Origin of the sequence: Streptomyces sp. NPDC053069, from assembly GCF_044546895.1 — a bacterium.
Lineage (GTDB): Bacteria > Actinomycetota > Actinomycetes > Streptomycetales > Streptomycetaceae > Streptomyces.
In genome coordinates this window covers 225,163-326,959 of record NZ_JBITZN010000010.1, presented here as the reverse complement: position 1 = coordinate 326,959, position 101,797 = coordinate 225,163, and the positions used below count along the sequence as shown (strand labels likewise).

General features: G+C 72.0%; 85 protein-coding genes, 2 pseudogenes and 1 riboswitch (1 of these 88 cut by a window edge). Of the genes and pseudogenes, 32 read left to right on the top strand and 55 right to left on the bottom strand.

Annotated features, from left to right (window positions below; translation table 11 throughout):
- The first annotated feature begins 425 nt into the window (after nt 1–425).
- Together ACIGXP_RS24720 and ptsP are read left to right on the top strand one after the other, a co-directional pair.
- Entirely contained in the window at nt 426–875 is a 450-nt protein-coding gene (locus tag ACIGXP_RS24720) for a PTS glucose transporter subunit IIA (protein ID WP_363219162.1), read from the top strand.
- A gap of 78 nt (nt 876–953) precedes the next feature.
- Nucleotides 954–2,624 (top strand): phosphoenolpyruvate--protein phosphotransferase, encoded by a 1,671-nt coding sequence (gene ptsP / locus ACIGXP_RS24715; RefSeq protein ID WP_399771564.1) that lies wholly within the window; start codon nt 954–956, stop codon nt 2,622–2,624.
- Nucleotides 2,625–2,740: 116 nt separating this feature from the next.
- Here ptsP and ACIGXP_RS24710 read toward each other — a convergent pair whose 3' ends face one another.
- Entirely contained in the window at nt 2,741–3,634 is an 894-nt protein-coding gene (locus ACIGXP_RS24710) for a hypothetical protein (protein ID WP_399771561.1), read from the bottom strand.
- A 182-nt stretch (nt 3,635–3,816) separates the two neighbouring features.
- Entirely contained in the window at nt 3,817–5,784 is a 1,968-nt protein-coding gene (locus tag ACIGXP_RS24705) for an acetoacetate--CoA ligase (RefSeq protein WP_399771558.1), read from the bottom strand.
- Between the two features lie 214 nt (nt 5,785–5,998).
- Between ACIGXP_RS24705 and ACIGXP_RS24700 the strand changes: the two genes are divergently transcribed.
- Complete coding sequence (locus tag ACIGXP_RS24700) at nt 5,999–8,359, top strand: glycoside hydrolase family 31 protein (protein ID WP_399771555.1); 2,361 nt, start codon at nt 5,999–6,001, stop codon at nt 8,357–8,359.
- Nucleotides 8,360–8,468: 109 nt separating this feature from the next.
- Here ACIGXP_RS24700 and ACIGXP_RS24695 read toward each other — a convergent pair whose 3' ends face one another.
- Nucleotides 8,469–9,005, bottom strand: coding sequence for an NUDIX domain-containing protein (locus ACIGXP_RS24695; RefSeq protein ID WP_399771551.1), 537 nt, complete (start codon nt 9,003–9,005; stop codon nt 8,469–8,471).
- 46 nt (nt 9,006–9,051) lie between these two features.
- Complete coding sequence (locus ACIGXP_RS24690; RefSeq protein ID WP_399771548.1) at nt 9,052–9,861, bottom strand: M15 family metallopeptidase; 810 nt, start codon at nt 9,859–9,861, stop codon at nt 9,052–9,054.
- A gap of 162 nt (nt 9,862–10,023) precedes the next feature.
- On the opposite strand from ACIGXP_RS24690, the gene ACIGXP_RS24685 reads away from it, so the two are divergent.
- From ACIGXP_RS24685 to glpK, 5 genes are all read left to right on the top strand, one after another.
- Complete coding sequence (locus tag ACIGXP_RS24685; protein WP_399771546.1) at nt 10,024–10,470, top strand: Zn-ribbon domain-containing OB-fold protein; 447 nt, start codon at nt 10,024–10,026, stop codon at nt 10,468–10,470.
- Nucleotides 10,471–10,472: 2 nt separating this feature from the next.
- Entirely contained in the window at nt 10,473–11,657 is a 1,185-nt protein-coding gene (locus ACIGXP_RS24680) for a lipid-transfer protein (protein WP_399771544.1), read from the top strand.
- Between the two features lie 138 nt (nt 11,658–11,795).
- Entirely contained in the window at nt 11,796–13,445 is a 1,650-nt protein-coding gene (locus ACIGXP_RS24675) for an EAL domain-containing protein (RefSeq protein ID WP_399771541.1), read from the top strand.
- 339 nt (nt 13,446–13,784) lie between these two features.
- The gene (locus ACIGXP_RS24670) at nt 13,785–14,534 is read left to right on the top strand and encodes an MIP/aquaporin family protein (RefSeq protein WP_399771538.1); all 750 of its coding nucleotides are present in this window, start codon (nt 13,785–13,787) and stop codon (nt 14,532–14,534) included.
- Between the two features lie 118 nt (nt 14,535–14,652).
- Nucleotides 14,653–16,179 (top strand): glycerol kinase GlpK, encoded by a 1,527-nt coding sequence (gene glpK / locus ACIGXP_RS24665; RefSeq protein WP_399771536.1) that lies wholly within the window; start codon nt 14,653–14,655, stop codon nt 16,177–16,179.
- 160 nt (nt 16,180–16,339) lie between these two features.
- Here the strand turns inward: glpK and ACIGXP_RS24660 are convergent, their stop codons facing one another.
- The 4 genes from ACIGXP_RS24660 to ACIGXP_RS24645 form a co-directional block, all read right to left on the bottom strand.
- Nucleotides 16,340–16,945: an ATP/GTP-binding protein gene (locus tag ACIGXP_RS24660; protein ID WP_363219176.1), complete on the bottom strand. Its 606-nt coding sequence runs from the start codon at nt 16,943–16,945 to the stop codon at nt 16,340–16,342.
- A 128-nt stretch (nt 16,946–17,073) separates the two neighbouring features.
- A complete protein-coding gene (locus ACIGXP_RS24655; RefSeq protein WP_363219177.1) occupies nt 17,074–17,469 on the bottom strand; it encodes a DUF742 domain-containing protein in 396 nt (131 codons plus the stop codon).
- A gap of 9 nt (nt 17,470–17,478) precedes the next feature.
- Nucleotides 17,479–17,913: a roadblock/LC7 domain-containing protein gene (locus ACIGXP_RS24650; protein WP_363219178.1), complete on the bottom strand. Its 435-nt coding sequence runs from the start codon at nt 17,911–17,913 to the stop codon at nt 17,479–17,481.
- Nucleotides 17,910–21,176 carry a nitrate- and nitrite sensing domain-containing protein gene (locus ACIGXP_RS24645; protein ID WP_399771532.1) on the bottom strand — a complete coding sequence of 1,089 codons (3,267 nt, stop codon included), beginning with the start codon at nt 21,174–21,176 and terminating at the stop codon, nt 17,910–17,912. The genes ACIGXP_RS24650 and ACIGXP_RS24645 overlap by 4 nt, the downstream gene beginning before the upstream one ends.
- 421 nt (nt 21,177–21,597) lie before the next feature.
- Between ACIGXP_RS24645 and ACIGXP_RS24640 the strand changes: the two genes are divergently transcribed.
- The gene (locus ACIGXP_RS24640) at nt 21,598–22,128 is read left to right on the top strand and encodes a hypothetical protein (RefSeq protein WP_399771594.1); all 531 of its coding nucleotides are present in this window, start codon (nt 21,598–21,600) and stop codon (nt 22,126–22,128) included.
- Nucleotides 22,129–22,350: 222 nt separating this feature from the next.
- On the opposite strand, the gene ACIGXP_RS24635 is transcribed toward ACIGXP_RS24640, so the two are convergent.
- The 3 genes from ACIGXP_RS24635 to ACIGXP_RS24625 are packed head-to-tail and all read right to left on the bottom strand — an operon-like array spanning nt 22,351 to nt 24,235.
- Nucleotides 22,351–23,538 carry an NAD(P)/FAD-dependent oxidoreductase gene (locus ACIGXP_RS24635; RefSeq protein ID WP_399771529.1) on the bottom strand — a complete coding sequence of 396 codons (1,188 nt, stop codon included), beginning with the start codon at nt 23,536–23,538 and terminating at the stop codon, nt 22,351–22,353.
- Nucleotides 23,535–23,915 (bottom strand): hypothetical protein, encoded by a 381-nt coding sequence (locus ACIGXP_RS24630; protein ID WP_399771526.1) that lies wholly within the window; start codon nt 23,913–23,915, stop codon nt 23,535–23,537. Before ACIGXP_RS24630 ends, ACIGXP_RS24635 begins: the two co-directional genes overlap by 4 nt.
- Nucleotides 23,912–24,235: a bifunctional 3-phenylpropionate/cinnamic acid dioxygenase ferredoxin subunit gene (locus ACIGXP_RS24625; RefSeq protein WP_360095188.1), complete on the bottom strand. Its 324-nt coding sequence runs from the start codon at nt 24,233–24,235 to the stop codon at nt 23,912–23,914. The genes ACIGXP_RS24630 and ACIGXP_RS24625 overlap by 4 nt, the downstream gene beginning before the upstream one ends.
- Nucleotides 24,236–24,547: 312 nt before the next feature.
- On the opposite strand from ACIGXP_RS24625, the gene ACIGXP_RS24620 reads away from it, so the two are divergent.
- The 8 genes from ACIGXP_RS24620 to ACIGXP_RS24585 all read left to right on the top strand — a co-directional run bounded on the left by ACIGXP_RS24620 (nt 24,548) and on the right by ACIGXP_RS24585 (nt 35,609).
- The gene (locus tag ACIGXP_RS24620) at nt 24,548–25,387 is read left to right on the top strand and encodes an IclR family transcriptional regulator (RefSeq protein ID WP_399771523.1); all 840 of its coding nucleotides are present in this window, start codon (nt 24,548–24,550) and stop codon (nt 25,385–25,387) included.
- Between the two features lie 201 nt (nt 25,388–25,588).
- Complete coding sequence (locus tag ACIGXP_RS24615; protein WP_399771521.1) at nt 25,589–26,674, top strand: S-(hydroxymethyl)mycothiol dehydrogenase; 1,086 nt, start codon at nt 25,589–25,591, stop codon at nt 26,672–26,674.
- Complete coding sequence (locus ACIGXP_RS24610; RefSeq protein WP_399771519.1) at nt 26,671–27,291, top strand: MBL fold metallo-hydrolase; 621 nt, start codon at nt 26,671–26,673, stop codon at nt 27,289–27,291. The genes ACIGXP_RS24615 and ACIGXP_RS24610 overlap by 4 nt, the downstream gene beginning before the upstream one ends.
- Before the next feature lie 44 nt (nt 27,292–27,335).
- On the top strand, nt 27,336–29,798 hold the full coding sequence (locus ACIGXP_RS24605) for an FAD-dependent oxidoreductase (RefSeq protein WP_399771517.1): 2,463 nt from the start codon (nt 27,336–27,338) through the stop codon (nt 29,796–29,798).
- Nucleotides 29,799–29,807: 9 nt separating this feature from the next.
- Nucleotides 29,808–30,938 carry an aromatic ring-hydroxylating dioxygenase subunit alpha gene (locus ACIGXP_RS24600; protein ID WP_399771515.1) on the top strand — a complete coding sequence of 377 codons (1,131 nt, stop codon included), beginning with the start codon at nt 29,808–29,810 and terminating at the stop codon, nt 30,936–30,938.
- On the top strand, nt 30,931–32,397 hold the full coding sequence (locus ACIGXP_RS24595; RefSeq protein WP_399771513.1) for an aldehyde dehydrogenase family protein: 1,467 nt from the start codon (nt 30,931–30,933) through the stop codon (nt 32,395–32,397). Before ACIGXP_RS24600 ends, ACIGXP_RS24595 begins: the two co-directional genes overlap by 8 nt.
- Nucleotides 32,398–32,416: 19 nt before the next feature.
- Nucleotides 32,417–33,985, top strand: a complete 1,569-nt coding sequence (locus tag ACIGXP_RS24590) for an APC family permease (protein ID WP_399771510.1) — start codon at nt 32,417–32,419, stop codon at nt 33,983–33,985.
- Nucleotides 33,986–34,058: 73 nt separating this feature from the next.
- Nucleotides 34,059–35,609, top strand: coding sequence for a GMC family oxidoreductase (locus ACIGXP_RS24585; protein WP_399771507.1), 1,551 nt, complete (start codon nt 34,059–34,061; stop codon nt 35,607–35,609).
- Nucleotides 35,610–35,612: 3 nt separating this feature from the next.
- On the opposite strand, the gene ACIGXP_RS24580 is transcribed toward ACIGXP_RS24585, so the two are convergent.
- From ACIGXP_RS24580 to ACIGXP_RS24540, 9 genes are all read right to left on the bottom strand, one after another.
- A complete protein-coding gene (locus tag ACIGXP_RS24580; RefSeq protein WP_399771505.1) occupies nt 35,613–40,340 on the bottom strand; it encodes a hypothetical protein in 4,728 nt (1,575 codons plus the stop codon).
- A 50-nt stretch (nt 40,341–40,390) separates the two neighbouring features.
- Nucleotides 40,391–41,269 (bottom strand): hypothetical protein, encoded by an 879-nt coding sequence (locus ACIGXP_RS24575; protein WP_363218635.1) that lies wholly within the window; start codon nt 41,267–41,269, stop codon nt 40,391–40,393.
- A 31-nt stretch (nt 41,270–41,300) separates the two neighbouring features.
- Complete coding sequence (locus tag ACIGXP_RS24570) at nt 41,301–42,830, bottom strand: hypothetical protein (RefSeq protein ID WP_363218636.1); 1,530 nt, start codon at nt 42,828–42,830, stop codon at nt 41,301–41,303.
- A 149-nt stretch (nt 42,831–42,979) separates the two neighbouring features.
- The gene (locus tag ACIGXP_RS24565) at nt 42,980–43,669 is read right to left on the bottom strand and encodes a GntR family transcriptional regulator (protein WP_399771502.1); all 690 of its coding nucleotides are present in this window, start codon (nt 43,667–43,669) and stop codon (nt 42,980–42,982) included.
- A 67-nt stretch (nt 43,670–43,736) separates the two neighbouring features.
- On the bottom strand, nt 43,737–44,750 hold the full coding sequence (locus ACIGXP_RS24560) for an SGNH/GDSL hydrolase family protein (RefSeq protein ID WP_399771499.1): 1,014 nt from the start codon (nt 44,748–44,750) through the stop codon (nt 43,737–43,739).
- Nucleotides 44,747–45,922 carry a glycosyltransferase gene (locus ACIGXP_RS24555; protein ID WP_399771497.1) on the bottom strand — a complete coding sequence of 392 codons (1,176 nt, stop codon included), beginning with the start codon at nt 45,920–45,922 and terminating at the stop codon, nt 44,747–44,749. The genes ACIGXP_RS24560 and ACIGXP_RS24555 overlap by 4 nt, the downstream gene beginning before the upstream one ends.
- Nucleotides 45,919–47,046: a glycosyltransferase family 4 protein gene (locus ACIGXP_RS24550; protein ID WP_399771494.1), complete on the bottom strand. Its 1,128-nt coding sequence runs from the start codon at nt 47,044–47,046 to the stop codon at nt 45,919–45,921. The genes ACIGXP_RS24555 and ACIGXP_RS24550 overlap by 4 nt, the downstream gene beginning before the upstream one ends.
- Before the next feature lie 184 nt (nt 47,047–47,230).
- Nucleotides 47,231–48,649 carry a HEAT repeat domain-containing protein gene (locus tag ACIGXP_RS24545; RefSeq protein WP_399771490.1) on the bottom strand — a complete coding sequence of 473 codons (1,419 nt, stop codon included), beginning with the start codon at nt 48,647–48,649 and terminating at the stop codon, nt 47,231–47,233.
- A 301-nt stretch (nt 48,650–48,950) separates the two neighbouring features.
- The gene (locus tag ACIGXP_RS24540; protein WP_363218642.1) at nt 48,951–49,343 is read right to left on the bottom strand and encodes an ankyrin repeat domain-containing protein; all 393 of its coding nucleotides are present in this window, start codon (nt 49,341–49,343) and stop codon (nt 48,951–48,953) included.
- A 311-nt stretch (nt 49,344–49,654) separates the two neighbouring features.
- Between ACIGXP_RS24540 and ACIGXP_RS24535 the strand changes: the two genes are divergently transcribed.
- On the top strand, nt 49,655–49,849 hold the full coding sequence (locus ACIGXP_RS24535; RefSeq protein WP_351249433.1) for a hypothetical protein: 195 nt from the start codon (nt 49,655–49,657) through the stop codon (nt 49,847–49,849).
- Between the two features lie 40 nt (nt 49,850–49,889).
- Nucleotides 49,890–51,476 carry a hypothetical protein gene (locus ACIGXP_RS24530; protein WP_399771486.1) on the top strand — a complete coding sequence of 529 codons (1,587 nt, stop codon included), beginning with the start codon at nt 49,890–49,892 and terminating at the stop codon, nt 51,474–51,476.
- Nucleotides 51,477–51,633: 157 nt separating this feature from the next.
- On the opposite strand, the gene ACIGXP_RS24525 is transcribed toward ACIGXP_RS24530, so the two are convergent.
- On the bottom strand, nt 51,634–53,142 hold the full coding sequence (locus tag ACIGXP_RS24525; protein WP_399771484.1) for a PLP-dependent aminotransferase family protein: 1,509 nt from the start codon (nt 53,140–53,142) through the stop codon (nt 51,634–51,636).
- Nucleotides 53,143–53,243: 101 nt separating this feature from the next.
- Between ACIGXP_RS24525 and ACIGXP_RS24520 the strand changes: the two genes are divergently transcribed.
- From ACIGXP_RS24520 to ACIGXP_RS24505, 4 genes are all read left to right on the top strand, one after another.
- Complete coding sequence (locus ACIGXP_RS24520) at nt 53,244–53,897, top strand: hypothetical protein (protein ID WP_363220776.1); 654 nt, start codon at nt 53,244–53,246, stop codon at nt 53,895–53,897.
- A complete protein-coding gene (locus tag ACIGXP_RS24515) occupies nt 53,894–54,670 on the top strand; it encodes a glycerophosphodiester phosphodiesterase (RefSeq protein ID WP_399771481.1) in 777 nt (258 codons plus the stop codon). The genes ACIGXP_RS24520 and ACIGXP_RS24515 overlap by 4 nt, the downstream gene beginning before the upstream one ends.
- Nucleotides 54,671–54,727: 57 nt before the next feature.
- A complete protein-coding gene (locus ACIGXP_RS24510; protein ID WP_399771478.1) occupies nt 54,728–56,077 on the top strand; it encodes an MFS transporter in 1,350 nt (449 codons plus the stop codon).
- A gap of 278 nt (nt 56,078–56,355) precedes the next feature.
- The gene (locus tag ACIGXP_RS24505) at nt 56,356–56,730 is read left to right on the top strand and encodes an RNA polymerase-binding protein RbpA (protein WP_003977404.1); all 375 of its coding nucleotides are present in this window, start codon (nt 56,356–56,358) and stop codon (nt 56,728–56,730) included.
- Between the two features lie 140 nt (nt 56,731–56,870).
- Here ACIGXP_RS24505 and fxsA read toward each other — a convergent pair whose 3' ends face one another.
- From fxsA to ACIGXP_RS24485, 4 genes are all read right to left on the bottom strand, one after another.
- Complete coding sequence (gene fxsA / locus ACIGXP_RS24500; RefSeq protein ID WP_399771475.1) at nt 56,871–57,425, bottom strand: FxsA family membrane protein; 555 nt, start codon at nt 57,423–57,425, stop codon at nt 56,871–56,873.
- An 85-nt stretch (nt 57,426–57,510) separates the two neighbouring features.
- A complete protein-coding gene (locus tag ACIGXP_RS24495; protein ID WP_399771473.1) occupies nt 57,511–58,308 on the bottom strand; it encodes a polyprenol monophosphomannose synthase in 798 nt (265 codons plus the stop codon).
- 552 nt (nt 58,309–58,860) lie between these two features.
- The gene (locus ACIGXP_RS24490) at nt 58,861–60,474 is read right to left on the bottom strand and encodes an amidohydrolase (RefSeq protein ID WP_399771470.1); all 1,614 of its coding nucleotides are present in this window, start codon (nt 60,472–60,474) and stop codon (nt 58,861–58,863) included.
- 114 nt (nt 60,475–60,588) lie between these two features.
- Entirely contained in the window at nt 60,589–61,029 is a 441-nt protein-coding gene (locus ACIGXP_RS24485; protein WP_069782031.1) for an Lrp/AsnC family transcriptional regulator, read from the bottom strand.
- A 177-nt stretch (nt 61,030–61,206) separates the two neighbouring features.
- Between ACIGXP_RS24485 and ACIGXP_RS24480 the strand changes: the two genes are divergently transcribed.
- Nucleotides 61,207–61,641 (top strand): hypothetical protein, encoded by a 435-nt coding sequence (locus tag ACIGXP_RS24480; protein WP_399771467.1) that lies wholly within the window; start codon nt 61,207–61,209, stop codon nt 61,639–61,641.
- Nucleotides 61,642–61,648: 7 nt separating this feature from the next.
- Here the strand turns inward: ACIGXP_RS24480 and ACIGXP_RS24475 are convergent, their stop codons facing one another.
- From ACIGXP_RS24475 to ACIGXP_RS24440, 8 genes are all read right to left on the bottom strand, one after another.
- Nucleotides 61,649–62,746 carry a phosphotransferase family protein gene (locus tag ACIGXP_RS24475; RefSeq protein WP_399771464.1) on the bottom strand — a complete coding sequence of 366 codons (1,098 nt, stop codon included), beginning with the start codon at nt 62,744–62,746 and terminating at the stop codon, nt 61,649–61,651.
- Between the two features lie 14 nt (nt 62,747–62,760).
- Nucleotides 62,761–63,861, bottom strand: coding sequence for a hypothetical protein (locus ACIGXP_RS24470; RefSeq protein ID WP_399771463.1), 1,101 nt, complete (start codon nt 63,859–63,861; stop codon nt 62,761–62,763).
- 342 nt (nt 63,862–64,203) lie between these two features.
- Nucleotides 64,204–65,376 (bottom strand): acyl-CoA dehydrogenase family protein, encoded by a 1,173-nt coding sequence (locus tag ACIGXP_RS24465; RefSeq protein WP_399771462.1) that lies wholly within the window; start codon nt 65,374–65,376, stop codon nt 64,204–64,206.
- 299 nt (nt 65,377–65,675) lie between these two features.
- Nucleotides 65,676–66,332 (bottom strand): TetR/AcrR family transcriptional regulator, encoded by a 657-nt coding sequence (locus ACIGXP_RS24460; protein ID WP_399771459.1) that lies wholly within the window; start codon nt 66,330–66,332, stop codon nt 65,676–65,678.
- 78 nt (nt 66,333–66,410) lie between these two features.
- Entirely contained in the window at nt 66,411–66,551 is a 141-nt protein-coding gene (locus tag ACIGXP_RS24455; RefSeq protein ID WP_107118539.1) for an SCO1431 family membrane protein, read from the bottom strand.
- Nucleotides 66,552–66,656: 105 nt separating this feature from the next.
- Nucleotides 66,657–68,021, bottom strand: coding sequence for a peptidase C39 family protein (locus ACIGXP_RS24450; protein ID WP_399771457.1), 1,365 nt, complete (start codon nt 68,019–68,021; stop codon nt 66,657–66,659).
- 268 nt (nt 68,022–68,289) lie between these two features.
- Nucleotides 68,290–69,831 carry an amino acid permease gene (locus ACIGXP_RS24445; RefSeq protein WP_399771455.1) on the bottom strand — a complete coding sequence of 514 codons (1,542 nt, stop codon included), beginning with the start codon at nt 69,829–69,831 and terminating at the stop codon, nt 68,290–68,292.
- A gap of 45 nt (nt 69,832–69,876) precedes the next feature.
- Complete coding sequence (locus ACIGXP_RS24440) at nt 69,877–70,833, bottom strand: hypothetical protein (protein ID WP_399771453.1); 957 nt, start codon at nt 70,831–70,833, stop codon at nt 69,877–69,879.
- Nucleotides 70,834–71,069: 236 nt separating this feature from the next.
- Here ACIGXP_RS24440 and ACIGXP_RS24435 point away from each other — a divergent pair, with 236 nt between their 5' ends.
- Both ACIGXP_RS24435 and ACIGXP_RS24430 read left to right on the top strand, forming a co-directional pair.
- Nucleotides 71,070–71,714 carry a uridine kinase gene (locus ACIGXP_RS24435; protein WP_399771592.1) on the top strand — a complete coding sequence of 215 codons (645 nt, stop codon included), beginning with the start codon at nt 71,070–71,072 and terminating at the stop codon, nt 71,712–71,714.
- 428 nt (nt 71,715–72,142) lie between these two features.
- The gene (locus tag ACIGXP_RS24430; RefSeq protein ID WP_399771450.1) at nt 72,143–74,005 is read left to right on the top strand and encodes an AAA family ATPase; all 1,863 of its coding nucleotides are present in this window, start codon (nt 72,143–72,145) and stop codon (nt 74,003–74,005) included.
- Between the two features lie 69 nt (nt 74,006–74,074).
- On the opposite strand, the gene ACIGXP_RS24425 is transcribed toward ACIGXP_RS24430, so the two are convergent.
- The 9 genes from ACIGXP_RS24425 to ACIGXP_RS24385 all read right to left on the bottom strand — a co-directional run bounded on the left by ACIGXP_RS24425 (nt 74,075) and on the right by ACIGXP_RS24385 (nt 81,434).
- On the bottom strand, nt 74,075–75,160 hold the full coding sequence (locus ACIGXP_RS24425) for a hemolysin family protein (RefSeq protein ID WP_399771448.1): 1,086 nt from the start codon (nt 75,158–75,160) through the stop codon (nt 74,075–74,077).
- The gene (locus tag ACIGXP_RS24420; RefSeq protein ID WP_399771445.1) at nt 75,157–76,491 is read right to left on the bottom strand and encodes a hemolysin family protein; all 1,335 of its coding nucleotides are present in this window, start codon (nt 76,489–76,491) and stop codon (nt 75,157–75,159) included. Before ACIGXP_RS24420 ends, ACIGXP_RS24425 begins: the two co-directional genes overlap by 4 nt.
- Nucleotides 76,492–76,694: 203 nt before the next feature.
- Complete coding sequence (locus ACIGXP_RS24415) at nt 76,695–77,159, bottom strand: PH domain-containing protein (RefSeq protein ID WP_363217189.1); 465 nt, start codon at nt 77,157–77,159, stop codon at nt 76,695–76,697.
- A 15-nt stretch (nt 77,160–77,174) separates the two neighbouring features.
- A complete protein-coding gene (gene hisG / locus ACIGXP_RS24410) occupies nt 77,175–78,032 on the bottom strand; it encodes an ATP phosphoribosyltransferase (RefSeq protein WP_363217188.1) in 858 nt (285 codons plus the stop codon).
- A 50-nt stretch (nt 78,033–78,082) separates the two neighbouring features.
- Nucleotides 78,083–78,355 (bottom strand): phosphoribosyl-ATP diphosphatase, encoded by a 273-nt coding sequence (locus ACIGXP_RS24405; RefSeq protein WP_007491392.1) that lies wholly within the window; start codon nt 78,353–78,355, stop codon nt 78,083–78,085.
- 33 nt (nt 78,356–78,388) lie between these two features.
- Complete coding sequence (gene ribH / locus ACIGXP_RS24400; protein WP_363217187.1) at nt 78,389–78,874, bottom strand: 6,7-dimethyl-8-ribityllumazine synthase; 486 nt, start codon at nt 78,872–78,874, stop codon at nt 78,389–78,391.
- A gap of 27 nt (nt 78,875–78,901) precedes the next feature.
- On the bottom strand, nt 78,902–80,191 hold the full coding sequence (locus ACIGXP_RS24395; protein WP_363217186.1) for a bifunctional 3,4-dihydroxy-2-butanone-4-phosphate synthase/GTP cyclohydrolase II: 1,290 nt from the start codon (nt 80,189–80,191) through the stop codon (nt 78,902–78,904).
- Nucleotides 80,188–80,829, bottom strand: a complete 642-nt coding sequence (locus ACIGXP_RS24390; RefSeq protein ID WP_363217185.1) for a nicotinamide mononucleotide transporter family protein — start codon at nt 80,827–80,829, stop codon at nt 80,188–80,190. The genes ACIGXP_RS24395 and ACIGXP_RS24390 overlap by 4 nt, the downstream gene beginning before the upstream one ends.
- Nucleotides 80,826–81,434, bottom strand: coding sequence for a riboflavin synthase (locus ACIGXP_RS24385; protein ID WP_363217184.1), 609 nt, complete (start codon nt 81,432–81,434; stop codon nt 80,826–80,828). The genes ACIGXP_RS24390 and ACIGXP_RS24385 overlap by 4 nt, the downstream gene beginning before the upstream one ends.
- Before the next feature lie 162 nt (nt 81,435–81,596).
- A riboswitch (FMN riboswitch) is annotated at nt 81,597–81,727 on the bottom strand.
- Nucleotides 81,728–82,085: 358 nt separating this feature from the next.
- Here ACIGXP_RS24385 and ACIGXP_RS24380 point away from each other — a divergent pair.
- Nucleotides 82,086–82,829 (top strand): SDR family oxidoreductase, encoded by a 744-nt coding sequence (locus tag ACIGXP_RS24380; RefSeq protein ID WP_399771438.1) that lies wholly within the window; start codon nt 82,086–82,088, stop codon nt 82,827–82,829.
- A 104-nt stretch (nt 82,830–82,933) separates the two neighbouring features.
- On the opposite strand, the gene ACIGXP_RS24375 is transcribed toward ACIGXP_RS24380, so the two are convergent.
- On the bottom strand, nt 82,934–84,169 hold the full coding sequence (locus ACIGXP_RS24375) for an ROK family transcriptional regulator (RefSeq protein WP_399771436.1): 1,236 nt from the start codon (nt 84,167–84,169) through the stop codon (nt 82,934–82,936).
- A gap of 148 nt (nt 84,170–84,317) precedes the next feature.
- On the opposite strand from ACIGXP_RS24375, the gene ACIGXP_RS24370 reads away from it, so the two are divergent.
- Nucleotides 84,318–85,532: an MFS transporter gene (locus ACIGXP_RS24370; RefSeq protein ID WP_399771434.1), complete on the top strand. Its 1,215-nt coding sequence runs from the start codon at nt 84,318–84,320 to the stop codon at nt 85,530–85,532.
- Here ACIGXP_RS24370 and ACIGXP_RS24365 read toward each other — a convergent pair.
- Nucleotides 85,492–85,644, bottom strand: a pseudogene (locus tag ACIGXP_RS24365) (acyl-CoA thioesterase); the annotation flags it as partial. The gene ACIGXP_RS24370 and the pseudogene ACIGXP_RS24365 overlap by 41 nt on opposite strands.
- A 107-nt stretch (nt 85,645–85,751) precedes the next feature.
- On the opposite strand from ACIGXP_RS24365, the gene ACIGXP_RS24360 reads away from it, so the two are divergent.
- The gene (locus ACIGXP_RS24360) at nt 85,752–87,146 is read left to right on the top strand and encodes a uracil-xanthine permease family protein (RefSeq protein WP_399771431.1); all 1,395 of its coding nucleotides are present in this window, start codon (nt 85,752–85,754) and stop codon (nt 87,144–87,146) included.
- Here the strand turns inward: ACIGXP_RS24360 and ACIGXP_RS24355 are convergent.
- Nucleotides 87,128–88,225, bottom strand: coding sequence for a glycoside hydrolase family 6 protein (locus ACIGXP_RS24355; RefSeq protein WP_399771589.1), 1,098 nt, complete (start codon nt 88,223–88,225; stop codon nt 87,128–87,130). The genes ACIGXP_RS24360 and ACIGXP_RS24355 overlap by 19 nt on opposite strands.
- A 179-nt stretch (nt 88,226–88,404) precedes the next feature.
- On the opposite strand from ACIGXP_RS24355, the gene ACIGXP_RS24350 reads away from it, so the two are divergent.
- Entirely contained in the window at nt 88,405–89,091 is a 687-nt protein-coding gene (locus ACIGXP_RS24350) for a DUF5995 family protein (protein ID WP_399771428.1), read from the top strand.
- A gap of 74 nt (nt 89,092–89,165) precedes the next feature.
- A complete protein-coding gene (locus ACIGXP_RS24345; protein WP_399771425.1) occupies nt 89,166–90,095 on the top strand; it encodes an LLM class F420-dependent oxidoreductase in 930 nt (309 codons plus the stop codon).
- Between the two features lie 40 nt (nt 90,096–90,135).
- Here ACIGXP_RS24345 and ACIGXP_RS24340 read toward each other — a convergent pair whose 3' ends face one another.
- Together ACIGXP_RS24340 and ACIGXP_RS24335 are read right to left on the bottom strand one after the other, a co-directional pair.
- Nucleotides 90,136–91,833 (bottom strand): NAD(P)/FAD-dependent oxidoreductase, encoded by a 1,698-nt coding sequence (locus tag ACIGXP_RS24340; RefSeq protein WP_363217177.1) that lies wholly within the window; start codon nt 91,831–91,833, stop codon nt 90,136–90,138.
- A gap of 54 nt (nt 91,834–91,887) precedes the next feature.
- The gene (locus tag ACIGXP_RS24335) at nt 91,888–92,676 is read right to left on the bottom strand and encodes a carbon-nitrogen hydrolase family protein (protein ID WP_363217176.1); all 789 of its coding nucleotides are present in this window, start codon (nt 92,674–92,676) and stop codon (nt 91,888–91,890) included.
- Nucleotides 92,677–93,013: 337 nt separating this feature from the next.
- Between ACIGXP_RS24335 and ACIGXP_RS24330 the strand changes: the two genes are divergently transcribed.
- Entirely contained in the window at nt 93,014–93,565 is a 552-nt protein-coding gene (locus tag ACIGXP_RS24330; RefSeq protein WP_363217175.1) for a Repetin, read from the top strand.
- Here ACIGXP_RS24330 and ACIGXP_RS24325 read toward each other — a convergent pair.
- The 8 genes and pseudogenes from ACIGXP_RS24325 to ACIGXP_RS24290 form a co-directional block, all read right to left on the bottom strand.
- A complete protein-coding gene (locus tag ACIGXP_RS24325) occupies nt 93,562–93,942 on the bottom strand; it encodes a DUF742 domain-containing protein (RefSeq protein ID WP_363217174.1) in 381 nt (126 codons plus the stop codon). The genes ACIGXP_RS24330 and ACIGXP_RS24325 overlap by 4 nt on opposite strands.
- 8 nt (nt 93,943–93,950) lie before the next feature.
- Nucleotides 93,951–94,388, bottom strand: coding sequence for a roadblock/LC7 domain-containing protein (locus tag ACIGXP_RS24320; RefSeq protein ID WP_399771421.1), 438 nt, complete (start codon nt 94,386–94,388; stop codon nt 93,951–93,953).
- On the bottom strand, nt 94,378–96,783 hold the full coding sequence (locus tag ACIGXP_RS24315) for a nitrate- and nitrite sensing domain-containing protein (protein ID WP_399771418.1): 2,406 nt from the start codon (nt 96,781–96,783) through the stop codon (nt 94,378–94,380). Before ACIGXP_RS24315 ends, ACIGXP_RS24320 begins: the two co-directional genes overlap by 11 nt.
- A gap of 94 nt (nt 96,784–96,877) precedes the next feature.
- Nucleotides 96,878–98,295: pseudogene (locus tag ACIGXP_RS24310) on the bottom strand (HAD-IA family hydrolase).
- 50 nt (nt 98,296–98,345) lie between these two features.
- The gene (locus ACIGXP_RS24305; protein WP_399771416.1) at nt 98,346–99,416 is read right to left on the bottom strand and encodes an ABC transporter ATP-binding protein; all 1,071 of its coding nucleotides are present in this window, start codon (nt 99,414–99,416) and stop codon (nt 98,346–98,348) included.
- Nucleotides 99,417–99,421: 5 nt separating this feature from the next.
- Nucleotides 99,422–100,240, bottom strand: coding sequence for an ABC transporter permease subunit (locus tag ACIGXP_RS24300; protein WP_363217169.1), 819 nt, complete (start codon nt 100,238–100,240; stop codon nt 99,422–99,424).
- Nucleotides 100,225–101,124 (bottom strand): ABC transporter permease subunit, encoded by a 900-nt coding sequence (locus tag ACIGXP_RS24295; RefSeq protein WP_363217168.1) that lies wholly within the window; start codon nt 101,122–101,124, stop codon nt 100,225–100,227. The genes ACIGXP_RS24300 and ACIGXP_RS24295 overlap by 16 nt, the downstream gene beginning before the upstream one ends.
- A protein-coding gene (locus tag ACIGXP_RS24290) for an ABC transporter substrate-binding protein (RefSeq protein WP_399771411.1) crosses the window boundary here: on the bottom strand, nt 101,121–101,797 show its 3' portion. It continues 484 nt past the right edge of the window; 677 of the gene's 1,161 nt are visible here — the last part of the coding sequence; its start codon lies beyond the right edge, outside the window — the gene reads right to left on this strand; its stop codon occupies nt 101,121–101,123. The genes ACIGXP_RS24295 and ACIGXP_RS24290 overlap by 4 nt, the downstream gene beginning before the upstream one ends.

Here is a 101,797-nt window from a genome sequence, read left to right as displayed (position 1 = left end):
CCTCGTCACCGGAAGGATCCGGTAGACGGGGTATCAACATATCTGGCGTTGATTTTTGGCACGCTGTTGAGTTCTCAAGGAACGGTCGCTTCCTTTGTACTCACCCTCTCGGGCTTTCCTCCGGGCGCTTCCCTTCGGTGTTTCAAACTCTACCAGGGTTTTTCCGTCTCTCTGACCACCCTTCTGCGAACATGCAGAAGCGGATCCGAAAGTAGGATCTGACGAGTTTGGGTCCTGCCGGATGAAGGCGCTTTCGCGACTCTCCGTCCCAAGCAGGAGTACGACTGTACACGGGGCCTCGAAGGCGGTGCAAATCCATCGGGTTGGTGGTCTAGACCACTAGCTGCTAGCTTCCATACGGAACCGCCACTTCACATGACATACGCTGCTGCTCAGTGCGCAGCTCCACTCCTTGGAGGCTTCCCATGACCACCGTGACGTCCCCTGTTGCTGGACGTGCCATCGGACTGGCCGAAGTGCCGGATCCGGTCTTCTCCGGGGCCATGGTCGGCCCGGGTACCGCGATCGACCCCGTGCGTGAGCCCTCCGAGGCCGTGGCGCCCGTTGACGGCGTGATCATCTCCCTGCACCCGCACGCTTTCGTCGTGGTGGACGAGAGCGGGCACGGCGTGCTCACCCACCTCGGTATCGACACGGTGCAGCTCAACGGCGAGGGTTTCGAGCTGCTCGTCAACAAGGGCGACACCGTGGCGCGAGGTCAGGCCGTCGTGCGCTGGAACCCCCTTGCCGTCGAGGCCGCCGGCAAGTCCCCGGTCTGCCCCGTCGTCGCGCTCGAAGCCACGGCCGAGTCCCTCTCCGACCTCCGTGACAGCGGTGACGTGAAGGCCGGCGACAGCCTCTTCTCCTGGCACTGACGGCACGGCCGTCGCAGGACGGCGAACAGGACAACCATCACGGCGGCGGAACCCGCCGCACTATCGGAGACGGGTGAGATGGAGACAACGCTGCGAGGCGTCGGCGTGAGCCATGGCGTGGCCATCGGCGAGGTTCGGCACATGGGTACGGCGGTGCTGGAGCCGCCCGCGAAGCAGATCCCCGCCGAGGAGGCCGAGCGGGAGCAGGGGCGGGCTCGCCAGGCCGTGGACGCCGTCGCCGCCGATCTGATGGCGCGCGGCAATCTGGCGGGTGGTGAGGCCCAGGCCGTGCTCGAGGCGCAGGCCATGATGGCCCAGGACCCCGAGCTGATGGCGGACGTGGACCGGAGGATCGCCGTCGGCAGCACGGCCGAGCGTGCGGTGTACGACGCGTTCGCTGCGTACCGGGAGCTGCTGGCCGGTGCCGGTGAGTACCTCGCCGGTCGGGTGGCCGACCTGGATGACGTGCGGAATCGTATCGTCGCGCGGCTGCTGGGCGTTCCGATGCCGGGCGTGCCGGACAGTGACCAGCCCTATGTGCTCGTGGCGCGGGATCTTGCTCCGGCTGACACCGCGCTGCTGGACCCGTCTCTGGTGCTGGGTTTCGTGACCGAGGAGGGCGGACCGACCAGTCACAGCGCGATCCTGGCGCGGGCGCTGGGTGTGCCGGCGGTCGTGGCGCTGCCGGGTGTGGGTGAGCTGGCCGAGGGGACCGTGATCGCCGTCGACGGCAGTACCGGCGACATCTTCGTGAACCCGACCGAGGAGAAGAAGGCGCAGCTGGTGGCCGCTGCCGCCGAGCGCAGGGCCGCGCTGGCCGCCTCGACCGGACCGGGTGCGACGGCGGACGGTCACAAGGTGCCGCTGCTGGCCAACGTGGGCGGCCCGGTGGACGTGCCGGCTGCCGTGGAGGCCGGGGCGGAGGGTGTCGGTCTGTTCCGTACCGAGTTCCTGTTCCTGGACGACAGCAAGAACGCTCCTTCCGAACAGAAGCAGGTGGAGGCCTACCGGCAGGTGCTGGAGGCCTTCCCCGAGGGTCGTGTGGTCGTGCGGGTGCTGGACGCCGGGGCGGACAAGCCGCTGGACTTCCTGACTCCGGCCGACGAGCCGAACCCCGCGCTGGGTGTGCGGGGTCTGCGGACCCTGCTGGACCACCCCGAGATCCTGCGCACGCAGCTGACCGCGCTGGCGAAGGCCGCCGAGGGTCTGCCCGTCTACCTTGAGGTCATGGCGCCCATGGTGGCGGACCGCACGGACGCCAGGGCGTTCGCGGACGCGTGCCGTGCGGCGGGGCTGCAGGCCAAGTTCGGCGCGATGGTGGAGATCCCGTCGGCGGCGCTGCGGGCGCGTTCGATCCTTCAGGAGGTCGAGTTCCTGTCGCTGGGGACGAACGATCTCGCTCAGTACACGTTCGCGGCTGACCGGCAGGTCGGTGCGGTGTCCCGGCTTCAGGACCCGTGGCAGCCGGCGCTGCTCGATCTGGTCGCCCTGTCCGCGGAGGCGGCCAAGGCCGAGGGCAAGAGCTGCGGCGTGTGCGGCGAGGCCGCGTCCGACCCGCTGCTGGCCTGTGTGCTGACCGGTCTGGGTGTCACCTCCTTGTCCATGGGTGCGGCGTCGATTCCTTATGTCCGGGCGACGCTGGCGAAGTACACGCTGGCGCAGTGCGAGCGGGCGGCGGCGGCCGCGCGTGCCGCGGACAGCGCCGAGGAGGCGCGCGGCGCGGCTCAGGCGGTGCTGTCCGGGGAGTAGTCGTACGGGCGCATCCGATGTGGTCGGTTCAGGGGCGTCCCGCCTTCGGGTGGGGCGCCCCTGATGCGTTCGCCCTGTCGGCCCCGGTGATCAGTGCGTTCGACGCGTCGGCTCGTTCAGTGCCGGTGGCCCGGTGTCGCGCTCTCATCTCCGAGGTCGGGGGGCTCGCAGTAGTCGACGCCGGACTCCGGGGAGATGATGTCGCCGGATTCGACGTCGGTGCAGTAGGCGTCGAACACTTCGGATGCGGTGAGCGGTTCCAGGGCGCCGGCCCGCAGTCGCCAGCCGTAGACGCGGTCGGGCGTGCCCGGGGCGCTGGTGCGCAGGACGAGGCCGCCGGGGCTGCGGGTCGCGAGGCCGAGTGCGAGGACGCTGGTGAATTCCAGCGCCTCTGCCTCGTCGAGTCGGGTGGTGCCGTGGCCGTCCTGGTCGCCGTGGAGTACGGAGACCAGGGTGTCCGGTGGTCCGGAGACGCTGCACACGAGGTGGCGGTCGCCGGGTGGGGCGGTGTCGAGGATGCGGCACAGGAGGTCGGAGGCGCGGGTGAAGCCCGCCCTGCCGATGTCCTCGCCGCAGGTGGGGCAGGGTCCGAGTCGGGTCAGCAGGGTGGTGGCGTACTCCCACGTCGCCTGCCGTACGGCTTCGTCCACCAGGGCGGGTACGAGCGCGGCGAGGGGCCGGCCGTCGTAGGGGATGGTGGGGCCCGTGGCTGCGAGTTCTGCGGTGAAGCAGGTTCGGCTCGCCGGGGCTTCGGGGTCGAGGCCGGCTTCCGCGCAGTAGGCGGCGTAGTCCTGCGGGTCGAACAGGGCGAGTGTGGTGTGGGAGCCCTCGTCGGCGCGGTCCTTGAGGACGGCCTCGACCTGCTGGAGATAGGTCGCGTGGTCGTCGAAGGTGAAGCTGCGGTAGCGCCGCATGGCGCGGAAGTCGTGTTCGTCGGTGAGCAGCCCGATGGTGCCGGCGATCTCGCGGCGCAGGACGCGTCGCATGGTCTGGTGGTCGGTGTGCGCCATGTTTCCCCCAAAGTGCGCAGTCGATCAATGCTCACTCACCGTAACCGGCGGCACTGACAACGGGCCGGCGCCGGCGGCGGTCGCCCATCCGGTGACGGCCGGCGCGGTGCGGCCGGCCTCGGACTTCACCGTTGTGCTGGGCGAGTCCGAGGCCGCCTGCGGAGGATCGGCTCGGCGGAGGTTCAGGCGCGTTTGCGGGCGAGTTCCTCGTAGAAGCCGAGCAGGGCGAGGTTGTCGATGGAGCCGGGGTTGACGGCCTTTTCGAGGGGGGTGCCCTGGAGGAGGCGCTTGACCGGGACCTCGATGCGCTTGCCGGTGAGGGTGTGCGGGACGCCGGGGACCTCGATGATCTCGTCGGGGACGTGGCGCGGTGACAGTTGTTCGCGGATGGTCTGCTTGATGCGGTGCAGGAGGGCCTCGTCGAGGACGGCGCCGGGCGCGAGGTGTACGAACAGTGGCATCCAGTAGCCGCCGTCGGGCTGCTCGATGCCGATGACCAGGGTTTCCTTGATCTCGGGCAGCCGCTCGACGACTTCGTAGATGTCGGCCGAGCCCATGCGCACGCCCTGCCGGTTGAGGGTGGAGTCGGAGCGGCCGTGGATGATCACGGTGCCGCGCGAGGTGACCGTGATCCAGTCGCCGTGCCGCCAGACGCCGGGGTAGGTGTCGAAGTAGCTGTCGTGGTAGCGGCTGCCGTCGGGGTCGTTCCAGAAGCGGATCGGCATGGAGGGCATGGGGTTGGTGACGACCAGTTCGCCGACCTCGTCGATGAGGGGCTTGCCGCTGGGGTCCCAGGCCTGCAGGTCGGTGCCGAGGCCGGGGGCCTGGAGTTCGCCCGTGTAGACCGGGAGCGTCGGTACGCCGCCGGCGAAGCAGGAGCAGACGTCGGTGCCGCCGCTGACGGAGGCGATCCACAGGTCGTCCCGGACCTCGTCGTGCAGCCAGCGGAAGCCGTCGGGCGGCAGCGGCGAGCCGGTCGTGGCGACGCACTTCACCGCGGACAGGTCGTGGTCGCGTGCGGGGTGGACGCCGGCTTTGCGGCAGGCCATGACGTAGGCGGCGGAGGTGCCGTACAGGGTGGCTCCGGTGCGTTCGGCGATCCGCCATTGGGCGCCGGTGTCGGGGTAGCCGGGGCTGCCGTCGTACAGGACGATCGTCGTGCCCGTGAGCAGGCCGGAGACGAGGAAGTTCCACATCATCCAGCCGGTGGAGGTGTACCAGAAGAAACGGTCCTCGGGGCCGAGGTCGCAGTGCAGGCCGAGCTGTTTGAGGTGTTCGACGAGAATGCCGCCCTGGGACTGGACGATGGCCTTGGGCAGGCCGGTGGTGCCGGAGGAGTACAGCACCCACAGGGGGTGGTCGAACGGGACCTGCTCGAAGAGGGGCTCGGTGTTCCCGGCCGTCAGCGCCGACCACTCCAGGGCGCCCTCGGGTGCCTGGGTGCCGAGCAGCGGGATGTGGACGACGGCGCGCACGGTGGGCAGCTCGCGGCGCAGCTCGGTGACGATCTCGCGGCGGTCGTGCTCCTTGCCGCCGTAGCGGTAGCCGTCGACGGTGAACAGGACGACGGGTTCGACCTGCTGGAAGCGGTCGAGGACGCTGCGGGCGCCGAAGTCGGGGGCGCAGGAGGTCCAGACGGCGCCTACGGCGGCCGTGGCGAGGAGGGCGACGACGGCCTGCGGGATGTTGGGCAGGTAGCCGCTGACGCGGTCGCCGGGGCGTACCCCGAGGGCGCGGAGTTCGGCGGCGAGGGAGCCGACCTGGCGGCGCAGCTCGGACCAGGTCACGGGGCGCGGTTCGTGGGTTTCGTCCACGTACAGCAGGGCGGGTTCGTCCGCGCGGTCGGCTGCGGCGCGCAGGGCGTGCTCGGCGTAGTTGAGGGTGGCTCCGGGGAACCACTGGGCGCCGGGCATGGTGCGGTCGCCGAGCACGCGCGCGTAGGGCGTCGAGAAGCGTACGTCGAACCACTCCGTGACGGCCTTCCAGAAGGTGTCCAGCTGGTCGACGGACCACTGGTGCAGGGCGGGGTAGCCGCCTTCGGCCGGGGCGCCGTGGTGCTCGGCGGCCCATGCCTGGAACTGGGTGATGCGGGCCTGGGCGATCCGCGCGGGATCGGGCTGCCAGAGCGGCTGGGGGTTCGCGGTCGACATGGGGCGGCTCCCGGGCTGTGCGCGTCGTGTGCGTCGGTCCGCGCACGGGCTGGGGTGTGCGCGTGACGCGGCTGACAGGGACGATGCCATGTGATCGACTTCTACACCAGGGTGCGCCCCACATAGTCCGTGTCGTGAAGATGTGGTCCCAGCACGGGTGAACGGCAGTTGAACGACACACGCGCGTGGGGTGCTCAGTGGCAGGGTGAGCAGCATGGACGGTCGTGACCTGGTGCGTTCGGTGAGTGTGGTCGGTTCGGGGAGGGCGGCTCGGGGGTTGCGTACCGTACGGGCCGCATGGCGCAGGAGGCGTATCGATGCCGCCGGGCTACCGCGGCGGGGTGCCGAGCGGGCGCGGGTGCCGGGTCAGGTGGAGGGGGTGGAGCCGGGGCCGGGTGGCGGGCTGATCCGGTTCGGCCGGTCCGAGCTGCGGATCACCGTTGCGGTGAACGGGGCGGTGTTCTGGGGCTGGGACGGGGCCGGTCCGCAGCCCTCGTACGCGCTCGCGGGGGGCTGTCCGGAGCCTGATGCGCGGGCGGTGCTGGAGCCGGACAAGGAGGGTGGCTGGCGTGTGGTCGCCGAGCGTGTGACGGTCATCGTCTCGCGGCACGGTGCGGTGGAGGTGTGCACGCCCGGCGGAGTGACCCTGCGGCGGGATCTGCCGCCGCGCTGGTGGGAGCCGGTCGGCGGGGGCACGGCTCGGTGGATGCAGCGGTCGGAGGTGGCGGCGGACGCCCGCTTCTTCGGTCTGGGCGGCCGGGCGTCGGGGCCCCGGCTGAGGGACGGCACGTACCGGCTGTGGAACACCGATCCGGGGCGGGCCTTCGGCCCCGGTGACGATCCGCTGTATCTGACGATGCCGGTGCAGCTGGTGGTGGCCGACGCCGGCACGCATCTGGTCTTCCACGACAGCACCTGGGACGGCACGGTGGTGCTGCGGGAGGGTGAGGAGGGCGCCGGGTCCGGGCACGACCGGACGGGGCGCTGCGAGGTGCGGATGGACGGCGGTCCGCTGCGCTGCTGGGTGATGGTGGGCACGCCCGCGCGCGTGCTGCACACCTGGGCCTCGCTGACCGGGGCGCCCGCGCTGCCGCCGTCGTGGGCGCTCGGCCACCATCACGCGCGGTGGGGCTTCGGCAGCGAGCAGGAGGTGCGCCGGATCGTCACGGGGTACCAGGAGCGCGGTCTGCCGCTGGACGCCGTGCATCTGGACATCGACCACTTCGACGACCACCAGGTGTTCACCGTCGACCAGGATCGTTTCCCGAAGCTGCCCCAACTCGCCGACGAGCTGCGACGGGACGGCATCCGGCTGGTGTCGATCGTCGATCCGGCTGTGCGGGCCGCGCCGGGCAACGCCGTGTACGACGGTGGTTCGGCCGTGGACGCGTTCGTGCGGGACGCCTCGGGGCGCGAGGTGCGGGGTGTGGTGTGGGCCGGGGAGTCGGTCTTCCCGGACTTCACGCACGCGCGTGTGCGCGCGTGGTGGGGCGGGCTGTACGAGGAGCGTCTGGGGCAGGGCTTCGCGGGGTTCTGGCACGACATGAACGAGCCGACGTCGTTCAACGCCTTCGGGGAACCGACGTTGCCGCGTTCGGCGCGGCACGTCTTGGAGGGGCGCGGGGGCGACCACCGGGAGGCGCACAACGTGTACGCGCTCTGCATGGCCCGTGCCGCTTACGAGGGGTTGCGCCGGCTGTCGCGCCAGGAGCGGCCCTTCCTGTTCTCCCGCTCGGGCTGGGCGGGGATGCAGCGTTACGGGGGCACCTGGTCCGGGGACGTGGCGACGGGCTGGCCGGGTCTGCGGGCATCGTTGTCGCTGGTGCTGGGGCTCGGCCTGTGCGGGGTGCCGTACTCGGGTCCGGACGTGGGCGGTTACGACGGCAGTCCGTCGCCCGAGTTGTATCTGAGGTGGTTCCAGCTCGGTGCGTTTCTGCCGCTGTTCCGCACGCATGCGAGTCTGCGGGCGGGGCGCAGGGAGCCCTGGGAGTTCGGTGCGGAGGTGCTGGAGCACGCGCGCGTGGCGCTGCTGGAGCGGCGGCGGCTGCTGCCGTACTTCGTGACCCTGGCGCATCTGGCGCGGCGCACCGGTGCGCCGTATGTGCGGCCGTTGTGGTGGGGGGCTCCGGAGGACCGGGCGCTGCGCGAGTGCGAGGACACGTTTCTGCTCGGGGACGGTCTGCTGGTGGCTCCGGTGCTGGACCCGGGCGCCGACCGGCGGGCGGTGCAGCTGCCGCGGGGCCTTTGGTACGACACGGTGACGGAGCGGGCCTACGAAGGACCGGGACAGGTCCTCGTCGACGCGCCGCTGTCGCGGATACCGGTGTTCGCGCGCGGGGGCGCGGTCATCCCCGTGCGCGGTGCCGACGGCGGCCTTGAGCTGGAGGTGTGGGCACCCGCGCGTGGGCGTACGGGAGGCGGCCTCGTCGTGCCGGACCCCGGCGACGGCTGGGACGAACCGGAGATCGAACGCTACGTCGTCCGCCGGCAGGGCCGTGGGGTGGCGGTCACCCGGGAGCGGGAGGACGGCTCCGCCGAGCCGCCCTACCCGGTGCGGGTCCGGGGACTCGGCTGAGCCGCGAGGCCAGGCGTTGCGCCGGAGTCGCCGCGATGTGCCGCTTTTCGCGTGCGGCGCCGTTGCGCGGCCAGACCCCGCGACGCCGGGATGATCCAAACGACACCCCCTAGAGGTACCGGCCCTCGAACCAGGCCCGTACGGCCACGGTGTGCAGCGGGAAGGCGAGTTCCTCGGGCCTGCGCAGCAGCTGCCAGCCCTCGGTCTCGTCCGTGCGGTCGGAGGGCGGGAGGCCCTCCACCGGACGCTCCGGGAGGAGTCCGAACAGCAGCAGGTGGCCGTCGGGCGAGCTCATGGCGTCCACGAGCCGTACGTCGCGTGCGGCCGCGTCGATGCCGGTCTCCTCCTTGAGTTCGCGTACGACGGCCTGCTTCCAGTCCTCCCGGTCGTCGATGTAACCGCCGGGCAGTGCCGTGCCTCCGCGCGCGGGGGCGACGGTCCGGGTGATCACGACCAGGGCCGTGCCCTTGGTGTCGTACACGGGCTGGAGCGCGATCGCGACCGGCAGCGGGTTGCGGTAGGCGGCGGTTCCGCACGACGGGCAGGTGCGCGGCCAGCCGGAAACGCCCTCTCCATAGGGCGATCCGCAGCTCGAACAGTGGGAGTCCGGTGCGAAGTTGGCAGTCGAGTGCTGAGTTTCGGACACGCGCGGACTGTATCCGATCAGAAGAGGGACGTCTTCCGCAGGCGGCTCAGTGCCTGCTGATGAGCGACTTCCAGGACACGGGGAAGTCGAAGTAGGTGTCCGGATAGGGCTCGGGCTGGTACGTGAAGTGCCACCATTCCTCGGCGAGGTTCACGAATCCGAGGCCCTCCAGGGTGCTCTTGAGCAACAGCCGGTTGGCGCGCTGTTCGCCCTGGATACGCGGATCGAGCGTGTGCGCCAGAGTGTCGAAGCAGTCGAATCCCGTGCCCATGTCGACAGAGTTGTCAGGGAAACGCTCGTCTTTGGGTGCGTAACAGGGCACGAGCGGCTCTCCGGGGTGGTAGGGCCGGGTCGGCCTCGCGGGGAGCTTCACGATCGTGAGGTCCATGGTCGAGCCACGGCTGTGGCCGGATTTCTTCGCGATGTAACCGTCCTCGAACAGACGGGTCTTGTCGACATGCGGGTAGAATTCGCCCTTCATCGCCTGGTCGCCGAGGTCCTCCGCCCAGCGGACGAAGTGGTTCACGGCGCGCTGCGGCCGGTAGCAGTCGTACACCTTGAGGGTGTAGCCCTTGCGCAGCAGCTTCAGCTGGGCCCTGTGCAGGGCCAGTGCCGCCGGGCGGGTGAGGATGCAGATCGGTTGCTCGTAGCCGTCGATGCGTTCGCCGACGAAGTTGTGCGGCGTGAAGTAGCGCATCTCCTGGATGATCGACGGGTCCACGGTGGACAGGGCGACGAAGTCCTTCGGCGCTCTGGGCTCCTGCTTCGCCTGGGCGGCGGCGGAGGAGACGGTCACGGCCAGCAGGGCGGCGAGGGCGGTGACGAGACCGCGGACCGCACGGGTGAGTCGTGTCATGTTCCTGCATGTATCAGGTATGCGTTCCGGCCGGGAAGCGATCGGATGAGATTGCCCTGCGGCGCCCTCGGCATGCGTTCGGTCGAGGTGGACGCCCTGCCCTTTTCCGGCTGCCCGTGGCACACTCCTGACGCTTCGTCAGAAACGTGGTGAGGAGAGGTCTTGCCGCACACACGCACACCCGCGGCCGCCGGCTGGTTCACCGGCGAGGGGGACGACTTCCGGCTCCTGGGCACCCGTTGCCCGTCCTGCGGCACGGTGTTCTTCCCGCGCGAGGACGTGCACTGCCGCAACCCGCACTGCGACAGTGACTCACTGGAGGAGGTGCCACTGTCCAAGAACGGGCGAATCTGGTCGTATACGGATAGCCGTTACCGCCCTCCGTCACCCTATGTGAGCAATCCGGAACTTCCGTGGGAGCCGTACGCGTTGATCGCGGTGGAGCTGGCGGCAGAGCGGATCGTGGTGCTGGGGCAGGCGGCTCCCGGGGTCACCGTCGCCGATCTGACGGTGGGCATGGAGGTGGAGGTCGTCCCCGGCGTGCTCCACGAGGACGCGGAGACGACCTGGACGACCTGGCACTGGCGGCCGACGGGGGTGAGGGCGTAACGATGGACGTGGCGGTGCTCGGCGCGGGCATGCACCCATGGGGCAAATGGGGACGCCCCTTCGTGGAGTACGGGACGACCGCCGCCCGCGCGGCGCTCGCGGACGCCGGTGTCGCCTGGCGCGACGTCGGCTCGGTCGTGGGCGCGGACACGGTGCGCGGCGGTTATCCCGGGTATGTGGCGGGAGCGACGTTCGCCAAGGCCCTGGGCTGGCAGGGGGCCAGGGTCACCAGTGTGTACGCGGCCTGCGCCTCCGGGGCGCAGGCGATCGCCGCGGCACGGGCGCAGATCCTCGCCGGGCTCGCGGACGTCGTCCTGGTCGTGGGGGCGGACGCGGCGCCCAAGGGGTTCTTCCGGCCGGCCGGCGGGGAGCGCCCCGAGGATCCGGACTGGCTGCGCTTCCGTCTGCTGGGCGCGACGAATCCGACGTACTTCGGGCTGTACGCGCGGCGGCGGATGGCGGTGCACGGGGACACACCGGAGGACTTCGCCCTGGTGAAGGTGAAGAACGCCGCCATGGGCGCGCTCAACGCGTACGCGCGCTACCGCAAGCGGGTCACCGCCGAGGAGGTCGCCGCGTCCGCGATGGTCGCCGACCCACTGCGGCTGCTCGACATCTGCGCCACCTCCGACGGTGCCGCGGCCCTGGTGCTCTCCAGCCTGGACTTCGCACACCGGCACGGTGTCGCCCGGCCGGTGCGGATCCGGGCGGTGTCGACGGTGACCCCCCGCTTCCCCAACACGGTGCTGGACCTCCCGGACATCGCCACGGACTCGGCGCTCGCCGTGCAGCCCCCCGGCGAGACCTTCCGGTCCTCCATCGCCCGGGCGGCCTACGAGGAGGCGGGCACCGGCCCCGAGGACCTGTCCCTCGCCGAGGTCTACGACCTGTCCACCGCACTGGAACTGCAGTGGTACGAGGATCTCGGGCTGTGCGGCGAGGGTGAGGGAGCCAAGCTCCTGCGGGAGGGCGCGACGGCCCCGGGCGGCCGGATACCCGTCAACTCCAGTGGCGGTCTTGCCTCCTTCGGGGAGGCGGTGCCGGCCCAGGCCATCGCCCAGGTGTGCGAGCTGACCTGGCAGCTGAGAGGCACGGCAGGCGAACGGCAGATCGCCGGGGCACAGGTGGGGATCTCCGTCAACCAGGGGCTTTTCGGGCACGGTTCGGCGGTGATCGCGGTGAGGTGACGCAGACGAACCCGGACTCCCGTGTAGCCCGCACCAGTGGCTACGGAGACCGCCCACGCTGTGTGATCACCCCGGAATGCTGCGTGAACGTCTCATGAACTGGGCCTGAGCGCCCTCGGGCGGCGCCATCATGCTCCCGTGCACTCCTGGACGGACACTCTCCGCTTCGCCTTCCAGCCGGTGGTCAACCTCAGGACGGGCGCGGTCGCCGCACTGGAGACACTCGCCCGCCCGGAGACCGGTGACATCCTGGCCGAGGCCCGCCGGGACCCGGAACTCGACGGGAAACTGGCAGTGCTGGCGCTGCGCGCCGCCACACGCAAGGAGACTCTGCTGCCGCTGCACCTCAACGTGTTCGCGGCCACCCTCGCCGACCTCGGCGGCCTGACCCCGCTGCACGACGCCGTGCGCGCGGCCGGGCGGATGCCCTGGGAGGTGACGCTCGACGTGGTTCCGCCCTGCACGCACGTGCCGCAACAGGCCCTGCTGGAGGCGGTGGCGGCGCTGCGCGAGCAGGGGTTCCGGATCAGCGCGGACGGCATCGGCGACGGTGACATGCCGCTTCGGCTGCTCACCGACCTCTCCCCCGACCTGGTCAAACTCGACGCCTCGCTGCTGTCCCGGCCGCCCGCGGTACGGGCGATGCGCACGCTGTGCGAGGAGCTGGGCGCCCTGGTCGCGGTGGAGGGGGTCGAGACCGAACTGCAGTGCGCGGCGGCGCTGTCGGCCGGGGCGCAGCTGGCCCAGGGCGAGCTGTTCGCTCCGCCGGCCCGGATCCCCGCCGCGGACGTATACGTTCCGCCCCGCTCCCCCGGCGCCGTCGGCGTGCCCCGGTCCGGGCCGTCGGTGCGGGAGTTCGTGCGCCCGGCCGCCGTACTGCCGGTGACCGCTCCGGCGGGGCAGGTGCGCGCGCTGCTGACCGGATCGCCGGATGTCTCCGGTGTGCTGCTGGTGGACCAGGCCGGCCGGCCCGTGCGGTCGGTGCACCGCTCCCGGTTCCTGCTGTCGATGTCCGGCCGCTACGGGCACGCCCTGTACGCCGACCGGCCGGCCTTCAAACTGGGGGACGCCCCCCGTACGGTCGGGGTCGACGCCACCGCCTGGGAGGTGCTGGACGTCGTCGCGGTCGGCGGCCGGGACCGGACCTCGGACGATGTCGCGGTGGTCGACCGGCGCGGGCGGTGCGTAGGTGTCGTACGACTCGCGGACCTGGTGCGGGCGCTGGCCGAGAGCCGGGTCGAGGAGGCGGCCGGACTCAATCCGCTGACCCGGCTTCCCGGTTCGGATGCGATCACGGGCGAGGTGAACCGGTGGATCGCGGACGGCCGGACGTTCGCGCTCAGCTGGCTGGACATCGACCACTTCAAGCAGGTCAATGACGGTGCCGGGTTCGCCGCGGGGGACGAGCTGATCCGGTCGGTGGGGCGAGCCCTGCTGCACGCAGTGTCGGGGCACGCGCGCGTGGGGCACATCGGCGGAGACGACTTCCTGGTGCTGGCCGAGGAGGAGGCGCTCGATCCGCTGGTCGCCGCCGTGCTCGACGCGCCCTGGTCGGCGGGAGGCCGGCCCGTCACGCTCTCCCTGGCGACCGTCGTGTGCGCGCCGGGAAGCGTGGGCGACCACCGCCAGGCCGCCGCGCACCTCGCTCCGCTGAAGAAGGCGGCCAAGGCGCTGCACGGCGCGAGCTGGGTGCTGGGACGCGCCGGGCTGCCCGGTCACGAGGTCCGGCGGGGTCAGGGGACGGCGACGGCGCAGGCCGGGTACGCGGCCGCCGAGCCAGGGTGGTGAACGTCCGTCCGGTACATGTCCGTTGGATCCCGGCAGCAACGGCGGGGCCGTCGGGTGGGGCGCTGTCACCGTCGCCGTCGGCAACCTTGACGCCCCCGTGGTGCCGGTGAACACTTCCCGGTGTCGGCCGACATCGCCGTACATTCTCGGCGTTATCAGGCACTGCGCCACAGGTCTGCCCTGTTCCACGGCCCGTCCGTTCCTGGCGATACGGCTGCGACGGCACGCTCGTCACGGACGCCGGGCGGGGCGCGGGGCTCCGTGCGCGGCTGAAGTCGCCATGAACTTTCCTGCACTGAGGCCGGGGCCGAGCGCCCCACCGGCGCCAAGGGAGCCGCCATGAGCAACGGAGACATTTTCGTCGGCGAGGTCATCGGCACCGCGATCCTGATCCTTTTCGGCGCGGGTGTCTGCGCCGCCGTCACCCTCAGGTACTCCAAGGCGCGGGCCTCCGGCTGGGTCGTCATCGCGTTCGGCTGGGGCTTCGGCGTCCTCGCGGGCGCGTACACGGCCGCTCCCCTCTCCGGTGGCCAGCTCAATCCCGCGGTCACCATCGGCATCGCCGTGGACACCGGTGCATGGGGCAAGGTCTGGGTGTATCTGCTGGGTCAGATCGTCGGCGCGATGCTGGGAGCCGTCCTCGCCTACCTGGTGTACCTCGCGCAGTTCCAGGCCAACGTCCGCAAGGGCGGCACCACCGAGGGCACGGCCGACGAACCGGTGCCGACGCTCGGCGTCTTCTCGACCGTCCCGGAGATCCGGAACCCGGTCGCCAACCTCATCACCGAGATCATCGCGACGATGGCCCTCGTGCTGCCCGTTCTCGCCTTCGGGCTGACGAAGGGGCTCGGCGAGTCCGGCACCACGGTGCTGATCGTCTCCCTGCTCGTCGTCGGTATCGGCCTCTCCCTCGGCGGGCCCACCGGCTATGCCATCAACCCGGCCCGCGACCTCGGCCCGCGCATCGTGCACACCTTCCTGCCGATCCCGAACAAGGGCACGTCCGACTGGGGTTACGCCTGGATCCCGGTGGTCGGCCCGCTGATCGGCGGGGCGCTCGCGGGCCTCGTCTACAACGCGGCCTTCTGACCCGGCGACCGCACCGGCTCTCCGCCCCAGCGACTGCAACGCGGCCTGCCAGCCGGCACGCTGCAGGCCCCAGCGACCCGACCGAGCCACCCAGCGACCCAGCTACCCAGGGACAGCCATGACGGACACCCCCGAGAAGTACGTCGCCGCCATCGACCAGGGCACCACGTCCAGCCGTTGCATCGTCTTCGATCACGGCGGCGCGATCGTCGCCGTCGACCAGCGTGAGCACCGTCAGATCTTCCCCAAGCCGGGCTGGGTCGAGCACGACGCGACCGAGATCTGGTCCAAGGTGCAGGCCGTGGTGGCCGGAGCACTGGCCAAGGCCGGGCTGCGCGCCGATCAGCTGAGGGCGCTCGGCATCACCAACCAGCGGGAGACGACGGTCCTGTGGGACCGCGCCACCGGCAAACCCGTGCACAACGCGATCGTCTGGCAGGACACCCGTACCGCGGCCCTGTGCAGCGAACTGGGCGGCGCGGACGGCCAGGACCGCTTCCGTGAGCCGACCGGGCTGCCGCTGGCCAGCTACTTCTCCGGGCCCAAGGCGGCCTGGCTGCTGGACCACGTGCCCGGCCTGCGGCAGCGGGCCGAACGCGGTGAGATCGCCTTCGGGACCATCGACTCCTGGCTGATCTGGAACCTCACCGGCGGCACCGACGGCGGCCAGCACGTCACCGACGTCACCAATGCCGGCCGCACCATGCTCATGAACCTCCAGACGCTGCAGTGGGATCCCGCCATCCTGTCCGCCATGAACGTGCCCGAGACGATGTTGCCGGAGATCAGGTCCTCCGCCGAGGTGTACGGCACGGCGGTCGGGCAGCTCGCCGGTGTGCCCGTGGCCTCCGCACTGGGCGACCAGCAGGCCGCCGTCTTCGGGCAGGCCTGTTACGACGTGGGCAGCGCGAAGAACACGTACGGCACCGGAAGTTTCCTGCTGCTGAACACCGGGAACCGGCCGGTGCCGTCCAAGAGCGGGCTGCTGACGACGATGGGCTACAAGATCGGCGGGGAGGCGCCGGTGTACTGCCTGGAGGGGTCCATAGCGATCACGGGCGCCCTGGTCCAGTGGTTCCGCGACCAGCTCGGGATCATCCGCAGCGCCGACGAGATCGAGACGCTGGCGGCGAGCGTCGAGGACAACGGCGGTGCCTACATCGTGCCGGCGTTCTCCGGCCTGTTCGCGCCCTACTGGCGCTCCGACGCGCGCGGTGTGGTCACCGGTCTCACCCGGTACGTCACGAAGGCGCACCTCGCGCGTGCGGTGCTGGAGGCGACGAGCTGGCAGACCCGGGAGGTGGTGGACGCCATGTACCAGGACTCCGGGGTGCGGATCACCACGCTGAAGGTCGACGGCGGTATGACGAAGAACAACCGGCTCATGCAGCACCAGGCGGACGTCCTCGGCGTGCCGGTGATCCGGCCCCGGGTGTCGGAGACGACGTGTCTGGGCGCCGCCTACGCGGCCGGTCTGGCCACGGGCGTGTGGAACGACCTGGACGAGCTGAAGTCGCACTGGCAGCGGGACGCGGAGTGGACACCGGCGATGGAGCAGACCGTGCGCGATCGCGAGTACCGCAACTGGCGCAAGGCGGTGGAGAAGAGCTTCGGCTGGCTGGAGGAGGGCGCGCAGGACGCGTAGGAGGAGCGGGGCAAAGGTGCCGCACGCGCGCGTGGGCACCTGTCACGGTCGTCGTTGCCGCACGCGCGTGTGGGCGCTCCTTACCGGACCACGGCCCGTACCCCGGTCGGCGGGGGTACGGGCCGTGCCCGTCGGTCGGCCAAGGGCGGACCGCCGGTGGTCAGCCAAGGGCGGCGTGGCGGCGATCGGCGGCGTGGTCCATCGCATGCTGGACGACTCCGATGAGCACGTCCTTGACCGATTCCCGATCACGCGCGTCGCACAGCAGGACCGGTACGCCCTCGTCCAGGTCGAGAGCCTGCCGTACGGCCTCGGCCGGGTAACGGGCCGCTCCTTCGAAGCAGTTGACGCCGACGAGAAAGGGGATGGAACGCCGCTCGAAGTAGTCCACGGCGGCGAAGCAGTCCTCCAGACGGCGTGTATCGGCGAGGACGACGGCGCCGAGCGCGCCCTCGGACAGTTCGTCCCACATGAACCAGAACCGTTCCTGCCCGGGCGTCCCGAAGAGATAGAGCACCAGGTCCTCGCGCAGGGTGATACGGCCGAAGTCCATCGCCACGGTGGTGGTGTGCTTGCCCTCCACACCGCTGGTGTCGTCGACCGGGCGCCCGGCCTCGGTGAGCAGTTCCTCGGTGCGCAGCGGCCTGATCTCGCTGACCGCACCGACGAGGGTCGTCTTGCCCACGCCGAAGCCACCGGCCACGAGGATCTTGAGCGTGACCGGCTCGACCGGGGGCTTGCCTCGCTCAGAACGCCCGAAGATCATCGGTCTCTTCTCCTGCTTGATGGTGGTCGGGCGACGGCCGGCTGTGGCCGTCGCGAGGGTATCCGCCAGAGGTGTCGACGCCGGTTACGTTGCGTGCTTCGCGGTACGGTGCTCCGTTCCTGCGCCGGTCACAGTGCCCGGAGGCCGTTGATCACGTCGCGCAGGATGCTCTCGTCCGGCAGCTCGGCCGGGGGCACCGGACGCGTGACATGGACGAGTTCCGTGTGCACGAGGTCGCCGATGAGGACGCGCACCACACCGATGGGCAGGTCGAGTTCGGCGGCGAGTTCGGCGACCGACTGCGGTTCGTCGCGGCAGAGCCCGACGATCTCCACGTGCTCGGGCGACAGGGTCGGATCCGTCTCCGGGTCGCCCGCGTCGGATTCCGTGACGACCACCGCGATCACGTCCAGCCGGTGCTGGGCGGGACTCGTGGTGCGGCCGCGTGTCATGGCGTACGGACGGACGACCGGTCCGGCCTCGTCGTCGAACCAGTGTTTTCTTCCCTGACCGTCTCCGCTCATGTCATCCCACTACCCGCCTGCGGGCAGATCGGTGCGCGGAGCGGTCCCCAGATGCACGCCGACCCGCTTGACCAGGAGCGTCATCTCATAGGCGACCTGTCCGACGTCGGAGTCGGCGTCGGAGAGGACGGCGAGGCAGCTGCCGTCACCGGCGGCGGTGACGAACAGGAAGGCGTCGTCCAGTTCCACCACCGTCTGCCGGACGCTGCCCGCGTCGAAGTGACGGCCCACGCCCTTGGCAAGGCTGTGGAAGCCGGAGGCGACGGCGGCCAGATGCTCGCTGTCCTCCCTGGTCAGGTCCTTGGACACGCCCGTTGGCAGCCCATCGCCGGACAGGACGACGGCCTTGCGGATGCTGGCGACCCGGTCGACCAGGTCGTCCAGGAGCCAGTTCAGTCCCACCTGGTTCGTCGCCGTGTGGCCGGTCGCCTTCGGTGCGGTCATCGACCGTCCCCCTTAGTCGTTCCTTGTGCTGTGCCGTTGTGGGCGTCGTCGCCCGTGGCATTCTCCCGTCGGCCGCGCTGCCAGCCACGCTGCAGCGAGGCCATCCGGCTGCGGACCTCCTCGGCGTCGCGGTCGGCGGGCTGCGCCGCGCGCTCGGCGCGCCGCGCGGTGTCCTGCTTGAGCTGGGGGGCCAGGCTGGCCTGGCGGACCCGCCGGGGCAGGGACCCGGTGGCCGGTTCGGGGGCCACCACGGCGCCCGAGCCGGTGGCCGCGGGGCTGCCGGCGGAGGTGACACCACTGGTGCCGGTGGCGCCGGGCGGCGAGGACGTGCCCCGGGTGGGCAGGGCCTCGCGGCCGGACCGGGCATCACCCGGCCGGGGTTCTTCGGCGGAGAGCTCGCCCTGGCCACTACCCGGACGGAACCTTTCACCGCTCGGCTCGGCCGAACCACCGAGACGGTCCCGCTCTCCGGCAGTCCCGGCCCCGCCACCACCGAAACGGCCCTGCTCACCAGCAGCTTCGGCCTCGCGGCCGAAACGGAACCGCTCACCGGCAGCATGGGCCGCACTCTCGTCCGACCCCAACCGGTCCATGGCGCCCCGATCCGACCACCCTCTGGCACCGCCACCCGGCCGACCCGTGACGGCCCCATCCGGCCGACCCGTGAGGGCCCCTTCCGACTGGTTCGTGGCGGCACCCTCCGATCGGTCCGTGCCGCCGTCGTCAAACCGACCCGCGGTACCTGCGCCTTCATCGCTGGGTGACCCTGGTCGGGTGCGGCGGGGCAGGGCGGGGACGTCGGGGAACGGGGCGGTGCCGTCGGCGGGAGCCGTGCCGCCTTCCTGGGTGCGCTCGGTGAGTTCGGCGGGGCGGCGGGAGGCCGTGGTGCGCCGGCGTGCGGGCAGCGGCGCCAGTCCGCCCATGTCGGGGCGGCGGGAAGCGGCGGACGTCTGCTGCTCCGGTTCGTCGCGGCGGCTCCGCTGGTCGGTGACGGGCTTGCCGTGCGAGCTGACCAGTTTGGGAGTCTGCCGGCGCGGCAGCGGGATGGGCCCACGTTCCTGGGCCTCCTCGCGGGGCGCACGGTCAAGGGACACGGAGGGCGTCTGCTCTTCGGCGCGGGAGCGGGAGCGGCGGGGCAGGAACAGCCCGCCGCGCTCGCTGTCCTCGTCGGCCAGGACGCCGGGGAAGTCGTCGATGGCGTCGAGATCGACGGGCGCCTCCAGCTCGACGGGACCGTCCAGCAGCGAGGTCGGCAGGCCGGGCAGCTGCTCCGGCCCCGCGGACCGGCCTGCGGCACGGCTCCCCGCCTGCCCGATGCTCTTCTCCGGGCGGTCCCGGTCGAGCCGGAAGCCGATGCCGTTGGTGTCCGGTACGTCGTCACTCAGCAGCGCGTCGGGGATGAAGACGACGGCGGTGGTGCCGCCGTAGGGCGACGGCTGGAGGGAGACCCGGACGTTCTGTCGCTGAGCGAGCCGGCTGACGACGAACAGGCCGAGCCGGTCGGTGTCGGACAGTTCGAACTCGGGTGTCTCGGCGAGGCGCAGGTTGGCATCGAGGAGCGCCTCGGCGGTCATGCCGAGGCCCCGGTCGTGGATCTCCAGCGTGAAGCCGTTGGCGACCCGCTCACCGACCACCTGTACGGCGGTGTGCGGGGGCGAGAAGACCGTGGCGTTCTCCAGGAGTTCGGCCACGAGGTGGGTGAGGTCGGCGACGGCCGGGCCGGTGACGGCGACCCGGGGCAGCCGTCGGACCTCGATGCGTTCGTAGTCCTCGACCTCGGCGACGGCGGCCCGTACGACGTCCATCAGTTGCACCGGTCGGCGCCACTGTCGGGAGGGTGCGGCGCCGGAGAGGATCACCAGGCCCTCGGCGTGCCGCCGCATGCGGGTGGTGAGGTGGTCCAGGCGGAAGAGGTCGGCGAGTTCGTCGGTGTCCTCGGTGCGGCGTTCCATGGTGTCGAGCAGGGTGAGCTGCTTGTGCAGCAGCACCTGGCTGCGGCGGGCGAGGTTGACGAAGACCTCGGAGACGCCGGACCGCAGTTCGGCCTGTTTGACGGCGGCCTCGACGGCGGCGCGCTGGAGGGTGTTGAGGGCCTGGCCGACCTCGCCCATCTCGTTCTTGTCGTACTCCAGGCGCGGCACCTCGGTCTCGACGTCGACCTGTTCGCCGGCGGACAGGCGGCGCATCACGCTGGGCAGCCGCACGCCGGAGGCCTCGTGCGCCTCCAGGCGCAGTTGGCGCAGATCGCGAATGAGGCCGCGGCCGACGCGGACCGACAGGACGACGGAGAGCACGAGCGCGACCAGGCCGAGGAGGCCCGCGACGGCCGCCTGCAGGATGACGCCGATGGCCACGGGACGCGTACGGTCCTGGAAGCGGTCACCCACCTGGTCGTCGAGGGTGCCGAGGCCGGTCAGCACGCTCGCGGCCGCGGAGTCCCAGCTCTGGGCCGTGACGCCGCGCGGAGTGCCGGAGTCCGTGCCGATGGTGGACCGTTCGGCCGCGCGCAGCGGGGCGGTGGTGGCGTTCTTCCAGAAGCGTTCGTAGCGGTCGCGTTCGGCGGCGGGCAGCAACGGCAGGCTGACGTCGTACAGGACGGTGCGCTGGGCGACGAGGTCGGAGATGTGACGGGTCTCGTCGCGGGTGAGCCGGCCGACGACCAGGGAGGAACCGAGCAGGGCGTCCTCGCGGGAGAGCAGCTCGCGGGCGCGGCTGATGTTGACCATGGCGCGGGCCTGCGCGTCCAGGTCGACGTCGTCGACTCCTTCGAGGGCGCCGAGCAGCGTGAAGCAGGGGTCGACGAGGCGGTTGTACTGGTCCAGGGCCTGTGCACGGGTGACGGTGCCCGCCTCGACGCCGTGACGCAGGGAGTCGAGGCCGCCGAAGGCGTCGAGGACGGCGGTGAGGCGTTCGCCGTCGTCCGTGTCCATGGCGTCGAGGACGTCCTGGTCAGCGGCGTTCTTGCGGATCTTGGCGATGGCCCGGTCGGTGGCGGTACGGGTGCGCTGGAGCGCGGTGAGGGCGTCGGCGGCCCGCGGGTCGGCGAGGTAGACGAGGGTCTGGCGGCGTTCCTGCTGGAGGACGCGGACGGTGTCCTCGGCGGGGTAGCCGATGTCCTCCTTGACGTCCGACACGTGGAACAGCCGGAGGGCTTCGCGACCTGTGAGTACCGTGGTGAAGCCCCAGATGGCGGTCAGGGACACCAGCGGCACGAGAAGCAGCGCCACGATCTTCCGGCGGATCGACTTCCCGCGAAAGCGCATGGCCTCCCCCAGCTCGACCCCCGCGGGCCGGGGGTGCACATGTGCGTCAACAAACGGCGCGAGCCTACTACCGCCTCACAGTTAACTCGAAGACATGTCCGGAGAGCGAACTTCCGCTTCGGCGACGCGAGATGGCGAGTTGTCCGGGCATTACGGGAGATTGCCACCGCCATCCGGTAGCGGCGCCCGGGTTGACCGGGATGCCCTGGCCGGGCGGTTGGCTTGTTTTTTTCGCCGGTTGGGAATCTTCCGGCGACGTCGTTCGTCCTTCTGTACGGGAAATGGGGGCGGAATGGGCCACAGGAGCCGCATCCCGCACCCCGGCGGCGTAAAACTGCGCAAGCCGGGCAGCCACTGGGGGAGCCGGAGTCTTGTGACACCGGGGGCGAGCGGTCTGCTGGCGGTGGGGAGTGACACGGTGATGGGCACGGCGGAGCGGCGCGAGGCGCCCGAGGAGAGCGTGGCGGAGCGCTCGGCGGCACGGTGGCGCCTGGAGGCACCGGATCGCGACATTCCGGCGCGTGGGCGCGCTGCGGAGTCCGCCGGCGAACAACAGCAGGCGTACCGGCCGTTGTGGGTCGAGGAGCCCGCCCGACGGCACCCGCTGCCGGATCCGGTGCGTACGGCGGCGGTGCGTGCGGTCCTGATCATGGCGGTGACGCTGATCCAGGCGATGGTGGCGTTCCTGTGCACGATGGCCGGGTCCTGGCTGGCGTTCCCCATGGTGATCAGTGGCGTGGCGAGCACGGTGGTGGCCACCTGGGCCGTGGTCGACGTGTGGGTGACCCGCCAGGTGTGGAGCCAGCGGTACGGCGTGGTCTCCGAGCCGAGCAGCACGGCCCGAGCGCTGCGCCGCGAGCGCCGCGCCCGCCGACGCGAGGAGCGCGCGGCCCTGCGCGAGCAGGAGCGGATACGTCGGCGGGGCGGCACCGGGCAGTTGTCACATCCCTGAGCGGGAGCGGCCGGGCATGGCCTGGCTCCGGCCGGACGGGACGCAATCGGGGCGAGGCGGAACAAGACCCGGGCGAGACGTGACCGCGCAGGGTCGGAACACACCCTGGCCGCACAGCGGTCGGGACGCGACCCCGGCGAGACGTGACCGCGCAGGGATCGGGACGCAGCCCGGCGGGGCGGGAGCCGAGACCGACTCGTGTCGGACGGCTCCGGCCCGCCGTCACAGCACGGCTGGTGCGGCCCGTTCCCGCTCCTCCCGCTGGAGTTCGCGGCGGGCCCGCATGAAGGCGCGCGGCCGGTCCACTCCGAGGACAGCGACCGTACGGCCGTCCCGCTCGTAGTGGGCGAGAAAGCCGGTCTCACCCGGGCCGTCGTCGTTGATCTCGCCCTCGGTGACGCGGACGGTGTCACCGTCCCGGTGCCGGCCTGCGAACTGTATGCGCGAGCCGTACTGGTCGGACCAGAAGTACGGCACCGTGCGCACCGTTTCGACAGTGCGGCCGGCGAGCAGGTTGGTCACGGCGACGCGCGGTTGCTCGGTGGCGGCGGTCCAGTGCTCGGCCCGGCGCCCCCCCACGCGCGCGACGTCCCCGACCGCCACCACTTGGGGCAGGGCCGTCGCACACCCGTCGTCGCACAGCACGCCGTCCTGGAGGGCGAGCGTCGAGGCCGCGAGCCAGGAGGTGTTGGGGGTGGCGCCGATGCCGACGATCACGAGGTCGGCGGGGAGAGTGCGGCCGTCGGTGAGGTCGACACCGGTGACGGTGGCGGTGCCGCGCAGGCCGGCCAGGCCGGTTCCGGTGATCAGCTCCACCCCGCCGCGGCGGTGCAGAGCAGCGCAGACGGCGGCCATCCCGGCGCCGATCTGGGGCACCAGCGGCAGCGGTGCGGCCTCGACCACCGTGACCGCGTGCCCCAGGCCGGCGCACGAGGAGGCGGTTTCGGCACCGATGAAGCCGCCCCCGATGACGACGACCCGGCGGTGTCCTCGGCAGAGGTCGGCGCGCAGGGCGCGGGCGTCGTCCAGGGTGCGCAGGGTGTGCACGCCGGCGAGGCTCTCGCCGGGAATCCGGCGCGCGGCGGCGCCGGTGGCGATGACGACTGCGTCGGTGGAGACCGTACGGCCGTCCTCCAGAAGAACGGTACGACCGCGCGTGTCGAGGCCGCGGGCGCGGACGCCGAGCAGCCACTCGGCGTCGAGTCCGGCGGCGTCGTCGGCATCGGTGAGGGCGAGGTGCTCCTCGTCGGTGCGGCCGGTGAGGAAGTCCTTCGAGAGGGGAGGCCGGTCATAGGGCTGGTGGGGCTCCTCGCCGACCATCACCAGTCGGCCGTCGAAGCCCTGGGCGCGCAGTTCACGGGCGGCGTAGAGCCCGGAGAGGGAGGCGCCGACGATGGTCACGGTCTTCATACGGCACGGCTCCTCGCGGGGGCGGCGGGGTGGTCGGGGCGGGCCGGTGCCTCATCGGAGGGACGGCGCGTGGTTGCCCTGCAGGTGCGCCACGCGGTGACGGGCCGTAGGACGAGCCCTGTCCGGGCTTGGGCGGCGTGGCGTCGGCGGCCGTGCGCGGTGTCGCTCCCGCCGTCACGGTCGTCGGCGGTGCTGATGCCGCCGTGACGGCTCGGGACGGTGCTCAGGCAATCGTGACGGCTTGGGACGGTGCGCAGGCAGTCGTGCCGGGACTCGGCGGCATTCGTGCGATCGCCCCTCGCCGGGGTGGAGTTCAGCCGGCCCCGCCAGCCGTGGGCGCCGTTCACACGGTCGCGCCGGTCCTCGGTGGTCTTCATGCGGCCGTGCCCTCCTCCGCGGTGAGGTGGACGTGGATGACGCCGTCCTCGACGGTGACGCGGTGGGTGCGGACGGGGCGCCGGGCCGGCAGGCAGGTCGGTTCGCCGGTGCGCAGGTCGAAGGATGCGGCGTGCAGCGGGCATTCGACCAGGCAGCCCTCCAGCCAGCCCTCGGAGAGGGACGCGTCCTGGTGGGTACAGGTGTCGTCGATGGCGTAGAGCCCGCCGTCTTCGGTGCGGAACACGGCGATGGGCGGTGTGGTCTCGACGCGGACAGACTCGCCCTCGGGGAGGTCTTCGAGGCGGCAGACGGGAATCACGGGCCCCCCTCTCGGTCCGGGACACTCGGTCCGGGACCTGCTCGATGCAGGCGTCAGGGATGCAGCCGGGAGTCCGGGCCGTGATGGCCCGGCCGGGCAGCGGTAAGGGAGTGCAGCGGCAAAGCAATGCCGGACATCTGGGTCCGGATCGTCCGGCACCCTTCCGGGATCCGGACGCTTGGGTAACATGATGTTTCGTATGGCGCACGCTCTAGCGCTATGCGCAACAGAATCCGCGCGGGACGACCGCCGCGTCAAGGGCTTCCCGCAGATGCGGCCCGAACCGGGCCCACAGGTGGTGAGAGTTGAGCCATGACCCCCACGCAGAATCAGTCCGGCCGCAGCGAGGAGACCACGCAGGACCCACGGGCCCCGGAGAGGCAGACCGGCCGCGGCACGGTCAGCGCGGTGCAGTCGGTGGACCGCGCCGTGAGTGTGCTGGAGATCCTCGCCCGGCACGGCGAGGCCGGTGTCACCGAGATCGCCGAGGAGCTGGACGTCCACAAGTCCACGGCCTTCCGGCTGCTCGGCGTCCTGGAAAACCGCGGCCTGGTGGCCCAGGCGAAGGATCGCGGCAAGTACTACCTCGGGGCCGGCGTACTGCGCCTGGCGGGGGCGGCGGCAGTGCGGCTGGACATCTCCCAGGAGGGCGTCCCGGTCTGCCGTGAGGTCGCCGACGAACTGGGCGAGACGGTCAACATCGCCGTGCTCGACGACGACGCGGCGGTCAACATCATGCAGGCCCGCGGCACCGCCTCGGTCACCGCGCAGAACTGGCTGGGCAGACGCACCCCGCTGCACGCCACCTCCAGCGGCAAGGTGCTGCTCGCGCACATGCCGCCCACCCTGCGCGAGGGCCTGCTGGCGCGCTCGTTGCCGCGGTTCACCGACCGGACGATCACCGGCGCGGGCATGCTGCGCGCCGAGTTGGAGGCCGTGGTCGAACAGGGCTACGGCGTCACGATCGAGGAGCTGGAGCTGGGGCTCGCCGCCGTCGCGGCACCGGTGCGCGCGCATGACGGCAAGGTGATCGCGGCGATCAGTGTCTCGGGGCCGGTGTACCGGCTGAATCCGGACCGGATGCCGGAGGTGGCGAAGCGGACGGTGGCGGCCGGCGCCGAGCTGTCGCGCCGTATGGGCTACGGCTTCTGAAGGACTTGCAGCAGACGGTGACCGCGGCGCGGGACCGGGCCGGCCCCGGTCCCGCGCCGTCGTGTGTCCGAGGGGTTTCGCCCCCCGGGCTCCTTTTGCCAAGGGTTAACGCGCACCCCTTGACGGCCGTGTGACGCCGTTCTCAATATGTTCCCCATCGCGCAACCCATCGTGCAATGCGCAACAGCAGAGGAGCTTGTCGTGCCACACGAGGTCCGTGCCGTAGTCGCTGTGAAGAAGGGCGCACCCGTGGAGGTGCGGACGATCGTGGTGCCCGATCCGGGGCCCGGTGAGGTCCTGGTGAAGGTGCAGGCCTGCGGGGTGTGCCACACGGACCTCCACTACCGCGAGGGCGCGATCAACGACGACTTCCCGTTCCTGCTGGGCCATGAGGCGGCCGGCACGATCGAGGCGGTCGGCGCGGGCGTCACCGACCTGCAGCCCGGTGACTATGTGGTGCTGGCCTGGCGGGCGCCCTGCGGCAGCTGCCGTTCGTGTCGCCGCGGACGGCCCTGGTACTGCTTCGACTCGCGCAACGCCGCCCAGCCGATGACCCTGTTGGACGGCACACCGCTCAGCAACGCCCTCGGCATCGGCGCGTTCGCCGAGAAGACGCTGGTCGCGGCCGGTCAGGCGGTGAAGATCGACCCCGCGGCGCGTCCCGAGGCGGCCGGGCTCATCGGCTGCGGAGTCATGGCCGGTTACGGCGCCGCGGTCAACACCGGCAAGGTCGGGCGCGGTGACTCGGTCGCCGTCATCGGCTGCGGCGGCGTCGGCAACGCGGCCATCGCGGGCGCCTGCCTGAACGGCGCGATGAAGGTCATCGCCGTGGACATCGACGACAAGAAGCTCGACCAGGCGGAGAAGTTCGGCGCCACCCACACCGTCAACTCCCAGGGCACCGACCCGATCGAGGCGGTCCGCGCCCTCACCGACGGTCACGGCGTGGACATCGCCATCGACGCGGTCGGCCGCCCCGAGACCTTCAAACAGGCCTTCTACATGCGCGACCACGCCGGTCTGCTGGTCCAGGTCGGGGTGCCCTCTCCGGAGATGAAGGTGGAACTCCCGCTGATCGACGTCTTCTCGCGCGGCGGCGCGATCAAGTCCTCCTGGTACGGCGACTGTCTGCCCAGCCGGGACTTCCCGTTCCTGATCGACCAGTACCTGTACGGCCTGCTCGACCTGAACGCGTTCGTGTCCGAGACCATCTCCCTGGACCAGGTGGAGGAGGCGTTCGGCAAGATGCACCGGGGCGAGGTGCTGCGCTCGGTGGTGGTGCTGTGAAGGGCGCCGTACGTGTCGAACGTGTCGTCACACACGGCACCTTCAGCCTCGACGGCGACACCTTCGAGGTCGAGAACAACGTCTGGCTGGTCGGTGACGACGAGGAGGTGCTGATCGTGGACGCCGCGCACGACGCCGAGGCGATCCACCGCGCGACGGCGGGCCGCCGGGTCAGCGCCGTCGTCTGCACCCATGCCCACGACGACCACATCGACGCCGCGGCCGCGCTCTCCACCCGTACCGGAGCGCCCGTCCTGCTCCACCCGGACGACCACGAACTGTGGTCCCGCACCCATCCCGCCCGCAAGCCGGACGGCGAGCTGACCGACGGCCGCGTCCTCACGGTCGCCGGGATCGAACTCCAGGTCATCCACACCCCCGGCCACACCTGGGGCAGCTGCTGCCTGTACGCGCCCTTCCTCGACGCCGTCTTCACCGGCGACACCCTCTTCCACGGCGGTCCCGGCGCCACCGGCCGCTCCTACTCGGACCGCCCCACGATCGAGGCGTCCATCCGCGCCCGGCTGCTCACCCTGCCGGGCGGAACCGTCGTCCACACCGGCCACGGCCAGGACACGACGATCGCCGCCGAGCGGCCGAACGTCCCTGCCGCCTGAGCGACTCCCCCGCACCTGCCATCCCCGCCACCACAAGGAGGGGCATGTCCAGCACCCCCGAACACCGGTCCCAGGGTCCCCGCGTCGTCGTCATCGGCGCCGGTATCGTCGGCTGCTCCCTCGCCGACGAGCTGACGGCCCGCGGCTGGACCGACGTCACCGTCCTCGAACAGGGCCCGCTGCCCGCCCCGGGCGGTTCCACCTCCCACGCGCCCGGACTGGTCTTCCGGACCAGCCCTTCGAAGACCCTCGCGGAGTTCGCCAAGTACACCGTCGAGAAGTTCTGTTCCCTCCAGGTCGACGGCGTCTCGTGCTTCCAGCAGGTCGGCGGCCTGGAGCTCGCGACGACCCCCGAGCGCCTGGCCGACCTGCACCGCAGGGCCGGTTTCGCCGCCTCCTGGGGCATCCGCGGCGAGGTCGTGAGCACCGCCCGTTGCAAGGAACTGTGGCCGCTGCTGGACGAGTCGGTCGTCCTCGGCGGATTCCACACGCCCGACGACGGTCTGGCCCGGGCCCTGCTCGCGGCCCGTGCCCAGATGGACCGGGCCACCGCGCGCGGCGCCCACTTCCTGGACCGTCACACGGTCACCGGCATCGAGCAGGCGGACGGCCGCGTCACGGCCGTGGTCACCGACCGGGGCACCTTCCCCGCCGACCATGTCGTCTCCGCGGCCGGATTCTGGGGGCCGGTCATCGGCCGCCTGGCCGGCATCGACGTACCGCTGCAGCCGCTCGCGCACCAGTACGCCAGGACCAAGCCGCTGCCCGGGCTGGGCGGCGCCACGGCCGAGGCCTCGAAGCCGATCCTCCGTTTCCAGGACCGGGATCTGTACTTCCGCGAGCACACGGACCGCATCGGCATCGGCTCGTACGCGCATCGGCCGCTGCCGGTGGACCCGTTCGCCGTGCCGGCGTACGACGAGGCCCGCGCGCAGGACCTGGAGATGCCGTCCTCGTACCCGTTCACGGAGGACGACTGGGCGCCGAGCTGGGAGGACTGCCGGCGGCTGCTGCCCGCGCTGCGCGAGACGGAGATCGAGACCGGCTTCAACGGCGTCTTCTCCTTCACCCCGGACGGCATGCCGGTTCTCGGAGAAGCCCGGCAGCTGAGGGGCTTCTGGCTGGCCGAGGCGGTCTGGGTGACACACTCCGCCGGGGTGGCGAAGGCGGTGGCCGAGTGGATGGTCGACGGGCGGCCCTCCGTCGACGTGCACGAGTGCGACCTCACACGGTTCGAGGAGGCGCAGCGTTCACCGTCGTACGTCCGTGAGCGCGGTTCACAGCAGTTCGTCGAGGTGTACGACGTCCTGCATCCTCTCCAGCCGATGGAACAGCCCCGGCCGCTGCGCGTGAGCCCCTTCTACGCCCGTCAGCAGCAACTCGGCGCCTTCTTCCTGGAGGGCACCGGCTGGGAACGTCCGCACTGGTACGAGGCGAACGCCCCGCTCGTGGACGCGCTCGGCGACCTCCCGGAGCGCGACAGCTGGTCGGCCCGCTACTGGTCCCCGATCGCCGCCGCCGAGGCGAAGGCGACCCGCGAGAGCGTCGCCCTGTACGACATGACCCCGCTGCGCCGCCTGGAGGTGACCGGCCCCGGCGCGCTCGCCTTTCTGGACCGCATGACCAGCAACAACCTCCGCAAGAAGCCCGGCGCGGTCACCTACACCCTGCTCCTGGACGAGATGGGAGGCATCCGCTCGGACCTCACCGTCGCCCGTCTCGCCCCCGACCGCTTCCAGGTGGGGGCCAACTCCCCCGCCGACCTCGACTGGCTGGTGAGGCACGCGCCCGACGACGTCCAGATCAGGGACATCACCTCCGGCACCTGCTGCATCGGGGTGTGGGGGCCGCTCGCCCGCGACCTGGTCCAGCCACTCACCCGGGACGACTTCTCGCACGAGGGTTTCGGCTACTTCCGGGCCAAGCAGACCTACCTCGGGCACGTGCCGGTGACGGCGATGCGCCTGAGCTACGTCGGTGAGCTGGGCTGGGAGCTGTACACCACGGCCGACCTGGGCCTCCGGCTCTGGGACACGCTGTGGGAGGCCGGCCGGGAGCACGGCGTGATCGCGGCCGGGCGGTCCGCCTTCAACTCCCTGCGCCTGGAGAAGGGATACCGCGCCTGGGGCACCGACATGACCGACGAGCACGATCCGTTCGAGGCGGGCGTCGGCTTCGCGGTCCGCATGGACAAGGAGGACTTCGTCGGCAAGGCGGCACTGGAGCGGGCCGCAGAGCCCTCCCGCCGGCTCACCCCGCTCCTCCTCGACGACCCGGCAGCCGTGGTGCTCGGCAAGGAGCCGGTCTTCGTCGACGGCGCCCCGGCCGGCTACGTGACCAGCGCGTCGTACGGCTACACGCTGGGCCGCTGCGTCGCCTACGCCTGGCTCCCGGCCGGCCTCGCCGACGGCACCGGCGTGCACATCGAGTACTTCGGCGAGAAAGTCCCGGCCACCGTCGCCGACGAGCCGCTCTTCGACCCGAAGATGACCCGCATCCGCCGTTAGGAGACGTCCGTGACGACGACCCCGATCTCTCCGAGCCTCATCGCGACGCTTCCGGGCCGCTACTACACCGACCCGGACGTCTTCCGGCAGGAACAGGAGAACCTCTTCGAGTCCCTGTGGTTCTGCGCGGTCCGCAGCGCCGACCTGGACAAGCCGGGTGCCTTCCGCACGGTCCAGGTGGGCCGCGAGAACGTCATCATCACCCGCACGCGTACGGGTGAGCTGCGCGCCTTCCTGAACGTGTGCCGGCACCGGGGCGCCCGGCTGTGCATGGAGGAGTCCGGCGAGGTGCGCCGCACTCTGCAGTGCCCCTACCACGCATGGACGTACGACCTTGACGGCAAGTTGATCGCCGCACCCAACTTGATCAAGATGCCGGACATTGACCGAGTCGCGTACGGGTTGATCAAGGTGGCCCTGCGCGAATGGCTCGGCTACGCCTGGGTGTGCCTCGCCGACGAACCGCCCTCCTTCGAGGACACCGTGATGTACGCGGCCGTGGAACGGCTCGGCGACGCCGCAGCCATCGAGCACTACGGCACCGAGCAGCTGGCCCTCGGCAAGCGCATCACCTACGACGTGAAGGCCAACTGGAAGCTGATCGTCGAGAACTTCATGGAGTGCTACCACTGCGCGACGATCCACCCCGAACTCACCGAGGTGCTCCCGGAGTTCGCCGACGGGTACGCCGCCCAGTACTACGTCGGGCACGGCGCGGAGTTCGGCGAGCAGATCAAGGGGTTCACGGTCGACGGCAGCGAGGGCTTCGCCAAGCTCCCCGACGTCGGTGCCGACCAGGACCGCCGCTACTACGCCATCACCATCAAGCCGACCGTGTTCGTCAACCTCGTCCCCGACCACGTCATCCTGCACCGCATGTTCCCGCTCGCCGAGGACCGCACGGTCGTGGAGTGCGACTGGCTGTACGCGCCGGAGGTGGTGGCCTCGGGCGCGGACGTGTCGAAGTCCGTGGAGCTGTTCCACCGGGTCAACGTGCAGGACTTCGAGGCGTGCGAGCGCACCCAGCCGGCGATGTCCTCGCGCGCGTACCGCGGGGGCGGGGTGCTGGTCCCGAACGAGCACCACCTCGGGATCTTCCACGAGTGGCTGCTGAGCCGGCTGGGAGACGACCGTGCCTGATCTCTTCATCGACGGCGAGTGGCGCAGCGCCCTGGACGAGCGCACCCGGGAGATCCGCTGCCCCGCCGACGGCTCCCTGGTCGGGGTCGTGGACGAGGCCGGCGGCAAGGACACCGTGGAGGCGATCGGGGCGGCCCGGCGCGCCTTCGACACCGGTCCCTGGCCGCGTACGCCCGCCCAGGAGCGCGGCGACCTGCTGCTGCGGGTCGCGGACCTGCTCGTGCGCGACAAGGACGCCCTCGCCCGCGCCGAGTCCCTGGACACGGGCAAGCGGCTGGTGGAGAGCGCGTACGACGTGGACGATGTCGTCAGCTGTTTCCGCTACTTCGGGCGGCTGGCCGCGACCGAGACGGGGCGGGTCGTGGACACCGGGCGGGAGGACGTGGACAGCCGGGTGGTGTACGAACCGGTCGGCGTCTGCGCGCTGATCACGCCCTGGAACTATCCGCTGCTGCAGACCGCGTGGAAGGTCGCGCCGGCCCTCGCGGCGGGCAACACCTTCGTGCTGAAGCCGAGCGAGCTGACCCCGCACACCGCGATCGGCCTGGTGCGGCTGCTGGCGGAGGCGGGGCTGCCGACGGGCGCGGCCAACCTGGTGCTGGGCGCCGGTCCGGAGGCGGGCGCCCCGCTCGCCGAGCATCCGGACGTCGACCTGGTGTCGTTCACCGGCGGTCTGCAGACCGGCCGCCGGCTGATGGCAGCCGCCGCCGGGACGGTGAAGAAGGTCGCGCTCGAACTCGGCGGCAAGAACCCCAACATCGTCTTCGCGGACGCCGACTTCGACGCGGCGGTCGACATGGCGCTGACCGCCGTGTTCCTGCACTCCGGGCAGGTGTGCTCGGCCGGGGCCCGGCTGCTGGTCGAGGACGCGCTGCACGACCGGTTCGTGGACGAGGTCGTACGCCGGGCCCGGCTGATCCGGCTGGGCGGCCCGTTCGACGAGCGGGCGCAGACCGGGCCGCTGATCTCGGCGGCCCACCGGGCGAAGGTCGAGGCCTATGTGGCCAAGGGCATCGAGGAGGGCGCGGTGCTGCGCTGCGGCGGGGCCCGGCCCTCCGGCCCCGGACACGACGACGGCTTCTACTACCTTCCGACCGTCCTGGACGGGTGCACGAGCGCCATGTCCGTGGTCCGGGAGGAGTCCTTCGGGCCGGTGCTGACCGTAGAGCGGTTCGCCACCGAAGAGGAGGCCGTGCGGCTCGCCAACGACACGATCTACGGCCTGGCGGGCGCCGTCTGGACCGGCGACGGGGCCAGGGCGGCCCGGGTCGCGGCGGGACTGCGCCTCGGCACGGTCTGGATCAACGACTACCACCCGTATGTGCCGCAGGCCGAATGGGGTGGTTACAAGCAGTCCGGGTTCGGACGTGAACTCGGACCGGCGGGGCTCGCCGAGTACCGCGAGACGAAACACATCTGGCGCACCACCGCGCCGGCACCGCAGGGCTGGTTCGACTGACAGCCAGAGGAGTCCGCTCATGACGACCACCGAGCAATCGCCAGGCCCCCACCACCACGACGACGCCGAACTCGCGGAGTTCGGCTACAAACCCGAGCTCAAGCGCACGCTCGGCAACTTCCACACCTTCGCCGCCGGGATCAGCTACATCTCGATCCTGACGGGCACCTTCCAGCTGTTCTACTTCGGCTACGGCAGCGGCGGCCCGGCCTACTGGTGGTCGTGGCCGATGGTGTTCGTCGGCCAGTTCATGGTCGCCCTGTGCTTCGCCGAACTCGCCGCCCGCTACCCGGTGGCCGGCTCGGTCTACAACTGGTCGAAGAAGATCGGCAATTCACATCTCGGCTGGCTGGCCGGGTGGATGATGTTGATCGCGTCCATCGTGTCCATCTCCGCGGTCGCGCTGGCCTACCAGTTGACGCTGCCGCAGATCTCGTCCGCGTTCCAGTTCGTCGGGGACGGCACCGGCAAGTACGACGTGGCGACGAACGCGGTCGTCCTGGCCGCCGTGTTGATCCTGTTCACCACCCTGATCAATGCTTTCGGCGTCAAGTTGATGGCCACGATCAACACGGCGGGGGTCTTCATCGAGTTGATCGCCACCGTTGTATTGATCATCTTGTTCGCCGTCCACATCACCCGTGGCCCTCAGGTCGTCATGCAGACGAACCACATGGGATCGGGTTACTCGACGGGTTACCTCGGTGCCTTCCTGGTGGCCTCGCTTGCCTCGGCGTACGTCATGTACGGCTTCGACACCGCCGCCTCGCTCGGCGAGGAGTCCCTGGACCCGTCCCGGAACGCCCCGCGCGCCATCATCCGCGCGATCGTCGCCTCCTTCGTCCTGGGCGGACTGGTCCTGCTGCTGGCGCTGATGAGCGTCTCCAGCCTCAAGGGCGACAAGCTGTCCACGGACGGCCTGCAGTACATCGTGCTCGACGTGCTCGGTCCGACGGCCGGCAAGGCGATGCTGTGGTGCGTGCTGATCGCGGTCACGGTGTGCGCGCTGGCCGTGCACACGGCGGCGATCCGGCTGGCGTTCGCCATGGCACGGGACAACAACCTGCCCGCGTCCTCGCTGCTGGCCCGGGTCAGCCCGCGCTTCCAGACCCCGGTCCTGCCGGCCGTGATCATCGGTGTGCTGGCGCTGGCGATCCTCGTGGTCAACATCCGCCAGCCGCAGATCTTCACGGTCGTCACCAGCATCGGCATCATCATGATCTACCTCGCGTACCTGGGCGTCACCGGGCCGATGCTGGTGGCCCGGCTGCGCGGGAAGTGGCAGCCGGCGGGCGGGGGCCGGTTCTCGCTGGGCCGCTGGGGGCTGCTGGTCAACATCGTCGCGGTCGTGTGGGGCGCGGCCATGACGGTCAACCTGATCTGGCCGCGCGCCGCGGTCTACAACGCCGGCGCGCCGTACCACTGGTATCTGCGCTGGGGCGCGGTGCTGTTCGTCGCGGTCATCGCGGGAGGCGGCTTCGCCTACTACTGGTTCGTCCAGCGTCACCGCACCGGCGTGCTCGCCGAGCACCGCCTGGAGGCGGCGTCCACCGCCTCGGCTCCCCTCACCGCCCCGGCGGCCGACTGACGCCGCCCCACACCCACCGATTACGACCGACAACGACTGATGCCGGCCGGGTTCCGGCCGGCAAGGAGGTCAAATGAGCATCGACGAGTTCGACTACGTGGTGGTCGGCGGCGGCACGGCGGGCAATGTGGTGGCGGCGCGGCTCTCCGAGGACCCGTCCGTGACGGTGTGCGTGCTGGAGGCGGGGCCGAGCGACGTCGGCGACGACGACGTCCTCAAGCTGGAGCGCTGGATGGGCCTGCTGGAGTCCGGCTACGACTGGGACTACCCGGTCGAACCGCAGGCCACCGGCAACAGTTTTATGCGGCACGCGCGGGCGAAGGTGCTGGGCGGCTGTTCGTCGCACAACTCCTGTATCGCCTTCTGGGCGCCGGCACAGGACCTGGACGACTGGGCGGCCCAGGGCTGTACGGGCTGGAGCGCGGCCGACCTGTTCCCGCTGTACCGGCGGCTGGAGAACAACGACGCCCCCGGCGACCACCACGGCCGTACCGGCCCGGTGAAGGTGCGCACCCTGAAGGGCGGCGACCCCTGCGGCGCGGCCCTGCTGGAGGCGTGCGCACAGGCGGGGATACCCACCGTTCCGTTCAACACCGGGAAGACGGTGGTGCGCGGGGCCAACTGGTTCCAGATCAACTCCGACGAGAACAACGTCCGCCAGTCGTCCTCGGTGGCCTATCTGCACCCGGTCATGGGCAAGCGTCCGAATCTGGACATCCGTACCGGGGTACGCGCCAAGAAGCTGGTGCTGGAGGGCCGGCGGTGCGTGGGCGCCGAGTACCTGGATCCGGACCTGGTGCACACCCGCACGGTAAGGGCCCGGCGCGAGGTGATCGTCTCGTGCGGCTCGATCGACTCGCCGAAGCTGCTGATGCTGTCCGGCATCGGCCCGGCCGGGCATCTGCGGGAGGTCGGCGTGGACGTCGTCGTGGACTCCCCCGGCGTCGGCGAGAACCTCCAGGACCACCCCGAGGGCGTGATCATGTGGGAGGCCGAGCAGTCCATGCCGGCCACGTCGAGCCAGTGGTGGGAGGCGGGCATCTTCTACGACACCGAGCCGGGCCTGGACCGGCCCGACCTGATGTTCCACTACGGCTCGGTGCCGTTCGACATGAACACCGCGCGCTGGGGCTACCCCACCTCGGAGAACGCGTTCTGCCTGACGCCCAACGTGACCAAGGCGAAGTCGCGCGGCACGGTACGGCTGCGCACCCGGGACTACCGGGACAAGCCGAAGGTGGACCCGCGGTACTTCACGCACGAGCACGATGTGCGGGTGATGACGTACGGGCTGAGGCTGGCGCGCCGTATCGCCGCGCAGCCGGCGCTGAGCGGCTGGGCGGGTGCGGAGCTGGCGCCCGGGCCGGACGTCCGGACGGACGACGAGCTGCTGGACTACATCCACAAGACGCACAACACCGTCTACCACCCGTCCTGCACGGTGAAGATGGGCGCCGACGGCGACCCCTCGGCCCCGCTCGACGCGCGGCTGCGGGTCAAGGGGGTCGAGGGGCTGCGGGTCGCCGACGGGTCGGTGATGCCGGACCTGATCGCGGTCAACCCGTGCATCACGACGATGATGATCGGCGAGAAGTGCTCGGATCTGATCAAGGAGGACCGCTGACGGCTACACCGGCTTCTTGAACATCCGGGTCGCCGTGATCTCACTGTGCACCGCTTCTCCGGCCCGGGGCTGCTGCGGCAACCCGGGCCGGAGGTGTTCCTCCACGCTGATGTACTTCAGGCCCGCCCTCAGGTCGGCGTCGTTGCGCAGGCGGATGACCAGCGGGAACTCGGCCAGCGCGGTCGTGTCGAACAGGCCGGTGGTGTACAGCAGCTGCACACCGAGCGCGTCCGACACGGCCCGCTGCAGCTCCAGCAGGTAGGTGGCGTTGGCGCGGCCGATGGGGTTGTCGAGGAACAGGGTGCCGGCGTGCCGGTGCTTGTCCCTTCCCCGGTCGTTCGAGCGCAGCGCGGCCATCGTGCAGTACAGCGCGATGGCCGCCGTGAGCAGCTGGCCGCCCGAGAACACGTCGCCCATCTGCCCGACGGGCACCCGTTCGGCGCGCAGTACGGCGTCCGGCTTGAGGATCTCGACGGCCACGCCCTTGGGCTGCAGCGCCGCCGCGACGCCGCGCAGCAGCAGGGACATGCCGTCGCGGCGCAGGTCGGAGTTCTTCTTCACGGCCGCGCGGGTGGCGTCGTCGATCACCTCGCCGAGCCGTTCGGTGAGTGTGGCCTGGTCGGGCTCCTCGAAGCGGATGCGCAGGAACTCCTGTCCGGACCACTCGCCGAGGCCTTCCGGGAGGCGGGAGAGCCGCTGGGCGGAGCGCAGAGTCGCGAGGGCGGACTCCACCAGGCCCCGCAGACGGTCCACGATCGAGTCGCGGTTGCGCTCCAGCTGCGCCAACTCGTCGGTCAGCACACGCAGCCGGGGCGCGAAGGCGTCGGCCCACTTCTGCGCGTGCTCGGGCAGCGCGGAGGCGGGCAGCTCGCGGATCTGCTGCCGGGCGGGGGTGCGGACCTGCTCGTAGCGCGTGGAGTTGGCGTGCCGGACCAGCACGTCGCTCGCCTCGCGCACGGCCGCCTCGGCGGCGGACAGGTCGGCGGCGCAGCCGCGCAGCGAGCGGCGGGCCTCGGCCGCGGAGTGCCGGGCCTCCTCCAGGCTGCCCGGGTACGGCTCGGGCTCCTCCTGCTCCTCCTCGGCGACATGCTCGCGCAGCAGGTCGCGGAGCATCGCGGCGATCTCGTCGAAGCCGCCGGCCGCGTCCTCGGCGGCCCGGTGGGCCTCCAGCAGCTCGGCGTGCGCCTCGCGGGCCCCGGCCAGCGACTCGGTACGGGCGGCGAGTTCGCCCGTCGCGGTGCGCAGCAGCGCCTGGGCGTGCTCGGCGTCGCGCGGGACCAGTTCGTCGGGCAGCTCGGTGTGCGCCTCGCCGTCCTCGGGGGCGTGCCGTTCGGCCTCGCCGCGCAGCCGGCCGAGCTGCTCGCTCGCGCTGGACATGCGGGTCTCCAGGAGCTGCACCAGCTCCTCCGCGCGGGCGGCGGCGGCCTGCCGGGAGGGGCCGTCGGAGCCGTCGGGCGACTGGAGCAGCTGCTCGGCGCGGGTGCGGACCTTGTTGCTGAGCCGGTCCAGTTCGGCGCGGGCGGCGCTCTCGTCGCTCTCCGCGCGGGCCTGCTCGGCGCGCAGGTCGGCCCCGACGCCGACCTTCTCGTACACCTGGGAGGCGGCCCGGTAGGCCTCGCGGAGGGCGGGCAGGGACGCCTTGGGGGCGTCCGCGTCCTCGACCGGTACGTCGTCGGGGGCGCCGGCGATCTCGGAGCGCTCGGCGCGCAGGGCGCGCGCGGTGCGGCGGGCGTCGTCGGCGGCGCGCTGGGCGGCGCGGCGGTCCTCGTCGGCGGCGCGGGCCCGCTCCAGGAAGGCCTGGGCACGGGCCTCGGACTCGGCGGCCTCGTCGGCGAGTTCGCGCAGTTTCACCTGCCAGCCGGCGCTCTCGCGGAGCCGGTGGGCCAGTCCGGCGAGGGCGTCGGCGGCGCGGCGGGCCTTCTGCGCGGCCTCCTGCCGCTCGTCACGGACCTGCACGGCCTCGGCGGCGGCCTGGTCGGCCTCCGCGCGCAGGGTGCGCGCCTCGGCCAGCTCGGCCTCGGACTCCGCGGCGAACGCACGGGCCTCCTCGGCGGTCCGGGCCAGTTCGGTGAGGCGTCCGGCGGGGCAGCCGGTGCGCCAGGAGGCGAGCCGTGCGGCCAGTTCACGGTCCTTGCCGAGCCGGGCGGCGAGGGCGCGGATCTCCTCGTCGCGCTCGGTGGCCCGCGCGCGCAGCGCCTGGCGTTCCTCGTCGGCGGCGTGCTCGTCGTGCATGGCCGGGTTCGGCGGCACGAGGAAGACGTCACCGGGAGCGGCGCTGTCGGCAGGGGGCGGGGCGAGCAGGGCTGCGGCCGTGCCGACGGCGACGGCGGAGCGCGGCAGCAGAGCGGCGTCCGCGAGCGCCTCGCGGGCACGCGCGTGGGTGTCCGGGTCGGTGATGATCACACCGTCGACCAGTTCCGGCCTGGCGGCGAGCACGCGCGCGTGGTCGACGGGGTCGACGGCCTGGGCCAGATAGCGCCAGCCGGGCAGTGCCGGGATGCCGTGCTCGCCGAGGAACTCCACCGTGGCCAGCACGTCCGGGCCGGGCGGCAGCAGTCCGCCGTCGCCGAGTGCGCCGAGGATGCGGGAGTCGTCGGCGGCGGCGGTGCGCAGCTCGAACAGGTGCCGTTCGGCGGTCGCCACGGCGTCGTCGAGAAGCTCGCGCAACTCGTCGGCGAAACGGTCGAGTTCCTCCGGGGTGAGGGGGCCTTCGGCGGCCGGGCGAAGGGTGCCGTTCAGGCCCGGTCCCGCCGGCTCTCCGGCACCGTGTGGCCCGCCCGCAGGGCCCTCGTCGGTCGCGCCGTTGCGCGCGCCGCCCGGGGTGCCCGGTGCGTCGTCGGCCCCGGACCGGGGCCCGGGCACTGCGGCGTGCCCGGCCGCGGTCGCGCCCGGCAGGCTCAGCAGCTCCGCGAGCCGCTCCTCGGCGGCCAGGGACTCGGCGAGGCGCCGCTCGGCCTCGTAGGCGCGCTCGGCCGCCGTCGCGGCATCCGCGGCGCGGGCCGCGGTCAGCTCCGCGCGGGACTCGGCGGAGGCCGCCTCGCGCGCGTGCTCGGTGACCTTGCGGGCGGCCTCGCGGGCCGCGTCCCAGGCGGCGACGGCGGCCTTCTCGGCGTCGCTGGCGGCGAGTGCGGCGCGGGCCGGGTCGGCGTCCGGGGCGCTGTCGTCGAGCCAGCCGGCGCGCACGGCCTCGGCGGTCTCCTGCTCGACCTCGGCGAGGCGCTGACGCAGATGCCCGGCCTCGCTGCGGGCGCGCTGTGCCTCGGTCGCGGCGGTGGTGGAGTCACGGTAGGCGGAGTCGCCGGCCTCCTGAAGGGCGGTGGAGCGCTCCTCCCCCTCGTTCGCCAGGGCCTCGGCGTTCTCGGCGGCCGCGTGCAGGGCCCGTACGAGGTCCACGGCGGCCTTGGCACGGGCGGCGAGCGCGGGCGCGGCGTCCCGCTCGGCCTCCTGGATCGCGGCGGACACGCGCGCGACGCGGTCGGCGGCGGCCCGGTGGCGCAGCACGGCCTCGGCGGCCTGCCAGGCGGAGTGCAGGGTGCGCGCGTCGGCCAGTTCGCGCTTCTGCGCGGCGGCGGACTTCTCGGCGGCGGCCAGCGCCAGGGAGGCGTGCCGGTAGGCGAGTTCGGCGGCGATCAGGGCGCTGCGCTCGCGGGCACCCTCGGAGTGCGTGACGGCGTACGCGGCGGCCGTGACCCGCTGCGCGAGGTCGGCGGCCCGCACCCGCTCCTGCACGGCCCGGGCGGACAGCCGCCGGGCGAGCGTACGGGTACGGCGCTCGGCGCCGGCGTGCACGTCACGCGCGCGTGAGCGGGCGTCGGCGGCCTCGACGATCCGCCCGAGCAGGTCGACCGACCCGGCGGTGAAGTCCCGTTCGGCGATCAGCTCGGCGCGCCGGCCCAGCTTGTTGCCGAACCCGCTGACGAGGTCGGCGAGGCCGTCGGTGTCCCGGGTGTCGGTGACGGCGCGCAGCAGCAGGTCCGTGAAGTCGGAGTCCTTCTTGACCGCGAAGAGACCGGCCGCCTCGCCCTCGTCGGCGTTCATCTCCCGCTGGTAGCGGAAGAGTTCGGGGTCGAGGCCGAGGTCGCCGAGGTGCTCGATCCAGCGGTCGTGGATCTCCTCCCAGTGCACCTCCAGGTGCGGATATGCCTTGCCGGCCTCCATGAGGGCGTCACGGAAGCCCTTCATGGTCCGGCGGCGTCCCTGGGCGCCCGAGGTGCCCTCGACGCGGGGCCGTACGGCGGTGGACTCGGCGACGGGCAGGTTGTCCAGGCTGAGCCCCGGGCCGGGCCGGAACGAGTACCAGGCCTCGGCGAACTTGCGCGGGTCGTTGGACACCTGCCGTCCGCGCCATTCGCTGACCTTGCCGACGACGACGCATTCGCCGGTCTGCACGTGCTGCCACTCCAGCGCCACGTGGCCGCAGTCGTCGGCGAGCAGGAACTTGCGCAGCACACCGGAGCTGGCGCCGCCGAGCGTGTTGCGGTGGCCGGGCAGCATCACCGAGAAGATCAGCTTGAGCAGCACGGACTTGCCGCCGCCGTTCTCCAGGAAGAGCACGCCCGCGGGCGCGGGCCGGCGCGGCGGGCCGGCCGGCTCCTCCTCGAAGAACTCCGCCTGCGTGGGCGCCGGGTCGGGCACGGGCTCGCCGACGCCCCGCAGGTCAAGCACGGTGTCGGCGTAGCGCGCACCGGCGGGACCGATGGAGTAGAGGCGGACCCGGGACAGCTCGTACATGGCGGACTCTCGTCGTAAGTCTTCGGAAAACGTGCGGTGGTTCTGGAGGTTCAGGAGTGGAACGGCAGTCCGGCGTCGGCCACCAGTTCCAGGTCCTCGGTGTCCTCGGCGGGCAGCAGGCTGGCCGTGCCGTCGGTCACCGGTACGACGCCCAGTTCGAGCAGTTCGGCCATGGCCGCGCTGCCGGCCAGGTCGCGGACCTGGAGCTGGTAGCGGGCCGTGGTGCGGTAGGTGCCGCCGCTGTCGTCGCCGGTGCGCTGCAGGAAGCCCGAGTCGGTGAGGAAGGCGAGGGCCTTGGCCACGATGCCGGTGGTGGAGGCGGCGGGCCGGCGGGCGTCCTTGGTGGCACCGGTGGCGCTGCGTCTGGCCCAGATCCGCCAGGCGGCCTCCAGTCCGGGCGCGTCGGTCACCGGGTCGGTGTTCTCGCCCAGTTCCTCGGCCCGCTCCTCCAGACGCCGGCAGGCCTGCCGTACGAAGGCGTCGACGCCGTTGACGGTGACGCGGCCGATGTAGGAGTCGTCGGCCAGGTCCTCCGGGCGCGGGAAGGCCAGTGCGGCGGCGGCGAGATGGGCGAGGCCGTGCAGGAAGCGGTCGCCGGAGTCGGCGGTGGTGCGACGCGCGTAGTCGCCCATGCGGACGGCGAACACCGAGTCCTCGGCGGCCGTCACGGCCATCCCCGCGCGCGGGGACACCTCCAGCACGACGAGCCCCAGACCGGCGGCGACGGCGTCGGCGAGCCGCGCGAACGCCGGGTCGTCGCGGTACCGGCGCAGCAGTTCCGTGTACTCCTGGTCCCGCGCGGGCTGCAGCTTGGGCTGCAGCCCGAAGGCGACGAGCCGCGCCGCGTCGGCGGCGTCGGCGGGGGTGACGGCGGCGGGCGCCGACGGTGCCGACGACTCCGCCTCACTCCACTCGACGTGCTCGCTCACGGTTGGGGCTCCTTGTCGCGCTGTTGTTGACTCATGCTGCTTCCGTCCGGTCCGCGGCCATCCCGGCCGCGTCCAGCAGGGCGGTCCCGACGATGAGGTCGGCCCCGCCGAACTCCGGATCGTCCAGCTCGGTGCCGTCGTCCACGGCGAACAGCAGCTTCTCCTCACCCTGCCGATACGCCGTGCCCACGGCCGGACTCGCCGCGTGGACCGCCAGCAGGGCCACCAGGTAGGCAAGATCGGGGTCGCCGGTCCGGCGGGCCTCGGCCAGCAGACCCGACAGTCTCCTCGGCGCGTCGGCCGGCAGATCCAGCAGCTCCATCGCCGCGGCCAGCTGTTCCTCGCTGAACCGGCTGTCGTCCGGCGTGGCGATCAGGTCGGGTTCGGGCATCTCCGCGCCGAGGTGCTCCCGCTCGACGGGCGGCGTCAGCAGGATGTCGACGAGATCGGCCACCCGCACGGACACGGGTGTCCGCAGGCCCGTGCCGTTGGCGAAGAACGCGTCGGTGACCCGGATCGCCTGCTCCAGGGGCAACGGCAGGACGGGCGCGACGAGATGGCCGTACAGGTCTATTCCGGAGGTCGTCGCGGGGGTGGCGAAGGCCTGCCGGTCCTGCTCGGCGCGGAACAGCGGGCCCGCCTCCAGCAGCCGGGACTGGAGCTGGGTGTGCCGCCGGATGCAGTCCTTGACGATGTCGACCAGCTCGGCGGCGCGGCGCTTGTGCTCGGGCTCCTCGGTCTCGTCACGGGCCTTGCGGATGTTGGTGAGGATCGCGTTCTCGTGGCGGTAGCGGTCGGCCACGTGGTCGAGGGCCTCGGCGATCATGTCGGGCACGGCGACCAGCCAGTCGACCGCGCGGACGTTGCGCCGGGTGGCGTCCAGGGCCCGGCGCAGGGTCTCCGAATACTGCACCGTGCGGTAACGGGCCTGTTCGGCGGCGAGCTGGGCGTCGGCGAGCCGACCGCGGTTGATCAGCACCTCCAGCTTGACCTCGGCGGCGATCTGGGCGCTGGTGACGTCGGTGTCGAGGGCGCCGACGAGGACGTTGACCGCCTCGTCGGTGGTGCGCAGATAGACCGTGCCGCCGGGGCCGGGGACCTCCTCGATCAGCTTGAAGTCGTAGTCCCTGCGGACGTACGTGCCGTCCGGGGCGAAGGTCCCGTACACGGCGCGGAAGCCACGGTCGACGCTGCCGACGTTGATCAGGTTCTCCAGGACCCAGCGGGCCACGCGCTCGTGCTCGGCGGCCGGCCGCTGCGGGGCCTGCGCGGCGATGCGCGGGACGAGCCGGGCCACGATCTGCTCGTGGTCGGCGCCGGTGTCGAAGTCCATGTTGAGCGTGACCAGGTCGATGGCGGCGAGGGCCACCTCGGCCATGCCGTACACCCCGTACTCACCGGCCAGATTGGCCTTGCGTGCGTCGAGGTCGTGCAGCGGCGCGGTGCAGGCGAGCGCGCGCAGCCGACGCGCCAGCCCCTCGTCGGCGGCCGGGCCCGGTGCCGGGCGCGGCCCCGCGCTGAGCTGGGGCGGAACGCTGTCCGTCGATGCAGGCGAAGTCACGGTGCACAGACTAGGTCCTTGGTCTGACATCGACCCAAACGAGTGGCTCCGCCGGTTTGGCCGGGGCGCCTCGGGTTGTCCATGGCCGCGTGTCGGTCGTGGCTGGTCGCTCCGCGGCGCAGCCGCGGACCGATACGGCCCCGCGCCCCTTACGGGGTGACCCGGCGCCGGTAGACCTCGACCACCCGCTCCAGCGAGTCCGCGAGGTACGTCTCCAGCAGCCGCTCGGCCTCGCGCTTGTCGCCGGTCTGGAGCGCCTGGAGGATCTGGCGGTTGCGGGCGAGGTAGGGCTCGTGCAGCCGGCGTGGGTCGTCGACGACGTGGAAGGCCAGCCGCAGCTCGGCGAAGACGCTGCGCATCAGTTCGTCGGTGCGTTCGCTGCCGGCGAGGGCCACCAGTTCCCGGTGGAAGTGGATGTTGGCGGTGCCCAGCGCCTTCCAGTCGTTCCCGGCGGACGCCGTCTCTCCCTCGGCGACCGCCGCGGCCACTCCGTCCAGCAGGTACGGCGGCTCGCCGAGCCCGCGGACGACGGCGCACTCGACCAGGGAGCGCGTGCGGTAGATGTCCTCGACGTCCTCGACGGTCAGGACCCGCACGAACACCCCGCGGTTGAGTTCGTGGACCAGCAGTCGCTCGTGCGTGAGCAGCCGGAACGCCTCGCGCAGGGTGTTGCGGGAGACGCCGAGCGCCCCGCCGATGCCGTCCTCCGACAGCCGCGTGCCGGGCGGGAAGTACCCGTCGGCGATACGACTGCGGAGGATGTCCGAGACCCGCTCCGCCGTGCTCGTACGCCCGAGGAGCGCCCGGTCGTCGGCCAGTGCCGTCAACTGCTCTGCCATGCCCGGAATTCAATCGCACACGCCGGAACGAAACAACGTGGGTATTGAGGGATTGTTCAACGATCCTCTACTCCGGTACCGCAGCCTTCCCGGCGGACCGCCGGCCCCCGGTTCGCCATCCGGCCACCGCGGTGGGCGCCCCGGCCGCACCCGCCGTCCCCGGCGCCATGGCGGCGGCCGCCATCCCCGGCACGGTGCCCGTACCCGGCGTCGCGGCACCGCCGGCCGCGGCCGAACACGGTTCCGCGGGGCCGGAGAGGGCTGCCAGGGCGGCGGAGGCCGCTGCCGAGGCGTGCAGGTCGAGCTGGGCGCTGGTGCCGCGGGCCCGATGGTGGAGTTCGTCGGCGGCCAGGCGCAGGAGCTGGGGCAGCAGGTCCCTGCAGCGCCGGGCCACCCAGGCGGTGCCGGCCGTGGCCAGCCACAGCAGGCTCGCCGTGCGGGTCGGCGCGGGGAACTCCGGTTCGGGGGAGGGCGGTGGTCCCGTCGCCCGGCCCGCCTCGGTGAGCAGCGCGTGGAAGCGCACGGCGAGCTGCCGGTGCCCCCGCTCGCCCGGGTGCAGCCGGTCCGCGCTCCACAGGGCCCGGTCGGTGATCCAGGCACCGTCCGCGGCGTGCAGATGGACGGCCCCGTAGCGTTCGGACAGCGCATGGACGACCGTGTTGACGGCCCGTTGCCGACGGGCCAGCGGGCGGGCCAGGGCGCCCGGCAGGCCCAGCATTGCGCCGGGGTCGGGCAGGCAGGCGGTGAGCACGGTGGCGCCCTCGCCGGTGAAGGCCGCGTAGACCTCGTCGAGGTGGGCGGCCACCGCCTGGATGTCGAAGGTGCGGCGCAGCGTGTCGTTGACGCCGATCACCACCGACACCAGGTCGGGACGGAGTGCACGGGCGGCCGGGGTCTGCCGTTCCAGCACGTCCCGGGTCTGTGCGCCGCTGACCGCCAGGTTGGTGAACGCCACGGCGTGCGGGGTCTCGGCGAGGGAGGGTGCCAGCAGCGCGGCCCAGCCGCGCCGGCCGTCCCCGGCCGGGTCGCCCACGCCCTCGGTCAGCGAGTCCCCGAGGGCGACGAAGCGGACGGGTCTCATGCCACGCCCTCCGGTACACCACGACGGACGCCGATGGGGTGCAGCACCTCCGCGTCGTGCGCCGCCAGGAACGCCTCCACGGCCGCTCCCCAGCCGAAGCACTCCGCACGCGCGCGTGCCGCCTCGCGCCGGGCAGGACCGCCGCGGTCCAGGAGCAGCTCCACGGCGTCCGCGAAGGCCTCGCCCCGGTCGGCCGCGGTCGCCCCGGCGGACCCGATGACCTCGGACAGCGCGGAGGACGCGCTCGCCACCACGGGCGTGCCGCACGCCATGGCCTCCAGGGCGGCGAGCCCGAAGGTCTCGGCCGGCCCGGGCGCGAGAGCGATGTCCGCGGTGGCCTGGAGGGCACCGAGCGCGGCCCGGTCGGAGACGTGCCCGAGGAACGTCACCGGCAGCCCGTGCTCCCGCGCGCGCTGCTCCAGCCGGGCCCTGAGCGGCCCGTCCCCGGCCACCACGAGCACCGCCCGCCGCCCGCGTCGTATCAGCGCCTCCAGCGCGTCCAGCGCGGTGCCGGGGCGCTTTTCGACCGACAGCCGGGAGCACATGACCAGCAGCGCCTCGCCCCCGCGCGCGTGCAACGTGCGCAGGCCCGGGTCGCGCAGCGCGGGGTGGCGTTCCATCAGGTCGACGCCCAGGGGAGCGCGTACGACGTTGCGCGCGCCGATGCGCACGAACTCGCGCTCGGCGAACTCGGTGGTGCACACCACCCGTGAGTAGACGTGCGCGGTACGGGTGTTGAGGACGTCGGCCGCCCGGCGGGAGAGGTTCTCGGACAGGCCCCAGGTGCGCAGCACCCCGTCGGCGGTCTCGTGGGAGACCATCACGGCCGGCACGCGCGCGCGGCGGGCCCAGCGTCCGGTCCAGCGCAGGGTCGTACGGTCGGAGACCTCCAGGCGGTCCGGGGCGAGCTCCTCCAGGAGGGTGGCCACGCGCCGCTTGTCGGTGAGGACGCGGTAGCCGCCGGTGCCGGGCAGCGGCGGGCCGGGCAGGGTGATGACCCGGCCCTGCTCGGTGTCGCGGTCGGTGTGCCGTTCACCGGGCACGATCAGCACGGGTTCGTGGCCGGCCGCCCGGAAGCCCTTGCCCAGCTCGCGCAGGGCGGTGCGCAGGCCGCCGGAGGCCGGGGCGACGAAATTGGCGAGCCGGACGATGCGCAGGGACTGGCCGGTCATGCCGCCACCACCAGCCTGCGTGCCGCGAGGACGTCGTCGTAGTGGGCGATCAGCTGGTCGCCGACGGCGGCCCAGGTGCGGCCCTCGACCATGGTGCGCGCGGCGGTGCCGTACGCGGTCCGCCGCGCCGGGTCGGCGGCCAGTGCGCGGACGGCCTGCGTCACGGCGGCGGCGTCGCACGGCGGGACGAGGAGTCCGGTGCGACCGTGGGCGACCAGGTCCAGCGGGCCGCCGGCGGCGGGTGCGACGACCGGCACCCCGCTGGCCATGGCCTCCTGGACGGTCTGGCAGAACGTCTCGAAGGGGCCGGTGTGCACGAACAGGTCCAGCGAGGCGAAGATCCGCGCGAGGTCATGGCCGGTGCGGCGGCCGAGGAAGACGGCGCCGGGCAGGGCCTCGGCGAGGTGGGCGTGGCTGGGTCCGTCGCCCACGACCACGACCTTGACGCCCTGCAGACCGCAGGCGCCGGCGAGGAGTTCGACGTGCTTCTCGGGGGCGAGCCGGCCGACGTAGCCGACGATCAGCTCGCCGTCGGGGGCCAGTTCGCGGCGCAGCGCCTCGTCACGGTGCTCTGGCCGGAAACGTACGGTGTCCACGCCGCGCGGCCACAGCCGGACCCGGGGCACGCCGTGCGCCTCCAGGTCGCCCAGGGCGGCGCTGGAGGGGGCCAGGGTGCGGTCGGCGGCGGCGTGCACGGAGCGGATCCGCCGCCAGGCGGCGGCCTCGCCGGCACCCATGTAGGTGCGGGCGTATCCGGCCAGGTCGGTCTGGTAGACGGCGACGGCGGGGATGCCGAGCCGGGCGGCGGCGGCCATGCCGCGCACGCCGAGGACGAAGGGGCTGGCGAGATGCACCAGGTCGGCGCGGTGCTCGACGAGCGCCGCGGCGAGCCGCCGGCTGGGCAGGGCGACACGGACCTGGGGGTAGCCGGGGAGCGGGAGGGAAGGGGTCCGGACGACCGGGCACGGGGCGTCCGTGTCCGGTCCGCTGCCCGGGGCGGGGGCGGGGGCGACGACGAGCGGATGGTGACCGCGATCTACGAGGTGCCGGGCGGTCTGGAGCGCGCAGTGGGCCACGCCGTTCACATCGGGGGGAAAGGATTCGGTCACGATGACGACACGCATACGGGTGTTGTCGCCGCGCCGGAAGTGGCCGCGTCAACGTCGATCTTTCCGGCCGGGGAACGTCCCATGAGCGTTGGGCTGCACACCCGAGCAGGTCAGACGGCCGTCATGACCGCCTGACCTGCGGGACACCCGGTGTTCACGCGGCGGGCGGTCGTCCGCCCGGGCCGTGTGCGTGCGGGGGTCAGCCGAGGGCGGCGTCAGGTCCGAAGCGGCTGCGTACCGCCGTCTGTACTTCCGCCTCCTCGGCCGGGTCGGCGGCCAGGCGGCGCAGGCGCTCCACGACCCGGGCATCACCTGTCTCGGCGTGCCGGGCGGCGAGTTCGCGGGTGGTCTCCTCGCAGTCCCACAGGCATTCGACGGCGAAGCCGGTGGCGAAGGAGGGGTCGGTGGCGGCCAGGGCACGGGCGGCCCGGCCGCGGAGATGGGAGGACGCCGTCTCGCGGTAGACATGGCGCAGGACGGGAGCCGCGCAGGCGATGCCGAGACGTCCGGCGCCGTCGACGAGGGCCCACAGGGTCGGTGCGTCGGGGCCCTCGCCCCGCACGGCCTCACGCAGGGCGCCGAGGACGAGGTCGCGGTCCTGGACGCCGCCGCGGCAGGCGAGCATGCGTCCGGCGGCGGCCCCGAGCCCGTCGGGGCGCTGGGCCCAGCGGCGCGCCCGGTCGACGGCGGCGACGCTGCGCATCCGTTCGAAGGCGTCGACGGCGGCTTCCACGACGACGCCCGTGCCGTCGGCGACCGCGGCCTCGATCAGGTCGAGGGCGTCCGGGTCGTTGCTGTCGGCGAGATAGCGCAGGGCGGTGCAGCGGGCTCCGTCGATTCCGCTGCGGGCGGCCTGGACGATCTCCGGCCGGTCCTCGGGGCCTGCCACGGCGACCAGGCAGCGGGCGGCCGGCACATGGAGGGCGGCGCCGCGCTCCATGCCGTGCTGGGCCCATTCGAACACGGCGCGCACGCTCCAGCCGGGGCGTGGACCGGTGGGCCGCAGCTGGCGCTGCCAGCGGTCGAAACAGCCGGTCTCCTGCGCGGCACGCACGCGCGTCGCGATCGATTCGCGCGGATCCTCGGCCCACAGCCGCCAGGGCCTCGGCTCGAAGGCGTCGCGCACGGCGGCGGCCAGCTCGGCCTCGCCCTCGGGATCGGTGGCGAAGCGGGCCAGGACGGGCGGCGCGAGGGCACGCAGGCCGGCGTCGTCGTCCCTGAGGGCCAGCTCGTCCAGGGCCCAGGCCCAGTTGGACCCGTGGGCGGCGTACCGGCGCAGCAGTTCGAGCGCGTCGCGCCTGCCGTAGGAAGCGAGGTGCCCGAGGACCGCCAGGGTGAGGCCGGTGCGGGACTCGTCGGTGTCGAGGACGTCCTCGGGGTCGAAGAGGTGTGCCTCGATGGCGTCCAGCTCGCCGTTCAGGTCGAGGTAGAGCCGGGCGTAGTAGAGGGAGCGGTTCTCCACCTGCCAGTCGTGGCGTGGATCGCGCAGCACGCACTGGTTCAGGGCCGCGAGCGCTTCGGCGCGCGGGGCGGTGAGCGCATGCAGCGTGCCGTCGCCGCGGCCCCGCTGGAGCAGGCCGAGCAGCGTACCGCTGGGCGCTATGACCGGATCGAACATGGGAAACAGCCTCACATCAAGCGTCGACGCAACCGGGGAACACGCACTACCTGGCCGCGTGACACAACGTCGGAGCGCCCGCCGTCTCTTGCTTGCTGAAGACCATCTCTCTCTGCCTCTCGTCGGTGGCCCATGCGGACCGCATCACGGCCCGCGCGGTGCGGCAACACCTGCCCAGCCATCGCGTCCGTGAATCACGTCGTCATGATGACCCGGCCGTTTGCGCTGCCGCGACCGTATTTCCGGCGGCCCTTTACCGCCTCCCCCGTTTTCTGTGTCGTACCTGGTCAGGACATGCGCGTCAGTGCGCGCCGAACAGCTCCAGGAGTTCCGTCTTGCCGAACATCCGGGCGGTGTCGACGGCCGACGGCGTCCCCGCCGCGGGGTCGGCCCCGCCCTCCAGAAGAGCCTTGATCACTTCCGTCTCGCCCTTGAAGACCGCGCCCGCGAGCGGGGTCTGGCCTCGGTCGTTGACCTGGTCCGCCGCGCCACCCCGGGCGAGCAGCGCGCGGACGGCGTCTGCGTGGCCGTGATAGGCGGCGAGCATGACCAGGGAGTCACCGCGGTCGTTGGTGAGGTTGGCCGGAACGCCGGCGTCGACGTACGCCACGAGCGCCTCGGTCTGCCCCTGCCGGGCCAGATCGAAGATCTTGGTCGCCAGCTCCACGACCTCGGGGTCGGGGGCTTCACTCATCGGCGGGACCGCCTCTCCTCAAAACTTCGGGGACTGCAGGGAGCGTACGGCAGCGAGCGGAACACGGCCGTACGAGTGAATCGCCAGCGTACTGGCTCTCGCGGCACATGACCCGATGTGCCCGAGGTAAAGATCAGCAGCAGGCCCCGCGGAAGGCAACGGGCCTGGCCAACCGGGTCAGGGCCACTCCGCCGCGCGGGCGAAATCGCTCGTATTTCACCCAGTTGCACCTTTTATCGTATGGATACATAGTGTGATCCTGGAAGAACTCATGGTGACTGCCCCCCACCTTCGACACCAGGAGGCCCGAAATGATCCTCTCCCTGTCAGGCGTGTTCATCCTCGGAATCGTCGTCTTCCTCTTCTTCCGCAAGGACGGACTGAAGGGTTCGCACGCCACGGTCTCGGCTCTGTTCGGCTTCTACCTGTCGAGCACGGCCATCGCACCGAGCATCAAGGCCGGCGGCGAGAGCCTGGCCAGCCTCCTCGGCGGTCTCAAGTTCTGATCCCGCCCGCCCCACCCGCACGCACGACCAGGAGTCAGCAGTGGCCCGGCGCCCCCTCCCCCGCATCCTGAGCAAAGACAGCGCCCAGATCGCCCGGATGCAGCTCGCCCGGAGCCGGGAGCTGGCCCGGACTGCGGCCGACAGCGCCACCGACGTCCTCCACCCGCTGATCACCGTCACGCGGGGGCTGCGCCTACTGGCCTCGGCCGGGCGGCGCAGATGGACGGACACCCCGAAGGACAAACGCGGGCCACTGCTGTTCCTGGTGGCGTCCGTGATCCTGGTCGTGGTGCTGGTGCCGTACGGTCCGCTGCTCGCCGTCATCACCCTGATGTCCGCGGCGGGCTGGCAGGGCCGCGACCGCACCCCGCCGGCCCCCGAAGGACCCGACGAGTCGCAGACCGAACGGCTCCAGACCCTCTACGAGGCCCTGGTGCCGTACTTCTCCAGCCCCGAGGACCCGGCGCCGCTGTACACGCACGGCGGGGAGTGGGGGAAGGCCTTCCCCGCCCACGAGTTCGACGACGCCGGGCGCATCGGTCATCTCGTGATCCGCTATCCCGCCTACTTCCCGGACGGCGAGCACGACGCCCGCGCACGGATCGAGCAGCTGCTCACCGCGAAGGCCGGGCGGGGCCGCGAATACCACTTCGCGTGGGCCGCGGAGGGCAACCAGCTCACCGTCACCGTCCTTCCCCCGCTGCCGGCCGACATCCCGGCCCAGCACTTCGTCACCGCGCCGGGCGAGACCGTCCTCGGCTTCACCGACGCGAGCGAGGTCCAGCGCACGCTTCCCCTCTCCTACGGAGAGGAACAGATCGACGTCCCACCGGTCGTCTGGCGCACCGGCGTGCGCTCCACCGAGCCGCATCTGCTGGCCATGGGGCACCCCGGCAGCGGCACCTCGACCCTGCTGCGCTCGATCGCGCTGCAGGCCCTTCGGTACGGGGACGTCCTGATCGTCGACGGCGGCGGCACCGGCGAATACGCGTGTCTGACCGGCCGGGACGGTGTGCTGGCCGTCGAGTGCACGCTGCCCGGGGCGCTGGCGAGCATGGAGTGGGCCGCGCAGGAGACCGAGCGGCGGCTCATCGCCGTCAACCTGGCCCGGCAGGCGGGCGACCCACCGCCGGCCAACGCCCGGCGACCGCTGTGGATCATGCTGGACCGCCCGTCCGTCTTCACCCACCTCGCCGGGGCGGACGGCCACAAGGACCCGCAGACGCTGCTCCAGGTGCCGCTGCGGCACGGCCGGGCGGCGAACGTGACCGTCGTCGTGGCCGAGCAGTTCGACAGCGCGGAGGCTCTGGGCGACGCGGTACGACAGCACACGCGCGCGCGTGTCGTGCTCGGGCCTGCGACGCCCCGTCAGGTGGAGGCGGTGCTGGGGGCTCCGCCGCACACCACTCCGCTGGGGCACGTGCCGCCGGGGCGCGGATACGCCCGGCTGGGGGTCGGGCCCGTGCACCGGCTTCAGGTGCCGCGTACGCCGGATCCGTACGACGACGCGACCAGTGACGCCGACCGGCAGGCGGTGCTGGAGTTGCTGCCGGCGCGGGCCACTGCCGTGGGCGCTCAGCCGACGGAACTCACGAAGCAGGCGGTGAGTGCGGAAGCAACCGGTTAGCGCCGTCCGGGTTCATGTCCGTCTCCCGGGTGCGGGTCCCTCGTGGTCACCCGCACCCGGCGCGCCGAGCCAGTGGGCGAACCAGGGGGTGTCGACGACAACGCGGCAGACGTACGTGCCAGGGCCCGCGACGCCGGGATGATCCGAACGACACCTCCTAGGCCACAAACGTACGCGGCGCCTCCGCACCCCCCGCACCCCCGTTCTCCACCAGCCGAGCCGCCGCCGCGAGTCGGACCGCCGCCTCCTCCGCCACCGCTCCCCCGACGGTGAACGGAAGCCGCACATAGCCCTCGAAGGCGCCGTCCACGCCGAAGCGAGGGCCGGAGGGAACACGGACCCCGGTCCGCTCACCCGCTTCGGCGAGCCGGGAGCCCGACAGGCCGCCGGCGCGGACCCACAGGGTCAGACCGCCCTTGGGCACGTTGAACTCCCACGCCGGCAGTTCACGGCGGAGCGCCGCCACCAGCGCGTCCCGGTTCTCCCGGGCCTGAGCCCGGCGCAGTTCCACCGCCTGCTCCCAACCGCCCGTGCTGAACAGCCAGTTGACAGCGAGCTGTTCGAGCACAGGGGTGCCCAGGTCGGCGTAGGCCCGCGCGGCGACCAGGCTGCGGATGACGTCCGGAGCCGCCCGCACCCAGCCGATGCGCATCCCCGCCCAGAACGCCTTGCTGGCCGAGCCGACCGTGATGACGGTCGAGCCGGCCGGGTCGAAGGCGCAGATCCGGCGCGGCATCCCGCCGCCCGCGAACTCCTCGTCGAGCCACAGCTCGGTCATCGTCTCGTCGGCGACGAGCACCGTACCGGCCGAACGCGCCGCGTCCACCAGCCGGCGCCGCTGGTCCTCGTCTGCGAGCGCCCCCGTGGGGTTGTGGAAGTCGGCGACGACATAGGCGAGCCGGGGCGCGGCCTCGCGCAGGACCTGGCGCCAGCGGTCCATGTCCCAGCCGGACAGCCCCTCGGCCATCGCGACGGGGACGAGACGGGCGCCGGCCTCGCGCATCAGCTGCAGGATGTTGGCGTAGGACGGGGACTCGACCGCGATGCGTTCACCACGGCCGGCGAAGAGGTGGCAGATCGCGTCGATGGCGCCCATCGCGCCGGTCGTCACCATGATCTGCTCGGGCATGGTGGGGATCCCGCACGCGGTGTACCGCTCGGCGATCATCGCGCGCAGCGCGGGCAGTCCGGCCGGGTAGTCGCCGTGCGTGTGGGCGTACGGCGGCAGTTCCTCCAGGGCGCCCTGCACGGCGCGGGTGAGCCACGGCTCGGGCGCCGGAAGCGAGGCGCAGCCGAGGTCGATCATCGAGCCCAGCGCCTCGGGGGGCAGGGGTTCCAGGCCACGGGCGGGCAGCGGGTTGCCCGCCGGTACGGCCGTCCAGCTGCCGGCGCCCCGCCGGGACTCCAGAAATCCCTCGGTGCGCAGCGCCTCGTAGGCGGCGGCGACCGTCGTACGGCTCACGGACAGGGCGAGGGCCAGTTCGCGTTCGGCGGGGAGGCGGGCGGCGACGGGCACGCGCCCTTCGAGGACCAGCAGCCGGATGCCGTCGGCGAGGGCACGGTAGGCGGGCGGACGGCGGCTGCCGGGTCCGGCCGGGCGGTCCTGCTGTGAGTTGAGGAGCCGGGCGAGCTGCGCGGCCCCCATCGCAGAGGTCCACTGCGCCATATTGATCAGTCCACCTTCCCCGAATTGGCCATGGAAGCGGATTCTTCCCAAGCCACAGAGTGACATGCATCAGGCCACCGCCACCACCCAGGGGGTATCTCATGTCCACTCCGCGTCGGCTCGCACGACGATTGGTCCAGCTCTACGCCGGACTCGCGCTCTACGGCGCCAGCGCCGCGCTGCTGCTGCGCGCGGGCCTGGGCATGGAACCCTGGGGCGTACTGCACCAGGGCCTCGCGAAGCTGACCGGGCTGACCATCGGGGTGGTGTCGATCATCGTGGGGGCGGCGGTGCTGCTGCTGTGGATCCCGCTGCGGCAGCGCCCGGGACTCGGCACGGTCTCCAACGTCTTCGCCGTGGGCCTCGCGATGGACGGCACGCTCGCGCTCGTCCCGGACGCGCACTCCCTGGCTCTGCGCGTCGCGCTCCTGCCGGCGGGGATCGTGCTGAACGGCGTGGCGACCGGCCTGTACATCTCGGCGCGTTTCGGCCCCGGTCCGCGCGACGGGCTGATGACGGGTCTCCACCGGCGCACCGGCCGCTCGATCCGGCTGATGCGGACCGGGATCGAGGTGGCGGTCGTGGTCACCGGGTTCCTGCTGGGCGGCACCATCGGGGTCGGCACCGTGCTGTACGCCGTGTCCATCGGACCGCTGGCGCAGCTGTTCCTGCGGGTGTTCGCCGTCCCGGCGGCATCGGGCGGCAGCACGGTGGTTGCCACCGCGACACCGGAGCGAGTCATACTGCGGCCGTGACCCTCACGACGCCGCCCATACGCCACCCCTACCTCGACCATCCCGGCCCGATCGCCTTCGCCCACCGGGGCGGGGCCGCCGACGGGCTGGAGAACACCGTGGCGCAGTTCCGGCGCGCGGTCGAGCTGGGCTACCGCTACATCGAGACCGACGTGCACGCCACGGCCGACGGCCGCCTCGTCGCCTTCCACGACTCGACGCTGGACCGGGTCACCGACGGCGCGGGCCGCATCGCCGACCTGCCGTGGGAGGACGTACGGCACGCGCGCGTGGGCGGACGGGAACCGGTGCCGCTGTTCGAGGAGTTGCTGGAGACCTTCCCCGAGGTCCGCTGGAACGTCGACGTCAAGGCGGAGCCGGCCCTGCGTCCCCTGCTGGAGCTGATCGAGCGCACGGACGCCTGGGAGCGGGTCTGTGTGGGCTCGTTCTCCGAGGCCCGGGTGCTGCGCGCCCAGCGGCTGGCCGGGCCGCGGCTGGCCACCTCGTTCGGCACCCGCGGGGTGCTGAGTCTGCGGCTGCGCTCATGGGGCCTGCCGGCCGCCGTGCGCCGGTCCGCCGTCGCCGCCCAGGTGCCCGAGGCCCAGTCGGGCGTCCCGGTGGTCGACCACCGTTTCGTCCGCGCCGCCCACGCGCGCGGACTTCAGGTGCACGTGTGGACGGTCAACGAACCGGAGCGCATGCACCGGCTCCTGGACCTGGGAGTCGATGGCATCATGACCGATCACATCGACACGTTGCGCAAGGTCATGGAGGACCGCGGCGTCTGGGTCTGACCACCCGGCCGCCGGGACCTGAGCCTTCGCAGTTCAAGCGGGGAAGCGAGGGCACGGGTGGGAACCGACACCGTGCGGGCGCAGACGGCGGACGACTCCGCCGGGCTGCGGCGCGAGCAGCGCGGCTGGTACTTCTACGACTGGGCCTGCTCGGTCTATTCGACGAGCGTGGTGACGGTCTTCCTCGGGCCGTACCTCACGGCGGTCGCCGAGCGGGCCGCGGACGCCGACGGCTATGTGCATCCGCTCGGCGTCCCGGTCCGGGCGGGCTCCTTCTTCGCCTACTCGGTGTCCCTTTCGGTGGTCCTGGCGGTCGTGGTGATGCCGCTCGTGGGCGGCGCGGCCGACCGCACCGGCCGCAAGAAGCCGCTGCTCGCGGCGGCGGCGTACACCGGAGCCGCCGCGACCACGGGCATGTTCCTCCTCGACGGCGACCGGTATCTGCTCGGCGGGGTGCTGCTGGTGGTGGCCAACGCGGCGCAGTCCGTCGGGATGATGCTCTACAACTCCTATCTGCCGCAGATCGCCCCGCCCGAGCAGCGCGACGCGGTCTCCTCGCGCGGCTGGGCCTTCGGTTACGCGGCGGGCTCGACGGTCCTCGTCGCCGATCTGGTCCTGTACTCCGCGCACGGCTCCTTCGGCCTGAGCGAGACGGCCGCCGTCCGCGTGTGCCTGGCCTCGGCGGGCCTGTGGTGGGGCGCCTTCACGCTCGTACCGCTGCGCAGGCTGCGCGACCGGCAGCACGCGCGCGTGGAGCGCGCCGCGGCACCCGGGCTCAGGCAGCTCGCGGCGACGGTCCGGGACATGCGCCGGCACCCGCTGACGCTCGCCTTCCTGCTGGCGTACCTCGTCTACAACGACGGCATCCAGACGGTGATCACCCAGGCCTCCGTCTACGGCTCGCAGGAACTGGGGCTGGCCCAGTCGACGCTCATCGTGGCCGTGCTGCTGGTGCAGGTGCTGGCGGTGGCCGGGGCGCTGGCGATGGGGCGGCTGGCACGGACGTACGGCGCCCAGCGGACGATCCTCGGCTCGCTGGTGGCGTGGACGGTGACCCTGGCGGCCGGCTATTTCCTGCCGGCGAAGGCTCCGGCGTTCTTCTTCGTGCTGGCCGCCGGGATCGGGCTGGTCCTCGGCGGCAGCCAGGCACTGTCCCGGTCGCTGTTCTCTCATCTGGTACCGCCCGGCAAGGAGGCCGAGTACTTCTCGGCGTACGAGGTGAGCGACCGCGGGATGAGCTGGCTGGGGCCGCTGCTGTTCGGCCTGACCTACCAGCTGACCGGAAGCTATCGGTCCGCGATCGTCTCGCTGGTGGCCTTCTTCGTCATCGGATTCGCCCTGCTGGCACGGGTGCCGGTGCGCCGGGCCATCGGCGAGGCGGGCAACCCGGTTCCGGAGATTATTTAGCTTCGATTTAGCGCTCAACACAAAAGGGCGGTAGTGTACGCCTTTGGCCTGCCAGGCGTACCGTTACTGCGCGTCAAAGATGCCGAAACGCTGGGTGACATCTGCTTGCAGATGTGACAAACCGGGCGCCGGTGGGTACAACAAGGGGCGGCTACGACGGCGACGCATGACCCGGAACGGGACACGGAACGGGAATCTTTACCGCCGACCGGACGTTGACCGGATGACGACGACAGCGACACCTGTCCTGTGGGCGACAAGCCCGGGAGGCACGATTCATGAGTGAGCGAGCTCTTCGCGGTACGCGCCTCGTGGTGACCAGCTACGAGACGGACCGCGGTATCGACCTGGCCCCGCGCCAGGCCGTGGAGTACGCATGTGAGAAGGGGCACCGATTCGAGATGCCCTTCTCGGTCGAGGCGGAGATCCCGCCGGAGTGGGAGTGCAAGGTCTGCGGGGCCCAGGCACTCCTCGTCGACGGCGACGGCCCTGAGGAGAAGAAGGCCAAGCCCGCGCGTACCCACTGGGACATGCTGATGGAGCGGCGCACCCGTGAGGAGCTCGAAGAGGTCCTTGAGGAGCGCCTGGCGGTTCTGCGCTCGGGGGCGATGAACATCGCGGTTCACCCCCGGGACAGCCGTAAGTCGGCGTAGTCCCTGCGGGGCTGCGCCAAGATACAGCGCACGTCAAACAACCGCGGGCGCCGTACGTGAACTCGACGTACGGCGCCCGCGGTTTTGTGTTCCGGTGCGGCTTCGTGCAGCCACCGGCCCCTGGGACGGGCTGCTGGGCCTCACCGCGTCAGCGGCGGCCGCTGCTCTCCCGGCTCGGGCCGGTCCTCCCTGATGACCTCGCCCTGCACCACCTTGCCGTCGGGCCGGTGGATGCGGGCCTGCTGGAAGGCGTCGCCGAAACTGCCCGGGGCGGCCGTGCGCAGCCGCTTGTCCAGAGCGTTCTCGGCATAACGGCTCACGGCCTTCTGCACCGGCGGGAGCAGCAGGAGCAAGCCGGCCGCATCGGAGACCAGGCCGGGGATCATCAGCAGCAGGCCGCCGAGCATCATCAGGCCGTTGCCACCGCCGCGCTCGGGCGAACCCCCGCGCTGCAACGCCTCGTTGAGGCTCTGGAAGGCGCGGCGGCCCGCCCGCTTGATGACCACGGAGCCTGCCATGAAGCCCGCGACGAGCAGCAGGAACACGGCAAGCCCGCCGACTGCGCCCGCGACCACGGTCAGCAGCCAGATCTCCAGCACCAGCCAGGCGGCGACCCCCAGCGGCAGATACCTGCGCAGCCGGGAGCGCCGGGGCCGGGTGGCGGTGTACGGAGAGGTCGGAGCGCCAGTCGTCATGCTCCCAGTGTGCCTGGCGGCGCCTCAGCGCAGGATAAGAGGGTGATCGACCGGAGCCGGCGGACGGCCCGGGGCCGACAGGGGCCTACGAGCTCCGCTTGTTCTTGCCGGTGAGCTTGGCGACCCGGTCCCGCGCACCCCAGGCGGTGACCCGCCACAGCGCCTCGATCAGGATGTCCTTGCTCATCTTGGAGTCGCCGAGTTCCCGCTCGACGAAGGTGATCGGGACCTCGACCACGTGGTAGCCGGCCTTGACCGCGCGGCGGGCCAGGTCGACCTGGAAGCAGTAGCCCTGCGAGGCGACCTGCTCCAGACCCAGCCCCTGCAGGGTCTCACGGCGGAACGCGCGGTAGCCGCCGGTGATGTCGCGCAGCGGCAGATCGAGTGCGAGCCGGGAGTAGAGGCTGCCGCCGCGGGAGATGAACTCGCGGGACTTGGGCCAGTTCACCACCCGCCCGCCGGGCACCCAGCGGGAGCCGAGCACCAGGTCGGCGCCCTTGAGCGCGGTGAGCAGCCGGGGCAGCTCCTCGGGCTGGTGGGAGCCGTCGGCGTCCATCTCGATCAGCACGCCGTAATCGCGCTCCAGGCCCCAGCGGAAGCCCGCGAGGTAGGCGGCGCCGAGGCCCTCCTTGCCCTTGCGGTGCATCACCTGGACGTTGCCGTCCTCGGCGGCCAGCTCGTCGGCGAGCTTGCCGGTGCCGTCGGGGCTGTTGTCGTCCGCGATCAGTACGTGCGCCTCGGGGACGGCCTTGCGCACCCGGCCGACGATGGTCTTGATGTTCTCCGCCTCGTTGTAGGTCGGAATGATCACCAAGGCTGTCCCGAGCGGACCGAACTGCCTCCCCTGGGCCTTGGCCGCGAGGGTCCCGTCGCCGTCGTTCACTGCTGCCCCTTCTGGTTGTACGCAGGATCCACCATAGTGGTCACCGCCTGGTAAGACGTGCCGACTTGTACGTATGGCTGTGTCGATTCCACAAGAGTGGGGTAAGAATGCTGCTTTGGGCATCTTCGAGGCACGCCGTCGGCGACTTCCCGCCACGGCGGATGGGGGCCCGGCGCCCTTCGGGCCGACCTGGGACCCGCTGGCTGCGGATCGACCGAAAGCCGTTGTCTACTGAGCGCACGGGCCCCACCCGGGTCACACCTTGCCGGGCCGGAACGTTCCCTCGGCGGCGCGGGCGCTGAGCCTGGCTCCCAGCGACGATGCCCGGTACGGCACACCGTCCCTGACCCAGCGGCGCTGCGACGAGTTGCGTGAACGCCTCCGGTCGGGCGTCCGGTGGTGGACTCGGACGAACCTACCGGCCCTCGGCCGTCGACTGTCAACAGTCGTCTGACCTGCTACGACACTCCGGACGGGCCGGTCACCGCAGAGGATGCGCAGGTCGGGCGGCGGGGCGCCGGCGCCCCCGCTCCGCCGCGCCACCCCCGTAGATCACTCGCCCGGCCGTACGAACACCGTCCGTCCGCCGACCACGGTGCGCAGACAGACCGGCAGGTCGCGGCCCGGGGTGAGGTCGGGCAGGCCGGGCGTGCCGGAGCGGGGGTCGGTCGACCAGCGGGCCACGCGGTCGTCGGGGGCCTGGACGATCAGCTCGTCGGTGCGCCAGACCGCGTAGTCGGCGGGCGCGCCCGGCACCAGGACGCCCGCGTCGTCCCGGCCCACGGCCCGCCAGCCGCCGCGCGTGTGCGCCGTGAACGCGGCCCGTACGGAGACCCGGTGCTCGGGCGTGCGGTGGAACGCGGCGGCACGGACGGTGCCCCAGGGGTCGAGCGGGGTGACCGGGCTGTCGGAGCCGAAGGCGAGGGGCACACCGGCCCGCAGCAGGGCCGCGAAGGGGTTGAGGGTGCGCGCCCGTTCGGCGCCGAGGCGGCGGGCGTACATGCCCTCCTCGCCGCCCCACAGCGCGTCGAAGGCGGGCTGGACCGAGGCGATCAGGCCCAGCTCGGCGAAGCCGGCGACGGTCTCCGGGGTGAGCATCTCGGCGTGTTCGACGCGATGCCGGGCGGCGCGGATCCGGGCGAGGCCGAGCTTCTCCGCGGCGGCGCGCACGCCCTCCACCACGGCGCTCACGGCGGCGTCGCCGATGGCGTGGAACCCGGCCTGCAGACCCGCCTCGGTGCAGGCGACGACATGGGCCGCGACGGCCCCGGCGTCCAGGTAGGCGGTGCCGGCGTGGTCGGCGTCGGCGTACGGCTCGTGCAGACAGGCGGTGTGCGAGCCGAGGGCGCCGTCGGCGAAGAGGTCGCCCGCGGCGCCGACGGCGCCCAGCTCCCGCGCCTTGTCGGCATTCCGCTCGGCCCAGTAGCCGACGACGCGTGGGCCGGGTACCTCGGCGGCCACCTGCAGCAGGCCGGTGAAGTCGTCCTCGGAGGAGATCTGCGGTCCGCCGCACTCGTGCACCGAACCGATGCCGAGGGAGGCCGCGTGGGCGAGGGCGGTGCGCTGGGCTTCCGCGCGCTGGGCGGGGGTGATCGCGGCGAACGCGGCCTCGCGTACGGCGTGGTGGGCGTCCCGGGTGAGCGGGGCGTCCGCGCGCGGGAGGTCTTTGGGGATCAGGTCCAGCAGGGCGGTGGTGACGACCGCCGAGTGCGCGTCGATGCGGGACAGGTACAGCGGGCGGCCGCCGGTGAACTCGTCGAGTTCCGCCCGCGTGGGCGGGCGGCCGCCGGGCCAGCGGGCGGCGTCCCAGCCGTGGCCCAGCAGGACGCGGTCCTCCGGGCGGGCGGCGGCGAAGTCGCGTACCAGGGCGAGGGCAGCGTCCAGGGAGGGCGCGTCGGACAGGTCGAGGCCGGTCAGGGCGAGGCCCGTGGCGGTGGTGTGCACATGGGCGTCGGTGAAGGCGGGGGTGACGAGGGCACCGTCGAGGTCGACCACCTCGTCCACACCGTCGGCGAAGGCGTCGGCGGCACCCTCGGAGCCGACCCAGGCGACTTGGCCGCGCTCCACCACCATCGCTGTGGCGAAGGGGTCGGCGGGGCTGTGCACCTCACCTCGGCGCAGGAGGACGGTCTTGTCGGGCTCGGGGTCGGCGGTGCGGTCGCTCATGGCGGACAGTTTCTCTCGCCGCCGGGGCAAAGCTGCATCCGGGGCGTGTCGGCACGGCACCCGGCACCGGCGGCCGTGCCCGCCCTCCCCCGTCGGCCCTGCGCCCGGCGGTGCTCAGATCCGCGGTGGCCGGGCCTCGTACGGTGTCGACAGCACGACCGTCGTGCGTGTCGAGACCCCCGCCAGGCTGCGCAGCCGTGCCAGCAGCTCCTCCAGCTCGTGCGGGGTCGCCACCCGTACCTTGAGGATGTAGTTCTCGTCGCCGGCGACGCTGTGGCAGGCCTCGATCTCCGGAACGCCGGCGAGGCGGTCCGAGATGTCGTCGGGGGCGCTGGGGTCGAACGGTTTCACCGAGATGAACGCGGTGAGCGGCAGCCCGACGGCCTCGGGGTCGACCACCGCGGCATAGCCGCGGATGACGCCACGCTGTTCCAGCCGGCGCACCCGCTGGTGCACGGCCGACGTGGACAGGCCCGTGGCCTTGCCCAGGTCTGTGTAGCTCATCCGCCCGTCCTTGACGAGCAGCTGCACGATCTGTCGGTCCAGCTCCTCCATGGCGCCAAAACCTACAGTGCGCTTGATCCCCGCACCTGCACGCGGCATGTGACGAACGCCACACGCCCCGAACAGGCTCCGTGATGTTCTCGTGATTACCGCCGAGGACGGACGGGAAGTGCTTGCTGTGGTCGAGGCCGCAGCGCCGTCACGGCCCAGCCTTAGGGGGAGAATCCCATGCAGAGTGTCCATCGCCCTGGTCGATCCGCGTCCAAGCGGCAGCAGCCGGTCGTCGAGCCCGAGCCGGAGGGCGTCGAACCCGACGTCTTCGACGACGAACTGGACGCCTACGACACCTTCGAGATGTACCGGGTGATCTGCCCGGACTGCGCCCAGCCGATCGCGCTGCTGGCGGACGAGCAGGTCCTGCCGGAGCACGCGCTGTGCGTCTCGCCGTGGAACCCGTTCGGTCTCACGGTCTGTGCGGGTACGGGTCGCAAGGCCGACGAGGCCCGCCCCGCGGACGAGTCCGCCGGGCCGCAGGAGCAGGACACCGCCCTGCTGCTGACGCTCCCCCAGGGTCTGAACTGGCGGACGCAGCCCTTCTCGCACGCCGGCGGCCCGGGCTCGCGCCCGATGCGCGTGCCGGCGCTGCGCCGCCAGGCCGCCTGAGCCCGCCTCACCGCATCCAGTAGGTGCCCTGCACCATGGCGCGCAGGCTGCCGTGGTGCAGGATCAGTGTGTCCGGGTCCGCCGGTACGGCGACCTCCCCGAAGTACGCCTGACGGTAGGCGATGCGGAGCATGACGATCGCGTGCCGCAGCGCGGCGTAGAGGGTGTGGAAGTCCATGTCCTGCGGGGTGTGCCCGGTCAGCCGTGCGTAGCGGGCCTCGACGCGGTCGCGGCGCAGGAGGTCCGGCAGTCCGCGCTGCCCGGAGGCGACCGAGAGGTCGTGGAAGAAGCGGTGCAGGTAGATGGTCCAGCCGAGGTCGACCTCGCGCGGGGCGAGCGCCGCCATCTCCCAGTCCAGGACGGCCACGGGGTCGAACCCGTCGTAGACGATGTTCCCGATGCGCGCGTCACCCCAGGTGAGGACGGTTTCGCCGGGCTCGCGCGGCCACAGTTCCTCCAGCCGGTCGAAGGCGGCCTCGATGAGGGGTGAGCGGGGCAGGCCGTCGATCACCCAGGAGTAGTAGGCGCGTTGGGCCGTCACATGCCGGCGCAGCGCGTCGCCCGTACCGGGCGGGGCGAGGAACCGGACCTCGGCCACGGGCACTTGGTCGTGGAGTCGGGCCAGCAGGCCGACGGTCGCGGCTTCCAGGTGCTCGCGTTCGGCGTCGCTCGCGCGCTGCAGCCAACTGCCCTCGTAGGTGTACGGCATGACGTCCGGGGGCACGCGTCCGGCGACCCGCTCCATGACGAAGAACGGCGCCCCGAGCGGAGCCGGATCCTCCTCCAGCCACAGCACCCGGGGTACGGGCACGTCCGTGTGCCCGGCCACCAGGCGCAGGGTGTGGTACTGGCGCGCCATGTCGTACTCGGGGAAGACGGTGTACGCCCGCGGGTCCGCCGCCAGCCTCAACGCGCAGGAGCGGCAGGGAGTTTCGGGGTGCTCGATGTCGAACAGGAGGGTCTCGCTGGACATGCCGTTGGATTCCGGGACGGTGACGCCGGTGGCCTTGGCGCCGGGCAGCCGGGTGCCGAGCCAGGCGGTGAGGCGCCGGGCGAGGTCCTCGGGGTCGCGGGTGGTGGTACGGGGACGCGGTGCCGTGGCCATACCGGGGTCCTCCCTCAGGGCGCGACCGAGTCGAAGCCGGTGAAGCCGCTCGGGTCGTGCCGGCCGAACGAGCCGTGCTCGAAGATGCCGTGACCGGTCCGCCCGTCCAGCCGGAAGCGGGCGGAGTGGTCGGTGACGCCGTAGGCGGCCAGGGGGTGGGGCAGGGTCATGTCGTACGTGCGGCGGTCGGTCCAGCCGGGGCCCCGCCAGGTCCCGTGCTGCCAGTCGTCCGCCGGCGGGTAGCCCGCGCCGAGCGCGAGTGGCGAGGAGGTCAGGATCTCGGCGTCCAGCTTCCGGGGTCCGCGTGCGTCGCCGAGGTGGATGACCGCCCGCTCCGGGTGGCGGGTGCCGGAGCGGTAGGTGATCTCGGCCTGGGGCCAGCCCAGTTGGTGGTCGCGGCGGCCCGGCCGGACGAGGGTGGCGTCGTTCAGGGAGCGGTGGCCGTCGGCGTCCTCCTGGACGATGACCATCAGGAAGCGGTCCTCGAAGCGGACCGGGCACCAGATCCAGTGGAAGCCTTCGGTGGGGTGGTCCGCGGCGAGCCGCCCGCCGTCCTCGCCGGGCACCGGCCGTACCCCCCAGCTGCGGTCCCGGGTGCCGGTCCAGCCCTGGGCGGTGACCCGGAACTCCTCTGCCCCGGCCCGGATCACACCCTCCGCGGTGCCCGCCTGGACGAAGCGGCGGCCTTCCAGGGTGAGCCGGTCACCCCGGCGCTGCAGATGGTGGGGCTCCCAGAGGGCGGAGAAGGCAGCCGTCCAGGTGAGGTCGTACGACAGCTGCTCGTCCTCGCAGATCAGGCGCAGCTCCTCCAGCGGGCGCGGGACCTCGATGCGCAGCGGGCCGGCGGCGAGCCGCATCCGGTCCTCGCCCAGGGCGTCGGAGGCGCGTACGGCGTGCAGGGTGTCCCCGGTGCGCAGGGTGGCGTAGGCGTCGATCACGCCCAGGTTGGGATAGACGCCCAGGCCGAGGATGAGCAGGGCGCGCCCGGCGTGGTCGAAGACATGGAAGATGCAGCGGTCGTATGCGTTGCGGTCGCCGGTCGCCACATGCTTCATGGACAGCGGCACCTGGTGCACCGGGTATTCGTCGAGCGGTACGGGACGGTCGTCGGCCACGGACACCCCCTGAACGATGGTCGGCGACGGTACGTCAGTTGACCGCAGGTGGCCAGAGGGGGGAACCGGACAGGGCTGAACTGACGCTCGATACCGCCGGGCGGTGACCTGCCCGGCCGCTGTCGCGTTGCCCGGGTATGACCCCCATGTACACGGCCACCGGGCGTCAGCGCCGCATCTTCGTGCCCCGCCCGGCAGAATCGGTTCCGCCGCCCATGCCGCAGGACCCGCCCATCTACCGCGATCTCATGCGGGCCTGGGCCGACCGGGGCCGGACCCTGCCGGGCCGCCACGACCCGGAGTGGATCAGACTGGCGGCCCCGACGGTCCGCACGGGACAGTTCAGCGGCCTTCGGGTCCCGCCACGTGACGGGCGATGACCATCCGCTGGATCTGGTTGGTGCCCTCGACGATCTGCAGCACCTTGGCCTCGCGCATATAGCGTTCGGCCGGGAAATCGGCGGTGTAGCCGTACCCCCCGAGTATCTGCACGGCGTCCGTGGTGACCTTCATGGCCGTGTCGGTGCAGTGCAGCTTGGCCATGGCGGCCTGCTTGGCGAACGGCTTGCCGGCGTCGCGCAGCCGGGCCGCCGCGAGGTACAGCGCGCGGCCGGCCTCGATCTGGGTGGCCATGTCGGCGAGCATGAAGCGCAGGCCCTGGAAGTCGGCGATGGGACGGCCGAACTGCCGGCGCTGGGTGGCGTAGCCGACCGCCTCGTCCAGTGCGGCCTGGGCGAGGCCGATCGCGCAGGCGGCGATGCCGAGCCGGCCGGAGTCGAGGGCGGACAGGGCGATGGAGAAGCCCTGCCCCTCCTCGCCGATCCGGCGGTCGTCACCGACCCGGACGCCGTCGAAGTGGACCTGGGCGGTGGGCGAGCCCTTCATGCCCATCTTCTTCTCGGGCACCGCGTCGCTCACGCCCGGGGCGTCCCCGGGGACCAGGAAGGCGGTGATCCCGCGCGGACCCTCCTCGCCGGTGCGGGCCATCACGGTGTAGAAGTCGGCGATGCCGCCGTGCGTGATCCAGGCCTTGGTGCCGTTGATCACCCATTCGCCGCCCTCCGGGAGGGCCTTCGTACGCAGCGACGCCGCGTCGGAACCGGCGGACGGCTCGGAGAGGCAGTACGCGCCCAGCAGGCCGCCGCCGAGCATCGCGGGCAGATGCTCGACCTGCTGCTGCTTGGTGCCGTAGGTGGCGAGCGCGTAGCAGGCGAGCGTATGCACGCTGACGCCCAGGCCCACGGTGAGCCGGGCCGCGGCGAGCTCCTCCAGGACCTGGAGGTAGACCTCGTAGGGCTGGTCGCCGCCGCCGTACTCGGAGTCGTAGGGCAGGCCGAGCAGGCCCGATTCGGAGAGCAGGGTGAAGACCTCGCGCGGGAAGCGTCCCGCGTCCTCCTCCTCGGCCGCCTTCGGCGCGATCTCGCGCTGGGCGATGTCCCGGACGAGCGCGAGCAGATCCCGCGCCTCCTCCGTCGGCAGTTGACGCTCCACCGGCTGCGGGTCGCGGTCGGGCATGGCGTCGGTCTCCTCCCTGTTCGGGCACCGGCGGTCTGGCCCGTTGGGTGGGGGCGGCTCCGCCTGGTCGTTCCGTGATCGCCGAAGGCGCCCTCTCCCGGGTCTCGGAAGCGGCTGACCAGCGGCTGTGCGCAGTGAGTATGCCCGATCGGCGACCTCCCGTCACCAGTTAACGACCGCTTACTTCAGGAAAGTCGATGATACCGAGAGTGCGGGAGCAGGTACATTGCGTGACCACGGCCGGCGCCGTCGGCCCGGCCGCACCCCAGGGACCCCAGAGCTGCCGGGCTCTCGCACGGTCAGCCGTCGCGGCGGGCCGGCCGCGGTGCCGGATAGGCGGGGTCCAGCTCCTCGACGGCGCGCAGGGCTCCGCCGAGCGTCTTCACCAGCAGCGCGCGCATGCTGGCACGGGACAGCTCTCCGGGGCGGTCGATCCAGTCCAGGGTCGCGCCCTCGACGCTGCACACCCAGGAGAGCAGGCCCATCCGGGCCAGCGGAGCGATGTCGCTGCGGCCGTACGCCCCTTCGGCGATGGTGGCGATGATGGCCTCGCGCACACTGTCCCGGATCGCGTGCACCTCGGCGTCGAAGCCGACGCCGCCGCTGACGATGGTGCGGTAGGCGGCCTGGTGGTGCTCGGCGTAGTGCAGATAGCCGTCGATGGTGCGGTGGACGCGGTCCACGGCGGGCATCTCCAGGCCGCCCGCGGCGGAGGTGACCAGGTCGGCGACGGAGTCCTGGATGATCGCCAGGTAGTAGCCGCGCTTGGACCGGAAGTAGTAGTAGATCAGCCCCTTGGCGACATGTGCCTGGCGGGCGATGTCATCCATGGACAGCGCGTCGTAGGACGTGTCGGCGAACAACTTCCGGCCGATGGAGATGAGTTCGGCGCGACGCGCCACCGAGCGCTCGGTACCGTGCACCCTGGGGCGGACGGCGGAACGCTGCTGAGGCATATTCAATTTCGACCCTGGTCTGGGAGGTCGGCGGGACATCCGCAGTATGTCAGAACATGCCGACCGCATGCGGCTCGGTCAGAGCAGACCCAGCTGGGTCACGAGCATCGCGATCACCGCGACGAGGACCCAGCCCATGACGTGTTCTAGGATCTTCGGCCCGTCTTCCTGGGGGCCGCCGGTGCGGACGCGGGTGGCGGTGGCCGGATGTGCGGTCATGGTTCTCACAGAGGTCGGACGTACTGAGCGGAATCCCCCACCCATTTGTCCACCTTGCCACCCGCGACGGCGTTTGTGGCGGAGACGTTGCTCACACGGGTCGGGTCAGCGCACACCCACGGCCGCGAGCGCCTTGCGCTGGCGGGGGCTCGGGTGTGCCGGGAAGTAGAGGTAGCAGACTCCCCCGGTGCCGGAGACGACCTTCCCGGAGGCGTTGTACCGCTTGGTCCTGAGCCAGATGTTCTCGAACTCCCGGCGCAGATAGACCCGCCGTACCGCATCGTCGCTCGCCGAGGCCGGGTCATTGGCGATCACGTCGCCGTCCGCCGTGAACCCGATCACGGTCATCAGATGGCCGGCGGTGCCGTATCCGGCGCCGGTCAGTTCCGTCTTCAGGAACGACTGTGACGTTATGGCCGGGATGCCGGCCGCGATCAGCGTCTCCAGTTCGGTGAGCGAGGCGAGCCGCGTGACCACACCCTGGAGGTCCTTGTACGTGGCCGCGTAGGCCGCGTTGAACGGCCAGTTGCCGCAGCCCTCGTACTGGTAGTCGTAGGTGAAGCGGGCGGCGTGGTCGACCTGCGGATCGGCGTAGGAGGGGTCGACCCAGGACAGCTGCCGGGGCGTGAGCCGGCCGCCCCAGTACTCGATGATCATCTGCGAGGAGGTGGGGCTGCACCAGGCCTCGCCGCCGTTGTCGTACTCCGGGTACTGGCCCTTGTGGATCTCCTGCGAGTAGCGGGGGACGGCCAGTTCCTGGGCCAGGCCGGGGGTGGAGGCGGGGACGGTGAAGCGGTCGGGGATGTCGGAGCCCATGGCGCCGAGCCGCCACACGGTCGGGGTCAGACGTGTGCCGGGCTTGCGGTACAGGGTGAGGCGCAGCCGGTACGACGCCAGGCGCAGGCCGGTGCTCGCGTCGTCGATGGCGAAGGTGTCGGTCCAGATGGTGCTCCTGCCGTCGGTCTGGTCGTCCACCGAGGTGCGCTTGATGTCCTTGTCACCGGACGCCCAGCGGCCCATCACGTACCAGGGGGTCTCGGTGCCGTCGGAGTACGTGCCCTGCAGTTCGACCTGGAGCCAGGTGCCGTCGGGAGTGTCGGCGTTCCAGGAGGCGACGAGCTCGGTGGCGGGGACCGTGAGCCGGTGGACCGGGGCGGTCCAGGTGGCGTACTCCCAGGTGGCGGTGGTGCCGGTGTGCGGGTCGGTGTAGTCGCTGCGGCCGGCGGGGGCGGCGATCACGACGCCGGGGCGGGCGCCGGCGACGGTTCGCACGCCCTGGGCGGCACCGAGGCGCCACTCGCGGTACGTGGTCCAGCCGTGGTAGTCGATCGGGCGGGCCTGCGGCCGACCGGAGTCGTCGGTGTCGGCGGCGGGATGCTGCGCGGCGGCGGGGACCGTTCCGCCGGCCACCGCTGCGGCGACGGCGGCGGTGAGGACGGTTCTGCGGGACGGCTGCTGGGCTCTGCTCATGGGCGCGATTACCCCCAGGTGTCCGGGTCGGGGACGAACTGCTGCACGTGTGCGCCAACTATGGAGCAGCGGGCATGCCCCTGCCAGCACCTCGGCGCATGCCGCGCGAGGAATATTGGTCTGGGCCACTGGAGGGCGCCTTCCGCGCGGCTGCCGCGGCGGCCGAGAGCGCTCGAAGGGGCGCGGGGAACTGCGCGACCGGCCCACCGCCGGCCGGCAGTCCCCCGCAACCACCCGAGGTGTCCACCTCGTCGATCGATGCTCGGCGTCAGACGAGATCCATCGCCGCGACCTCGTCGGGGCGACCGTAGCTGACCGGCCCCTGGAAGCGGCGGCGGGCCGTGGCGAACCACCACACCGTCGCCACGACCAGCACGACCGCGAGTGCGATCGGCGCGTAGTTGAAGTTGTCGGCGGTGATCGGTGAGGCCTGCGGCAGCATGAACAGAACGCTGCTGAGCACGATCCAGATCACCGCGAGCCAGCCGACCGGCCGACCCCAGCGGCCCAGGTGCCAGGGCCCCGGCTGGAACCCGCCGCCGAGCCGCAGCCGCAGGAAGATCGGCACGGCGTAGGCGAGGAAGAGACCGACCACGTTGACGCTGACGATGGCGGTGAAGGCGGTGTGGGACCACCAGCCGGGCACGACCAGGGCCACCGAGCAGATCACCGCGAGCCACACCGCCTTCACGGGCGTACGGGTGCGCGGCGAGACGGAGTGCCACCAGCGGGAGCCGGGCATGGCTCCGTCGCGGGAGAAGGCGAAAATCTGCCGGGTGTTGCTGGTGAGGTTGGCGAGACCGCAGAAGAGCATCGCGCCGATGACGATGAGGAGCATCACCTTGGCGGCACCCAGTCCGAGGCCGTCGATGAGAATCTGGACCGGCGGCGCGCCGGAACCGGCCTCCTTGGCGTAGTCGCCAATGCTGTAGACCAGTGCCAGCATCAGGATGAGACCGGTGATCGCCGAATAGGCGATGGCGCGGGTGATCCCCTTGGGTGCGTTGACGGTGGCGCGGACCGTTTCCTCGGACATGTGGAAGCTGCCGTCGAACCCGGTGAACGTCCAGCTGGTGACCAGCAGGCCGAGCATGCCTCCGTAAAGCCCGCTCGTGAAGCCGGTGTTGTTCTCGAAATGCGTCACGAACGACGCCGGCTGGTGGTGATCGGGCATCACTATGAGTGCGCCCACGATCACCACGAGTCCGATGAGCAGCCACCACACGGAAATACGGTTCAGTACGGCGACGAGCTGGACGGTGTAGGTGTTGGCGAGGCCCTGCACGACGATGATCAGTGCCGTGATCAGCACTGTCTGGTGCGTGGTCGGCCGGTAGGAGGGCCACTGCAGCTGGACGAAGGCCTGGATGAAGGTGGCGGCCGCATAGCCGGTGGCGGCGGTACCGCCGATCTGGCCCACGAAGTTCAGCCAGCCCGTGTACCAGGACCAGGCACCCTTGTGCCGCTTTGCAAGTTTACCGGCGGAGAAATACAGCGCGCCGCTCGTCGGATAGGCCGAGGCGACTTCCGCCATCGCCGCGCCGATGAGCAGCACCATGACGCAGACGCCTGTCCAGCCGAATACGAGAATGCGGGGGCCGCCCGCATTCATACCGAATCCGAAGGACGAGAAAATACCCGACAGGATATTGATGATGGTGAAGGAGATCGCGAAATTGTCGAACGCCTGGAAGCGCCGGGTGAGTTTCCGCGGATAACCCATCGCGTGCAGGGTCGCGTCGTCGTCGAGCACGACGGGATCTTCTCCCGCGCCGGCCTTCGCCCGGGGGGTCGACATCCGTTCCGACACAGATCGGCCTTTCTCTCGATGGGGAGCAGGGACGAACGAACAGGGTCAGTCGGGTCGCGGAACGGGCAGGCCGCAGGCACGTCGGGCCCGGGAGAGCTGTTCGGCGGGGTCGCCGAAGACGCTCCAGGGCATGCGCGAGGCGTACGGGCCCATCGCCGTGAACACCGCCCGGGCCTCGAACTCGCGCTGGGCCATCACCAGTGCATGCGCGAGGTAGGCCAGGTCGAGCACCGGCGTGAAGCGGTAACCCGCGGCGGCCGGCAGCCAGTTGTGGTAGATCGCCAGCGCGGTGGAACGCCACTGCGGCTGTTCCCAGACGCGGTCGGCGAGCAGCTGCGTGGGGTTGTAGCTCTCCACCAGGGCCACCAGCGGCAGCAGCCGGAGGGCGGAGTCGGCGGGCGCCCGCTGACTGAGGAAGGCGGCCACGTCCCAGGCCGCGTTGACCGAACCGCCGTGGCGCGTGAAGAAGCACGACAGGAAGCGGTGATGGCCCTCGCGGTGCCAGGGATCCAGGGACAGGATGTGCGAGAACAGCCGCCAGGGACCGGGCGGGGCGGTGAGCAGGCCCTGCGGGGCGGGGTCGCGCAGCCGGTGCAGCCGGGCCATGGCGAGCTTGGCGACCCAGGGCGTGGGGTCCTCGGGGGCCAGGGCGGCGGCCCGGTCGCAGGCGGTCAGCGCGATCCGCTCCAGCGCCTCGGCGCGCTCGTCGCGCGCGTCGGCGGCCCGCAGGGCACGCTGCACCGCGACCCGGGCCCACATCAGCGCCGCCTCGGGCGTCGGCTCCTCGGCGAGCCAGCGCTCGACCAGATCGGTGCCGGCCGCCTCGGAGGCGAGCACCAGCGACCGGTGAGCGCGCAGGGCGAAGTCGGAACGCGTCTCGGCGAGGGCCTCGTACGCGTATCGATAACGTCCGGCGCGCACATCGACGCATACGCTCGCCAGGACACGGTCGTCGGCCGCCGGATGCCACACATAGTGCCCTTCGAATAACCCCGCGGCCATGTCCCCCTGCCAGTCCCCGTACCACGCACACCGGTTGCGCTGGAGGCACCTTACTCAGCTACGGGCGCACCCGGAACGCCGAATTCGACATATCGGTCAGGGGATTCGCGAATGTTTATCCGAGCCATTGGCTGGCTGCCAGCCGATGATTCAAACCCCGACGTTTTCCGGTGCGGCGGCCTCGGCGGTCCTGCCGCCATGGGCCGCTACTAGACTGTTTCCGGAAAACCGCCCACATCGACCCACACCGGGGAACCATCATTCTCGACCTCGCCGCCCGACTGCGCGGGCTTCCCCCCTCCGTCGGGCCGGTCCGGCTGATCGGCGTCGACGGACACGCCGGCTCGGGGAAGTCCACCTTCGCCGGGCACCTGGCCGCCGTGCTCGGCGGGGCTCCGGTACTGCATCTGGACGACATCGCCAGCCACGAGCAGCTCTTCGAGTGGACCGACCGGCTCATGACCCAGGTGATCCAGCCGCTCGCCCGCGGCGAGAGCGCGCACTACACGCCGTACGACTGGCGGGTCCGTGCGTTCACCGCGCCACGCCCGCTGCCGGCGGCGCCGGTGGTCCTGGTCGAGGGTGTCGGCGCAGGTCGCCGGGCGCTGCGGCCGCACCTGGCCCTGCTGCTGTGGATGGAGCTGCCGCGGGACGAGTCCTGGACGCGCGGCCGGCTGCGGGACGGGGCGGAGCAGCGGGAGTTCTGGGAAGGCTGGGTCGCGGCGGAGCACGCGCACTTCGCTGTGGACCCCTCACGCCCCCATGCCGATCTTCTGGTGCATCAGACACCTGAGGGGTATGAGGTGCTGCCGGGGCCGGCGTCAACCCGTGGACCGGACCAAAGCATGACTCAGAGTGACGGGCCGTCCGCATTGTGGTGAAGGTGTGAAGACCCGTCCGGACGAACTTCCCCGAAGGCCTCAACTCGGCTTGACCCGGGGGCCGTACAGGTCTTACGTTCTCAATGTGCGGCCTTTGGAGCCGCTCACAGACGCGAAGCCCCCGGTTGTTCCCCCGTGATCGGGGGCTTCGTTCTGCCCGCGGACGCTTTTCCGGCCGCCCGGCGCACCGATCCGCTCACCCTCGGTCACGAAACCCTGTGCGCCCCGTCTGCTCCCACCTCGTCGAACGGCCTGCGCGGCACCCTTCGGCACGCGGTCTTCGCGCGGGTACGATGCCCTCGGTGCGACCTTCGCGGCCGCCTCGCGCACTGGTAACTCCGGTCCGCGGCACGGCGGTTCGATGCGCGGCGGCCGCCGGGCGACTGCCCGGTGGTGAACCACGGGGGCACGGTCTGTGGGGGGACGGGATGGACTTCGGCACGCAGGGCCCCGAGGCCCCGGCCGACCTGGCCTGGCTGCGGGGGGTGGACGCCTACACGATGGGCGCCTATCCGCACGCGGAGGAGGAGTTCCGCGCCGCGGTGCGGATGGACCCCGGGATGGCGGACGGCTGGCTCGGACTGCACGCGCTCCGGGTCGACACGACGACCTCGCTGCTCAGGATGTTCCGGCACCGCGACCGCTTCGGCGAACAGCGCGCCCGGCACCGCCGGACACTCAACTCCTGGTACTGGCTGGGCTGGTGGGTGCAACCGGTGCTGGAGAGCCCGCGTGATCTGCTGCTGGCGCACGCCTCGCACTGGCTGGACGGCCGGCACGTGCCCGAGCTGGACCGCGCCCTCGCCGGACTGCCCCCGGTCGACACCGACCCCCAGGTCCGCTTCCTGCACGCCTGCCGCTCCTATCTGGTCAAGGACTGGGACCAGCTGGTACGGCACACCGACCCGCTGCTGGACGACCCCATGCTCGGCATCGAGGCCGGCCTGTTCGGCGGCATGGCCCGGGTGCGGCTGGAGATGTACGGCCAGGCCGAACCGCTGCTGTCGGCGGCTCTGATGCGCTGCCGCAGTGAGCAGCCGCAGCGCAAGGAGCTGCGCTACTGGCTGGCCCGGGCGCACGAGGGCACGGGCCGCAGTGCCGCGGCGCTCCCCCTCTACCGGGCGGTGCACCGCGTCGACCCGGCGTTCATGGACACTTCGGCGCGGCTCGCGGCGATCGCCGAGGGCGACGGGTACGACGACACCGCAGACCTCGCCGCGATCACCCTGACGGGTGCCGGGCAGGACAGCGTGGACGGCCCGGACGGGTACGACCCCGTCTTCGGCACCGAGGGCCGGGATCTGCGGCTGCCGGAGCCGGATCTGCCGACGGGGCCCCTGCCGTCGGTGGCCGACCCGGCGGTGCGGGTGAAGACGGGTGTCTCGTCCTTGCCGATCCCGGCCGGGCCGACCGATCCGGCCCTGCTTGAGGAGGCGCTCGCCGAGCTGGAGCGCATGGTGGGGCTGGAGCCGGTGAAACGCCAGGTCAAGGCGTTGTCCGCGGTGTTGAACATGGCTCGGCTGCGGGCCGGGCAGGGGCTGCCGGTGCAGCCGCCGAAACGGCATTTCGTCTTCTCGGGGCCGTCGGGGACGGGGAAGACCACGGTGGCCCGGATCCTCGGACGGGTCTTCTACGCCCTCGGGCTGCTCGGCGGTGACCACCTGGTCGAGGCCCAGAGGGCCGATCTGGTCGGCGAGTACCTGGGGCAGACGGCCGTGAAGGCCAACGAGCTGATCGACTCCGCGATCGGTGGAGTGCTGTTCGTGGACGAGGCGTACTCGCTGTCCAACTCGGGGTACGGCAAGGGCGACGCGTACGGCGACGAGGCCTTGCAGGTGCTGCTGAAGCGGGCCGAGGACAACCGGGACCATCTGGTGGTGATCCTCGCCGGCTATCCGGAGGGCATGGACCGGCTGCTGGCGGCGAACCCCGGACTGTCGTCCCGGTTCACGACCCGGGTCGACTTCCCCTCCTACCGGCCGCTGGAACTCACCGAGATCGGCAAGGTGCTCGCGGCGGAGAACGGGGACGTGTGGGACGACGAGGCGCTGGAGGAGCTGCGCTCGATCGCCGGGCACGTGGTCGATCAGGGGTGGATCGACGAGTTGGGGAACGGGCGGTTCCTGCGGACGCTGTACGAGAAGAGCTGTGCCTACCGGGATCTTCGGTTGTCGACGTATGCGGGTTCGCTGTCCCGGGAGGACCTGGTCACGCTGCGGTTGCCCGACTTGATGCAGGCGTACGGAGAGGTCCTGTCGGGCCGAGGCCCCCAGGATCCGTCGGCCATGTAGCTGCGGGGGACTGCGCGACCAGCCACGACGCACCGGCAGCCGCGCAGCTCCCCGCCACCGTCCGAGCTCCTAGGCGAGCGCTCCCTCCGGCTCCCCACTGACCCTGGGCTCCGTCAGTTTCACGTCGCGCCTCTCCCGGTGCGCCGGATCCCGTACCTCACCGACCAGCATCTCCAGCACGTCCTCCAGGGCGACGAGCCCCAGCACCTTGCCGGACGCATCGGCGACCTGGGCCAGATGCGTGGCCGCTCGGCGCATGACGGTCAGTGCGTCGTCGAGCGGCAGCTCGGCCCGCAGCGTCGTCATGGGCCGCCACACGTGCTGCGGCACCGCCCGGTCGGAGTCCTCCAGGTCCAGGACGTCCTTGACGTGGACGTACCCCATGAAGGGACCCTTGTCCGTCGCGGCGACCGGGAAGCGGGAGTACCCCGTGCGGGCCGTCAGCTCGACGATCTGACCCGGGGTGATCGCCGGGTTCACCGTGACCAGGGACTCCCGGCGCAGCAGGACGTCCGTCACCGGACGGGAGCCCAGCTCCAGCGCGTCCTCCAGGCGTTCCCGCTCCTCGGGGTCGAGCAGGCCCGCCTGGCCGGAGTCCTCCAGCAGGCGGTTGAGCTGCTCGCTGGTGACCACGGCCTCCACCTCATCCTTGGGCTCGACCCGGAAGAGGCGCAGAACGGCCTGGGCGCAGGCGCCGAGGGACACCGTGATCGGCTTGCACAGGCGGGCGAACCAGACCAGGCCCGGGCTCAACCACAGCGCCGCCTTCTCGGGGGCCGCCATCGCCAGGTTCTTCGGCACCATCTCACCGATGACCAGGTGGAAGAAGACCACCGCGGCCAACGCGATCACATAGCCGAGCGGATGGATCACGCCGTCGGGCAGGTGCACCGCCTCGAACACCGGTTCAAGCAGCCGCGCCACCGTCGGCTCGGCCACCGCGCCCAGCGTCAGGGAGCAGACGGTGATGCCGAACTGGGCCGCGGCCATCATCTGCGGCAGCCGCTCCAGGCCGTACAGCACCTGGCGGGCGCGGGCGGTGCCGAGCGGTTCGATCTGGCTGCGGCGGACGGAGACCAGCGCGAACTCGGCGCCGACGAAGAAGCCGTTGGCGAGGACGAGCAGCGCGGCGAAGATCAGTTGGAGGACGCTCATCGGACGGCCTCCATCACGTTCACCGACGGGACCGTCCTGACCAGGCGGACCCGTTCGGCGCGGTAGTGGCCGACCTGGCGGACGGAGAGCCGCCAGCCGGGCAGTTCGGCGCGGTCGCCGGGGGCCGGGATCCGGCCGAGCAGGTCGGCGACCAGTCCGGCGACCGTCTCGTACGGCCCCTCGGGTACGTCGAGGCCTATGCGCTGCAGGATGTCGACGCGGCAGCTGCCGTCCACGTCCCAGGCGGGCCGGCCGTCCTCGGGCGGGGCCGGCAGCAGCTCGGGCACGTCCTTGGCGTCGTGCTCGTCGCGGACCTCGCCGACGAGTTCCTCGACGATGTCCTCCAGGGTGACCACACCGGCCGTGCCGCCGTACTCGTCGACGACGACCGCGATCGGCTGCTCGCTGCGCAGCCGCGCGAGGAGCGGCTGGACGGGCAGGGTCTCGGGGACGAGGAGGGCCTTGCGGGCGATACGGCTGACCGGGGTGCGCAGCCGGTCGTGCACGGAGACCGCCAGGGCGTCCTTGAGGTGGGCCATGCCGACGATGTCGTCGATCTTCTCCCGGTAGACGGGGAAGCGGGACAGGCCGGTGGCCCGGGTGAGGTTGACGACGTCCTCGGCGGTGGCCGTGTCCTGCAAGGCGCTGACCTTCACGCGCGGGGTCATGACGTGCTGCGCGGTCAGCTCGCCCAGCGACAGGGTGCGGACGAACAGGTCGGCCGTGTCCTGCTCCAGGGCGCCCGCCTGGGCGGAGTGCCGGGCCAGGGAGACGAGTTCGCCCGGGGTGCGGGCGGAGGCCAGCTCGTCGGCGGGCTCGACGCCGAGCGCGCGCACCAGCCGGTTGGCGACCGTGTTGAGCGCGGCGATGACCGGGCGGAACAGCCGGGAGAAGTGATGCTGCGGGCCGGCCACGAACCGCGCGACCTGCAGCGGCTTGGACACGGCCCAGTTCTTGGGCACGAGTTCGCCGATCACCATCTGGATCGCGGAGGCCAGCAGCATGCCGACGACCACGGCGACACCGGAGACGGCGCCGCCCGGGATGCCGAGCGCGGCGAATGGGCCGTGCAGCAGCTCGGCCAGCGCCGGTTCGGCGAGCATGCCGACGACCAGAGAGGTGATGGTGATGCCGAGCTGGGTGCCGGAGAGCTGGAAGGACAGCTCCTTGAGCGACTCGGCGACCCTACGGGCCCGTCGGTCGCCCTCGGCGGCGGCCTTCTCGGCGTCCGTCGACTCGACGGTCACCAGACCGAACTCCGCGGCCACGAAGAAGCCGTTGGCGAGGATCAGCAGGAAGGCCGCTCCGAGGAGCAGCAGGGGGATGGTCACGCTGCCACCGCCTTCCCGGTATGTCGGGTCGGGGCGGCGCAGGTACTACAGGACGATCCGTCCATCGCTGGAGGGAGTCACTCCTCGGGTAGCAGGAACCCCTGTGCACCGGGCGGCACGCAGGGGCGGAGGCGCAGCGAAGAGGCCTCCGCCACCAGATTAATCAAGACAGGGGCCACTCGGGCAGGGTGGGCACCCCCGAGTCAGCCCTGATCTTCGACCGGGTGGGCCCCGGAGTGGGCTTCGGCAAGGGCTCGCAGGGCCTGCGCGTCGGCGATGGCGCGCTGTTTGGCGAGGCCCGGCTGGATGCCGAGCGCGGGCAGGCTGGTGCCGTCGCTGAGGTTGAGGAACACCCACGGGTCGCCCGGACGGAGGTTCACCTGAAGGATCTCCGCCCAGGCCAGGCGCCGCTTGCTGGCGATGTTCACCACGGTGACGCCGGACTCGTCGGCGACGACCCTCACCCGGGCCAGCTGGGCCAGCACCCAGAAGATCAGCGCCCCGGTGACGATGAAGCTGGCCCGCTCCCCCGGGCCCAGCTGCTCCAGCAGCAGGGAGACCCCGGAGATGGTCAGGAAGATCGCGGCACCGGCGGTGAGCAGGATGGCCCGGGTGTGGCCCGGCCGGAAGGTGACGGGAAGCGAGGGAAGGGTGGAGGTGTCGGACATCGCGGTGCGTACCCCTTACAGGCGGCAGGCGTGGATGGCCGTGGTGAGGATGGCGCGGGCGCCGATGGCGTAGAGGTCGTCCATGATCCGCTGCGCCTCCTTGGCGGGGACCATGGCGCGGACGGCGACCCAGCCCTCGTTGTGCAGCGGGGAGACGGTCGGGGACTCCAGGCCGGGGGTGAGCGCGACGGCCTTCTCCAGCTGCTCGACGCGGCAGTCGTAGTCCATCATCACGTACGTCCGGGCGACCAGGACGCCCTGGAGGCGGCGCAGGAACTGCTGCACCTTCGGCTCGACGGCCGCGTCCGCGCCGGCTCCGGTGCGGCGGATGACGATCGCCTCGGACTTCATGATCGGCTCGCCGAAGACCTCCAGGCCCGCGTTGCGCAGGCTGGTGCCGGTCTCCACGACGTCCGCGATGACCTCGGCGACGCCCAGCTCGATGGCGGTCTCCACGGCACCGTCCAGGTGGACGACGGAGGCGTCGACGCCGCTGTCCGCGAGGTGCCCCGCGACGATCCCTTCGTACGAGGTGGCGACCGTCTTGCCCTTGAGGTCCTCGATGCCGTTCGCGGTGCCCGGCTTGGCGGCGAAGCGGAAGGTGGAGCGGGCGAAGCCGAGCGGCAGGATCTCCTCGGCGTCCGCGCCGGAGTCGATCAGCAGATCGCGGCCGGTGATGCCCAGGTCGAGGCGGCCGGAGGCGACGTAGATCGCGATGTCGCGGGGGCGGAGGTAGAAGAACTCGACCTCGTTCTCCGGGTCGACGATCCGCAGTTCCTTGGACTCCCGGCGCTGCTGGTAGCCGGCCTCATGCAGCATCTCCGCCGCAGGGCCGGACAGTGAACCCTTGTTGGGGACGGCGATGCGCAGCATGAGGTCGGCTTCCTTTGCTCGTTCTCTACGGGACTGTGTGCGGGTACGGCTCAGAGGTGGGCGTAGACGTCGTCCAGGGAGATCCCGCGGGCGACCATCATCACCTGGACGTGGTACAGCAGCTGCGAGATCTCCTCGGCGGCCGCCTCCTTGCCCTCGTACTCGGCGGCCATCCAGACCTCGGCGGCCTCTTCGACGACCTTCTTGCCGATGGCATGGACGCCCTTGCCGACCAGCTCTGCGGTGCGGGAGGTGGCGGGATCGCCGTGGGCGGCCTTGTGCTGGAGCTCGGTGAAGAGCTCCTCGAACGTCTTCTTGGACATGATGGGCCCACCCTAGCCGCTAAGGCGGTCGGCCTAGTGCCAGGGTTCGGATACTGAACGGAGCGTGGCCGCGGTCGCGACCGCCGCGGTCACCGCCTCGTGACCCTTGTCCTCGTTCGAGCCCTCGATGCCCGCCCGGTCCAGGGCCTGCTCCTCGGTGTCGCAGGTGAGCACACCGAAGCCGACGGGGACGCCGGTCTCGACGCTGACCTGGGTGAGGCCCTGGGTGACGCCCTGGCACACGTAGTCGAAGTGGGGGGTGCCGCCGCGGATGACGACGCCGAGGGCGACCACCGCGTCGTAGCCGCGGCCCGCGAGAACCTTGGCGGCGACCGGCAGTTCGAAGCTGCCGGGAACCCGGATCAGGGTCGGCTCGTCGATCCCCAGGTCGTGCAGGGCGCGCAGGGCGCCGTTCACCAGACCGTCCATCACCTTCTCGTGCCACTGCGCCGCGATGACGGCGACCCTGAGGTCGCTCGCGTTGCGTACGGACAGTTCCGGTGCACCCTTGCCGCTCACGTCTCTCCTAAGTGCTTTCTCGCTTGCTTACTGGTTGCCGCAGGTGGATACGGCAGGTGTGTCCAGCCAGGGCAGGTCGTGCCCCATCCGGTCCCGCTTGGTCCGCAGGTAGCGGAGGTTGTGCTCGCCCGCCTGGACGGGCATCGGCTCACGGCTGCTGACCTTGAGGCCGTGGCGCAGCAGTGCGTCGGTCTTCTCGGGGTTGTTGGTCATCAGGCGGACGCTGCGCACGCCGAGGTCGGCGAGGATCTGCGCGCCGGCGCCGTAGTCGCGGGCGTCGGCGGGCAGCCCGAGTTCGAGGTTGGCGTCGAGGGTGTCGCGGCCCTGCTCCTGGAGTTCGTACGCCCGCAGCTTGGACAGCAGGCCGATGCCGCGCCCTTCGTGGCCGCGCAGGTAGACCACCACTCCCCTGCCCTCGGCCTGGATCCGTTCGAGGGCGGTGTCCAGCTGGGGGCCGCAGTCGCAGCGCAGGGACGAGAAGACGTCACCGGTGAGGCATTCGGAGTGGACGCGGACCAGGACGTCCTCGCCGGCGCCGATCTCGCCGTGCACGAGGGCGACGTGCTCGACGCCGTCGACGGTGGACCGGTAGCCGTAGGCGGTGAAGGTGCCGTGCGCGGTGGGCAGGCGGGTCTCGGCCTCGCGGCGGACGGTGGGCTCGCTGCCGCGGCGGTAGGCGATCAGGTCCTCGATGGAGATGATCGTCAGCCCGTGCTTGCGGGCGAACGGGATCAGCTCGGGCAGCCGCAGCATACGGCCGTCCTCACCGGCGATCTCGACGATGGCACCGGCCGGGCGCAGACCCGCGAGCCGGGCGAGGTCGACGGCGGCCTCGGTGTGGCCGTTGCGGACCAGGACGCCGCCGGGCCTGGCGCGCAGCGGGAAGACGTGGCCGGGGCGGACGAAGTCGGTGGGTTCGGCGGTGCCGCCGGCCAGCAGCTGGAGCGTGGTGGCGCGGTCGGAGGCCGAGATGCCGGTGCTCACGCCGTGGGCGGCGGAGGCGTCCACGGAGACGGTGAACGCGGTTTTCATCGACTCGGTGTTGTCCTGGACCATCTGCGGGAGCTGGAGCCGGTCGAGCTCCTCGGGCTCCATGGGGGCGCAGATGAGCCCCCGGCACTCGCTCATCATGAACGCGACGATCTCGGGGGTCGCGTGTTCGGCCGCGATGACGAGGTCGCCCTCGTTCTCCCGGTCCTCGTCGTCCACGACGACGACCGGGCGGCCGGCCGCGATGTCGGCGATGGCCTGCTCGACCGGGTCGAGCGTGAACTCCTCGAAGTCGGCGGTGTCGTACAGCAGCGGTGCCGAGGTCATGCCGGAGCTCCTTCCAGGACGGGCTGCGAGCTCCTGCGGGAGCGCAGCCACCAGTCGCGCATGCCCCACAGGACGAGTGCGCCGTAGATGACGTAGACGAAGCCGGAAAACGCGTAGCCGTTGGCGAAGTTGAGGGGTACGCCGACGAGGTCGACGAGCAGCCAGGCGATCCAGAACTCGACCATGCCCTTGGCCTGGGCGTACATGGCGACGATGGTGCCGACGAAGATGTAGGCGTCGGGCCAGGGGTCCCAGGACAGGGACGGGTAGGCCGTGAAGAGCAGGGCGACGGCGACCGTGCCGGCGGCGGCCGCGCCGAGCATCGCCGCGCGCTCGCGCCAGCCGGCGAACCGGGGTGTGATGTGTCCGTCGGCGGTCCGGCCCTGGTGGCGCCGCCACTGCCACCAGCCGTACACGGCTACGGCCATGACGACGGCCTGCTTGCCGGCGCTGCCGGTCAGGTGGCCGTAGAAGGCGGCGAAGAGGACGAGGCCGGAGAGGAACTGCACGAGCCAGGTCCACAGGGAGCGGCGCCAGCCGAGGGCGAGGGTGATCAGGCCGAGGATGTTGCCGACCATGTCCGACCAGATGATGTGCTGGCCGAAGAGGGTGAAGGCCTCGGAGTTCATCCAGTTCACCGGGTGGCTCCCTGGGCGCGGTCGCCGAGGAGCCGCTCGACGTACTTGGCGATGACGTCGACCTCGAGGTTGACCGGGTCGCCGGGCTGCTTCACGCCGAGCGTGGTCAGGGCGAGGGTGGTGGGGATGAGGCTGACGGTGAAGTAGTCGGGGCCGGCCTCGACGACGGTGAGGCTGATGCCGTCGACGGTGATGGAGCCCTTCTCGACGACGTAGCGGGAGAGGTCCGCCGGGAGCGAGATCTTGACGATCTCCCAGTTCTCGGAGGGCGTGCGCGCCAGCACCTCGCCGGTGCCGTCGACATGGCCCTGCACGATGTGTCCGCCGAGGCGCGTGCCGACAGCGGTGGGGCGCTCCAGGTTGACGCGGGAGCCGACGGTGAGTGCGCCGAGGCTGGAACGCTTCAGGGTCTCCGCCATCACATCGGCGGTGAACTCGTCGCCCTCGTGCTCCACGACAGTGAGACAGACCCCGTTCACGGCGATGGAGTCGCCGTGCTGCGCGCCCTCGGTCACGACGGGGCCACGGAGCCGGAAGCGGGAGGCGTCGTCGAGGTTCTCGACGGCGGTGACCTCACCCAGCTCTTCGACGATTCCGGTGAACACTTCCCGGGTCCTCCTGCCTCTTCGGGCACGGACTCCGGGGCCTGTCGATGACGACAGAATCTACGGGTGAGCACACACCGGGGCGTCGCCGGAACGGACCCGTCCGCATACGGACGCGCCCAGATACGGCGGCGCGCACACGGAAAGACGCATGCCCGCCCGCCGCGCACTGCCTCCCATCCGGACTTTAACCGTCGGTCCAGGAATTTCACCTGGTCAACCGGCCGCTGGAAGCGACCGGGTCGCGGACTGTAACCGCCGGTTCGGACTTTCACCGACCCCGGAGTGCGCTGCTTCTGGTACAGGGCCAGTGTGCCACGCCGGACGGCCGTCCAGACAGGTGGAGGGTGTGGGTTCCCTCACAGCGCGTGTCACCGGCCTTGCGCGGCGGAGTCACGTCGGACAACTGCCAGGCGGCCGGGGCGGCTTGACCTGGTCCGGATCCATTGACCGTTCTGGTCTAGTCCTTTTAGGGTGCGGTCGGGTCCGGCGGCGGTGACGACGGCCCTTGCCCGCCGCCGGACCGCCGCCAACTGCCGTCGCCCGGCCGGGCCAGCCGGGGCATGTCACGTTTTCCGGGGTCCGCGCGGTCTCATCCGGAGGAGGGCGCCCCGATGGGGGGTGCCCCGGGTCCGGAGGGACAGACACGGCATGACCACGATCCTGGTGACCGGCGGAACCGGCACGCTCGGCCGGTGCGTGACGCAGCGGCTGCGGGCGGACGGGCACGACGTGCGGGTGCTCAGCCGGCACGCACAGCCGTACGCCGTCGATCTGCGGGTGGGCGGCGACAAGCTGGATGCGGCGCTCGCCGGTGTGGAGACCGTGGTGCACTGCGCGAGCACCCAGCGGGGCGGGGACGAAAAGGCGGCCGGGCATCTCGTCGCGGCGGCGCGGCGGGCCGGTGTGGGCCATCTGGTCTACATCTCCATCGTCGGGACCGACCGGGTGCCGCTCGGCTACTACCGGACCAAGCTGGCCGTGGAGCGGCAGATCGAGGCGTCGGGGCTCGGCTGGACCATTCTGCGCACGACCCAGTTCCATGACCTGCTGGTCTCGGTCCTGAGCGGGCTGGCCAAGGCGCCCGTCCTGCTGGTTCCGGCCGGGGTGCCGGACCAGCCGGTGGAGGTGGGCGAAGTCGCGGACCGCCTGGCCGCGTTGGCGCTCTCCGGTCCGGCCGGGCGAGTGGCGGACATGGGCGGCCCCGAGGTACGGAGCCTGGACTCCCTGGCCCGCTCCTACCTGCGCGCGACCGGCCGGCGCCGGGCGGTGGCGCAGGTGCCGCTGTTCGGCGGGACCTACCGCGCCGCCCGCGCGGGCGGTCTGCTGACGCCGGAACAGGCGGTGGGGAAGACGACGTTCGAGGAGTATCTGGGGCGGCGGTTCGGCGGCTGACGGAAGAGAGACGGGTGGCCGGACCCACGTCTTCGGGACGGCCACCGGCCGACCGGCGTACAGAACGGTCGCACCGTCGGCGGGTGCGACCGCGGCCCATCCGGTCACCGGCCCGGGTGAGGCCGGGGCCTTGCGAACAGGTCCTCCTGGGCGCGGTCCCGAGCCGTCAGGAGGGCTCCGCGCAGCACCGCCGTGCCGCCGAGGGTGCTGGCGCGGACCTCGGTGAGCAGGGGTGACATACGGCTGAGCCGCTCCTCCACGAGGCCGGCGAGGACCGCGCCGCCGGCCTGGCCGACCTCGCCGCCGAGCACGACACACCCGGGATCGAGCACGGCCACCACGGCCGCGGCCCCCAGGACGATCCGGTCCGCCAGGGCGTGGAGAAACCGGCCGGCGGGTCGTTCGGCAGCCGAACGAGACACAGGGGAGCCCCCCTCCGCCGCCTCCGCCACGGCCCGCCGGAGCACGCGCGCCGCGCCCGGTCCGTCCATGGTGGCCGGTACCGGCAGGCCGCACTCCGCAGCCAGGGCGCCGATCGCCGCCGCGCCCGCCAGTGAGTGGAAGCCTCCGTCGCAGTCGCTCGCCGAGGGCAGCGAGACGGTTCCCGGGACCGGCAGGAAGCCGATCTCGCCCGTGCCGCCCGAGGCGCCGCGACGGAGCGTGCCGTCGAGGACGACGGCCGCGCCCACGCCGTGGCCCAGCCAGAGCAGGACGAAGGTGTCCCGCTCGCGCGCGGCACCCTCGCGCTGTTCGGCCAGCGCGGCGAGGTTCGTCTCGTTCTCCACGGTGACGCGGGCCCCGGGCAGACGTTCCTGCAGCGCGGCGGCCAGGCTGCGGTGCCAGGCGGGCAGGCCGCCGGAGTCGCGGAGATCGCCGGTGGCCGGGTCGACGAGGCCGGGGGCGCCGATGCCGACGGTGTGCAGCCGGTCCGCTCCGGCCTCCTTCGCGGTCCGCTCCACCGCCGCCACCGCCTGCTCCACGGCGGGTCCGGTCCCGGTCTCGCCGCCGATCGGTACGGACGCCTCGGCGAGCACCCGCCCGACGAGGTCGGCGACCAGGACGAAGACACCCCCGGTGCGGACGTCGAGGGCGGCCAGGTGAGCCCGGTCGGCGACGATGCCGTACAGCCGGGCGTTGGGACCGCGGCGCTGTTCGCCGGACTCGCCGACGACCGTGATCAGCCCGGCGTCGGTGAGCCGTTCCAGGAGGTCGGCGACCGTCGGCCGGGACAGGCCCGTCAGCTGTTTCAACTGCCCTGCCGTCAGCGGGCCTTCCTGCTGCAACAGCCGCAGGGCCAGGCGGTCGTTGATGGCCCGGGCGGTGCTGGGTGATGCGGGCATGACGGGAATCCTCCCAGATCGGCGACCCTCCCGGAGCCGTGGCGCCCCTGACGGCGGCCGTAAAACCACCTATCTATCAGGCAGGGTCCCTGATAGTTTACGGCGCAAGCCGGCGGGGGGCGGGGAACTCTCGGGGAGGGACGGGAACATGGGTGACGTGGGATGCGCACGTGGCGAGGTGCGACGCGCCCGGTATGCCGTGGCGGCCGTGTTCGCCGTGCACGGCGCGGTGACGGGCACGTTCGCCACGCGCGTGCCGTGGATCCAGGACCACGCCGCGCTGAGCTCGGGCCAGTTGGGGTTCGCGCTGGCCTTCACGGCGTTCGGCGCCTCGTGCGCGATGCCGCTGGCGGGCCGGATCAGCCACCGGTTCGGCAGCCGTACGGCGCTGCGCGGGCTGCTCACGCTGTGGACGCTGTCGCTGGTCCTGCCGTCCCTCGCGCCGAACCTTTACGGCCTGTGCCTGGCAATGTTCGCCTACGGCGCGAGCGCGGGCATGGCCGATGTGGCGATGAACGCGCTCGGTGTCGAGGTCGAACGGCTGCTCGGCAGGTCGATCATGTCCGGGCTGCACGGCATGTGGAGCGCGGGTGCGCTGACCGGCTCTGCGGCCGGGACGCTCGCCGCACACCTCGGCTCGGACGCCCGGCTGCACTTCGCGCTCACCGCTGCCGTGCTCACCGTGCTCGGCCTGGTGGTCTGCGCCTGGGTGCTGGATCTGCAGCCCGCCGAGGACGAGGAGCCGCCGCCGCGGTTCGCGCTGCCGCCGCGCTCGGCGCTGCTGATCGGCACGATCGGCTTCTGCGCGGTGTTCGCGGAGGGCGCGAGCCTGGACTGGTCGGCGGTGTTCCTGCGGGACCGGCTGGACGGCTCGGCCGGTGTGGCGGCGGCCTGCACGACCGGCTTCATGCTGACGATGGCGGTGGCCCGGCTCGCCGGGGACACGGTGGTGGACCGGTTCGGCGCGGTCCGCACCGTCCGGGGCGGCGGCATCCTGGCCGTGCTGGGCGGTCTGCTGATCGTCGTCGCGGGGCATCCGGCCGTGGCGATGGGCGGGTTCGCGCTGATGGGGCTCGGCATCGCGGTGGTCGTCCCGCTGTGCTTCGCGGCTGCCGGGCACGCCGGGCCGAACCCGAGCCAGGCGATAGCGGGCGTGGCGACGATCACGTACACCTCGGGGCTGATCGCGCCGGGCCTGATCGGCGGGGTGGCCCAGGCGACCAGCCTGGTGGTGTCGTTCTGCCTGGTGACGGTGCTGGCGTGCGGGCTCGCGGTGTTCGCGGGCGTGCTGCGCACGGCCGAGCGCGGCACGCGGAAGGAGATCAGCCCGCAGCCCGCAGCAGTTCCCGGCCCACGGTCCTGAAGGCGTCGGTCCACGGCGTCGGCCGCAGCGTCGTGGCATCCAGCCGGACCAGCACCCGGTAGGTCAGGCCCGTGGTGCCTAGCCGTTGCAGCCAGAGGTGGACGGCGGAGGCGGCATGCTAAGCGACCGCTCAGAACCCCCTTCGGAAGCGTGGGGTGCCAGGCACCCCTGACAATGGTTCGGGAACCCCCTTAGGTACGTAAGAAAGCGAAACCCACCATGGACCTCGGCGTGCGCTGGAAACTGCACGGTGACGGGCGCACGCCCGCGCCCGGAGCGGTGGTACGCCCCGATGAACGGCTGTCCTGGCCCCGCACGGTGGGCCTGGGGGCCCAGCACGTGGTCGCGATGTTCGGCGCTTCCTTCGTGGCGCCCGTGCTGATGGGTCTCGACCCGAACCTGGCCATCATGATGTCGGGCGTGGCCACCGCGATCTTCCTGCTCGCCACCCGCGGTCGTGTTCCGAGCTATCTGGGCTGCTCCCTGTCGTTCGTGGGCGTGGCCGCCGTCATCCGCGCCCAGGGCGGTACGAGCGCCACCGTGACCGGCGCCGTCCTCGTGGTCGGCGCGGTGCTGTTCCTGGTGGGCCTCGCCGTGCAGCGCTTCGGCGCGCGGATCATCCACGCGGCCATGCCGCCGATCGTCACCGGCGCGGTCGTCATGCTGATCGGCTTCAACCTCGCCCCGGTGACCGCCGCCACCTACTGGCCCCAGGACCAGTGGACGGCCCTGCTGGTCATGCTGTTCACCGGACTGGCCGTGGTCTGCCTGCGCGGCTTCTGGTCCCGTGTCGCGATCTTCCTCGGGCTGGTCTTCGGGTACGGCGTCTCCTGGGCCTTCGACCGGATCTTCGGCAAGATCCACTCCATGAGCCCGAGCGGCAAGGTCACCGACCACTGGCGCCTCGACCTCTCCGGCGTCTCCAAGGCCGACTGGATCGGCCTGCCGCACTTCCACGGGCCGTCCTTCCAGTGGTCGGCGGTCCTGGTCGCGCTGCCGGTCGTCATCGCCCTGGTCGCGGAGAACGCGGGGCACGTCAAGGCGGTCGGCGAGATGACCGGCGACCCGCTGGACGACAAGCTCGGTACGGCGATCTCGGCGGACGGCGTCGCCTCCATGCTGTCGACCGCGGCGGGCGGCCCGCCGAACACCACGTACTCCGAGAACATCGGCGTGATGGCCGCGACCCGCGTCTATTCCACCGCCGCCTACTGGGCAGCGGCCGGCTTCGCCCTGCTCTTCGGCGTCTGCCCCAAGTTCGGCGCGGTCGTGGCCGCGATCCCCGGCGGTGTCCTCGGCGGCATCACCGTGATCCTCTACGGCATGATCGGCCTGCTCGGCGCCCAGATCTGGCTGCACGCCAAGGTGGACCTGCGCAACCCGCTGAACCTGGTGCCGGCCGCCGCGGGCATCATCATCGGCGTGGGCAATGTCAGCATGAAGTTCACCAGCACCTTCTCGCTCAGCGGCATCGCCCTCGGCACCCTGGTCGTCATCACCGGCTACCACGCACTGCGTGCCTTCGCCCCGGCCCATCTGAAGAAGCAGGAGCCCCTGCTGGACGAGGGCACCTCCAGCTACGACACTCAGCAGGCTCAGCGCGCCAAGTCGTAGGCGTACGACGGTGTGAACGTCCCGGCCGCGCCCCGGCATCCGTCGGACTCCCCCGGCAGCTTGACCCACAGATAGGCGTCGATCCGGGCCTCGCCGGTGTCCAGGGTCGGGGCCCGGCCGAGCTTCCGGCCGGCCGGATCGCACCACTGGCCGTCCGGCGGGGCGCCGTTGCCGTTGCGGCTGGTGTCGATCACCGCGCCGAGGCTCGCCGGACCGGCGAGCGCGTCGAGGACCTGACGGTCGTAGACGATCTCGTCGGCCGTGCTGCGGAAGTTGGAGACGTTGCTGAAGACGCCGTCGGCGTCCGCCGCGCCCGCCTGTCGCAGCAGGGCGGCCTGCTCGGCCGGCGGGTGCCAGCCGGAGTGGCCGGCGTCGTAGTAGACGCGGGCCTGCGGATCGGCGGCCTTCAGCACCCGCCCGGCACGGGCCAGCGAGGCGAACCTGGCCGCGCGGTCGGCCTCCGGCAGGCAGTCGGACTGGGCGATCGCGTCCGGTTCCAGGACGATCACCACCTCTCCCGTGCCGAGCCCCTGCGCGAAGGCGTCGATCCAGGTGTCGTAGGCCGCGAGGTCCGGCGCGCCGCCGCGGGAGGCGCCGCCACAGTCCCGGTCCGGGATCGCGTACGGCACGAGCACCGGGACCCGGCCCCGCTCCGCCGCGTCCGCGGTGACCGCCCGCACCCGGGCGGTGACGCTGTCCGGGTCCGGGTCGGTGAACCACACCGCGGCCGGCCGGCCGGCGATCCGGGCGGCGATGACGCCGGTGCGCGGATCGCCGGGGTGGGCGCGGACCCAGTCCAGCACCTGGGAGCCGGGGTGGCGGTACAGGAGCGGTGACACGGGGACGGCCCGCTGCCTGTTCCCGGTCGGGGTGGGGGCGGGCGTGCTCGGCGCAGTCGGCGTCGGCGTCCTGGTGGCGGCCCTGCCCGGGGAAGGTGCGGCCGGCCTCGGCATGGGAGCCAGGGTCGGTGTCCGGGCCGCCTCGGCGCGGGCCCGGCCGGCGCCGGGTCCGGAGTCGAGCGCCGATATCACTCCGGTGACCGAACCGACCACGGTCACCACCGACGCCGCCACCACCATCAGCCCGCGCCGCACGGCACGCCTGCGCGCGGCCCGGCGCTCGGCGAGACGCCGGGTACGTAAGCCTGACACCGTGCCATTCCCCCCTCGCATCCGCGGCCCGCCGTCCGTTCCCCCGTTCCGGCGAAGCACCGGGCCGGTCGGCACGCCCGTCGGCCCAGGGCTGGGACCCTTCCCCCATGACGCAGTTGGGACACTTCACCACTCCTGTCGACGCGGTCGTCTCCCGGATGCGCGCCCTGGACGCGGCCCTGCCCGAGCGGGACGGGGTCGCCGTGTTCAACCGCGTCTACCGCTCCGTCACCGAGGAGGTCGACCGGCGCCTGGACGCCGGGGAGTTCCCGGATCCACGGGCGGCGATCGCCCTGGACGTGCGGTTCGCCGAGCGGTATCTGGCGGCGGTCGACGCGGCGGCGGCGGACCGCCGGCCACCCGCCTGCTGGCGCCCGCTGTTCCAGCTCCGCCGCCATCCCGGGGTACGGCCGCTGCAGTTCGCGCTGGCGGGCATCAACGCGCACATCGGGCACGATCTGGCGCTCGCCGTGGTGGACGCCTGTCGTACGCTCGACTGCGAACCATTAGATCTGGAGGACGAGTTCGACCGCGTGGGCGAGATCCTCGTCTCGCTGGAGGAGCGTGTCCGCGAGGATCTGATGCCGGGTCCCGACCTGCTCCAGATCGCCGATCCGCTCACCCATCTGCTGGGCTCCTGGAGCCTGGAGCGGGCCCGCGACGCGGCCTGGGCGGCGGCACGGGCCCTGTGGGCGCTGCGCCACTGCGGCGACGTGGCCGAGGAGTTCACCGAACGGCTGGACAGGGCGGTGGGGTTCGCGGGGCGGATGCTGCTCACTCCGCTCACGGAGTGATCCCGTCACCTCGGAACTTCCCGGTGGCCGTGGGACGTTGAGCGGCCAGGACCCGATCACAGAGGAGTGGCGGTATGGCGACCCGGCTCGGTCTCGGTCTTCCCCAGATGCGGCAGTACTCGATCGGCAAGGACGTCCCCGAGGTGGCACGCGCCGCGGAGGACATCGGCTACGACAGTCTGTGGGTCTTCGAACGGGCGCTGTTCCCCGAGCCCGCGACCCAGGGTCTGTACGGCGTCGAAGGCCTGCCATGGCCGGACCAGTACCGGAACGTGGCCGACCCACTGGTCACCCTCACCCTGGCGGCCGCCGCCACCGAGCGGGCGGAGCTGGGCTCCAGCGTCCTGGTGGCTCCGCTGCACGGTCCGTTCCAGCTCGCGAAGGCCCTGGCCACGCTGGACTCGGCGAGCGGCGGGCGGGTGCTCGCGGGCCTCGGCACCGGCTGGTCCCTGGACGAGTACGCGGCCTCGGGCGTCCGGCCCTTCGAGGAGCGCGGCGCGGTCCTGGACGAGATCATCGAGGTGTGCCGGAAGGTGTGGGGCCCGGATCCGGTCGTCCATGACGGAAGCCTCACCCGGATCGCCTCCGCCGTGGTCGGGCCCAAGCCCGCGCGGCCGATCCCGATTCTGCTGGCCGCGGGCAGCCGGCGGGCCTTCCGGCGGCTCGTCGACCACGCCGACGGCTGGCTGCCGGTGGGCATGGGCGCCGAGCAGGTCGCCGCCCAGTGGCGGCAGTTGCGGGAGCTGGCCGAGGAGCGGGGCCGTACGCGGCCGATCCGGACGGTGCTGCGGGTGAACACCAGCCGCCAGGCGAAGCCGTACGAGGGCCCGGACCGCCGGCCCTTCCAGGGCGATGTCGACCAGATCGTGGCGGACCTCGTGGACTACGCCCGCATCGGCCTGGACGAGATCCTCATCGACCTGCAGGGCACCGCCCGGGACGCACGCGAACTGACGGACGTCGCCGCGGAGGTGTTTGAAAAGGCGCGGGCGGCCGGAGTCTGAGTCCGGCGGCCCGCGCCTTGGTCCTTGCTCGCTCGTCCGGTCAGTCCTCGGGCAGCTCCACGGGGGCGATCTCGTCGTACAGGTCACCCGGGCCGGGGTTGGCCGGGTCGGTCTGGCCACCGAAGTGGTGCATGACGCCCCAGACCGCGTTCAGCGCGGTCTGGACGGCGCCCTCGGCCCAGCCGGCCGTCCAGGAGATGTCGTCGCCGGCGAGGAAGATGCCCCGCTTGTCCTCGGGCAGCCGGTCCTGCATGAAGTGGGTGAACAGGCGCCGCTGATAGCGGTAGTGGCCTGGCAGGTTGGCCTTGAACGCGCCCATGAAGTAGGGCTCGTTCTCCCAGGAGACCGTCACCGGGTTGCCGATGATGTGCTTGCGGATGTCGACCTTCGGGTAGATCTCGCCGAGCGACTTCAGCATGACCTCCATCCGCTCGTTCGCGGACAGCGGCAGCCACTTCAGGCTGTCGTCGCACCAGGTGTAGGACAGGCAGATCACGGCGGGCTTGTCCGGACCGTCGTCCAGCAGGTAGGTGCCGCGGGTCATGCGGTCGGTGAGCGTCATCGACATGACGTCCCGGCCGGTCTCCTCGTCCTTGTCCAGCCAGAAGGGCCGGTCGACCGGGACGAAGAGCTTGGAGGACTCCATGTAGTGGGTGCGCTCGATCGCGGTCCAGTGGTCGATCGGGAACAGCGAGTCGTCGCAGGCGATCTTGGACAGCAGCATCCAGGACTGGGCGGTGAAGATGGCCGCCTTGTAGGTGCGGATGTCGCCGTTCGCGTCGGTCACGGTGATCTGGTTGCCCGCGGTGCGGTGCAGCCGGGTCACGGCCGGGCGGGGCTCGCCGTCCATGTGCAGGGACTTCAGCGAGGTGCCGTAGGGCCAGTGGACGATCTTCTCCGGCTCGCGCTCCCACAGGCGCAGCGGCAGCTGCTGGGAGCCGCCGACGATGCCGCGGTGGTGGTCGTCGGCCTCGGTGTAGACGACGCGGAGGATCTCCAGGATGGAGTTCGGGAAGTCGGTGTCCCAGCCGCCGGTGCCGAAGCCGACCTGGCCGAAGATCTCGCGGTGCCGGAAGGACTTGAAGGCCTCGGAGTCGCAGAGGAAGCCGTAGAAGGTCTGGTTGTCGAGCTTCTCGACCAGCTGGGCCCAGATCTCGCGGATGCGCGGGACGTCCCGCTCGCGCATGGCGCGGTTCATGTCGGAGAAGTCGGCACCGTCTTCGAGGCACTTGTTCCAGGCCTCGGCGACGTCCCGGTAGACCTGGGGCAGGTCGTCGATGGTCTCGGCGTAGTGCGACTCGCCCTTGAGGTCCACGACGGTCGAGGGGGTGGCCTCGGCCAGCGGGTTCGGGAAGGGACGGGTCTCCAGGCCCACCATGTCGATGTAGTGCTGCAGGGCGGTGGAGGACGGCGGGAAGCGCATCGCGCCCATCTCGGCGGTCAGCGTCTCGTCGCAGCCCTCGAAGCCGACCGTGCGGAGCCGGCCGCCGATCTGGTCGGCCTCGTAGACGACGGGCTTGAGGCCCATCTTCATCAGCTCGTACGCGGCCACGATGCCGGACAGGCCACCGCCGATGACCGCGACCTCGGTGCCGTGCTCGGTCGCGGGTATCTGCCCGAGGCCCGCCGGGTGGGCGAGGAAGTCGTCGTAGGCGTAGGGGAAGTCCGGGCCGAACATGGTGATCGGCGGCTGCTGCTCGTCGTTGTGCTCGACGGCGTTGGGCACCGTGGACGTCATGGGGTACGGGACTCCTTGCGCGGGGGCGAAACGGGGAGGGAGGGCTCGGGGGGGTCAGACCAGGGACCCGTACAGACCGGGGCGGCGGTCCTTCAGGTACGGGTTGGCCTCGCGGGACGCGGCCAGGAAGGCGGGGTCGACATCGGCGATCACCAGCTCCTCGCCGCGGCCGGCGCGGGTGCGGGCGATGCCGTCGGGCCCGGCGAGGGCGGAGAGTCCGAAGAACTCGAACTCGCCCTCGTGGCCGACCCGGTTGACGTACGCGACGTACATCTGGTTCTCCCAGGCACGCACCGGCACCATGGCCTCGGCGACGAACTGGAACGGGTGCATGTTCGCCGTCGGCACCACGAGCAGGTCGGTGCCGGCCAGGGCGTGGGCGCGCGCGTTCTCCGGGAACTCGACGTCGTAGCAGATCATGAGGCCGACGGTCAGTCCGCCCAGCCGGGCCTGGACGAGCGACTGCTCGCCCGGGGTGAAGTGCTCACGCTCGGCACAGCCGAAGAGGTGGGTCTTGCGGTAGTTCGCGAGGCGGGTGCCGTCGGCGGAGATCAGCTGGGCGGAGTTGTAGACGGTCTCGCCGTCGCGCTCCGGGTAGCCGTAGACGATCGCGATGCCGTGCCGGGCGGCCGTCTCCGCGATCGCGTCGGCGGAGTCGCCGTCGGCGGGCTCGGCGAGGCGGCCGATGTCGTCGCCGATGGCGTACCCGGTCAGGAACATCTCCGGTGCGGCGATCAGCGCGGCGCCCGCGGCGGCGGCACGGCCCGCGGCCTCGTCGAGGACCTTGAGGTTCTCGACGATCGAGCCGGGGCGGCCGGAGCTCTGGAGCAGGGCGGTGCGCATGCGGGGTCCTCACCGGAAAGCGGGTTCTTGGGGCCGGAGTGGCGGCCCGGGAAGGTTTTTCGGGGCCATGAAGAAGGTACGGTCGGCGCGCTCGGCCGGACAAGAAGGAGCCGTTGCGCGCCTGTGCGCGGATCGTTGCGTGGAAGGAGGGTCTGTCGGCGATTCGTTGCGCGCCCGGGGGGCCGTATCCCGTCCTTCCCGAGGCGCAGGTCACGGCCGGGGTTCCCCGCCGGACGGCGGAGATGGGGTCCCGCCTGCGGGGCGATGTGCGGCCGGGCCGTCGCCGGGAGAGTGGTGATCGTTCAGTTCACGCGCTTGACCTGCGGAAAGGACCGTCATGAAGCGTCGTACGAAGATCGCCGCCGTCACCCTCACCACCGCCCTGCTGATCACCGCCGGCACGGCCGGGGCGGCACTGGCCTCGGTCGGCGGGACGCACCCCCCTCAGCGGGAGGCCGCCTCCCTGACCGGTACGGCCAAGCTGTACCGGTCGGCCGGGGACGACATCACCTTCAGCTTCGACGCGCATCTGGCGCCGAAGAACAACATGAACCCGCTCAAGGCCACGGGCACCTTCGAGTTCAGCCACTACCTGCACGGTCAGGGGGCCTGGGCCAAGGCCAAGGTCGACTGCCTGGTCACCGGCGGCCCGGTCGCCGTCGTCTCCGGTGTGATCACCGCGTCCGACCTGCCGGGGGCGAAGGGCAAGCGGGTCGGCGTCACGGTCCACGACCTCGGCCGGCACGACCGGCTGGGCTACAGCTGGGCGGGGGTCGGCAGCCCCAGGGACACCAAGGATCTGCCGCCGTGTGTGTCGTCCGCCCCGTTCGAGAAGGTGAAGCAGGGCACGGGTGACTTCAAGGTCGTGCCCTGGCAGCCGAAGCTCTAGATCTCCCGCAGACGCTGCACGATCTCCCGCAGCAGCCCCGGGTCGGCGGCCGGGCCGCCGGCCGGGAGGCGGCGCGGCTCGTCGATGCGGATCAGGCTCGCCTCGGCCAGATCGCCGAGCAGGACCCGCAGCACGGTCAGGGGCAGATCGGCGTCCGCGGCCAGCTCCACGACGGGACGCGGGCCGCGCCGGATCAGTTCGAGCAGGGCGGCCCGGGCGTGGTCGACGTCCGGCCCCGGCGCGTCGGTGTCCAGCGCGGTCACCCGGGACATCAGGTCGATGGCGTGCGCGCCCGAGGGCCGGGTGCGGCCACGGGTCACCGTGTAGGGGCGCACCATCGGCCCGGTCTCGTCCTCGTACCAGTGCTCGTCGCTCACGTGCGGGATCAGCTGGGGTTGCGCGTGGCCGCGTCCAGGTGGCGGCCGAGGCGACGGACCAGCAGGGCCATCTCGTGAGCGAGCTGGCCGACGTCGGTGCGGGCCTCGCTGAGCACGGCGAGCCGGCTGCCGTGTCCGGCCGGGGTGATGAAGAGGTAGGCGTCGTCGAGCATCACCATGGTCTGCCGCACCCCGCCCGCGGCGAACCGCTCCCCCGCCGAGCGGGCGAGGCCGTGGAAGCCGGAGCAGACGGCGGCCAGATGCTCGATGTCCCGCCGGCGCATCCCCTCCGAGCTGCTGAGGGGGAGGCCGTCGGCAGTCAGCAGGACGGCCTGACGGACGTGGTCGGTGCGCGCCACGAGGTCGTCCAGCAGCCATCCGAGATCCGTGCCGGGCGCTCCGCCGGGCACGGCGGGTTGCTCGGGCCTCTGTTCGTCACCGGGCATCGTCGGTGTCCGTCCCTTCGTGGGTGTCGTTGAGGGGAAGGTCCGCATGGTCGGGTGCGGATGCGTGGTCGGGTGCGGGTGCGCGGTGGCTGGTCGCGCCGTTCCCCGCGCCCCTGGGGGGTTGCGGTGCCGTCGGCTCCGCGGCACCGGAACTCCGGGCCACCTCGCCGGTTGCCGGCAGGCCCCTGCGGCCGCGGTCCAGCCCGCGCTGGAAGGCGCCGAAGATCGCCCGCATCTCCTCGGCGTCGACTTCCGGTGCCCTCGCCGTTCTGTCCTCCGCCGGCGGCTCCTCCCGCAGCTCCGGCACGAGGGACGCCTGCCGGATCCGGGTGGGCAGAGCGGGCTCGGCCGCCGGTTCCGGCGCGGGCACGGGCGTGAGCCGGGTGGGTGCCGGTGGCTCCGCCACGGGTGAGCTCTGCTGCTCGGCCCGTGCTGCGGATCGCCTTCTGGAGGGCAGCTCGTGCACCTCTGCCCCCACCACCGGCTCCACCTCCGCCAGCACCCCCTCCGGCAGCAGCACCACCGCCGTCGTCCCGCCGTACGGCGAATCGCGCAGGGTGACCTCGATGCCGTGCCGGGCGGCGAGGCGGCCGACGACGTAGAGGCCGAGCCGGTCGTGGCGGGTGGGGTCGAAGGCGTCCGGGTCGGTGAGGGTGCGGTGGGCGTGCGCGCGGGCGTCGGCGTCGAGGCCGAGCCCCCGGTCGTCGATCTCCAGCACGAACCCGCTGCCGACCCGTCCGGTGCGCAGCGTGACCTGGGTGTGCGGCGGCGAGAACACCGTGGCGTTCTCCAGCAGTTCGGCGATCAGGTGCACCACGTCGGCGACCGCGTCCGCCGCGACGCCGGCCTCCTGCATGGGAGGAACCACCACGCGCGCATAGTCCTCGATCTCGCCGACGGCCGAGGCGACGACGTCCGCGACGGGTACGGGCCGGCGCCAGCGCCGGCCGGGCGTGGCGCCGGAGAGGATGATCAGGCTCTCCGCGTGCCGGCGCATGCGTGTGGTCAGGTGGTCGATGCGGAACAGCTCGCGGAGCACGTCGGGGTCGTCCGTGCGCCGTTCCAGGGTGTCGACGAGCTTCAGCTGCCGGTGGACGAGGGCCTGGTTGCGGCGGGCGATGTTGAGCAGCACCGCGAACAGGCCGCGGCGCAGGGTCGCCTGCTTGACGGCGGCCTCGACGGCGGCGAGCCGCGCGGTGTTGAAGGACCGGCCGACCTGGCCGATCTCGTCGTCCCGCACCTCGCCGGTGGCCAGCGGCGGTGCCTCCGCCACCGCGTCCACCTCCTCACCCGCACTCAACCGGCGCATGACATCGGGAAGTTGTTCCCTCGTCAGGACGTCGGCCGCGTCCCGCAGGGTCTCCAGGCGCCGTGAGATGCGCCGGGCCCCGCGCACGGCGAACCACAGGGAAAGCCCGACGGCCCCGAGTCCGACCACGCCGACGACGGCCGCCTTGGTCAGCTCCCGGTAGGCGAAGGCCCGGCCGCGTGCGGCGGAGTTCTCGGCGGACTGCGTGCACAGTTGCATGTACCGCTTGACGGCGCGGTCGGTGGTGGACCGCCAGGTGTCCGCGGCGACGGCCTTCCCGGCGCCGGCGGCCCCGGCCCGCAGCAGCGCGTCCTCGCCGCGCGCCAGCGAGCCGTACAGGTCCCCGCGCTGGAACTGCTCGAACAGCGCACGCGAGTCGCCGGGCAGGTCCGGTACGTACGTCCGCTGGAAGACGCGCCGGTCCTCGATGGTCTCGGTCAGGCTGTCGTACTGCCGGTCGGTCAGTGTGCCGGCCGCCCGCGCCCCGGCGACCAGTGCGTCCTCGCGCGAGACGAACTCCCGTACCCGTACCAGCTCGATGACGACCTGCGCCTCACGGGCGAGTTGTCCGGCCTGCAGGGCGGTGAGGGTGGACTGCACGTCGAAACCGGGCTCGACGAGCGCGCTGTACCGGTCCACGGCCCGGTCCCAGGTGATGTGCCGGGACAGCACCTGAGCGCGCAGGTCGTCCAGCTTCCCGGTGGCGGTGACCATGGCGTCCAGCGCCTGTCGCTGCCGTGCCGTGAGCCGGCTGCGGTCACCGCCCCGGACCGCCTGCCGCATGGCGTCGACGGCCCGGTCGGTGCGGCGCTGCTGCCCGAGCAGGTCGCCGGCGGCGGCCGTGTCGAGACGGGCCCCCAGGTAGGCGGCGGACATCCGGCGCTCGATCTGGATCTGCCCGATCGCGGTGTCCACGGGGGTGCCGAAGTCCTCGTACACCCCCTGGAGCCGGATCAGCGCGCGTGTTTCGCCGGTGACGGACCACATGGCGAAGCTCCACAGCCCCATCAGCGCGACGGCCGGGGCGAGCGCGAGCGCCACGATCCGCGCACGGACGGTGGTGGGACGGCCGAGGGGCCAGCGCATGGAGTACCTGCCGCTGTTACCAGTCAGTACAAAGTTCGGCACAACCTACGGGACGATCACCCGAACCGCAATGGTGACCTGCGGTAACCCCGGGTCACAGCCGGGTCACGGCGAAGGTGGTCACCACCGCCGCGTGGTCGGAGGGCCAGTCGTTGTCCGCGACGTCCGGCCAGGGCCGCGGGCTGCCGGTGACGAGGGTCCGCGCCTCCCGGACGGTCAGACCCCGGTGCAGGACGTAGTCGATCCGGTCCTGCGGTTCGGGCCGCCCGCTGCCGTCCTCGTGCACCGGGTGGATCGGCGACCAGGTGTGGCCGGGCTCGGCGACGGGATCCGGGTGGGCCTCGCGGTAGGAGTCGGCGAAGCCCGCGTCCTCGGCGGCCTTCGTCACCGGCCAGGCGACCTCCGGCCGATCCAGGTGCGAGGGGCAGTTGAAGTCGCCGAGGAGGACGACCGGGACGCCCTGCGCGGAGGACTCGTCGATGCGGCCCAGCGCGTCCCGCATCTGGGCGAGCCGCACCTCCTCGTGGGCGATCAGCTCCGCCGCCGGCAGCCCGTCGAAGGCGGACTCGTAGGGCCGTACGGCGTGCAGTGCAGATGCGCGGTCCACACGTCGACCTCGTGGCCGGGCGCGAGGGCGATGCGGACGCCCGCGGCGCCGTAGAAGCCGACGTCCGGGTCGCCGAGGCGGGCGGTGATCGGGTGGCGGCTGATGACACCGAGGTTCTCGCCGGCCCGGTGGTGGTGCCAGCCGAGTGCCTCGGCCAGCTCCTGGGCGGCGGTTCCGCCCGTCTCCTGCAGCCCGACGACGTCGGCGCCGCTGTCGATGATGGCCTTGAGCTGCTTGGCGCGATGGTCGTCGACCTCGCTGCCGCCCAGCCACAGGTTCCAGCTCATCACCCGCAGCTCGGGGGCGGCCATCCCCCGCAGTTCCTCGACCGTGACCGTGGCGAGGCTCTCCCGTACGGTCCGGCCGGGCGCCGCGCCGATCGGCGCGAGGGACGGCACGGCGAGTACGGCACAGCCGGCGGCCTCGGCCGAGGCCACGCCGGTCGCGGTGTCCTCGACGGCCACGCAGCCGGCGGGGTCGGCGCCGAGGGCGCGGCAGGCGGCGAGGTACGGGTCGGGGGCGGGCTTGGTGCGGGCGGTGTCGTCGGCGGTGACGGAGACCGCGAACCGCTCGGCGCCGAGGGCGTCGAGGACGACGTCGGCGACCGCGCGCGGGGACGCGGTGACCAGGGCGACCGGTACGCCGGCGGCGGCCAGCGCGTCCAGCAGGCCGAGGGCGCCGGGCCGGGGGACGACCCCGGTGCGGACACGTTCGGCGAACTCGTGGTGCAGGCGGGCCGAGAGGTCGGCGGGCTGCCCGCCGGTGGCCGCGGCGAGCCAGGCGGCGGTGTGCTCGACCGGGCGGCCGAGCACATCCGGCTGGTCGGCCTCGGTCAGCGGGCGCCCGGCGACCTGCTCGACCGCCTCCCACCAGAGCCGCTCGGTGTCGACGAGCGTGCCGTCCATGTCGAACAGGACCGCCTGAAGGGCGGTGCGGGGGGTCACGGAGTGGTTCCTCACTTCTGGGTACGTTCGGCCACGAGCACCGGCCGCTGAGGCAGTGACACGGCCACGGCGGTTCCGGCCCCGAGCCCGGTGGCCTCGTGCGCGGGCAGGTCGGCCTTGACCTCCGTGCCGTCGGCGAGCCGTACGGTGACCCGGACGACCGCGCCGAGGAAGGCGGTGGCGACGACCCGGGCGCTGCCCTGCTCGTCCGGGCGCACCTGTACGGCCTCGGGCCGCACCAGCACGTCCACCGCACCGTCGGACACCTCGCCGTCGGCCGGCAGCCGCTGCCCGAGCACCGCGGCCGTGCCGTCCGTCAGCTCGCCCGGGATCCGGCTCATGGTGCCGACGAACTCGGCGACGAAGGCGGTGGCGGGGCGGCCGTAGAGCTCAGCGGGCTCGGCGCACTGTTCGAGCCGGCCGGCGCGCATCACGGCGACCCGGTCGGCGACCGAGAGGGCCTCCTCCTGGTCGTGGGTGACGAAGAGGGTGGTGATGCCGAGTTCCTGCTGGAGCCGGCGGATCTCCTCGCGCAGGGTGAGCCGCACCTTCGCGTCCAGTGCGGACAGCGGCTCGTCGAGCAGGAGCACGCGCGGGCGCAGGGCCAGGGCGCGGGCCAGCGCGATGCGCTGCTGCTGGCCTCCGGAGAGCTGGTGCGGGTAGCGCTCGCCCTTGTCACCGAGGCCGACCAGCTCCAGCAACTCGGCGGCGCGGGCACGCCGTTCGGCGGTACGGACGCCGCGCATGCGCAGCCCGAAGGCGACGTTGTCCACGGCGTTCAGATGCGGGAAGAGGCTGTACGACTGGAAGACCATGCCGGCGTCGCGGCGGTGGGCCGGGACGAGTGTGACGTCCTGGCCGTCCACCAGTACGGCGCCGGAATCGGGGTGTTCGAATCCGGCCAGCATGCGCAGTGCGGTGGTCTTGCCGCAGCCGGACGGGCCGAGGAGAGCCAGGAACTCTCCCGGGCGGACGGTGAGGTCGAGTCCGTCGAGGGCGACGGTGGCCCCGAACTCGCGGCGCAGGCCGCGGAATTCGACGGTGGCGGCCTTGTCGAGCGTCTCGGGCAGGGTGGCGGTCATGTGTGTCATCCCCGGGAGGAAGCGGTTCGGTTGCGGCCGCCGGCACCGGCGAGCGCGAGGAGCAGGGCCCAGGTGACGAGCAGGCTGAGCACGGACACGGCGACGGACATCTGGGCCTGGGAGCCGCCGACTTCATAGATCCATACGGCGAAGGGCCGGAAGCCGAGCAGGCTGGCGACGGTGAACTCGCCGAGCACCAGGGCGAGGGTGAGGAAGGCCGCGTTCAGCAGGGCCCCGCGCAGGTTGGGCAGGACGGCCCGGACCAGGGCCTGGGGCCAGGAGGCGCCGCAGCTGCGGGCCGCCTCGACGAGGGTGCGTACGTCGATGGCGCGCAGGCCTGCGTCCAGGGCGCGGTAGACGAAGGGCAGGGCCATCACGACGTAGGCGAGGACGAGGACGACGGGGAAGCTGTCGTTCTGGATCACCACGAAGGTCTCGAACAGCGGGGTCCGGGACAAATACTCCGGGCCCCACTTCAGCACGGTGGCTATCCCGGCGACGAACGCGATGGGCGGCACCACCAGCGGCAGCGAGCACACCACCTCCACCACCGGCCGCAGCCGGGGTGCGCCGAGCCGCAGGGCGACCATGGCGGGCACCATCAGCAGCAGGACGACGACGATGGTGGCCACGGCCAGCTCCAGCGAGAGCAGCAGGCTGGAGACGAAGCCGTCGGTGGAGAGGATCTTGGTGTAGGCGTCGAAGGTGACGCCCTGGCCGGGCACGTCCACCGTGAAGATCACGGAGGCGGCGAGCGGCACCAGGAAGTACAGGGCGGCGAGGCCGAGGACGACCCATCGCCACGGGGTCAGGCGTCGAGCCATCGGGCACTCCGTCGCTGAAGGGGCAGGTACACGGCCATCACCAGGCCCGCCACCAGCACCATGTCGAGGCTCAGGGCGAGGGCGACGTTCTCCTGGCCGACCAGCACGTTGCCGGACAGGGCGTCGGCGATCTGCAGGGTCACCAGCGGGACCGCGCTGCCGACCATGGCGGCGGCGGTGGCGTAGGCGGCGAAGGCGCTGCCGAAGAGCAGGACGAGACCGCCGAGCAGCGAGGGCGCGAGCACGGGCAGGGCCACGTGCCGCCAGTACTGCACGCCGGTGGCGCCGTTGTTCAGCGCGGCCTCCCGCCACTGGGCGCGCAGCCCGTCCAGCGCGGGGGTGATGGTGAGGACCATGAGCGGGATGAGGAAGTACAGGTAGACGAGGACCAGGCCCCAGAAGCTGTAGAGGTCCCAGCCACTGTCCTTCAGACCGAGGTGCACGGTCAGCACGCCCGCGTTGCCGAGGGTGGCGACGAAGGCGAAGGCCAGCGGGACCCCGCCGAAGTTGGCGAGCACGCCGGAGGCGGTCAGCACGGCCTCGCGCAGCCAGCGGGAGCGGGAGCCGACCACGGCCTGGGCGAGCGGCAGCCCGAGCAGGGCGCCGAGCGCGGCCGAGATCGCCGACAGTTTGACGCTGCCGAGCAGGGCGGTGAGGTACGGGCCCTGCAGCGAGGCCGTCAGGTTGGCGCCGGTGTAGGAGGTGGCGCCCGTGGTGGCGTCCTTCACCGTAAAGGCGCCGTTCAGGATGGCGGCGGCCGGCAGTCCGAAGGCGACGGCCGTGAACACCAGCAGCGGGAGCACGGCGAGCCAGCCGGGGGCGCGGCGCCGTCGCTTCGCCGAAGCGACGGGCGCCACGTCCGCGCGCGGGAGGGCGGCGGTCATCCGGAGACGGCCTTCCCCCAGCCCTGGGCGATGACCGTCTTCGCCTTGCTCTGCTGGGTCTCGGTCGGGAAGGACGGCGTGCCGGTGACCTCGGGGAGCTTGGCGGCGGCGGCCCTGTCGAGCGTGCCGGCCTTCTCCATGGCGGTCATCAGGGCCGGGCGGGCATAGCCCTTGAGCCACAGGTTCTGGCCCTCGGTGCTGTACAGGTACTCCTGCCACAGGCGGGCGGCGGCCGGATGCGGGGCGTCCTTGTTGATGGCCTGGGAGTAGTACTGGGCGTACTGGCCGTCGCCGGGGATGACGACCTTCCAGTCGAGACCCTTGGACTTGAACTCGTCGGCGTATCCGGCGTTCAGGTAGTCCCAGTCGATGGAGATGGGCGTCTCGCCCTTCTCGACGGTGGCCGGGGTGGACTCGACGGGCGTGTAGTTGCCGTTCTTCTTCAGCTCGGCGAAGAAGTCCAGGCCGGGCTGGATGTTGTCGAAGGAGCCGCCGTCGGCGAGGGCCGCCGCGTAGACACCGCCGAAGGCCGAACCGGACTTGGTGGGGTTGCCGTTGAGGGCGACCTGGCCCTGGTACCGGGGCTTGAGCAGGTCCTTGAAGCTGGTCGGGCACTGCTTGACGCGCTTGGCGTCGCAGCCGATGGAGACATAGCCGCCGTAGTCGTTGTACC

Coding starts and splice junctions, on each gene's coding strand:
- ACIGXP_RS24720 (WP_363219162.1), top strand. CDS start 426: ATGACCACCGTGACGTCCCCTGTTGCTGGACGTGCCATCGGACTGGCC.
- ptsP (WP_399771564.1), top strand. CDS start 954: ATGGAGACAACGCTGCGAGGCGTCGGCGTGAGCCATGGCGTGGCCATC.
- ACIGXP_RS24710 (WP_399771561.1), bottom strand. CDS start 3,634: ATGGCGCACACCGACCACCAGACCATGCGACGCGTCCTGCGCCGCGAG.
- ACIGXP_RS24705 (WP_399771558.1), bottom strand. CDS start 5,784: ATGTCGACCGCGAACCCCCAGCCGCTCTGGCAGCCCGATCCCGCGCGG.
- ACIGXP_RS24700 (WP_399771555.1), top strand. CDS start 5,999: ATGGACGGTCGTGACCTGGTGCGTTCGGTGAGTGTGGTCGGTTCGGGG.
- ACIGXP_RS24690 (WP_399771548.1), bottom strand. CDS start 9,861: ATGACACGACTCACCCGTGCGGTCCGCGGTCTCGTCACCGCCCTCGCC.
- ACIGXP_RS24680 (WP_399771544.1), top strand. CDS start 10,473: ATGGACGTGGCGGTGCTCGGCGCGGGCATGCACCCATGGGGCAAATGG.
- ACIGXP_RS24670 (WP_399771538.1), top strand. CDS start 13,785: ATGAGCAACGGAGACATTTTCGTCGGCGAGGTCATCGGCACCGCGATC.
- glpK (WP_399771536.1), top strand. CDS start 14,653: ATGACGGACACCCCCGAGAAGTACGTCGCCGCCATCGACCAGGGCACC.
- ACIGXP_RS24660 (WP_363219176.1), bottom strand. CDS start 16,945: ATGATCTTCGGGCGTTCTGAGCGAGGCAAGCCCCCGGTCGAGCCGGTC.
- ACIGXP_RS24655 (WP_363219177.1), bottom strand. CDS start 17,469: ATGAGCGGAGACGGTCAGGGAAGAAAACACTGGTTCGACGACGAGGCC.
- ACIGXP_RS24650 (WP_363219178.1), bottom strand. CDS start 17,913: ATGACCGCACCGAAGGCGACCGGCCACACGGCGACGAACCAGGTGGGA.
- ACIGXP_RS24645 (WP_399771532.1), bottom strand. CDS start 21,176: ATGCGCTTTCGCGGGAAGTCGATCCGCCGGAAGATCGTGGCGCTGCTT.
- ACIGXP_RS24640 (WP_399771594.1), top strand. CDS start 21,598: ATGGGCACGGCGGAGCGGCGCGAGGCGCCCGAGGAGAGCGTGGCGGAG.
- ACIGXP_RS24635 (WP_399771529.1), bottom strand. CDS start 23,538: ATGAAGACCGTGACCATCGTCGGCGCCTCCCTCTCCGGGCTCTACGCC.
- ACIGXP_RS24630 (WP_399771526.1), bottom strand. CDS start 23,915: ATGAAGACCACCGAGGACCGGCGCGACCGTGTGAACGGCGCCCACGGC.
- ACIGXP_RS24620 (WP_399771523.1), top strand. CDS start 24,548: ATGACCCCCACGCAGAATCAGTCCGGCCGCAGCGAGGAGACCACGCAG.
- ACIGXP_RS24605 (WP_399771517.1), top strand. CDS start 27,336: ATGTCCAGCACCCCCGAACACCGGTCCCAGGGTCCCCGCGTCGTCGTC.
- ACIGXP_RS24590 (WP_399771510.1), top strand. CDS start 32,417: ATGACGACCACCGAGCAATCGCCAGGCCCCCACCACCACGACGACGCC.
- ACIGXP_RS24585 (WP_399771507.1), top strand. CDS start 34,059: ATGAGCATCGACGAGTTCGACTACGTGGTGGTCGGCGGCGGCACGGCG.
- ACIGXP_RS24580 (WP_399771505.1), bottom strand. CDS start 40,340: ATGTACGAGCTGTCCCGGGTCCGCCTCTACTCCATCGGTCCCGCCGGT.
- ACIGXP_RS24565 (WP_399771502.1), bottom strand. CDS start 43,669: ATGGCAGAGCAGTTGACGGCACTGGCCGACGACCGGGCGCTCCTCGGG.
- ACIGXP_RS24560 (WP_399771499.1), bottom strand. CDS start 44,750: ATGAGACCCGTCCGCTTCGTCGCCCTCGGGGACTCGCTGACCGAGGGC.
- ACIGXP_RS24555 (WP_399771497.1), bottom strand. CDS start 45,922: ATGACCGGCCAGTCCCTGCGCATCGTCCGGCTCGCCAATTTCGTCGCC.
- ACIGXP_RS24550 (WP_399771494.1), bottom strand. CDS start 47,046: ATGCGTGTCGTCATCGTGACCGAATCCTTTCCCCCCGATGTGAACGGC.
- ACIGXP_RS24545 (WP_399771490.1), bottom strand. CDS start 48,649: ATGTTCGATCCGGTCATAGCGCCCAGCGGTACGCTGCTCGGCCTGCTC.
- ACIGXP_RS24540 (WP_363218642.1), bottom strand. CDS start 49,343: ATGAGTGAAGCCCCCGACCCCGAGGTCGTGGAGCTGGCGACCAAGATC.
- ACIGXP_RS24535 (WP_351249433.1), top strand. CDS start 49,655: ATGATCCTCTCCCTGTCAGGCGTGTTCATCCTCGGAATCGTCGTCTTC.
- ACIGXP_RS24525 (WP_399771484.1), bottom strand. CDS start 53,142: ATGGCGCAGTGGACCTCTGCGATGGGGGCCGCGCAGCTCGCCCGGCTC.
- ACIGXP_RS24520 (WP_363220776.1), top strand. CDS start 53,244: ATGTCCACTCCGCGTCGGCTCGCACGACGATTGGTCCAGCTCTACGCC.
- ACIGXP_RS24505 (WP_003977404.1), top strand. CDS start 56,356: ATGAGTGAGCGAGCTCTTCGCGGTACGCGCCTCGTGGTGACCAGCTAC.
- fxsA (WP_399771475.1), bottom strand. CDS start 57,425: ATGACGACTGGCGCTCCGACCTCTCCGTACACCGCCACCCGGCCCCGG.
- ACIGXP_RS24490 (WP_399771470.1), bottom strand. CDS start 60,474: ATGAGCGACCGCACCGCCGACCCCGAGCCCGACAAGACCGTCCTCCTG.
- ACIGXP_RS24485 (WP_069782031.1), bottom strand. CDS start 61,029: ATGGAGGAGCTGGACCGACAGATCGTGCAGCTGCTCGTCAAGGACGGG.
- ACIGXP_RS24480 (WP_399771467.1), top strand. CDS start 61,207: ATGCAGAGTGTCCATCGCCCTGGTCGATCCGCGTCCAAGCGGCAGCAG.
- ACIGXP_RS24475 (WP_399771464.1), bottom strand. CDS start 62,746: ATGGCCACGGCACCGCGTCCCCGTACCACCACCCGCGACCCCGAGGAC.
- ACIGXP_RS24465 (WP_399771462.1), bottom strand. CDS start 65,376: ATGCCCGACCGCGACCCGCAGCCGGTGGAGCGTCAACTGCCGACGGAG.
- ACIGXP_RS24460 (WP_399771459.1), bottom strand. CDS start 66,332: ATGCCTCAGCAGCGTTCCGCCGTCCGCCCCAGGGTGCACGGTACCGAG.
- ACIGXP_RS24455 (WP_107118539.1), bottom strand. CDS start 66,551: ATGACCGCACATCCGGCCACCGCCACCCGCGTCCGCACCGGCGGCCCC.
- ACIGXP_RS24450 (WP_399771457.1), bottom strand. CDS start 68,021: ATGAGCAGAGCCCAGCAGCCGTCCCGCAGAACCGTCCTCACCGCCGCC.
- ACIGXP_RS24440 (WP_399771453.1), bottom strand. CDS start 70,833: ATGGCCGCGGGGTTATTCGAAGGGCACTATGTGTGGCATCCGGCGGCC.
- ACIGXP_RS24430 (WP_399771450.1), top strand. CDS start 72,143: ATGGACTTCGGCACGCAGGGCCCCGAGGCCCCGGCCGACCTGGCCTGG.
- ACIGXP_RS24425 (WP_399771448.1), bottom strand. CDS start 75,160: ATGAGCGTCCTCCAACTGATCTTCGCCGCGCTGCTCGTCCTCGCCAAC.
- ACIGXP_RS24415 (WP_363217189.1), bottom strand. CDS start 77,159: ATGTCCGACACCTCCACCCTTCCCTCGCTTCCCGTCACCTTCCGGCCG.
- hisG (WP_363217188.1), bottom strand. CDS start 78,032: ATGCTGCGCATCGCCGTCCCCAACAAGGGTTCACTGTCCGGCCCTGCG.
- ACIGXP_RS24405 (WP_007491392.1), bottom strand. CDS start 78,355: ATGTCCAAGAAGACGTTCGAGGAGCTCTTCACCGAGCTCCAGCACAAG.
- ACIGXP_RS24395 (WP_363217186.1), bottom strand. CDS start 80,191: ATGACCTCGGCACCGCTGCTGTACGACACCGCCGACTTCGAGGAGTTC.
- ACIGXP_RS24380 (WP_399771438.1), top strand. CDS start 82,086: ATGACCACGATCCTGGTGACCGGCGGAACCGGCACGCTCGGCCGGTGC.
- ACIGXP_RS24375 (WP_399771436.1), bottom strand. CDS start 84,169: ATGCCCGCATCACCCAGCACCGCCCGGGCCATCAACGACCGCCTGGCC.
- ACIGXP_RS24370 (WP_399771434.1), top strand. CDS start 84,318: ATGGGTGACGTGGGATGCGCACGTGGCGAGGTGCGACGCGCCCGGTAT.
- ACIGXP_RS24360 (WP_399771431.1), top strand. CDS start 85,752: ATGGACCTCGGCGTGCGCTGGAAACTGCACGGTGACGGGCGCACGCCC.
- ACIGXP_RS24355 (WP_399771589.1), bottom strand. CDS start 88,225: ATGGTGGTGGCGGCGTCGGTGGTGACCGTGGTCGGTTCGGTCACCGGA.
- ACIGXP_RS24350 (WP_399771428.1), top strand. CDS start 88,405: ATGACGCAGTTGGGACACTTCACCACTCCTGTCGACGCGGTCGTCTCC.
- ACIGXP_RS24345 (WP_399771425.1), top strand. CDS start 89,166: ATGGCGACCCGGCTCGGTCTCGGTCTTCCCCAGATGCGGCAGTACTCG.
- ACIGXP_RS24340 (WP_363217177.1), bottom strand. CDS start 91,833: ATGACGTCCACGGTGCCCAACGCCGTCGAGCACAACGACGAGCAGCAG.
- ACIGXP_RS24335 (WP_363217176.1), bottom strand. CDS start 92,676: ATGCGCACCGCCCTGCTCCAGAGCTCCGGCCGCCCCGGCTCGATCGTC.
- ACIGXP_RS24330 (WP_363217175.1), top strand. CDS start 93,014: ATGAAGCGTCGTACGAAGATCGCCGCCGTCACCCTCACCACCGCCCTG.
- ACIGXP_RS24320 (WP_399771421.1), bottom strand. CDS start 94,388: ATGCCCGGTGACGAACAGAGGCCCGAGCAACCCGCCGTGCCCGGCGGA.
- ACIGXP_RS24315 (WP_399771418.1), bottom strand. CDS start 96,783: ATGCGCTGGCCCCTCGGCCGTCCCACCACCGTCCGTGCGCGGATCGTG.
- ACIGXP_RS24305 (WP_399771416.1), bottom strand. CDS start 99,416: ATGACCGCCACCCTGCCCGAGACGCTCGACAAGGCCGCCACCGTCGAA.
- ACIGXP_RS24300 (WP_363217169.1), bottom strand. CDS start 100,240: ATGGCTCGACGCCTGACCCCGTGGCGATGGGTCGTCCTCGGCCTCGCC.
- ACIGXP_RS24295 (WP_363217168.1), bottom strand. CDS start 101,124: ATGACCGCCGCCCTCCCGCGCGCGGACGTGGCGCCCGTCGCTTCGGCG.